Source organism: Streptomyces sp. NPDC001920 (assembly GCF_053594495.1).
In genome coordinates this window covers 1-115343 of sequence record NZ_JBSFEP010000022.1, presented here as the reverse complement: position 1 = coordinate 115343, position 115343 = coordinate 1, and the positions used below count along the sequence as shown (strand labels likewise).

The 115343-nt window shown below is 72.2% G+C and carries 93 protein-coding genes, 1 tRNA gene and 5 pseudogenes (1 of these 99 running past the window's edge); 45 read left to right on the top strand and 54 right to left on the bottom strand.

Features of this window, described 5'->3' with window-relative positions; translation table 11 throughout:
* From tkt to ACWCPI_RS31635, 11 genes are all read left to right on the top strand, one after another.
* Positions 1–326: the final stretch of a transketolase gene (gene tkt, locus ACWCPI_RS31685; protein WP_451041383.1), read on the top strand. The gene continues 1750 nt to the left of window position 1, outside the view; 326 of the gene's 2076 nt are visible here — the last part of the coding sequence; the start codon falls outside the window, past its left edge; the stop codon is at positions 324–326.
* Between the two features lie 19 nt (positions 327–345).
* The gene (tal, locus tag ACWCPI_RS31680) at positions 346–1518 is read left to right on the top strand and encodes a transaldolase (protein WP_451041382.1); all 1173 of its coding nucleotides are present in this window, start codon (positions 346–348) and stop codon (positions 1516–1518) included.
* Entirely contained in the window at positions 1515–3044 is a 1530-nt protein-coding gene (zwf, locus tag ACWCPI_RS31675; protein WP_451041381.1) for a glucose-6-phosphate dehydrogenase, read from the top strand. The genes tal and zwf overlap by 4 nt, the downstream gene beginning before the upstream one ends.
* Positions 3041–3976, top strand: a complete 936-nt coding sequence (opcA, locus tag ACWCPI_RS31670) for a glucose-6-phosphate dehydrogenase assembly protein OpcA (RefSeq protein ID WP_388806599.1) — start codon at positions 3041–3043, stop codon at positions 3974–3976. Before zwf ends, opcA begins: the two co-directional genes overlap by 4 nt.
* Entirely contained in the window at positions 3969–5663 is a 1695-nt protein-coding gene (gene pgi / locus ACWCPI_RS31665) for a glucose-6-phosphate isomerase (RefSeq protein ID WP_451041380.1), read from the top strand. The genes opcA and pgi overlap by 8 nt, the downstream gene beginning before the upstream one ends.
* 1 nt (position 5664) lies before the next feature.
* Entirely contained in the window at positions 5665–6543 is an 879-nt protein-coding gene (gene gnd, locus ACWCPI_RS31660) for a phosphogluconate dehydrogenase (NAD(+)-dependent, decarboxylating) (protein WP_451041379.1), read from the top strand.
* Positions 6544–6549: 6 nt separating this feature from the next.
* Entirely contained in the window at positions 6550–7137 is a 588-nt protein-coding gene (locus ACWCPI_RS31655; RefSeq protein WP_451041378.1) for a histidine phosphatase family protein, read from the top strand.
* Between the two features lie 74 nt (positions 7138–7211).
* Positions 7212–8678, top strand: a complete 1467-nt coding sequence (locus ACWCPI_RS31650; RefSeq protein ID WP_451041377.1) for a membrane-associated oxidoreductase — start codon at positions 7212–7214, stop codon at positions 8676–8678.
* A 105-nt stretch (positions 8679–8783) separates the two neighbouring features.
* Positions 8784–9362, top strand: coding sequence for a TetR/AcrR family transcriptional regulator (locus ACWCPI_RS31645; protein WP_451041376.1), 579 nt, complete (start codon positions 8784–8786; stop codon positions 9360–9362).
* Positions 9359–10702 carry an MFS transporter gene (locus ACWCPI_RS31640; RefSeq protein WP_451041375.1) on the top strand — a complete coding sequence of 448 codons (1344 nt, stop codon included), beginning with the start codon at positions 9359–9361 and terminating at the stop codon, positions 10700–10702. The genes ACWCPI_RS31645 and ACWCPI_RS31640 overlap by 4 nt, the downstream gene beginning before the upstream one ends.
* 65 nt (positions 10703–10767) lie before the next feature.
* On the top strand, positions 10768–12000 hold the full coding sequence (locus ACWCPI_RS31635) for a serine hydrolase domain-containing protein (RefSeq protein ID WP_451041374.1): 1233 nt from the start codon (positions 10768–10770) through the stop codon (positions 11998–12000).
* Positions 12001–12004: 4 nt separating this feature from the next.
* On the opposite strand, the gene ACWCPI_RS31630 is transcribed toward ACWCPI_RS31635, so the two are convergent.
* The 4 genes from ACWCPI_RS31630 to ribA form a co-directional block, all read right to left on the bottom strand.
* Complete coding sequence (locus ACWCPI_RS31630; protein WP_451041373.1) at positions 12005–13168, bottom strand: saccharopine dehydrogenase family protein; 1164 nt, start codon at positions 13166–13168, stop codon at positions 12005–12007.
* A complete protein-coding gene (locus ACWCPI_RS31625) occupies positions 13161–14222 on the bottom strand; it encodes a saccharopine dehydrogenase (RefSeq protein ID WP_451041372.1) in 1062 nt (353 codons plus the stop codon). The genes ACWCPI_RS31630 and ACWCPI_RS31625 overlap by 8 nt, the downstream gene beginning before the upstream one ends.
* On the bottom strand, positions 14219–15364 hold the full coding sequence (locus ACWCPI_RS31620) for an NAD(P)/FAD-dependent oxidoreductase (protein ID WP_451041371.1): 1146 nt from the start codon (positions 15362–15364) through the stop codon (positions 14219–14221). The genes ACWCPI_RS31625 and ACWCPI_RS31620 overlap by 4 nt, the downstream gene beginning before the upstream one ends.
* Before the next feature lie 118 nt (positions 15365–15482).
* On the bottom strand, positions 15483–16151 hold the full coding sequence (ribA, locus tag ACWCPI_RS31615) for a GTP cyclohydrolase II (protein WP_388806620.1): 669 nt from the start codon (positions 16149–16151) through the stop codon (positions 15483–15485).
* A gap of 41 nt (positions 16152–16192) precedes the next feature.
* On the opposite strand from ribA, the gene ACWCPI_RS31610 reads away from it, so the two are divergent.
* Positions 16193–16981: a creatininase family protein gene (locus ACWCPI_RS31610; protein WP_451041370.1), complete on the top strand. Its 789-nt coding sequence runs from the start codon at positions 16193–16195 to the stop codon at positions 16979–16981.
* A gap of 146 nt (positions 16982–17127) precedes the next feature.
* Here ACWCPI_RS31610 and ACWCPI_RS31605 read toward each other — a convergent pair.
* The 5 genes and pseudogenes from ACWCPI_RS31605 to ACWCPI_RS31585 form a co-directional block, all read right to left on the bottom strand.
* A pseudogene (locus ACWCPI_RS31605) lies at positions 17128–18099 on the bottom strand (lysylphosphatidylglycerol synthase transmembrane domain-containing protein); the annotation flags it as partial.
* A 242-nt stretch (positions 18100–18341) separates the two neighbouring features.
* On the bottom strand, positions 18342–19406 hold the full coding sequence (locus ACWCPI_RS31600) for a class I SAM-dependent methyltransferase (RefSeq protein ID WP_451041369.1): 1065 nt from the start codon (positions 19404–19406) through the stop codon (positions 18342–18344).
* A complete protein-coding gene (locus ACWCPI_RS31595) occupies positions 19403–20614 on the bottom strand; it encodes a glycosyltransferase family 4 protein (protein ID WP_451041425.1) in 1212 nt (403 codons plus the stop codon). Before ACWCPI_RS31595 ends, ACWCPI_RS31600 begins: the two co-directional genes overlap by 4 nt.
* A gap of 23 nt (positions 20615–20637) precedes the next feature.
* The gene (locus ACWCPI_RS31590) at positions 20638–21036 is read right to left on the bottom strand and encodes a 6-pyruvoyl trahydropterin synthase family protein (RefSeq protein WP_019758259.1); all 399 of its coding nucleotides are present in this window, start codon (positions 21034–21036) and stop codon (positions 20638–20640) included.
* Between the two features lie 167 nt (positions 21037–21203).
* Positions 21204–22187, bottom strand: a complete 984-nt coding sequence (locus ACWCPI_RS31585; protein ID WP_451041368.1) for a zinc-dependent alcohol dehydrogenase — start codon at positions 22185–22187, stop codon at positions 21204–21206.
* Positions 22188–22295: 108 nt separating this feature from the next.
* Between ACWCPI_RS31585 and ACWCPI_RS31580 the strand changes: the two genes are divergently transcribed.
* On the top strand, positions 22296–23054 hold the full coding sequence (locus tag ACWCPI_RS31580) for a CDP-alcohol phosphatidyltransferase family protein (RefSeq protein ID WP_451041424.1): 759 nt from the start codon (positions 22296–22298) through the stop codon (positions 23052–23054).
* A 392-nt stretch (positions 23055–23446) separates the two neighbouring features.
* Here the strand turns inward: ACWCPI_RS31580 and ACWCPI_RS31575 are convergent, their stop codons facing one another.
* From ACWCPI_RS31575 to ACWCPI_RS31555, 5 genes are all read right to left on the bottom strand, one after another.
* On the bottom strand, positions 23447–23692 hold the full coding sequence (locus tag ACWCPI_RS31575; RefSeq protein ID WP_451041367.1) for a GNAT family N-acetyltransferase: 246 nt from the start codon (positions 23690–23692) through the stop codon (positions 23447–23449).
* Between the two features lie 131 nt (positions 23693–23823).
* On the bottom strand, positions 23824–25047 hold the full coding sequence (locus ACWCPI_RS31570; protein ID WP_451041366.1) for an MDR family MFS transporter: 1224 nt from the start codon (positions 25045–25047) through the stop codon (positions 23824–23826).
* Positions 25044–26831: an ABC transporter permease subunit gene (locus ACWCPI_RS31565; RefSeq protein WP_451041365.1), complete on the bottom strand. Its 1788-nt coding sequence runs from the start codon at positions 26829–26831 to the stop codon at positions 25044–25046. The genes ACWCPI_RS31570 and ACWCPI_RS31565 overlap by 4 nt, the downstream gene beginning before the upstream one ends.
* Before the next feature lie 3 nt (positions 26832–26834).
* Positions 26835–28322, bottom strand: a complete 1488-nt coding sequence (locus tag ACWCPI_RS31560; protein WP_451041364.1) for an ABC transporter substrate-binding protein — start codon at positions 28320–28322, stop codon at positions 26835–26837.
* A gap of 3 nt (positions 28323–28325) precedes the next feature.
* The gene (locus ACWCPI_RS31555) at positions 28326–28862 is read right to left on the bottom strand and encodes a GNAT family N-acetyltransferase (protein ID WP_451041363.1); all 537 of its coding nucleotides are present in this window, start codon (positions 28860–28862) and stop codon (positions 28326–28328) included.
* A gap of 166 nt (positions 28863–29028) precedes the next feature.
* Here ACWCPI_RS31555 and ACWCPI_RS31550 point away from each other — a divergent pair, with 166 nt between their 5' ends.
* Together ACWCPI_RS31550 and ACWCPI_RS31545 are read left to right on the top strand one after the other, a co-directional pair.
* On the top strand, positions 29029–29976 hold the full coding sequence (locus ACWCPI_RS31550) for an ATP-binding protein (protein ID WP_451041362.1): 948 nt from the start codon (positions 29029–29031) through the stop codon (positions 29974–29976).
* A gap of 177 nt (positions 29977–30153) precedes the next feature.
* Positions 30154–30546, top strand: coding sequence for an SCO5389 family protein (locus ACWCPI_RS31545; protein WP_451041361.1), 393 nt, complete (start codon positions 30154–30156; stop codon positions 30544–30546).
* A 41-nt stretch (positions 30547–30587) separates the two neighbouring features.
* On the opposite strand, the gene fusA is transcribed toward ACWCPI_RS31545, so the two are convergent.
* The gene (gene fusA / locus ACWCPI_RS31540; protein WP_451041360.1) at positions 30588–32636 is read right to left on the bottom strand and encodes an elongation factor G; all 2049 of its coding nucleotides are present in this window, start codon (positions 32634–32636) and stop codon (positions 30588–30590) included.
* Positions 32637–33400: 764 nt separating this feature from the next.
* Here fusA and lanKC point away from each other — a divergent pair.
* From lanKC to ACWCPI_RS31520, 4 genes are all read left to right on the top strand, one after another.
* Positions 33401–36013 carry a class III lanthionine synthetase LanKC gene (lanKC, locus tag ACWCPI_RS31535; RefSeq protein WP_451041359.1) on the top strand — a complete coding sequence of 871 codons (2613 nt, stop codon included), beginning with the start codon at positions 33401–33403 and terminating at the stop codon, positions 36011–36013.
* A 6-nt stretch (positions 36014–36019) separates the two neighbouring features.
* A complete protein-coding gene (locus tag ACWCPI_RS31530) occupies positions 36020–36145 on the top strand; it encodes a SapB/AmfS family lanthipeptide (RefSeq protein ID WP_388808011.1) in 126 nt (41 codons plus the stop codon).
* Between the two features lie 73 nt (positions 36146–36218).
* Positions 36219–38024, top strand: coding sequence for an ABC transporter ATP-binding protein (locus tag ACWCPI_RS31525; protein ID WP_451041358.1), 1806 nt, complete (start codon positions 36219–36221; stop codon positions 38022–38024).
* Entirely contained in the window at positions 38021–40444 is a 2424-nt protein-coding gene (locus ACWCPI_RS31520; RefSeq protein WP_451041357.1) for an ATP-binding cassette domain-containing protein, read from the top strand. Before ACWCPI_RS31525 ends, ACWCPI_RS31520 begins: the two co-directional genes overlap by 4 nt.
* 83 nt (positions 40445–40527) lie before the next feature.
* On the opposite strand, the gene ACWCPI_RS31515 is transcribed toward ACWCPI_RS31520, so the two are convergent.
* The 18 genes and pseudogenes from ACWCPI_RS31515 to ACWCPI_RS31430 form a co-directional block, all read right to left on the bottom strand.
* A complete protein-coding gene (locus ACWCPI_RS31515; protein WP_451041356.1) occupies positions 40528–41136 on the bottom strand; it encodes a LuxR C-terminal-related transcriptional regulator in 609 nt (202 codons plus the stop codon).
* Positions 41137–41357: 221 nt separating this feature from the next.
* A tRNA-Leu gene (locus ACWCPI_RS31510) sits at positions 41358–41442 on the bottom strand.
* Positions 41443–41935: 493 nt separating this feature from the next.
* Positions 41936–43012: a sugar phosphate isomerase/epimerase family protein gene (locus ACWCPI_RS31505; RefSeq protein ID WP_451041355.1), complete on the bottom strand. Its 1077-nt coding sequence runs from the start codon at positions 43010–43012 to the stop codon at positions 41936–41938.
* 115 nt (positions 43013–43127) lie between these two features.
* Entirely contained in the window at positions 43128–44531 is a 1404-nt protein-coding gene (locus ACWCPI_RS31500) for an alkaline phosphatase family protein (protein WP_451041354.1), read from the bottom strand.
* A complete protein-coding gene (gene eboE, locus ACWCPI_RS31495; protein WP_451041353.1) occupies positions 44528–45730 on the bottom strand; it encodes a metabolite traffic protein EboE in 1203 nt (400 codons plus the stop codon). The genes ACWCPI_RS31500 and eboE overlap by 4 nt, the downstream gene beginning before the upstream one ends.
* Before the next feature lie 3 nt (positions 45731–45733).
* Positions 45734–46678: a TatD family hydrolase gene (locus ACWCPI_RS31490; protein WP_451041352.1), complete on the bottom strand. Its 945-nt coding sequence runs from the start codon at positions 46676–46678 to the stop codon at positions 45734–45736.
* Complete coding sequence (locus ACWCPI_RS31485) at positions 46678–47583, bottom strand: EboA domain-containing protein (RefSeq protein WP_451041351.1); 906 nt, start codon at positions 47581–47583, stop codon at positions 46678–46680. The genes ACWCPI_RS31490 and ACWCPI_RS31485 overlap by 1 nt, the downstream gene beginning before the upstream one ends.
* Positions 47580–48605 carry a sugar phosphate isomerase/epimerase family protein gene (locus ACWCPI_RS31480; protein WP_451041350.1) on the bottom strand — a complete coding sequence of 342 codons (1026 nt, stop codon included), beginning with the start codon at positions 48603–48605 and terminating at the stop codon, positions 47580–47582. Before ACWCPI_RS31480 ends, ACWCPI_RS31485 begins: the two co-directional genes overlap by 4 nt.
* Positions 48602–49669: an SCO3242 family prenyltransferase gene (locus ACWCPI_RS31475; protein WP_451041349.1), complete on the bottom strand. Its 1068-nt coding sequence runs from the start codon at positions 49667–49669 to the stop codon at positions 48602–48604. The genes ACWCPI_RS31480 and ACWCPI_RS31475 overlap by 4 nt, the downstream gene beginning before the upstream one ends.
* A 296-nt stretch (positions 49670–49965) precedes the next feature.
* Positions 49966–51081 (bottom strand): annotated as a pseudogene (locus ACWCPI_RS31470) (inositol-3-phosphate synthase); the annotation flags it as partial.
* A gap of 110 nt (positions 51082–51191) precedes the next feature.
* Entirely contained in the window at positions 51192–52619 is a 1428-nt protein-coding gene (locus tag ACWCPI_RS31465; RefSeq protein ID WP_451041423.1) for a ThuA domain-containing protein, read from the bottom strand.
* 21 nt (positions 52620–52640) lie between these two features.
* The gene (locus tag ACWCPI_RS31460; RefSeq protein ID WP_451041348.1) at positions 52641–55148 is read right to left on the bottom strand and encodes a PQQ-dependent sugar dehydrogenase; all 2508 of its coding nucleotides are present in this window, start codon (positions 55146–55148) and stop codon (positions 52641–52643) included.
* A gap of 83 nt (positions 55149–55231) precedes the next feature.
* The gene (locus ACWCPI_RS31455) at positions 55232–56230 is read right to left on the bottom strand and encodes a sugar phosphate isomerase/epimerase family protein (RefSeq protein ID WP_451041347.1); all 999 of its coding nucleotides are present in this window, start codon (positions 56228–56230) and stop codon (positions 55232–55234) included.
* 14 nt (positions 56231–56244) lie between these two features.
* The gene (locus ACWCPI_RS31450) at positions 56245–57453 is read right to left on the bottom strand and encodes a Gfo/Idh/MocA family protein (RefSeq protein ID WP_451041346.1); all 1209 of its coding nucleotides are present in this window, start codon (positions 57451–57453) and stop codon (positions 56245–56247) included.
* A gap of 55 nt (positions 57454–57508) precedes the next feature.
* Positions 57509–58546 carry a substrate-binding domain-containing protein gene (locus ACWCPI_RS31445; protein WP_451041345.1) on the bottom strand — a complete coding sequence of 346 codons (1038 nt, stop codon included), beginning with the start codon at positions 58544–58546 and terminating at the stop codon, positions 57509–57511.
* 17 nt (positions 58547–58563) lie between these two features.
* A complete protein-coding gene (locus ACWCPI_RS31440; protein WP_451041344.1) occupies positions 58564–59583 on the bottom strand; it encodes an ABC transporter permease in 1020 nt (339 codons plus the stop codon).
* The gene (locus tag ACWCPI_RS31435) at positions 59580–61100 is read right to left on the bottom strand and encodes a sugar ABC transporter ATP-binding protein (protein ID WP_451041343.1); all 1521 of its coding nucleotides are present in this window, start codon (positions 61098–61100) and stop codon (positions 59580–59582) included. Before ACWCPI_RS31435 ends, ACWCPI_RS31440 begins: the two co-directional genes overlap by 4 nt.
* 316 nt (positions 61101–61416) lie before the next feature.
* Positions 61417–62598 carry an ROK family protein gene (locus tag ACWCPI_RS31430; protein WP_451041422.1) on the bottom strand — a complete coding sequence of 394 codons (1182 nt, stop codon included), beginning with the start codon at positions 62596–62598 and terminating at the stop codon, positions 61417–61419.
* Positions 62599–62855: 257 nt separating this feature from the next.
* Between ACWCPI_RS31430 and ACWCPI_RS31425 the strand changes: the two genes are divergently transcribed.
* From ACWCPI_RS31425 to ACWCPI_RS31410, 4 genes are all read left to right on the top strand, one after another.
* Entirely contained in the window at positions 62856–63677 is an 822-nt protein-coding gene (locus tag ACWCPI_RS31425) for an NAD(P)H-binding protein (protein WP_451041342.1), read from the top strand.
* A gap of 293 nt (positions 63678–63970) precedes the next feature.
* A complete protein-coding gene (locus ACWCPI_RS31420) occupies positions 63971–64390 on the top strand; it encodes a DUF4231 domain-containing protein (RefSeq protein WP_451041421.1) in 420 nt (139 codons plus the stop codon).
* Complete coding sequence (locus tag ACWCPI_RS31415) at positions 64387–65730, top strand: toll/interleukin-1 receptor domain-containing protein (protein ID WP_451041341.1); 1344 nt, start codon at positions 64387–64389, stop codon at positions 65728–65730. Before ACWCPI_RS31420 ends, ACWCPI_RS31415 begins: the two co-directional genes overlap by 4 nt.
* Before the next feature lie 3 nt (positions 65731–65733).
* Positions 65734–66042 carry a RyR domain-containing protein gene (locus ACWCPI_RS31410; protein ID WP_451041340.1) on the top strand — a complete coding sequence of 103 codons (309 nt, stop codon included), beginning with the start codon at positions 65734–65736 and terminating at the stop codon, positions 66040–66042.
* Between the two features lie 102 nt (positions 66043–66144).
* On the opposite strand, the gene ACWCPI_RS31405 is transcribed toward ACWCPI_RS31410, so the two are convergent.
* The 4 genes from ACWCPI_RS31405 to ACWCPI_RS31390 form a co-directional block, all read right to left on the bottom strand.
* On the bottom strand, positions 66145–66819 hold the full coding sequence (locus tag ACWCPI_RS31405) for a GntR family transcriptional regulator (RefSeq protein ID WP_451041339.1): 675 nt from the start codon (positions 66817–66819) through the stop codon (positions 66145–66147).
* A gap of 175 nt (positions 66820–66994) precedes the next feature.
* A complete protein-coding gene (locus ACWCPI_RS31400; RefSeq protein ID WP_451041338.1) occupies positions 66995–67933 on the bottom strand; it encodes a beta-ketoacyl-ACP synthase III in 939 nt (312 codons plus the stop codon).
* Between the two features lie 186 nt (positions 67934–68119).
* Positions 68120–68254, bottom strand: a complete 135-nt coding sequence (locus tag ACWCPI_RS31395) for an MFS transporter small subunit (protein WP_451041337.1) — start codon at positions 68252–68254, stop codon at positions 68120–68122.
* Positions 68235–69566 carry an OFA family MFS transporter gene (locus ACWCPI_RS31390; protein ID WP_451041336.1) on the bottom strand — a complete coding sequence of 444 codons (1332 nt, stop codon included), beginning with the start codon at positions 69564–69566 and terminating at the stop codon, positions 68235–68237. Before ACWCPI_RS31390 ends, ACWCPI_RS31395 begins: the two co-directional genes overlap by 20 nt.
* 159 nt (positions 69567–69725) lie before the next feature.
* Here ACWCPI_RS31390 and ACWCPI_RS31385 point away from each other — a divergent pair.
* A pseudogene (locus ACWCPI_RS31385) lies at positions 69726–70165 on the top strand (hypothetical protein); the annotation flags it as partial.
* Positions 70166–70173: 8 nt separating this feature from the next.
* Positions 70174–71037, top strand: a complete 864-nt coding sequence (gene fdhD / locus ACWCPI_RS31380) for a formate dehydrogenase accessory sulfurtransferase FdhD (protein ID WP_451041335.1) — start codon at positions 70174–70176, stop codon at positions 71035–71037.
* 97 nt (positions 71038–71134) lie between these two features.
* On the opposite strand, the gene ACWCPI_RS31375 is transcribed toward fdhD, so the two are convergent.
* Complete coding sequence (locus ACWCPI_RS31375) at positions 71135–71662, bottom strand: isochorismatase family protein (protein ID WP_451041334.1); 528 nt, start codon at positions 71660–71662, stop codon at positions 71135–71137.
* A 267-nt stretch (positions 71663–71929) separates the two neighbouring features.
* Here ACWCPI_RS31375 and ACWCPI_RS31370 point away from each other — a divergent pair, with 267 nt between their 5' ends.
* Both ACWCPI_RS31370 and ACWCPI_RS31365 read left to right on the top strand, forming a co-directional pair.
* The gene (locus tag ACWCPI_RS31370) at positions 71930–73810 is read left to right on the top strand and encodes an exo-alpha-sialidase (protein ID WP_451041333.1); all 1881 of its coding nucleotides are present in this window, start codon (positions 71930–71932) and stop codon (positions 73808–73810) included.
* 19 nt (positions 73811–73829) lie between these two features.
* Positions 73830–75065, top strand: coding sequence for a DUF4185 domain-containing protein (locus tag ACWCPI_RS31365; protein ID WP_451041332.1), 1236 nt, complete (start codon positions 73830–73832; stop codon positions 75063–75065).
* Here ACWCPI_RS31365 and ACWCPI_RS31360 read toward each other — a convergent pair.
* Positions 75001–76026, bottom strand: a complete 1026-nt coding sequence (locus ACWCPI_RS31360; RefSeq protein WP_451041420.1) for a bile acid:sodium symporter family protein — start codon at positions 76024–76026, stop codon at positions 75001–75003. The genes ACWCPI_RS31365 and ACWCPI_RS31360 overlap by 65 nt on opposite strands.
* A gap of 191 nt (positions 76027–76217) precedes the next feature.
* On the opposite strand from ACWCPI_RS31360, the gene ACWCPI_RS31355 reads away from it, so the two are divergent.
* The 3 genes from ACWCPI_RS31355 to ACWCPI_RS31345 all read left to right on the top strand — a co-directional run bounded on the left by ACWCPI_RS31355 (position 76218) and on the right by ACWCPI_RS31345 (position 80101).
* Positions 76218–77093 carry a LysR substrate-binding domain-containing protein gene (locus ACWCPI_RS31355; RefSeq protein ID WP_451041331.1) on the top strand — a complete coding sequence of 292 codons (876 nt, stop codon included), beginning with the start codon at positions 76218–76220 and terminating at the stop codon, positions 77091–77093.
* A gap of 243 nt (positions 77094–77336) precedes the next feature.
* Positions 77337–79163: an AMP-dependent synthetase/ligase gene (locus ACWCPI_RS31350; protein WP_451041330.1), complete on the top strand. Its 1827-nt coding sequence runs from the start codon at positions 77337–77339 to the stop codon at positions 79161–79163.
* A 104-nt stretch (positions 79164–79267) separates the two neighbouring features.
* Entirely contained in the window at positions 79268–80101 is an 834-nt protein-coding gene (locus ACWCPI_RS31345) for an aldo/keto reductase (protein ID WP_451041329.1), read from the top strand.
* 125 nt (positions 80102–80226) lie between these two features.
* On the opposite strand, the gene ACWCPI_RS31340 is transcribed toward ACWCPI_RS31345, so the two are convergent.
* Positions 80227–80838 carry a hypothetical protein gene (locus ACWCPI_RS31340; RefSeq protein ID WP_451041328.1) on the bottom strand — a complete coding sequence of 204 codons (612 nt, stop codon included), beginning with the start codon at positions 80836–80838 and terminating at the stop codon, positions 80227–80229.
* A 131-nt stretch (positions 80839–80969) separates the two neighbouring features.
* Here ACWCPI_RS31340 and ACWCPI_RS31335 point away from each other — a divergent pair, with 131 nt between their 5' ends.
* Positions 80970–81665, top strand: a complete 696-nt coding sequence (locus ACWCPI_RS31335) for a glycoside hydrolase family 75 protein (protein WP_451041327.1) — start codon at positions 80970–80972, stop codon at positions 81663–81665.
* Between the two features lie 36 nt (positions 81666–81701).
* On the opposite strand, the gene ACWCPI_RS31330 is transcribed toward ACWCPI_RS31335, so the two are convergent.
* Positions 81702–82622, bottom strand: coding sequence for a class I SAM-dependent methyltransferase (locus ACWCPI_RS31330; protein WP_451041326.1), 921 nt, complete (start codon positions 82620–82622; stop codon positions 81702–81704).
* A 137-nt stretch (positions 82623–82759) separates the two neighbouring features.
* Between ACWCPI_RS31330 and ACWCPI_RS31325 the strand changes: the two genes are divergently transcribed.
* The gene (locus tag ACWCPI_RS31325) at positions 82760–83563 is read left to right on the top strand and encodes a phytanoyl-CoA dioxygenase family protein (protein WP_451041325.1); all 804 of its coding nucleotides are present in this window, start codon (positions 82760–82762) and stop codon (positions 83561–83563) included.
* Between the two features lie 43 nt (positions 83564–83606).
* On the opposite strand, the gene ACWCPI_RS31320 is transcribed toward ACWCPI_RS31325, so the two are convergent.
* Positions 83607–85322: a glycoside hydrolase family 6 protein gene (locus ACWCPI_RS31320; protein ID WP_451041324.1), complete on the bottom strand. Its 1716-nt coding sequence runs from the start codon at positions 85320–85322 to the stop codon at positions 83607–83609.
* Between the two features lie 500 nt (positions 85323–85822).
* On the opposite strand from ACWCPI_RS31320, the gene ACWCPI_RS31315 reads away from it, so the two are divergent.
* On the top strand, positions 85823–88738 hold the full coding sequence (locus ACWCPI_RS31315) for a glycoside hydrolase family 48 protein (protein WP_451041323.1): 2916 nt from the start codon (positions 85823–85825) through the stop codon (positions 88736–88738).
* Between the two features lie 312 nt (positions 88739–89050).
* Positions 89051–91696 carry a cellulose binding domain-containing protein gene (locus ACWCPI_RS31310; RefSeq protein WP_451041322.1) on the top strand — a complete coding sequence of 882 codons (2646 nt, stop codon included), beginning with the start codon at positions 89051–89053 and terminating at the stop codon, positions 91694–91696.
* Positions 91697–92062: 366 nt separating this feature from the next.
* Here the strand turns inward: ACWCPI_RS31310 and ACWCPI_RS31305 are convergent, their stop codons facing one another.
* Positions 92063–93007 (bottom strand): helix-turn-helix transcriptional regulator, encoded by a 945-nt coding sequence (locus ACWCPI_RS31305; RefSeq protein ID WP_451041321.1) that lies wholly within the window; start codon positions 93005–93007, stop codon positions 92063–92065.
* Between the two features lie 39 nt (positions 93008–93046).
* Between ACWCPI_RS31305 and ACWCPI_RS31300 the strand changes: the two genes are divergently transcribed.
* Entirely contained in the window at positions 93047–93526 is a 480-nt protein-coding gene (locus ACWCPI_RS31300; protein WP_451041320.1) for a hypothetical protein, read from the top strand.
* Entirely contained in the window at positions 93523–93999 is a 477-nt protein-coding gene (locus ACWCPI_RS31295) for a hypothetical protein (RefSeq protein WP_451041319.1), read from the top strand. Before ACWCPI_RS31300 ends, ACWCPI_RS31295 begins: the two co-directional genes overlap by 4 nt.
* Here the strand turns inward: ACWCPI_RS31295 and ACWCPI_RS31290 are convergent.
* Positions 93968–94708 carry a class I SAM-dependent methyltransferase gene (locus tag ACWCPI_RS31290; protein WP_451041318.1) on the bottom strand — a complete coding sequence of 247 codons (741 nt, stop codon included), beginning with the start codon at positions 94706–94708 and terminating at the stop codon, positions 93968–93970. The two genes, ACWCPI_RS31295 and ACWCPI_RS31290, sit on opposite strands and share 32 nt — an antisense overlap.
* Positions 94709–94713: 5 nt before the next feature.
* Positions 94714–95016, bottom strand: a complete 303-nt coding sequence (locus ACWCPI_RS31285; protein ID WP_451041317.1) for a 4a-hydroxytetrahydrobiopterin dehydratase — start codon at positions 95014–95016, stop codon at positions 94714–94716.
* A gap of 172 nt (positions 95017–95188) precedes the next feature.
* On the opposite strand from ACWCPI_RS31285, the gene ACWCPI_RS31280 reads away from it, so the two are divergent.
* Positions 95189–96022, top strand: a complete 834-nt coding sequence (locus ACWCPI_RS31280) for a helix-turn-helix domain-containing protein (protein WP_451041316.1) — start codon at positions 95189–95191, stop codon at positions 96020–96022.
* Here ACWCPI_RS31280 and ACWCPI_RS31275 read toward each other — a convergent pair.
* The 3 genes and pseudogenes from ACWCPI_RS31275 to ACWCPI_RS31265 all read right to left on the bottom strand — a co-directional run bounded on the left by ACWCPI_RS31275 (position 96004) and on the right by ACWCPI_RS31265 (position 97905).
* A complete protein-coding gene (locus tag ACWCPI_RS31275) occupies positions 96004–96429 on the bottom strand; it encodes a hypothetical protein (RefSeq protein WP_451041315.1) in 426 nt (141 codons plus the stop codon). The genes ACWCPI_RS31280 and ACWCPI_RS31275 overlap by 19 nt on opposite strands.
* 207 nt (positions 96430–96636) lie before the next feature.
* A pseudogene (locus ACWCPI_RS31270) lies at positions 96637–97591 on the bottom strand (rod shape-determining protein).
* Positions 97588–97905 (bottom strand): TraR/DksA family transcriptional regulator, encoded by a 318-nt coding sequence (locus ACWCPI_RS31265; RefSeq protein WP_451041314.1) that lies wholly within the window; start codon positions 97903–97905, stop codon positions 97588–97590. The pseudogene ACWCPI_RS31270 and the gene ACWCPI_RS31265 overlap by 4 nt, the downstream one beginning before the upstream one ends.
* Between ACWCPI_RS31265 and ACWCPI_RS31260 the strand changes: the two are divergent.
* The 6 genes and pseudogenes from ACWCPI_RS31260 to narJ form a co-directional block, all read left to right on the top strand.
* A pseudogene (locus ACWCPI_RS31260) lies at positions 97898–98008 on the top strand (LuxR C-terminal-related transcriptional regulator); the annotation flags it as partial. The gene ACWCPI_RS31265 and the pseudogene ACWCPI_RS31260 overlap by 8 nt on opposite strands.
* Before the next feature lie 335 nt (positions 98009–98343).
* On the top strand, positions 98344–99207 hold the full coding sequence (locus ACWCPI_RS31255) for a helix-turn-helix domain-containing protein (RefSeq protein ID WP_388808099.1): 864 nt from the start codon (positions 98344–98346) through the stop codon (positions 99205–99207).
* 77 nt (positions 99208–99284) lie between these two features.
* Entirely contained in the window at positions 99285–100100 is an 816-nt protein-coding gene (locus ACWCPI_RS31250; protein ID WP_451041313.1) for an SAM-dependent methyltransferase, read from the top strand.
* Between the two features lie 84 nt (positions 100101–100184).
* Positions 100185–103541, top strand: coding sequence for a molybdopterin-dependent oxidoreductase (locus tag ACWCPI_RS31245; protein WP_451041312.1), 3357 nt, complete (start codon positions 100185–100187; stop codon positions 103539–103541).
* Positions 103541–105088 carry a nitrate reductase subunit beta gene (locus ACWCPI_RS31240; RefSeq protein WP_451041311.1) on the top strand — a complete coding sequence of 516 codons (1548 nt, stop codon included), beginning with the start codon at positions 103541–103543 and terminating at the stop codon, positions 105086–105088. The genes ACWCPI_RS31245 and ACWCPI_RS31240 overlap by 1 nt, the downstream gene beginning before the upstream one ends.
* The gene (gene narJ, locus ACWCPI_RS31235) at positions 105088–105582 is read left to right on the top strand and encodes a nitrate reductase molybdenum cofactor assembly chaperone (protein WP_451041310.1); all 495 of its coding nucleotides are present in this window, start codon (positions 105088–105090) and stop codon (positions 105580–105582) included. The genes ACWCPI_RS31240 and narJ overlap by 1 nt, the downstream gene beginning before the upstream one ends.
* 37 nt (positions 105583–105619) lie before the next feature.
* Here narJ and dnaK read toward each other — a convergent pair whose 3' ends face one another.
* The 6 genes from dnaK to ACWCPI_RS31205 all read right to left on the bottom strand — a co-directional run bounded on the left by dnaK (position 105620) and on the right by ACWCPI_RS31205 (position 113753).
* Positions 105620–107500 carry a molecular chaperone DnaK gene (dnaK, locus tag ACWCPI_RS31230; RefSeq protein ID WP_451041309.1) on the bottom strand — a complete coding sequence of 627 codons (1881 nt, stop codon included), beginning with the start codon at positions 107498–107500 and terminating at the stop codon, positions 105620–105622.
* Between the two features lie 158 nt (positions 107501–107658).
* On the bottom strand, positions 107659–108087 hold the full coding sequence (locus ACWCPI_RS31225; protein WP_451041308.1) for an OsmC family protein: 429 nt from the start codon (positions 108085–108087) through the stop codon (positions 107659–107661).
* Between the two features lie 72 nt (positions 108088–108159).
* A complete protein-coding gene (locus ACWCPI_RS31220) occupies positions 108160–109968 on the bottom strand; it encodes a vWA domain-containing protein (protein ID WP_451041307.1) in 1809 nt (602 codons plus the stop codon).
* Entirely contained in the window at positions 109965–111026 is a 1062-nt protein-coding gene (locus ACWCPI_RS31215; protein WP_451041306.1) for an ATP-binding protein, read from the bottom strand. The genes ACWCPI_RS31220 and ACWCPI_RS31215 overlap by 4 nt, the downstream gene beginning before the upstream one ends.
* 79 nt (positions 111027–111105) lie before the next feature.
* Positions 111106–113139 (bottom strand): phage holin family protein, encoded by a 2034-nt coding sequence (locus tag ACWCPI_RS31210; RefSeq protein ID WP_451041419.1) that lies wholly within the window; start codon positions 113137–113139, stop codon positions 111106–111108.
* Between the two features lie 206 nt (positions 113140–113345).
* A complete protein-coding gene (locus tag ACWCPI_RS31205) occupies positions 113346–113753 on the bottom strand; it encodes a hypothetical protein (protein ID WP_451041305.1) in 408 nt (135 codons plus the stop codon).
* An 83-nt stretch (positions 113754–113836) separates the two neighbouring features.
* Between ACWCPI_RS31205 and ACWCPI_RS31200 the strand changes: the two genes are divergently transcribed.
* On the top strand, positions 113837–114610 hold the full coding sequence (locus ACWCPI_RS31200; protein WP_451041304.1) for an MBL fold metallo-hydrolase: 774 nt from the start codon (positions 113837–113839) through the stop codon (positions 114608–114610).
* On the top strand, positions 114607–115236 hold the full coding sequence (locus ACWCPI_RS31195; RefSeq protein ID WP_451041303.1) for a DedA family protein: 630 nt from the start codon (positions 114607–114609) through the stop codon (positions 115234–115236). The genes ACWCPI_RS31200 and ACWCPI_RS31195 overlap by 4 nt, the downstream gene beginning before the upstream one ends.
* The last annotated feature ends 107 nt before the right edge of the window (positions 115237–115343 follow it).

The window sequence follows — 115343 nt, the reverse complement described above, 5'->3', positions numbered from 1 at the left end:
TCCAGCTGGCCGTGGCGGCGCGGGAGCGGCTGGAGGCCGAGGGGACCGGCACCCGCGTCGTGTCGATGCCGTCAGTGGAGTGGTTCGAGGAGCAGCCGCGCGCATACCGGGAGAGCGTGCTGCCGCCGGCCGTGAAGGCGCGGGTCGCCGTCGAGGCCGGCATCGGGCTGACCTGGCACAAGTACGTCGGGGACGCGGGTCGCATCGTGTCCCTCGAGCACTTCGGCGCCTCCGCCGACGCCGGGACCCTGTTCGCCGAGTACGGCTTCACCGCCGGCCACGTCGCCGCGGCGGCCCGGGAGTCCCTCGCCGCGGCCCGCGGCTGATCCGAACGCCAGAAAGAAGATGATCACAGTGAGCACCGAAACGACCACCACCGCGGGCATCCTGAAGCGCCTGTCCGACGAGGGTGTCTCGATCTGGCTGGACGACCTGTCGCGGGGGCGCATCGAGTCCGGCAACCTCGCCGAGCTCGTCGCGGACCGGAACGTCGTGGGCGTCACCACCAACCCGTCCATCTTCCAGGCCGCCATCGGCTCCGGCGAGGGCTACGAGGAGCAGCTCGCCGACCTCGCCGTGCGCGGCGTGACCGTCGACGAGGCCGTACGCATGATGACCACCGCCGACGTGCGGGCCGCGGCCGACGTCCTGCGGCCCGTGTACGAGGCCACCGGCGGCCGTGACGGCCGGGTCTCCATCGAGGTCGACCCGCGCCTCGCGCACCACACCCGGGCTACGGTCGCGGAGGCCAGGCAGCTGGCCTGGCTGGTCGACCGCCCCAACGTCATGATCAAGATCCCGGCGACCAGGGCCGGTCTGCCCGCCGTCACGGAGGTCGTCGCCCAGGGGATCAGCGTCAACGTCACGCTGATCTTCTCCCTGAAGCGCTACCGCGAGGTCATGGACGCCTACCTGGCCGGTCTGGAGCGGGCTGCCGCGCGGGGCCTGGACCTGTCCGGCATCCACTCCGTGGCCTCCTTCTTCGTCTCCCGGGTCGACGCCGAGATCGACAGGCGCCTGACGGCGATCGGCACGGACGACGCCCTCGCGCTGAAGGGCAGGGCGGCGCTCGCCAACGCCCGGCTCGCCTACGCGGCGTACGAGCAGACCTTCGGCTCCGCCGACGGCTCGACACGCGCCGGGGACCGCTGGACCGCCCTCGTCGGCGCCGGCGCGAACAAGCAGCGCCCGCTGTGGGCCTCCACGGGCGTTAAGGACCCCGCCTACAAGGACACTCTGTACGTCGACGAGCTGGTGGCTCCCGGGACCGTCAACACGATGCCGGAGGCCACGCTCGACGCCACCGCCGAGCGTGGTGAGATCACCGGCGACACGGTGACCGGCGGCTATGCGCAGGCGCGCGCCGACCTGGCCGCCGTTCAGGCCCTGGGGATCTCCTACGACGAGGTCGTCACCCGGCTGGAGGACGAGGGCGTCGCCAAGTTCGAGGTGGCGTGGCAGGACCTGTTGAACGCCGTGATGAAGTCGCTGAGCAGCAAGGGAGCTGACGCAGCATGACCTCCGACTGGGACAACCCCCTGCGCGACCCGCGCGACCGCCGTCTCCCCCGTATCGCCGGCCCGTCCGGGCTCGTCATCTTCGGTGTCACGGGCGACCTGTCCCGCAAGAAGCTGATGCCGGCCGTGTACGACCTCGCCAACCGCGGGCTGTTGCCCCCGGGCTTCTCCCTCGTCGGGTTCGCCCGCCGGGACTGGGAGGACGAGGACTTCGCCCAGATCGTGCACGACTCGGTGCGCGAGCACGCCCGCACCGAGTTCCGCGAGGAGGTCTGGCAGCAGCTCGCCGAGGGCATGCGGTTCATCCCGGGTGACTTCGACGACGACATGGCGTTCAAGCAGCTGCGCCAGACGGTCGACGAGCTGGACGCGGCGCGCGGTACCAGCGGCAACTACGCCTTCTACCTCTCCGTACCGCCGAAGTTCTTCCCGAAGGTCGTCCAGCAGCTGAAGAAGCACGGGCTGGCGCAGGCCCCCGAGGGGTCCTGGCGGCGGGCGGTCATCGAGAAGCCGTTCGGCCGCGACCTCGCGAGCGCCCGGGAGCTGAACGCGATCGTGCATGACGTGTTCGACCCGGAGCAGGTCTTCCGGATCGACCACTACCTGGGCAAGGAGACCGTCCAGAACATCCTGGCACTGCGGTTCGCCAACCAGATGTTCGAGCCCATCTGGAACCGGTCGTACGTCGACCACGTGCAGATCACGATGGCCGAGGACATCGGCATCGGTGGCCGGGCGGGCTACTACGACGGCATCGGCTCGGCCCGGGACGTCATCCAGAACCACCTGCTGCAGCTGATGGCGCTCACCGCGATGGAGGAGCCGGCCGCGTTCGACGCCGCGTCGCTGCTCACCGAGAAGCTGAAGGTGCTCAGGGCGGTGAAGGTGCCGCAGGACCTCGGCAGGCACACCGTGCGCGGCCAGTACGCGGCGAGCTGGCAGGGCGGCGAGCAGGTGCCCGGCTACCTCCAGGAGGAGGGCATCGACCCGGGGTCCAGGACCGACACCTACGCGGCCATCAGGCTGAACGTCGACAACCGGCGCTGGGCGGGCGTGCCGTTCTACCTGCGCACCGGCAAGCGGCTGGGGCGGCGGGTGACGGAGATCGCCGTCGTGTTCCAGCGGGCGCCGCACTCCCCCTTCGACTCCACCGCCACCGAGGAGCTCGGTCAGAACGCCATCGTCATCCGCGTCCAGCCGGACGAGGGCGTGACGGTCCGGTTCGGTTCGAAGGTGCCCGGCACCTCGATGGAGATCCGGGACGTGACGATGGACTTCGCCTACGGCGAGTCGTTCACGGAGTCCAGTCCGGAGGCGTACGAGCGGCTCATCCTGGATGTCCTCCTCGGGGACGCCAACCTGTTCCCCCGTCACCAGGAGGTGGAAGAGTCCTGGAAGATCCTCGACCCGATCGAGGAGTACTGGGACTCGCACGGCAAGCCGGCGCAGTACGCGTCCGGGAGCTGGGGACCCGAGGAAGCCGACGAGATGCTCGCACGAGACGGACGGAGCTGGCGCAGGCCATGAAGATCGACCTGACCGACACCACGGCAAGCAAGATCAACAAGGCGCTGGTGCAGGGCCGCCGCGCGATCGGCACACCGGCCGTGGGCATGGTCCTGACGATGGTCATCGTCACGGACGAGGAGAACGCCTACGACTCGATCAAGGCGGCCGAGGAGGCCTCGCACGAGCACCCCTCGCGCACTCTGGTCGTGATCAAGCGGCACGCCCGCACCCCGCGCGACCGCACCCGCTCGCACCTCGACGCCGAGGTCCGGGTGGGCGCCGACGCCGGCACCGGGGAGACCGTCATCCTGCGCATGTACGGCGAGGTGTCCGACCACGCCGACTCGGTGGTGCTGCCGCTGCTGCTGCCGGACGCCCCGGTCGTCGTGTGGTGGCCGGTGGACGCGCCGGAGAACCCCTCCAAGGACCCGCTGGGTGCGCTGGCGCAGCGGCGGATCACCGACCTGTACACCACCGAGACACCGCTGGCGGATCTCCAGGCGCGCGCCCGCTCGTACGCGCCCGGCGACACCGACCTCGCCTGGACCCGGCTCACCCCGTGGCGCTCGATGCTCGCCGCGGCCCTGGACCAGGCCCGGGTGCCGATCGTGTCGGCGGCCGTGGAGGCCGAGGCCGACAACCCGGCCGCCGAGCTGCTGGCCCGCTGGCTGGAGGCCCGCCTGCACGTCACCGCCGAGCGGGTGGTGACCGCCGGACCCGTCGTCACGGGCGTGCGGCTCGGCACCGAGACCGGGGAGATCGTCATCGACCGCCCCGAGGGCCCGCTGGCCACCCTGCACCTGCCGGACCAGCCGTCGCGCACCCTCGCGCTGAAGGTCCGCACCACCTCCGAACTCATCGCCGAGGAGCTCAGGCGCCTCGACGCGGACGAGATGTACGCCATCGCCCTGCGCGGTGAGGCACCCAAGGAGACACCCGACCATGTCTGAGTCCCACTCCGGCTCCCCCCGGCTCACGCTGCGCCCCGAGTGGGTGGCCCTGGAGGACCATCGCGCGGACGCGTTCCGCCAGCCCCGGCTGCGTGAGCTGTTCGCCGCCGATCCGTCCCGCGCCGAGCGGTACGTCGTACGCGTCGGCGACCTGCGCATCGACTACTCCAAGCACCTGGTCAACGACGAGACGCTCGCCCTGCTCCAGGAACTGGCCACCGCCACCGACGTGTTCGGGCTGCGCGACGCCATGTTCCGCGGCGACAGGATCAACATCACCGAGGACCGGGCCGTCCTGCACACCGCCCTGCGCGCCCCGGCCGACGCGGTGATCGAGGTCGACGGCGAGAACGTCGTCCCCGAGGTGCACGCCGTCCTCGACAAGATGAGCGCGTTCGCCGACCGGATCCGCTCCGGTGAGTGGACCGGCCACACGGGCCGCCGTATCCGCAACGTCGTCAACATCGGCATCGGCGGCTCCGACCTCGGTCCCGCGATGGCGTACGAGGCGCTTCGCCCGTTCACCGCACGGGAGTTGACGTTCCGGTTCGTCTCGAACGTGGACGGCTCCGACCTCCACGAAGCGGTGCGCGACCTGGACCCGGCCGAGACGCTGTTCATCGTCGCGTCCAAGACGTTCACCACGATCGAGACGATCACCAACGCCACCTCGGCCCGCTCCTGGCTGCTCGCCGGGCTGGGCGGCGAGGAGAAGGCCGTGGCCCGGCACTTCGTCGCGCTGTCGACGAACGCCGAGAAGGTGACGGACTTCGGCATCGACCCGGACAACATGTTCGAGTTCTGGGACTGGGTCGGCGGCCGGTACTCGTACGACTCCGCCGTCGGCCTCTCGCTCATGATCGCCATCGGCCCGGACCGCTTCCGGGAGATGCTCGACGGCTTCCGCATCGTCGACGAGCACTTCAGGAGCGCGCCCGCCGAGGCCAACGCCCCGCTGATCATGGGTCTGCTGGGCATCTGGTACGGCAACTTCTTCCACGCCGAGTCCCACGCGGTGCTGCCGTACTCGCACTACCTGTCGAAGTTCACGGCGTATCTGCAGCAGCTGGACATGGAGTCCAACGGCAAGTCGGTGGACCGTGACGGTCACACCGTCGGCTGGGCGACCGGTCCGGTGGTGTGGGGCACGCCCGGCACCAACGGGCAGCACGCCTACTACCAGCTGATCCACCAGGGCACCCGGCTGATCCCGGCCGACCTGATCGGCTTCGCCCGTCCGGTCGCCGAGCTGAGCGACGAACTCAAGGCGCAGCACGACCTGTTGATGGCGAACCTCTTCGCGCAGGGCCAGGCGCTCGCCTTCGGCAAGACCGCCGACGAGGTGCGCGCCGAGGGCGTGCCCGAGGAGCAGGTGGCGCACCGCACCTTCCTCGGCAACCACCCCACCACCACGATCCTCGCCCCCGAGCTGACCCCGTCCGTCCTCGGTCAGCTGGTCGCCCTGTACGAGCACAAGGTCTTCGTCCAGGGCGCCGTCTGGAACATCGACTCCTTCGACCAGTGGGGCGTGGAACTGGGCAAGGTCCTCGCCAAGCGCGTCGAACCCGCGCTCACCGAGGGGGCCGACGTGCCCGGTCTCGACCCGTCCACCGCCGCCCTCGTGGCCGCCTACCGCTCGCTCAAGAACGCATCGGACGCGCAGGGCGTCCAGGAGGAAGTGAACTGACATGCAGATCGGTCTTGTGGGTCTCGGCAAGATGGGCGGCAACATGCGCGAGCGTCTGCGCAACGCCGGCCACACCGTCGTCGGCTACGACACCAACCCCGAACTGTCCGACGTCGCGAGCCTGGCCGACCTGGTCGACCAGCTCCAGGCGCCGCGCACGGTCTGGGTCATGGTCCCGGCCGGCGGCCCCACCCAGCTCGTGATCGACCAGCTGGGGAGCCTGCTCAAGCCCTACGACACGGTCGTCGACGGCGGCAACTCCCGCTGGACGGACGACGAGAAGCATGCCAGGGAGCTGAGCGCGCACGGCATCGGCTTCGTCGACGCCGGAGTGTCCGGCGGCGTGTGGGGCCTGAAGAACGGCTACGCCCTGATGGTCGGCGGCGAGAAGGAGCACGTGGACCGGCTCCGGCCGATCTTCGAGGCGCTCAAGCCGGAGGGGCCGTACGGCTTCGTCCACGCCGGCAGGGTGGGTGCCGGGCACTTCGCGAAGATGGTCCACAACGGCATCGAGTACGCGATGATGCAGGCCTACGCCGAAGGCTGGGAGCTGCTGGAGAAGGTCGACTCGGTGGACAACGTCCGCGAGGTGTTCCGCTCCTGGCAGGAGGGCACGGTCATCCGGTCCTGGCTGCTGGACCTCGCGGTCAGCGCCCTCGACGAGGACGAGCACCTGGAGGGGCTGAAGGGGTTCGCGCAGGACTCCGGTGAGGGACGCTGGACCGTCGAGGCGGCCATCGACAACGCCGTGCCGCTGCCCGCGATCACCGCCTCGCTCTTCGCACGGTTCGCGTCCCGCCAGGACGACTCCCCGCAGATGAAGATGATCGCGGCGCTGCGCAACCAGTTCGGCGGCCACGCCGTCGAGTCGACGAAGTAGCCCGCCGTGGGGGATCTCCTTCTGGTCCGCCACGGGGAGACGGAGTGGAGCAGATCGGGACGGCACACCAGCTGGACCGATCTGCCCCTCACCCGGGACGGCGAGGAACAGGCCAAGTCCCTCGTCCGGCTCCTGTCCGGCCGCACCTTCTCCCTGGCGCTCACCAGCCCGTTGCGCCGCGCCGTCCACACCGCCGAACTCGCGGGCGTCGCGGGCGCCGTACCGTACCCGGACCTGCACGAGTGGGACTACGGCGGCTACGAGGGTGTCACCACCGACGACATCCACCGCACCCGCCCCGGCTGGTCCCTGTGGACCGACGGGGTGGCCCCCGGCCCGGACGGCCACCCCGGTGAGTCACCGGCCGAGGTGGGCGCCCGTGCCGACCGGGTGCTGTCCCGGGTGGAGGCGGTGCTGCCCGGCGGCGACGTGATCCTCGTGGCGCACGGCCATTTCCTGCGTGTCGTCACGGCCCGCCGGCTGGGCCTGTCCCCGGCCGAGGGGCGGCTGTTCCAGCTGGCGACGGGAACGGTGAACCGGCTGTCGACGGAGCACGGCCGTCCCGTGATCGCCGAGTGGAACACCCGGCCGTGAGCGCCGGCTCTTCCGATCGCCCGGAACGGGCGGTGAGTTGACAGGTCCGGCGGCCGGCGTCAGAGTCCCGGCTGATGGAGATCAACGATCTGACGCCGGCCGAGCAGCGGGTGTGGCAGGCCTTTCCCAAGGGGCAGGCCGTGGACTTCCGCGAGGCGGCGGACGAGGACTGCGCCCTGGGCGCCGGCTGGGGGCCGCAACGCACCGTCCGCGCCTCGGTGCTGCGGGCCCTGCTGCTCGACGGTCCGGCCGAGAGCGGGGAGGTCGCCGCGCTGAAGGTGGCGGGCGCGCGGATCACCGGAGTGCTGGACCTGCGGTACGCGACCGTCGACCGTGTCGCACGCCTGAGCGACTGCCACTTCCACGACGTCCCCGACGTGTCCGGCGCCGAGTTGAAGTACCTCAATCTCACCGGGTCCAGCCTGCCCGGCCTGGCGTCCGCGCGGGTCCGTGTCGACGGCGGGCTGCGGCTGGCGAAGTGCCGCTTCCAGGGGCCGGTGCGGCTCGGCGGGGCGCAGATCGCCGGGGCGCTCTATCTGGAGGATGCCGAGGTCACCGCGCCGGACGGGACCCAGGCTCCGGTGCTCCAGCTTCACCAGGTGACCGTCGGCGAGGACCTGTGCGCGTCCCGGCTGCACTCCCGCGGTGAGATCCGGCTCAACGGCGCCACCATCAGCGGCTCGCTGCGGCTGGAGAACGCCGAACTCCACCACCCCGGCGGCTTCGTCCTGAACGCCGAGGCCCTGGAGGTGGGCGCCAACGTCCTGTGCAGGCACCTGAACGCGCACGGCCGCATCGATCTGCGCGGTGCGCGCATACCCGGCCGGCTGGACCTGCTCTACAGCCGCCTGGCCAACGCGAGCGGCACCGCGATACGGGCCAGCAGCTGCGTCATCGGGGAGGTCTGGCTGCGCAAGGGGCCCCCGGTGCAGGGCATGCTCAACCTGCGCCGCTCCCAGATCGAGCATCTCAACCTGGAGCCGGAGATGCTGCCGGACCAGGTCCGCCTCCTCGACCTCACCTACACCTCGCTGACCCCGCACGTGCCGCCCGAGCACCGGCTGCCCATGCTGGAGCGGGACGACGACACCTTCGATCCCCACGGCTACGAGCAGTTGACCGCCGCCTACCGCCGCACCGGCGACGACCACGCCGCCCGTCTCGTCCAGCTCGCCAAACAGCGCCGCCACCGCACCACCCTGGCCTGGTACGGCCGGCTGTGGGGCCACGTCCAGGACGCCACCGTCGGCTACGGCTTCCGTCCGATGCGCGCGCTGGGCTGGCTGCTCTCCCTGCTGGCGGTCGGGGCCGTGGCGTTCTCCGTTCACGCTCCTCCCGCGCTGAAGGCGGACGAGGCTCCGCGGTTCAACGCGGTGTTCTACACCCTCGATCTGCTGCTGCCGGTGATCTCCTTCGGCCAGGAGGCGGCGTTCGCCCCGCAGGGCTGGCAGCAGTGGCTGTCCTACGTCCTCGTCCTCACCGGCTGGATCCTCGCCACGACCGTCGTCGCCGGCGTGAGCCGGACGGTCAACCGCCAGTAGGCCGCAGCACCAGGTGCCGCCGACCGACGAGTCGGCCATCGCGACCGGTCGCCGACCGGCACACGAGTGTAGACACTGTCTACCCACCACTGGTAGACAGTGTCTATGCTCGAATCCGAAACAGGCCTCCGGGACCGGCTCGTCGACGTCGGCGTGGAACTGGTCGCCCGGGAGGGCGTCCAGGCGCTCACGCTGCGGGAGATCGCCCGCCGTGCGGGGGTCTCGCACGGCGCCCCACGCCGCTACTTCCCCACCCACCTGGAGTTGCTCTCCGCCATCGCCCGCCGGGGCTTCGACGCGCTGGCGGAGCGGACGACGGCCGCGCTCGGAGGGGGCCCGGCGAGCCCGCGCGAGCAGGTGGGCGCGCTGCTCCGCGGTTACCTGGAGTTCGCGCTGGACAACCGCGGGATGTACGAGTTGATGTTCCGTCATGACCTGCTGGAGAGCGGTCATCTGGGGCTGAGGGACACCAGCCTGCCCCTCTTCGGTCGCCTGGTGGACCTCGTCGGCCAGGTCCGCCCCGACGCCGATGCCCGGCTCGTCGCGGGCGCGCTGTGGGCCAACCTGCACGGCATCGCCCAGCTGTGGGGCTGGGGCAGTCTCCAACTCGCCACGGGCACCGAGGACTTCGACCCGTTGTTGCGCTCGGCCCTGGAGGCGCACCTCGGATCGGAGGAGGCGTGAACCCACGGCTCACCCTCGCGAGCAGCGTCGTCGGCGCCGTGATCGTCGCCTTCGACGGCACCGTCCTGACCATCGCGCAGCCCACTGTGCAGAAGGACCTGGGCGCCTCCTTCGCCGAGGTCCAGTGGACCAGCACCGGCTATCTCATCGCGGTGGCCGCCCTGCTGGTGTTCGCCGGGCGGCTCGGGGACCGGTACGGCCACCACCGCGTCTTCGGCATCGGCATGCTCGGGTTCGGGGCCGCGTCGGCCGGTGTCGCGGCAGCGCCCGGCCTGGGCTGGATGATCGGACTGCGCGTCGCGCAGGGGGTGTTCGGGGCACTGCTGCAGCCGGCCACGCTCGGGATGCTGCGCGCCGCCTTCCCGCCCGACCGGCTGCGGACGCCGATCGCCGTACGGACGGCGGCGATCGGGGTGGCGGCCGCCGCCGGACCGGTCCTGGGCGGCGCCCTGGTCGCCGGGCCGGGCTGGCGGGTCGTGTTCCTGCTCAACGTGGTCCCGGCCCTGGTCCTCGGCGTGCTCGCCCTCACCGTGCGGTCCCCGCGCGGGGCCTCCCGCGTGGCGCTCGACCTGCCCGGCGCCCTCCTGCTCGCCATCGCCCTGGCCTGTCTGGTCCACGCCCTGGTCGGGCTGCCGGGTCGGGGCTGGACCGCTGCGACCGCCGCGGTCGCCGGTGCCGCGTTCGTCCTGCACGAACGCCGTACCGCGAGCCCTCTCCTGCCGCCGGAGGTCATGGGCTCCGCCGCGGTCGCCTCCGCTCTCGGCATGCTGGTCGCCGCGTCGGCGGCACTGTCCGGAACGCTGTTCGTCGGCACGTTCGTGTTGCAGGGCGCCTTCGGTCTGGACCCGTTGCGCAGCGCGCTGGTCAGTCTGCCACTGGCCCTGCTGATGGTGGTCGCGGCGCCCTCGTGCGCGGTGCTGCTGCGCCGGGCCGGAGCCCGGCTGACGACCGGTGCGGCGATGACGCTCCTCGCGCTCGGGATCCTCATCCTGTCGCGCGCTGCCGCGGTGCCCGCGCTGTGCCTGGGGTTCGCCCTGGTGGGAGCCGGATTCGGGACCGTGATGGTGGCGGCGACGCATGTCGTCGTACGGGAGGCGGCCCGCGAGTGCGCCGGGGTCGCGGGCGGTCTGCAGCAGACGGCGATGAACCTGGGGCCGGTGCTGGGTGTCGCTCTCGCGACCGCGCTCATGGGTCCGGGTCCCGGGCTGCCGTTGGGTGTCCTCGCCGCCCTCGCCCTGGCCTGCGCGGCCCTGGGCCGGATGCTGCCCGCGGGGGCCGGGCGCACGATCGACGATCATGCCCGATCGGAGGACCGCACACCTGTTCCTGCGCGACGATGAGGTCAGAGGCCGTTCCGGCGGGGTATGCCGGAGCGCACCTCGGCGTACGCATTCGGAGGAGAGCGATGGCACTGCTGAGACAAGAGGTCGAGCCGGGCGAGGCCGGCCTGGACGCGAAGGCGCTGGACCGCCTCGACCAGCACTTCGCCCATCACGTCGACGAGGGCAGGCTGCCCGGGTATCTGGTGGCCCTGGCCCGCGGTGGCCGTGTCGCCCACCTCGCCACGTACGGCCACCGAGACCTCGCGGCCGGGCTGCCGGTCGAGGCGGACACGCTGTGGCGGATCTACTCCATGACCAAGCCGGTCACCGCCGTCGCCGCGCTGCTGCTGGTGGAGGAGGGCAGACTGTCGCTCGACGACCCGCTGGAGCGCCACCTGCCCGCCTTCGCCGAGCCACGGGTGTACGTCAGCGGATCGGGCGCCGACACGGTGACCCGCCCGGCCTCCGGGCCGATACGGATCCGGCATCTGATGACGCACACCGCCGGGCTGACCTTCGCCTTCTACCACACGCACCCCGTCGACGCCCTCTACCGCGCGGCCAACCTGGAGTCGGCGGTGCTGCCGGGCTCGGACCTGGCGGAGACGGTCGACGTGTACGCGCGACTGCCGCTGCAGTTCGAGCCCGGCACCGAGTGGAACTACTCGGTCGCCAGCAACGTACTGGGCCGGGTCGTCGAGGTCGTCTCCGGCCGGTCCCTCGACGAGTTCTTCGCCGAGCGGATCTTCGGGCCGCTCGGGATGACCGACGCCGGGTTCTGTGTGAACGATGAACAGGCGAGCCGCCTGGCCGAGTTGTACGGAGGCACCGACACCGGCGGCATCGAGCCGATCCCCGGCCTCCCGCTGCACGGCCGGCCGCGGTTCCTGTCCGGCAGCGGCGGTCTGGCCGCCTCCGCGCACGACGTCCACCGCTTCATGGAGCTGCTGCGCCGCCGCGGCGAACTCGACGGCACCCGGCTGCTGGCGCCCGAGACGGTGGACCTGATGGCCTCCAACCAGCTTCCGGGCGGCGCCGACCTGCGCTCCTTCGGCAGCCGCCCCGCCCACGACGAACCGGGCAACGACGGCGTCGGCTTCGGCCTCGGCGTCTCTGTCGTGATCGACCCCGCCCGCACCAGGGACCCGTCCGTCCTCGGCGCCTTCGGCTGGAGCGGGGTGGCCACCACCACGTTCTGGGTCGACCCGCGCCACGACCTGACGGTGCAGTTCATGACGCAGGTGCGGCCGAGGACCTCGCACACCTTCTTCCAGGACCTCAAGCGGCTCGTGCACGAGGCCGTCAAGGAGGACTGAACCGTCACCGGTCCACGCGCAGGGTGAACTCCAGGCCCTCCCGGGAGAGTTCACGCAACCACTGCTCCGAGCGGGCCGCGGTCCCGGCGGCCCGGTGCAGGCCCGCGGGCAGGGAGCCGTCCAGGACGTGACGGACCCCGAGGGCGAGGGGCCGGGACACGCAGCGGGCCATCGCGCTCTCCTGCGCGTCCCCCACCAGGTCGAGGAGGTAGCTGCCGGCCCAGGTCCGCCCTTCCGTGCCGCGCACGTCCAGCGACACTTCGAGGACGACACGGTCACGATCGGCGTCGGTGGTGGGATGGGCGGCCGCCAATTCCCCGGCCAGCGCGGCGATCCGGGCGTCGTCCCCCGCCCTCAGCTCACCGAAGACGGCGTCCCAGGCCCGCAGCCAGCCCTCCAGGCGCAGCGTGCCGCGCACGAAGAGTTGCGGTTTCCAGGCGGTCGGCAGCCCGTACTGAGCGACGAACGGAACGCTGTCGCGATTGGGGTAGACCTCGAACACCTCCCCGTCGACGACATGCCGCCGGGTCGCCTCCCACGGACGCTCGGCGACGACCTGGGTGCCGTCCTCGATGTAACGTGCCGGTGCCCGCAGAGCGTTGAGCACTCCGGCGGGCGCCCAGCTGAAGCGGTACCTGAAGTCGTTCGGGACCGCCGGGATACCGCCGCAGTACGAGGTGAGGCGGTAGGAGGCCGGCGAGTCCTCGCCGAGGGCCTCCCGGGCTCGGCCGACCAGACAGTGGGCGAACAGATGGTCGATGCCCGGGTCCAGACCGGCTTCGGTGAGGACCACGAGCCCGGCCGCGGCGGCCGACGGCACCTGGTCGAGGACCGCGTCCGACACATAGCTGGAACAGGCGAAGTGGGCGTTGCGCCGGATGCAGGCCGCCAGGATCCCCGCGTGTTCGGGCGCGGGCAGCATCGACACGACGACGTCCCCGGGCGCCAGTTCGGCCGTGAGCGCGGCCGGCGTGTACGCGCGGGGCTCGGCGCGACCGGAGAGACCCAGCCGGGCCAGGGCGCGGGCCGCGCGGTCCTCGGTGCGGTGCCACAGCCGTACCCGGTCGGCCGCGTCGCACAACCGCGCCAGGCCGCTGCCCGTGGACAGTCCGGCCCCGACCCAGTGGACGGTTCCGCTCGCCGGAACCCTCGCGGACCGGTCAGTCATCTTTGAACTCACCTCTTTCGACGCCGAGTTCACGGCACGCCTGGTGGAAACGGTCGGCACAGCGTGCCCAGGGCCCGCCCGTCTCGAACCGGAGCAGCTGAGGCAGCAGCGCCGCCGAGAAGTCGATGCTGGACTCACGGGGCAGCAGGGAGGGCAGGTTGTCGATGGCGATCAGGTCCAGCGGCGGCTCCTTGCGCAGCCGGCGCACGGGGTCGGTCCAGTCGGTGGTGCGGTCGTAGATCGGCAGGACGTTCAGCGGGGAGCCCACGTCGACGGTGACGTCGCACAGGGTGCGCAGCCGGCGGGCGGGGTCGTCGAGGTCCTGCTCGCGCAGGAAGGGCGGGATCGGCGTGGTGGCGAGGACGGCGTTGACGAGCACGTCGTGGCCCAGCAGTGCCGGGCGGTCCAGGTCCCGGGTCTCGGCGAGGTCCCAGGGCGTCGCCTCGACCCCGGCGGTCAGGAAGGCCGTGCGTGCGCCCCGGCCACTGCGGCCCAGAGCCCCGATCACGAGCGCGGTGAACTCCTCGTCCCCGACGGCCGGCCGGAGAACCTCGTCCAGTTCCTCCTTCGACGTCGGCGTCAGCGGTGCGGCGAGCCTGCCGCGGTGCTGCAGGACGGCGAGAGCCGCGCCCAGGTAGCCGGCCCAGAAGCCGAAGGCGGCGAGGCGGCGGCCGGTGTCGTCCACCAGGTACTCCAGGTCCAGCAGCGCCCCTCCCCCGGTGGCGAACCTGCGGAGCAGATCCTCGGCGCCGGGCTGCTGCTTGTAGGCGTGACCGAAGAAGATGTGCCGGTGCACCAGCCGGTCCGGTTGGTCGGGGAGTTCCTTGAGCCCGACCACCACGGCGGCGGGGGGTGCCTGCACCCAGGAGCCCGCCGGGGCGACACGGCATCCGGCCGCCTCGTACTCCTCCACCGGGAAGACGCGCTGCGGGGACTCCTCGACGGTCAGCGTCACTGCGCTCTCGACGAGCCGTCGTGCGTCCGACGGCACGATCGGGGTGCGTCGCTCGGTGGAACGGACCTCGTGGCGCAGCCACAGATGGAGATCGGTCATACGCGGTTGGCCTCCGGGCGCGGGGCGTCGGCCGCGAACCGGCCGGCGCTCAAGGGGCTGACATCCACGAAGGGTACGCGGCCGAGGTACAGGTCACGGACGACCTCGCCGACGGCCGGTCCCTGGAGGAAGCCATGCCCGGAGAAGCCGGTCGCGTACAGGAAGCGGGACACCGAAGTCGCCTCGCCGATCAGCGCGTTGTGGTCCGGGGTGACCTCGTACAGGCCCGCCCAGCCCCCGGTGCGGCGCAGGTCGAGGAGGGCGGGGGCGCGGTGTTCCATGGCCGCGGCCAGCCGGGGGATCCAGCGGTCGTGGGTGTCGGTGGCGAAGCCCGGCCGTTCGTCGGGATCGGACATGCCGAGCAGGAGGCCGGGGCCCTCGGCGTGGAAGTAGAGGCTGGTGGTGAAGTCGATGGTCATGGGCAACCTGGGCGGCAGGTCGGCGACCGGTTCGGTGACCGCGATCTGACGGCGCAGCGGCACCACCGGCAGATCCACGCCGACCATCGCCCCGACGGCCTTCGACCAGGCTCCGGCCGCGCAGACGACCGTGTCGGTGGTGATGCGGCCGATGCCCGTGGTCACGGCGGTGATCCGGTCACCGCGCAGTTCGATGCCGGTGACGTCGTTGTGACGCAGGATCCGTGCCCCGTACCGGCGGGCGGCGGACGCGTAGCCGTGGACCACGGATTCCGGGGTGCAGTGGCCGTCGTCCGGGGAGAACGCGGCCGCCAGCAGACCGTCGGTGGTGATCAGCGGGGAGAGTCCGCGGGCCTCGGCGGGATCGATCAGCCGGCTCGGCACGCCGAGGGAGTTCTGCAGCCGGACGCTCGCCTCGAAGCCGGCGACCTGCTCCGGCGTCGAGAGCAGGAAGAGATAGCCGACGCGGTGCAGACCGATGTCGTACCCGGTGTCCTCCTCGAACCGGGCGAACGCCTCCAGGCTGCGCGCCCCGAGCCGGATGTTCAGCTCGTCGGAGAACTGTGCCCGGACCCCGCCGGCCGCCTTCGAGGTGGAGCCGGAGGCCAGTTCGTCCCGCTCGACGAGGACCACGTCCCGCACACCGGCGCGGGCGAGGTGATAGGCGATGCTGGTCCCCGTGACGCCGCCGCCGATGACGACGACGCTCGCGCTCAGGTTCACGGACGGCCCCCCTGTGTCGTGGCCCCCGTCATCGCGCGCACCGTCACCGGCCCGGTCCGGAGAGGAAGAGGACGTCGTCGGTCATTCCCTCTTCCTTTCCGGACGGGCCTCGCCGCAATCAGGACAGGTGCGCGACCGCGTCCAGATGGGGCAGGTGGTGGTCGAGGCGCTCCCGTTTGGTGCGCAGGTAGGTGATGTTGCTCTCGCACGGCGGGATCAGCAGCGGAACCTGCTCGGCCACCTGGATGCCGTGCCGCACCAGCGCCTCCCGCTTGCGCGGGTTGTTCGACATCAGGCGGACGCTGCGCACACCCAGGTCCTGCAGGATCTCGGCGGCCACCTTGTAGTCCCGGGCGTCCACCGGCAGGCCCAGCGCGAGGTTCGCCTCGACGGTGTCCAGCCCCTCCGCCTGGAGGGCCATCGCGCGCAGCTTGGCGAGCAGACCGATGCCACGGCCCTCGTGGCCCCGCAAGTAGACGACGATGCCGCTGCCGTTGGCGACGACCGCGCGCAGCGCGGAGGCCAACTGGTCGCCGCACTCGCAGTGTTGGGAGCCGAAGGCGTCGCCGGTCAGGCACTCCGAGTGCAGCCGGACGAGTACGTCCTCCTGGCCTGTCTCGCCGTAGACGAGGGCCACTTGTTCGTCGCCGCGGTCGTGGTCGAGGTAACCGACCGCGCGGAATTCCCCGTACACGGTGGGCAGAGGAGCATTCACCACGCGCTCCGCGCCGGAACGCTGCGTCCGCTGTGCGGTCTTCTTGCCGAGCACACCAATTTTTTCTGTCATGATTCTTCAGATCCTAAGCAGAGACGAAAGGCCGGGAAAAGATGAGTGATTCGCAGACGCGACCGGCGACACACTCGCTGGTGCCGGCGGACACCACCGAAGACGTACGGACGCGGGCGGCGGGCGTCTCACGACAGGTCGCGGTCCTGCCCGTCGGGAGCTTCGAGCAGCACGGCCCGTTCCTGCCGTTGGCCACGGACACGCTCGTGGCCTGCGCGATCGCGCGCGAGATCGCGGCCGCGCATCCGGTGCACCTCCTCCCACCGGTGACGATCTCCTGCTCGCACGAGCACGCGGACTGGCCGGGGACCGTCAGCATCTCGTCGGTGACCCTTCATGCGGTGATACGGGACATAGCGGCTTCGCTCCGCCGGTCCGGCGTCGACGCCCTGGTGGTGGTCAACGGACACGGCGGAAACTACGTACTGGGCAACGTCGTTCAGGAGTCCTCCGCGCGGGGCGAGCGAATGGCGCTGTTCCCGGCCCCGGAGGACTGGGAGGCGGCCCGGGAACGGGCGGGCGTGGAGACCTCGCTGCTCACCGACATGCACGCGGGGGAAATTGAGACCTCCGTCCTTCTGCACGCTCATCCCGAATTGATCCGACCCGGTTATGAGACTTCCGATTTCGTGGCTGACGACCGTCGTCATCTGCTGACCCTCGGTATGTCCGCCTATACCGATTCGGGTGTCATAGGCCGTCCTTCGCTGGGTTCTGCGGAAAAGGGGAAGCTGCTGCTGGCGAGCCTCGCTGATTCCTTCGGCGCGTATGTGTCACTGCTGACCTCCGCGGACGATTCCGTACCGGACACCTCGGACGCAAGGGCGTAGCGGCCGGGTTCCTCAGCCGCCTCGCCCGCGGTGGTCCCGGAGCCCGTGCGCAGGCCGGTGTACCAGCGGGCGACGAGGACGAGGGCACCGGGCAGCGCGGCCACGAAGCTGAGCACGCCGTACACGACGGCGACGGCCAGTCCGCTGCTCGCGCCGAGGCCCGCGGCGCCGAACGCCCAGGCGGTGACGCCCTCGCGGGGGCCGAAGCCGCCGACGTTGAGGGGCACGCTCATGGCGAGCAGGGCGAGGACCGCGAGCGGCAGCAGTGCGGCGACGGAGGCGGCGGAGCCTGCCACCCGTGCGGCGAGCACGAACATCGCGAGGTGGCCGGCGAGGACGACGAACGAGGAGACGGCGACACCGGGTCCGTTGCGGCGGGAGAGCAGGGCTTCCCGGGCTTCGCCGAGTGCGGTGCGCAGCGCCGTCGGCGTCTTCGGCTCCCGGCGGGAGGGCGCGCGGTTCATCCGTACGGCGGTCATGACGGCGAGGGCGCCGACCGCGGCCAACAGGAGGACGGGGGTGAGGTCCCGGGCCCCGTTCAGCACCGGCGACGGCATGGTCAGCAGGACGGCGGTGCCGGCGACGGCGAGGACGACCTGGCCGGCCGTCCGCTCCAGGACGACCGCGCGCACGCCGCGTCCCAGGTCACCGGCGCTCTGCCCGTGCCGCACCGCGCGGTGCACATCGCCGAGCACGCCGCCGGGGAGGGCGGCGTTGAGGAACAGCGCGCGGTAGTAGTCGGCGACGGCCGGCCCGAGCGGCAGCCGGATCCGCAGTCCGCGGGCCACCAGCTGCCAACGCCAGGCGCTGAACGCCGTGGTGACGCCCCCGATCGCGAGGGCCAGCACCAGCACCGGCCCGTCGATCCGCCGCAGCCCGTCGAGGAAGGCGCCGCTGCCGAGCCGCCAGAACAGCACGACGAGGATGACGACTCCGACGGCGGTGCCGAGGTGGGTGCGGACGGCCGGGGTGTTGAGACGGGTCCGCAGGGCACGGGTGGCGGTGCGCAGGGGGGTGCGGGGGCGCGGCGCGGCGTCGGTGGCCGAGGCCGGCGAGGGTTCGGCGACGACATCGGTACGGGAGGTGGAGACGGCTGCGGGGGTGGGAGCGGGGGGCATCGAAGCCGCCGCGTCGGCGTCGCCGTCCGATGTCGGCGTCGCCGCCTCGCCTTGTGTCAGGCCGGTGGGCACCGCCGGCCGGCACACCTCGTTGCGAACGGCGGTGCGGCTCGGGCGACCCGCGTTCCCGGCCGGTCCGTCCGCCTCCCCGCGGGCTCGCACCGCGCCAAAACGGTCCGCGCGCCGCTTGCCCGCCTTGCGGCCTCGGCGCTCGGCCCGTGCCCTCGCCGCCGTCTCCACGCTCATGACGCTGCGCCGATCGGCCGGCACAGAGCCAGCAGGTCACTGTGGTGGACCACGACCTGCAGTTCGCCGGCCTCGCAGGCGGCGAGGCGTTCACGCAGGTAACGGTCGGCGCGGTCGCGGAGTTCGGGGCGCTGCTCGACCGCCGCGCCGACCCAGCCGCGCAGCCACTGGGCGGTGAGCGCCGACTCGGCGGGGCCGAGACGCCATGGGCTCGGGTGCACCTGGACGGTCGCGCCGTGCTCGGAGAACGCCTCGGCCGCAGCCGTGATCGCGTCCGGGCCGAGCAGTCCGGACCGCCGCTGGTGCGCGTTGAACGCCTCGGCGATCTCGTCGTCCAGCGGGTCGGAGGGGGTGAGTTCGACGCGGCCGGCGACCGAGAGTGTCAGCAGCGCCGGGCAGCCCGCCCCCGCGCAGGCGGCGGCGAGCGTGTCGACCTGCTCGCGGGTGAGCACGTCCAGCAGCGCGGAGGCGGTCACCAGCGAGGCACCGGCGAGGGCGTCCGGGGTGAGGCGGCCGACGTCGCCGCGGCGGGTCTCGACGGTGACGCGGCTGCCGTCGGCCGAGGAGCGCGGGGAGGCCACCGCCGCGAAGTGCAGGAGGTACGGGTCGCGGTCGTGGAGGACCCAGTGCTGGGCGCCGTCCAGGTGGGGCGCGAGCCAGCGGCCCATGGAGCCGGTGCCGCAGCCCACGTCGTGGATGACCAGTCCACCGGCGCGTCCGGGCAGGTTGGCGAGCCGGATCCGCAGCGGGTCGAGCAACTCGTGCGCCCGCGCGGAGGCGTCGGCGCCCTCGCGCAGCTCCAGCCACTCGGGGGCGTAGCGGGCCGGCTCGTCGGGATCGGTGTCCCTGAGCCGTACGGTGGCCCGCTCGTCGACCCGGAGGCGGGGACCGGCCCCGAGAATCACCTCGTCGCCGCCGGAACCGGCGGACGCGGTCACACCGCTCACACCACCCTCCACCGAAACGTTCCCGAGGTGCGCCGCCGCCGAGTCCGGGGCGTCCTCGGGGCCCGGCTGGGCCGGGATCGCCGTCCCGCTGTGTGTCGTCGCCGTGTTCCTCATGCAGCCCTCCGGGGTTCGTTCGGCAGTCGGCCCAGTACCGCGGCCAGGCTGCGGGCCGTGGTGGCCCAGCCGTCCAGGGCGGCCCGGCGTCCCCGGGCCGCCGCCTTGAGTCGGCGTCGCACGTCCGCCTCGCCGAACCAGCCGCGCAGTTCGGCGGCGATGGCGGCGGGGTTCTCCGGCGGGACGAGGATGCCGGGGACGCCGCCGTCGGGGGCGCGGCCGACCGCCTCCGGAACACCGCCGACGTCCGTCGCCAGCACGGGGATGCCACGCGCGAGCGCCTCGGTCACCGCCATGCCGTACGTCTCCGCGTAGGAGGTGAGCACCATGAGGTCGGCGGTGTGGTAGCTGGCGTCGAGTTCGGCGCCGGCCTGCGGCCCCGCCAGCAACAGCCGGTCCTGCAGACCGTGCTCGGCGATCAGGGCCCGCAGGTCCGCCACGTACTCGGGGTCCTGGCTCAGCCCGCCCACGCACACACAGCTCCAGGGCAGGTCGGTCACCGTCGCCAGTGCCTGCACCAGCCGGTGCTGGCCCTTGCGCGGGGTGACGGCGGCCACGCACAGCAGCCGCGACACGCCGTCGGTGCCGGACGCCAGGGGCGCGATGTCGGCGCCGGGGGCGGCGACATGGACCCGCTCGGGGGCGAGGCCGTGGTGGGAGACGAGCCGGCGGACCGCCCAGTCGCTGGTGGCGACGACCGCGGGGACCGCCCGCAGCACCGCGCGTTCGCGGGCGTCCAGGTCCGCGGCGACGGCGGGATCCAGTCCCGTCTCGTCACCGAGCGGGAGGTGTACGAGGACCACGAGCCGCAGTCGCTCCGCCTCCGGAAGGATGATCTCCGGGACACCGCAGGCCACCAGCCCGTCGAGGAGGACGACCGTGTCGTCCGGGAACTCCCGCAGAACACGGGAGAGTTCCGCGCGGGCCGCCGCTGCGGGGCGGGGCCAGCTGCCGTTCACCGTGTACTTGTGCACCTGCCAGCCGAAGCCGGGCAGGTCCAGGCTCACCCGCCGGTCATAGGCGTTGCCGCCGCTCGGAACGGCCGGGTCGTCGACGCCGCCCGGCATCACGAAGTGCACGGAGCGCAGGGACATGGGGATGATCTCGGCGTTCTTCAGGACGGAGTGCTGCAGCGGCACATAGCCGAGGGCCGGTGTCTTCGCCACGGGCGTCGCGGCCGCGGGCGTCCTCGCCTCGACCGGCGTCACCTTCTTCTCCAGCGTCGCATCGGTCACAGGGCACGCTCGTAACTCGCCCACGCGACATGCGACTCATGGAGAGTGACGGTCAGTCCGGCGAGGCCCTTGGCCCCCTCGCCCAGCGCGCCCTTCGCGATCCGCTCGGCCAGCCGGTCGGCGATGACCTTGGCCAGGAACTCGGTGGAGGTGTTGATCCCGGCGAAGTCGGGTTCGTTGTCGAGGTTGCGGTAGTTCAGCTCGCCGACGACGGCGCCCAGTTCCCGCGTGGCGAGTCCGATGTCGACGACGATGTTGTCGTCGTCCAGCTGCTCGCGCCGGAACGTGGCGTCCACCAGGAACGTCGCTCCATGCAGGCGCTGCGCGGGTCCGAAGACCTCGCCGCGGAAGCTGTGGGCGATCATGATGTGATCGCGGACGGTGATGCTGAACAACGGACGACCCTCCAGGTGCGGTGCGCTCCTCATCCCCGCCGATGGCTGCCGGGGATGCCGTGTAGTACGGCTCTTCGCTTCCCCTTGTTCAGCCCCCTCTCACCCTTTTCTCAGGTCAGCCGCTCTTGTCATCCCGGATTGAACGACTGCGGGGCGGAACGGGCACTTCAGTCACTGTCGGCGTAACGGACCCGGTGGCACAGTGCCGGAATCGCGCCGGAGGCCAGTTTCGGCAGCACGTCCGGCAGTTCCTCGAAGGCGCACTCCCCCGTGACGAGCGCGTCCAGCGCCGGGTCGGCGAGCAGGTCGAGGGCGAGTGCGAGCCGGTCGGCGTACGTACGGCCGGCGCGGGCGGCCGGGGAGACGGTGCCGACCTGGCTGCTGCGGACGGTGAGCCGCCGGGAGTGGAAGGCCTCGCCGAGCGGCAGGCTCACCTGCCGGTCGCCGTACCAGCTCAGTTCGAGGACGGTGCCCTCGGGGGCGAGCAGTTCCAGGGACCGCGCGAGGCCCTGCTCGGTGGCGCTCGCGTGGACGACCAGGTCGCAGTCGCCGAGCGCCTCCTCCGGCGCGGCGAAGCCGGCCCCGAGCGCCTCGGCGACCTCGGCGCGGGCCGGGTCGGCGTCGACCAACTGGAGCCGGACGCCCGGGAAGCGGGCCAGCAGGGCGGCCACCGAGCAGCCGATCATGCCGCCGCCGACCACGGCGATCCGGTCGCCGACCAGGGGCGCCGCGTCCCAGAGCGCGTTGACCGCGGTCTCGACGGTACCGGCGAGGACGGCCCGTGCGGCGGGCACGGTGTCCGGTACGACGGTCACCGCGCTCGCGGGGACGACGTACCGGGTCTGATGCGGGTGTAGGCAGAAGACAGTACGGCCGACGAGTTCGTCCGGCCCCTGCTCCACCTCACCGACGCTGAGGTAGCCGTACTTCACGGGGGCGGGGAAATCGCCCTCCTGGAACGGCGCCCGCATCGCCGCGAACTGGTTCTTGGGGACCCCGCCCCGGAACACGAGCGTCTCCGTGCCACGGCTGACCCCGGAGTACAGCGACCGCACCAGGACCTCGTCCTCGCGGGGCTCCGGCAGGGCCGTCTCCCGGATCATTCCTTCACCCGGAGTGCTGAGCCAGAACGCACGTGCGGTGCGGTTCATCGGGATCCTCCTGAACGATCGTGAAGCTGAGCACGTACCGAGGTGTGCACAGGCCGCGCACAGTACGCGGCCTTGATCGACTCTGTCACCTGGCCGGAGGAATGTGCGGTGGCCCTGAACAACACGTACGACGCGAGGCTGGTCCAGCAGGAGACCGCTGTGGGAGCGGGCGTTCAGATCCTGCTGCTGGCCCTGCTCGGTTCGGCGATCGGCATGGGGCCGGCGGGCTGGCTCACCGGCCTCGCCTTCGCCATCGCCAGCTGGGCGGTCCTCTCGCGGGCCCTGCACCGGTCCCGGCTGCGCTCCTTCGGCCCGGCCAACCGGGTCACCCTCGGCCGCGCGACGCTGGTGGGCGGTGTCACGGCCCTGGTGGCGGACTCCTTCCAGAGCTCACCGCCGGTCACGCTGTTCGTCGGCCTCACGGCGGTCGCCCTCATCCTCGACGGTGTGGACGGCAAGGTGGCCCGCCGCACGGGCACCTCGACGGCTCTCGGCGCCCGCTTCGACATGGAGGTGGACGCGTTCCTGATCCTTGTGCTGAGCGTGTACGTCTCGATGTCGCTGGGCCCGTGGGTGCTTCTCATCGGCGCCATGCGCTACGGGTTCGTCGCCGCCGCCCGTGTCTGGCCGTGGCTGAACGCCGCGCTGCCGCCGAGCACGGCCCGCAAGACGGTCGCCGCGCTGCAGGGTGTGTTCCTGCTGCTGGCCGCCTCCGGTTTCCTCCCGTACGCGGCCACGTTCGCGGTCGCCGCGACCGCGCTGGCGGCGCTGGTCTGGTCGTTCGGCCGGGACATCCTGTGGCTGTACCGGACGTCGCGCACCCGGCGGACGGCTGTGCCGGAGGTGCGGGAGCTGGTGACTTCCTGAGCACTCCCACCGCCGAGCGCGCCTGCGGCGCCTGTGCAGGTTCGGTGGGGGTGCGCGGTGCGCCTGCGGGTGGCGGGTGGGGCGGGGTCGTGCCGGGGGGTGTCCGTCCTCGGACCGGCGGCTGGTCTTGGCCAGGAGGTGCCGTTTCTTGACGCCGGCCGCTGCGGGCGGGCACCCCCCGGCACGACCCCTTCCCGCCGTCGGCGGCCGCGGGACGGTGGGGGCGAGCGTAGCTGCGGGCAGTCGTGCCGCTGGGGCGGCACGGGTGGGCGCAGGCGGCAACCCGTCAACGCCGGGCCGCGCGAACCGCCTCCCTCACGGCCACTCCGTCGCCGGGGCTCATGCGCGCGACGGCAACGCCGCCGTCAGGCAGCCGGTGACGGCCCGAACGGTCAATCGCCGAGCGGCATCCGGCACACCGTCGACTCCCTCGCCGCGAACCCGAGGCGTTCGTACAGCCGGTTGGCAGCGGCCCGGTCCGGCCGCGAGGTGAGGTCGACGGTGCGCGCCCCCGACTCCCGTGCCAGGCGCACCGCCTCACCCATGAGCAGACCCGCGACCCCGTAGCCGCGCGCGGCACCGTCGACGACCACGTCCTCGATCCGGGCGCGCAGACCGGAAGGCAGTGGGATCGTCACGAGGGTCAGGCCGCTGCGTGGTCGAGGGAGTAGCGGTCGGCGACAACTGGGGCAGCAGCCTGGCGAAGGCGGGCACCAGCTCCGCGTTCGCCTTCCGGGCGACCTCCACCTGAACGTCCGTGACCGGGACCCTATCGGCGGGGCAGCAACGCGATCGCCAGGGCCGGCACCGCCGCCAGTACCAGCCAGGGCACGGCCGTCGGGAGGCCGGTGTCCAGGAGGGTGCCGGTCGCTGAGCTGCCGGCGAGGACGATCAGGCCGGACACCGAGGACAACGCGCCGGTGTAGAGGCCGAGTCGGCCCTCCTCGGCCAGGTCAGGGACCCAGGCACGGGCGACCGGGGCGACGAGCATCTGGCCGAAGGTGAGCAGGACGACGAAGCCGGCCGCGGGCAACAGGCCGAGCGTGCCGGTCCAGCCGGCGGGGCGTGCCGCGGCCACGACAGCGAAGCCCACGGCGATCAGCAGCAGCCCGGCCACCATCGACCGGCGCAGGCTGAGCCGCTCCCCCACCCAGCGTGTGACCGGCAGCTGGGCGGCCACCACGAGCAGCGAGGACAGCGCGAACAGCCAGGCCACCGGCGCCTGGGAGCCCATGGCGCGCTCCACCTCGTCGGGGAGGGCGAGGTAGAGCTGGTTGTAGGCGAGCAGGTAGGCGCCGTACGCGCAGCACAGGGCGAGGAAGCGGCGGTTGCGCAGCAGCTTTCCCATGCCCCCGCGCAGTTCCACGCGGTCGCGCCCGGGTATGTGCTGCGGCAGCAGCCAGGCGTGTCCGGCGAGGACGAGGACGAAGACGCCGGCGCCGGCCAGACAGACCGTGCGGAAGTCGATCGACAGCAGCAGGGCGCCGAGCAGCGGCCCGACGAACGCGCCGGCCTGCCCGGCCACCGTCAGCAGTGCGAGGACGCGGGTGCGCGAGCCGCCGCCGGACTCCTCCCACAGCACGGCCTGCCGGGCCACCTCGGACTCGACGGCGGGCGAGAACAGCGCGGCGGCGAGTCCGATCACCAGCACCGCCCCGATGACGGACCAGGTCTGCGCCGCGTACCCGAGCCATGCGAACCCGGCGATCCGCAGCACGCAACCCGCGAGCACGACCGGCCGGATGCCGTACCGGTCGGCCAGCGCGCCGCCCACCACGAACAGCCCCTGCTGGCTGAAGGTCCGCAGCCCCAGCACGAAGCCGACCAGCCAGCCGGCCATGCCGATGCCCTGCCCCAGGTGCTCGGCGAGGAAGGGCAGGACCGCGTAGAAGCCGATGTTGAAGGCGAGTTGGGTGCCGATGAGGAGACGGAGCAGGGGGGAGAGCCGGGGACGGTCGGGCGCCTTGCGCAGGCCGACTGCCAACGAGGTCATCGGGTGGTCACCAATTCTCGGGTGATTGAGGGCTTTTCGGACGGCGGTGGGGCGGGCCGGGCCACGCGGCGCCGGCGCCGTACTCCGCCGCCGGCCGTCACGGCCAGCGCCCCCAGCAGCGCGAGTACGGCCGCGGGGGCGAGGACCGCCCAGGGCGCGCGTTCGGCGTAGGGCTGGTTCTCGGCGAGGAGCAGACCCCACTCCGGGGACGGCGGCTGCGCGCCGAGGCCGAGGAAGGCCAGCGAGGCGAGCGCGAGGGCGATGCCGGGCAGGCGGAGCAGGGCGTGCCGGATGACGGGCGGCACTACGGCGGGCAGCAGTTCGTGGCGCAGCAGGTACCAGGGACCGGCCCCCAGGGCGCGGGTCGCGGTGAGGTGGAGGGCGGCGCGTTCCTGCCCCAGGAGCGCCGAGGTGTGGGCGGCGAGCGGCGCCCAGGCGACGGCGGCCACGGCGAGCGCGGGCGTGGCGGTTCCGCTGCCCACGATCGCGGTGACGAGCAGGGCGACCAGGACCGGCGGCAGCGCGGTGACGGTGTCGACGAGCGGGCCGGACAGCCGGGGCAGCAGGCCGAGCGCCACTCCGGTGAGCAGGGTGACGGCGGTGATCGCGAGAGCGAGCAGCAGGGTGTCGAGAGCGCCGTGGCCGACGCGGGCCAGGACGTCCCTGCCGAGCGCGTCCGTGCCGAACGGGTGCGCGAGGGAGGGGGCGGTGAGTCGCTGGGCGGTGTCGAGGGCGAGGGGGTCGCGGGGCAGGCCGAGGGTGATGACGCCGAGCAGCAGACCGCCGTACACGAAGGGCAGGACCCTGTGTGCGGGGGGCGCCGGGCGGTGCAGGGACGGCAGCGCGCCGTCGCGCAGCGCCGGGCCGATCAGCGCACGCGTCAGGAGGTGGGCCAGTCCGGCGGCGGCCGCGGCGAGCAGGACGAGGGCCAGGGTGCCGGCCTGGAGGACGGGCAGGTCCTGGGCGAGAGCGGCCTGGAGGGTGGTGCGGCCGAGGCCGGGGATGTCGAAGATCTGCTCGACGGTGACCGATCCGCCGGTCAGTCCTACGACGAACAGGCCGGTGTTGGGCAGCAGTCCGGGCAGGCAGCGGCGCAGGGCCTGACGGGCGACGGCGTGGCCGGGCAGTCCGCGGGCGGTGGCGGCCAGGGCCCAGGGTTCGTCGAAGGCGCCGGGCAGCAGGTCGTCGAGGAGCCGGCCGAGGACGGCCCCGGCGGGCAGGCCGAGGGCGAGGGCGGGCAGGACCGTCCACTGGGGTCCGTACCAGCCGAGAGCCGGCAGCCAGCCGAGTTGCACGCCGACGACGGTGGCGAGTACGGACGCGGTGAGGAATTCGGGCAGTGCGGCGAGGACGGCGCCGGCGCTGCCGCCCGCGCGCCGCCCGTCGAGTCGGCGGTGGGCGCCCAGCCACAGGGTGCGGGCGCAGATCAGCCCGGCGGTGACGGCGGCGGCGACCAGGGCCACCGCCATCAGCAGCAGGGAGACGCCGAGCGCCTGGAGCACGGCGGGCGTGACCTCGCCACCGGAGATCCAGGACCGTCCGGCGTCCCCGCGCCACAGCCCGCCCAGCCACTGGCCGAGCAGCCGCAGCGGTCCGACGTCCAGGCCGAGCTGGGCGCGGATGTCCGCCAGCACCTGGGGCGTGGGATCGCGGTCGGCGGACCGGGCCTTGAGCACGGTGAGCGCGGGGTCGGTGTGTGACAGCCAGGGCAGTACGCCGATGGCACACACCAGTGCGGCGGCGATCCCCGCACGCCACAGGAGCGTTGCTGTTCGGCGTCGCACGGGTCAGCGCCGGGTGCCGATGCCGACGAGGGTGCGCTCGTACGGGTCGAGGAGCGCGCCGCGCACCGAGGTCGCGACGCCGGTGATGATGCGCTGGTGGACCAGCGGTACGACGGCGTCCGTGCCGAGGATCCGCGCCTCGGCCGCCATCGCGGCGTCCTGCCGCTCGGCGGTGCCGGCGATGTCCGCGGCCTTCGCCACGGCACGGTCGACGCCCTTGTCGCAGAGCAGGGCGAGGTTGTAGCCGCCGTCGCAGGTGTAGTCACTGGCGAGGACCGCGACCGGGTCGCCGGTGTCGACCAGGCTGTTGCGGGCGCCGACGAACGCGTCGAACCTGCCGTCCAGCGCGTCGCTCTCCAGCCGCGAGTACTCGCGCACCTCCAGGGTGACCTCGAACCCGGCCTTCTCCAGCTGCTGCTTCAGTACCTGGGCGACCTCCGGGAGTTCGGGCCGGTTGTCGTAGGTGGCGAGGGTGATCCGGGTCCCGTCGGGCCGGCCCGCCTTCGCGCGCCCCACCGGCTCGGTCCGCTTGCCGGCGGCCCAGGTGACGGCGGGCCCGTAGATACCCGCGCCCGCGTCGGCGTAGCCCTCGTGGACGTCCTCGGCGAGGACGGAGGTGTCGACGGCCTCACGGGCCGCGGCCCGCAGTGCCGCGTCCTTGAAGGGGCCCTTTCGGGTGTTGAGGAGCAGGCTCGTGGTGCGGGTCGTGGCGGTCGCCTCGCGGGTGCCCTTGTCGAGGGTGGCGGCCTGGGCGACGGGGACGGCCTCGGCGAGGTCGACCTGCTCGGTGCGCAGCGCGCTCGCGCGGGCGGTGCCGTCGGCGACGAACTTCACGTCGATTCCGGTGGCCTGGGCAAGGCCGCCCCAGTAGTCGTCGTAGCGGTCGAGAGTGGCCGCGGTGGTCCCCGTGACCTCGGTGAGTTCGAAGGGCCCGGTGGCGGTGCCGACCGGGTCGGCCTTGCCCTTCTTGTCGTACGCCTTGGCGGAGAGGATGGCCAGGGAGGGGCTGGAGAGGCGCAGCGGAAGGACGGGGTCGGGCTTCTCGGTGATGATCCGTACGCGCTCGCCGTCCTCGGCCTTCGCGGTGAGGGCGACGCCGGCGAGGGCGGCGGGGACGGGCTCGGCGCGGGCGGCGTGGGACAGGGCGGTGGCGACGGCGGCCGGGGTGACGGCGGAGCCGTCCTGGAAGGTGGCCTCGCGCAGGGTGAACAGCCAGGAGCGGTCGTTCTCCCGGCGCCAGGAGGCGGCCAGGGCGGGCGCGGCGGCGCCGTTGGCGTCCAGCGCGGTCAGGCCCTCGGTGACGCCGAGGCGGCTGAGGATGCTGGCGTCCGCACCGTACGGCGAGAGGTTCTCGGCGGGCGGGAAGGCCAGGGCGACACGCAGGCGGGTCCCGTCCGGGGAGGCGCCCGCGGCGCCGTCGCCGCCGGGGGCGAAGCAGGCGGTGAGTACGGGGGCCAGGACGAGGGCGAGGAGCGGGCGGAGTCGGCGCACGGTCTATCGCTCCATCGGTATCTCGAAGTGGACGACGTCCTCGCCGCCGTCGAGGTCCTCGCGTTCGTCGTGCACGACCTTGCCGAGCGAGCGCCAGAAGTTCTCGGCGCCGGGCACCTTGGGGTCGGTGTGCAGATAGACCGCGCGGTAGCCGCCGTCCGCGGCGGCGAAGGCGAGCAGTTCGCCGACGAGCCGCCGGGCGAGGCCGCGCCGGCGGTGCTCGGGGCGGACGTAGACGCGGCGCAGCTGCGCGGTCTCGCCGCTGGGGTAGCGCTCGGCGAGATCGCGGGGGTTCGGCGGGTGGGCCGGGCCTCGTGAGTCGAGGGCCGCCGTGGCCACGACCTCCTGTCCGCGCGGGTCGACGGCGACGAGGAGGGTGTGGCGGGGCGAGTCGAGATAGGCGGCGGCCGGGTCGATGATGTCCGCGTGCCAGCGGGGCACATAGCCGGTGCCGAAGTCGCGGTAGACGGTGTCGAGCATCAGGGCTCGCGCACCGTCCAGATCGTCCGGGCGAGCCGCCCTGATGCTGTAGTCGTGCACTTGCGCATCATATGCATTAAGCGCGGGAGTCGATCACGGTCGGCCCGGCCCCTTCGTCAACTTCCCTGTCGGCCAGGCGATTTGACAGCGATCAGCGGCGCGGACAACCTAGCCACATGACATCCATTTTCAACAAGTGTACTCTGGGTGCGAAGGCGGGTTGCTGATGCGTATTGCTTTCGTCGGCAAGGGCGGCAGCGGCAAGACCACCCTGTCGGCGCTCTTCTCCCGCCACCTGGCCCGCTCCGGTGCCCCCGTGCTGGCCATCGACGGCGACATCAACCAGCACCTCGCGCAGGCGCTGGGCCATGAGGGAGAGCCACTGGACGCCCCGCCCCTCGGCGCGCACCTGCGGGACATCAAGGAGTACCTGCGCGGTACCAACCCGCGGATCCCCTCCGCCGACGCCATGATCAAGACGACCCCGCCCGGCAGCGGCTCACGTCTGCTGACCCCGCTCGGCGACGACGAACTGCACACGCGGCACGTGCGGCGGGTCGGGGACGTGCCGGTGATGGTGACGGGCGAGTTCGACGAGAGCGACCTCGGGGTGGCCTGCTACCACTCCAAGCTCGGCGGGGTCGAGCTCTACCTGAGCCACCTGGTCGACGGCCCCGGCGAGTACGTGGTGGTCGACATGACAGCGGGCGCGGACGCCTTCGCCTCGGGCCTGTTCACCCGCTTCGACATGACCTTCCTGGTGGCGGAACCCACCCGCAAGGGCGTCTCCGTCTACCGCCAGTACCGCGACCATGCCCGCGAGTTCGGCATCCGCATCGCGGTCGTCGGCAACAAGGTGACGGGTGAGGACGACCTGCTCTTCCTCAAGGAGAAGGTGGGCGACGACCTCCTCACCCACCTGGTCCACTCCTCCTACGTCCGCGCGGCCGAACAGGGCAGGGAGCAGGGCGAGCTGGAGTCCGCCAACGTCCACGCGCTGAACGTCCTGCGTGAGGCGGTCGACGCCCACCCCAAGGACTGGCCGACCACGCACCGCCACGCCGTCGAGTTCCATCTGCGCAACGCGCGGGCCTGGGGGGACGCGAGGACGGGCGAGGACCTCGCCGCACAGGTGGACCCGGAGTTCGTGCCGGGACCGGCGGCCCTGGCCTGACGCCGGTTCCGGCACCTCCGTCATCCCCGCGACCGCCCTCCCGTCATCCCCCTGACCGTCCCCCCCCGTCATCCCCCTGACCGTCCCCTCGTCGCCCCCTCACCGTCCCCTCGTCCTCCCGTCGTCGTCCCCTGACCGCCCTCTCGCGGCCCTCTCACCGAACAGGAACCCACAGACATGTCCCTCGACGTCTCCCCCGAGCTCCTCGCCGAAGCCGAACACGGTGACATCCGCGAGGAGGACTTCGTGGACACGGTCCGCACCTCGCTGCCGTACGCCTACGACCTGATCGCCTCCCTGGCCACCGAACTGCGCGACGGAACGGCCGAGTTCACCGACAACCAGACCCCTCCCCCGTCGGAGCGGGAACGCGGCCAACTCCTGCGCGCCCTCGCCAGCGACGCCATCCGTGGCAGCCTGGAACGGCACTTCGGCATCACCCTCGCCTTCCAGAACTGCCACCGCGTGGCGGCGTTCCGGCCGCAGGCACGGGAGTCGCAGACGTACGCGCGGTTCACGTCCGTACGGTCACAGGTGCTGAACCAGTCCCCGGAGTTCCGGGACTGCTGATCCCGCCGGGCGGCCCCGCCGAGGAGGGGCCGCCCGTCGGGCTACCGCGCCCCGGACGTCACCGGCGCCGCCGCGTACCCGGTGGGCCGGGCCGTGAACGTCCCGCGCCCCTGCGTCCGGCTGCGCAACCGTGTCGCGTAGCCGAACAGTTCGGCCAGCGGTACCGTCGCCGTCACGATCGACGCGCCCGCCCGCACCGCCGAGCCCGTCACCCGGCCCCGGCGTGCGGACAGGTCACCGAGGACGGTGCCGACCGCGTCCTCGGGCACGGTGACCGTGACCTCGACGACCGGCTCCAGGAGGACCATCGCGCAGCTGCGCAGGGCCTCGCGCAGACCGAGCCGGCCCGCCGTGCGGAACGCCGTGTCGGAGGAGTCCTTCACATGGGTCGCCCCGTCGGTGAGGGTGACGCGCAGGCCGGTCACCGGGTGACCGCCGAGCGGGCCCTCGGCCAGGGCGTCGCGGCAGCCGGCCTCCACGGCACGGACGTACTCCTGCGGTACGCGACCGCCGACGACGGCCGAGCGGAACTCGAAGCCGGATCCCGCCGCCAGCGGTTCCACGTCGAGGACGACATGCGCGAACTGCCCGGCGCCACCGTCCTGTTTGACGTGCCGGAAGACGAAGCCGGACACCCCGCGGCCGACCGTCTCCCGGTAGGAGACCCGGGGGCGGCCGACGTTGACGTCCAGCCCGGCGTCCCGGCGGATCTTCTCCACGGCCACCTCCAGATGCAGTTCGCCCAGGCCCGACAGGACCGTCTGCCCGGTCTCGGCGTCGGTCCGCACGACCAGCGACGGGTCCTCCTCCGCCAGCCGCGCCAGCGCCGAGGCCAGCCGGCCGGTGTCGGTGGACCTGCGCGCCTCGACCGCCACGGACACCACGGGATCGGCCACACCGGGCGGTTCGAGGACGAGCGGGGCGTCCGGCGCGCAGAGGGTGGCCCCCGGGCGCGCCGACTTCAGGCCGACGACGGCCACGATGTCACCGGCGACCGCCCGGTCGACCTGGGCGTGGCGGTCGGCCTGCACGCGCAGGATCCGGCCGATCCGCTCGCTGCGTCCCGTGCCCGCGTCCAGCACGGTGTCTCCCTTCTCCATCGTTCCCGCGTACACCCGCAGGAAGGTGAGCCGTCCTGTCTGCGCCGCGCTCACCTTGAACGCCAGCGCCGCGAACGGTGCCGCCGGGTCGGCGGGCCGCTCTTCCTCGGTGCCGTCGCCGAGGCCGCGCACGGCCGGCACGTCGAGCGGCGAGGGCAGATATGCCACCACCGCGTCGAGCAACGGCTCGATCCCGCGGTTGCGGTAGGCCGAGCCGCACAGCACGACCACGCCCTCACCGCTGCCGGTCAGGTCACGCAGCGCGGTCGCGAGGGTCTGCGGCGAAACCGTGGACCGCGCGCAGAACTCCTCCAGCGCGCCGGGGTGCAGTTCGGCCACCGACTCCTCCAGGAGCCGGCGACGCCGGTGGGCCTGCGCCCGCAACTCCTCCGGCACCGGCTGCTCCACGGCCGTGTCGGCGCCGTCGGCCCAAACCAGCGCCCGCATCCGTACGAGGTCCACGACTCCACGGAAGGCGTCCTCGGCACCGATGGGCAACTGCACCACCAGCGGCGCCGGGTGGAGCCGTTCCCGGATGGAGTCGACCGCCGTGTCGAGGTCGGCTCCGGCGCGGTCCAGCTTGTTGACGAACGCGATCCTCGGCACGCCGTGCCGGTCGGCCTGCCGCCACACCGACTCGCTCTGCGGCTCGACCCCCGCGACGGCGTCGAACACCGCGACCGCGCCGTCCAGGACACGCAGCGAACGCTCCACCTCGTCGGCGAAGTCGACGTGCCCGGGGGTGTCGATGAGGTTGATCCGGTGGCCGTCCCAGGCGCAGCTGACCGCCGCCGCGAAGATGGTGATGCCGCGATCGCGCTCCTGGGGATCGAAGTCGGTGACGGTGGTGCCGTCGTGGACCTCGCCGCGCTTGTGGGTGGTGCCGGTGGCGTACAGGATCCGCTCGGTGACGGTGGTCTTGCCGGCGTCGACGTGGGCGAGGATGCCGAGATTGCGGACGACGGCGAGGGTGCTGGGGTTGGTGCGCACGGCCCTTGGCCTTTCGGGTGTTCCGGAAACGGAAAGGGGTCAGCGCGATTCCCGGACGTCACGGTGGCGCACGTGTGCCTCCCCCGCCACACCGTCAGATCGGCGAAGATGGCGGGGAGTCGACGTGTTCGGGCGCTCTCAGATGCTCGTCACGGGCATCCGGTGCCGGCCGCGCAGCGGGCACCGGGCGGACGAGGACACGAGGATCACCTCGTAGCCGCAGGGGGAGACGACGGCAGCGGTGCTGACACGCATGGCCCGGCTCCCCTCGACTCGTCATGGCGACGCGCCGCCGGGTGGTGGCGGCGCGTGATGATGCGGTGAGTCTAGGGAGCGGGGCCGGGTACGGGCACGCGATTTTCGCGGCGGCGCTGCCGAAGCGGGGGCCGCCTGGGTCGTGTCGACCGTGATGGCCGGACCCACGGCGGACGGACCGCGGGCCGCCTCGCGGACGGTGGAGTGCGTTCCCCTGTCGGGGCGGGGCCGGCGGAGGGTGACGACGCGAGAGGCACCCGACCCGGCCCGGCCGGGCTGTTTCGGGTGTGCCGTCCGCACAGACGGACCGTGTGAATCTCATGGCCTTCCGGTGACAGACGATCGATGCCCGCGGTCCTCTGGTCTGCCATCGTGAGAGATGAAAGGCGCAGGCCAGGCGGCCGCACCGGCTCGTCTGCCCGTGCTGCGCCACGGCCCGGTCCCGCGACGAGGCACCGCCGACAAGGAGAGCGCGACCGAACCGGAGCGCGCCCGACTGGAGGCTTTCCGTGGACAAGCGGTACGAGGTGTACTGCCTCACCCACCCGCATTTCTACGACACGCCGTCCCACGGTAGGACGCGTGGCCACTTCCGTCAGACGTCGCTCCCCGCCCCCGCGTCGTGGACGCGCACGGAACTCGGCGACTGGGTGGTCCTCCGGCCCGCCGGTACGACCCTCCCGCCCCAGGGGTGGAAGATCCATGTCTCGGCCTGCCTGGACGACGCGCAGAAGGTCCTGGACGCGGTGTGGGACTACTGCGTACCGCGCCGTATCGCCTTCAAGTTCCTTCCGGCGCGGCAGACCCTGTTCCTCGCCAACGCGAAGTACGCGCACCGCGGGTCCAGCGGGAAGTTCGTGACCGTCTATCCCCGGGACGAGGCGCAGTGCGAGCGCGTGCTCAGAGAGCTGGGCACCGTCCTCGACGGCTTGCCTGGGCCGTACATCCTCAGCGACCTGCGCTGGGGGAGGGGTCCGCTCTACGTGCGGTACGGGGGCTTCGCCGACCGGCACTGCGTGTCCGCCGACGGGGTCGTGGAGCAGGCGCTGGAGGATCCCTCCGGCCGGCTGGTGCCGGACGTGCGCGGCCCCACCTTCCAGGTGCCCCCGTGGGTGCGGCTGCCGGCCTTCCTCGAACCGCACCTCGCCGAGCGGCAGCGGACCACGGTCGCCGACCTGCCGTACCGCATCGAGAAGGCGCTGCACTTCTCCAACGGCGGTGGTCTGTACGCCGCGGTGGACACCCGCAGCGAGGAGCGGGTGGTCCTCAAGGAGGCACGGCCCCACGCGGGACTCACCCCGGACGGCGCGGACGCCGTCACCCGGCTGGGACGGGAACGGGCGGCCCTGGAACGGCTGCGGGGCCTCCCCTGTGTTCCCGCCCTGCGCGATCACTTCGAACTGGGCGGACACCACTTCGTCGTCGAGGAGTTCATCGAGGGCACCCCCCTGCACACGCTGTTCGTCCAGCGCTACCCGCTCGCCGCGCTGGACCCGGCCCCGGCCGACTTCGCGGCCTACACCTCCTGGGCCCTCGACGTGTTCCGGCAGGTGGAGGAGGCGGTCGCCGCGGTCCACGACCGGGGCGTCGTGATGGGCGACGTCCACACGTTCAACATCCTGGTCCGCCCCGAAGGCGACGTCGTCCTCATCGACTTCGAGGGAGCCTCGGACGTGGCCGACGCACAGCAGCAGGTTCTGGCAGCCCCGGGCTTTCTCGCCCCGAAGGGCGTCACCGGCTTCGACATCGACCGGCACGCGCTGGCCTGTCTGCGGCTCTCCCTGTTCATGCCGCTCACCGGGCTCATCGAGCTGGACGACGGCAAGGCGGGCCAGCTCGCCAGGGAAGCCGCACGGCTGTTCCCCGTCCCCGGCCCGTTCCTGGACGCGGCCGTCCGCACGGTGACCGGTGACGGCGGTATGTACGCCGGGGCGGACGACGAGCCCCGGCTGGAACCCGACCGGTCCGGCTGGCTGAGCGCCCGGGAGTCGATCAGCGCCGCCGTCCTGGCCGCCGCCACTCCCGAGCGCGACGACCGGCTCTTCCCCGGCGACATCGAGCAGTTCGCCACCCCGGGCGGTGGCCTCGGCATGGCCCACGGCGCGGCGGGCGTGCTGTACGCGCTGGACGTTGCGGGAGCCGGACGCCACCCCGGCCACGAGGACTGGCTGATCCGGCATGCGCTCCACCCGGAGTCCGGCACCCGGCTCGGGCTCTACGACGGCCTGCACGGCGTCGCCTTCGTGCTCGATCACCTCGGGCACCACGAGGAGGCCGTCAAGGTCCTCGACATGTGCCTGGGCGAGCGCTGGGAGAGCCTGGCCCTGGACCTCAAGGGCGGCCTGTCCGGTATCGGGCTCGACCTGCTCCACTTCGCGACCACCACCGGCGACGCGGCCTGCCGTGACGCCGCCCTGCGCGTGGCGCAGTCGGTCGCCGACCGCCTGGGTCCGGTCGACGCCGTACCGCGGATCAGCGGCGGCACCCACCCGAGAGCCGGGCTGATGTACGGGTCGTCCGGCCCCGCGCTGATGTTCCTGCGCCTGTACGACCACAGCGGCGACCCGGCGCTCCTCGACCTGGCCGCCACCGCACTGCGCCAGGACCTGCGCCGCTGCGTCGTGCGCGAGGAGGTGTCGATGGAGGTGAACGAGGGCTGGCGCACCATGCCCTATCTCGCCGACGGCAGCGTGGGCATCGGCATGGTCCTCGACGACTACCTGGCCCACCGCGCGGACGACCGGTTCGCGTCCGCCGCTGAGACGATCCGCAGGGCGGCCAGGGCCTCGTTCTACATCGAACCCGGGCTCTTCGACGGCATCGCCGGGATGATCCTCCACCTCAGCCGTGCGCACCCGCCCGGCACGGCGGCCGAGCGGGACCCCGTGGTCGCCGGCCATGTGCGCCGTCTGTCCCGCCACGCCTGTGTGCTGGACGGCCGTCTGGCCTTCCCCGGCGAACAACTGATGCGGCTGTCCATGGACCTGGCCACCGGAGGCGCGGGGGTGCTGCTCGCGCTGGCCGCCGCCCTGCACCCCCGGCCCGCCGGGCTGCCGTTCCTGACGCCGGGCCTGCCCGCCCATGACCTCCCCGTCCCCACAGAAGTACGAGAGAGGAGGTGAAGAGCGATGTCGCTCCTCGAACTGCAGGGTCTGACCATCGAGTCGGAGTCCGGTTACCGTCCGCCGCCCGGCAGTAGGGCAAGCAAGGGCTGTGGCGGTGGAATCAGCTTCCTCAGCCTGCTGCTCTGCTAGCTGAGCCCACACGGCGGGGGCACGTAGGCGCCCCCGCCCCGTTCGTCGAACCGTACGACCCCGGGAGCAGCCGGTGGACCGACGCGCGGCGGACCGTCTGCTGCTGGCGACGGTCCGGCGGGGCGGTGCCTGGGGCGGGGTCCAGGCCGTCACGGCCCTCCTGCTGGCAGGCGTCTACGTCGCCCTGCCCGCGGTGACGGGCCGCACCGTCGACGCCGTGCTCGGTCGCGGCGACACGGCACTGTGGCTGACCCTGTCCGCCGTCACCGTCGCCCTGCTGGTGGTGTGCGACGCCGTGGACGACTACGCCGGAGCCGTGGCCAACGCCCACTCCACGGCGTGGCTGCGGCACACCCTGCTCGGCCGGGTCCTCGACCTGGGCGCCCCCGCCACCCGCCGCTACACCCCGGGCGACCTGGTGGCCCGTCTGGTGGGCAACACCGCGCGGGCCGGCAGCGCCCCGTCGGGACTGGTGTGGGCGGTCACCGAACTGGTGCCCCCGGTCGGGGCCGTGGTCGCCCTGGCCCTCATCGACCCCTGGCTGTGCCTCACCTTCGTGGCCGGGCTGCCGCTGATCGTGCTCATGGTCCGCGCCTTCGTCCGCGACGTGTCCGACCTCAACGACCGCTACTTCGCCGTGCAGGGCGGCATCGCCTCCCGGCTCGTGGACGCCCTCACCGGGATCCGTACCATCACGGCGGCCGGGACCGTGGCCCAGGAGGCCGAGCGCGTGCTGCGGCCGCTGCCCGAACTGCACCGCCACGGCCTGGGCATGTGGCGCGCGTACGCCAGGGTCTCCGCGCGGGACGCGGCGATCGTCCCCCTGCTGGAGGTGGCGGTGCTCGCGGTGGCCGGCTGGGAACTCGCCCGGGGGCGCATCACACCGGGGCAGATGCTCGCCGCCGGCGGGTACGTGCTCCTTGCCACCGGCGTGAGTTCGCTGGTGGCGTCGGTGCACCGGCTGGCGTTCGCCCGCGCCACCGCGGGACGGGTCGCCGAGGTGCTGGACGAACCGACGGCGGCGTACGGCACCGCAACGCTGCCGTCCGGGGGCGGGCGGCTGGAGTTCCGCGGGGTCACGGTACGCACCGCCGAGGGCGGCTCCGCGCTGGACGGCATCGGCCTCGACCTGCCTTCGGGGGCGCTGACGGCGGTCGTCGGACGCTCCGGGGCGGGCAAGTCCCTGCTGGCCGCGCTGGCGGGGCGGCTGGCCGACCCGGAGGAGGGCGAGATACGGCTCGACGGGGTGCCGTTGCGTGACCTGGAGCGGGCGGAGCTGCGGCGGGCCGTCGCGTACGGCTTCGAACGCCCGGTGCTGCTGGGCGACACCTTCGCCGAGGCGATCGGCTTCGGGCCGCGCACGCCGGAAGACGGGGAGGTGCGCGCGGCGGCCACCGCGGCACGCGCCGACGGGTTCCTGCGGACCATGCCCGAGGGGTACGGCACCCGGCTCGCCGCCGCCCCGCTGTCCGGTGGCGAGATCCAACGCGTGGGGCTGGCCCGCGCGTTCGCCCAGTCCGCCCCGTACGGCCGCCTCCTGGTCCTGGACGACGTGACGGCCAGCCTCGACACCGTCACCGAGCACCACATCCGCCAGGCCCTCACCGGCACCGGCCCGCTCGCCCACCGCACCCGGCTGGTCGTCACCCACCGAGCCTCCACGGCCTCCCGCGCGGACGTCGTCGTCTGGCTGGACGCGGGGCGGGTGCGGGGGGTGGGGACGCATCGGGAGCTGTGGGCTCAGGAGGGGTATCGGGCGGTGTTCCGGCCGGAGCCCGGCGTCGACGGGCGGACGCGGCCGGTCCCTGATCCGCACACGGACGTACCGTCGAAACGGGCCCGGGGGCCGGCACCGCAGCGCGACGGAGGCATGCCGTGAGCCCCGGGCCGGGGCTCCTGCTGCGCTCCACGCTGCGCACGCGGCGCCGGGAGTTCGTACGGCTCTCCGGCTGGTCCCTGGTCGAGGCGGTCCCCGCGCTGCTGTCCGGCTGGCTGGTCGCCCGCGCCGTCGACGACGGGTTCCTCGCCGACCGCACCGCCGAGGGCTTCGGCTGGCTCGGCCTGCTGGCCTGCGCCGTTCTCGTCGGCGCCTGGGGCACCCGGCAGGCCACGCTCCGGCTCGCCGGGGTCGTCGAGCCGTTCCGCGACGACCTGGTAGCCCTCGCCACCACCGGCACACTGCGCCGCTCCGCGCGCCTCGGGCAGACCGTCGACACGGCGGGCGTGGCACGCCTGACCGAGCAGGTGGAGATCGCCCGCGAGTCGTACGGGGCGGTCGTGATGTTCGTGCAGAGCTTCGCGGTCACGGCGGTCAGCGTGCTGCTCGGGCTGGCCGCACTGGATCCGGCCTTCCTGCTGTTCGTCGTACCGCCCCTGGTCGCAGGACTCGTGCTCTTCCTGCTGGCCCTGCGGGCGATGGCGGCCCGGCAGCGGGCCGTGGTCCTCGCCGACGAGGCCATCGCCGAGCAGGTGAGCCGGGTGGCCGGCGGGCTGCGGGACGTGACGGCCTGCGGTGCCGAGGACCTCGTGCGGCGTCGGGTCGGCGCCCGCATCGACGAGGCGGCGCGCGCGGCCCGCGCCCTGGCCCGGCTGACCGCCTTGCGCACGGCCGCACTCGGCGTCGGCGGCTGGCTGCCCCTCGTGCTCATCCTGGCCGGGGCGCCCTGGCTGGTACGGGGCGGGCTGAGCGCCGGCGCGATCCTGGGCGCCCTGACCTACGTGGCCCAGAGCCTGCAGCCGGCCCTGCGAGGCTTCGTGCAGGGACTCGGCGGCAGCGGGCTGTGGTTGCTGGTCACGGTCGGCCGGATCCTGCAGGCGGCAGGTGGGGAGGCGGCGGGGGCGGCCGGACCGGCAGGAGGAACGGCAGCGGGAACGGGGGCGGGGCAGAAGGCCGGACGGGCAGGAGGAACGGCAGCGGGAACGGGGGCGGGGCAGAAGGCCGGACGGGCAGGAGGAACGGCAGCGGGAACGGGGGCGGGGCAGAAGGCCGGACGGGCAGGGGGATCGGGAGCGGCGCGGGCGGCCGGAGAGGCCGGACGGGCCGGCGGATCGGGAGCGGCGCGGGCGGCCGGAGAGGCCGGACGGGCCGGCGGATCGGGAGCGGCGCGGGCGGTCGGAGAGGCCGGACGGGCCGGCGGATCGGGAGCGGCGCGGGCGGCCGGAGAGGCCGGGAGCCCTGGGGCGGCAGTGACGGTCCAAGACGCCGGGAGCCCTGGGACGGAGGCAGCCGGAGGGGCCGGGAGCCCCGGGGCGGCGGCGGAAGCGTCCGGAGGCGACGGACGAACCACGGCGGCGGAAGCACCCGGGGAGGAAATGGGCCGCGGGGCGGCGGAGGCGGTCGGCGGAGTCGACGCGCCGCACGTGGTGGGGGCGCCCGGGAGGGCGGGTGGCGCGTCCCGAGGGGCGGCGGAGGCGGTCGGCGGAGTCGACGCGCCGCACGTGGCGGAGGCGCCCGGGAGGGCGGGGGGCGCGTCCCGAGGGGCGGGGCCTCGTGCGGCGGACGCGTCCCGGGCAGCGGCGGTGGGCGGCACATATCCCTCGGACGGCAGCGTCGAGCTGCGCGGTGTCACCTTCGCCTACGCCCCCTCCGCCGATCCGGTCGTCGACGACCTCGACCTCGCCCTCCCCACCGGCACGCACCTGGCGGTCGTCGGCCCGAGTGGCGCGGGCAAGTCCACACTCGCCGCGCTCATCGCGGGCGTGCTCGAACCGCGGGCCGGCCAGGTTCTCCTGGGCGGTGTCCCGGCCCGGTCCCTGGACACCGGCCGGCTGGCCCGCTCACGCGTGCTGATCCCGCAGGAGGCGTACGTCTTCGCCGGGACCCTGCACGAGAACCTCGCCTACCTCCACCCGACGGCCACGCGGGCCGACCTGGACACGGCGGTCGATGCCATCGGTGCCGCGGAGCTCGTGGCACGCCTCGGCGGCTACGAGGCATCTCTCAACCCCGCCCTGCTCTCCGCCGGTGAACGTCAGCTGATCGCCCTCGTCCGCGCCCTGCTGCCGCCCGCCCCGCTGGTGCTGCTGGACGAGGCCACCTGCCATCTCGACCCGGCAGCCGAGGCACTCGCCGAACGTGCGTTCGCCATCCGTCCCGCCACGCTGATCGTGTGCGCGCACCGCATCAGCTCCGCCCTGCGCGCCGACCTCGTCCTCGTCATGGACGGCCCCCGCTGCCGCCTGGGCACCCACGACCGGTTGCTGGCCGACTGCGCCCTCTACCGTGACCTGATCGGCCACTGGGACCGGGCGGCCCAGGCCGCTCCGGACGCCGCCGCGGGGTTCCGGGTCCTCGGCTGAGCCGCGGGCCTTCACGGCGCACGCGCACGAGAACCTGTGCCATCGCCCGGCGACCACCCGCCCCACATCAGGAGGACCGGGCGCTACAGCCAGCCCGACTCCCTGGCGATGCGGATCGCGTCGATGCGGTTGCGGGCCCCGGTCTTCCTGGAGACGGCGTTGAGATGGTTGCGCACCGTCCCCACGCACAGCGACAGCCGGTCGGCGATCTCACTCGTCGGCGTGCCGTCCGCCGCCAGCCGCAGCACCTCCAGTTCCCTGCCGGTCAGCGGGTTCTCCGTCGAGGAGAGCGCCAGCAGGGCGAGCCCGGGGTCGATGAACCGCTGGCCCGACGCCACCTGGCGGATCCCTTGGGGCAACAGGTCGCAGGGGCTGTTCCTGCCGATGAGGCCCGCGACCCGACGGGCCAGCGCCCGCCGCAGGTAGTCGGGGGTGGCCGAGCCGACGACCAGCATGGTCCGGCACTCCGGCAACCGCGCGGCGAGCTCCAGGGAGGTGCACAGCGCGTCGTCGTCGGCGCCGTCGACGTCGATGACGACCACGTCGGGCCGGTACGACAGAGCCTGCGACACCGTGTGGCGGTGCTCCGCTGACCCCGGGACGACTTCGATGTCCTTCTCCCGGGTCAGCAGGGCCGCGAGTGCCCCGCGCACCAGGTCTGCCTCCTCGACGAGAAGAACACGGATCAACATCGCTCCTGCCCGGCCGGCCAGCGGCCTCCAGACCTCATACGCCCCCGGCTGCTCCGACGACGCCTTCCCGAAGTATCTGCACCCGTATACCCGTATACCCATATACCCGTATGACCGGTTTGCCCCACTCGCTCGCCGCCCTGCCCCCGGGAAGGCCGACGAAAAACAGCGATGCGGGCCGAGGAGAACCTCGACCCGCTTACTGGGATGATCTGTATCTGTGTCCGAGGGGGGACTTGAACCCCCACGCCCGATAAAGGGCACTAGCACCTCAAGCTAGCGCGTCTGCCATTCCGCCACCCGGACTAGGTGTCTGCCGCCTGACCGGGGGCGTTCCCCGCGGCGACATGGACAACAATACCAAGGTTTCGGAGTGCCCTTCACCTGCATATCCGCCCCCCTGGGACGGACCGACGGGAGCCCGGGGCCGGGCCCCGGCGGGTCTGCACCTGGAGTAACCGAACGGTCACCCGGAGGTGGGGGGCGGCCTGCCTCCGCCAGTGAGGGGTGCGGGTGGCGCCTCCGGACCTGCGGGGCGCCACCAAGCGTCGTCACGGCATGAGGTGGTGGTCCGGGAGGTTCCGGGGCGAGGAGGCCGGCTTCGATCGCCCTCGACCCGCAACCGCTCGGCGAGGACACGGTCTGAGACGACGGCAGTTCCGTGACGCGGAAAACGCGTGGCCCGCACACGCACCGGACCGACGGCGGCGCCGTGTCCCAGCGCCGGTCCCGCGCGCATCTCGTGAGGAGGCCCTCCCCGCCTCGGGGGAGGGCCTCGTCACATCACGGGCAGGTCTGATCAGCACTTCTCCCGCAGCGAGTGCAGGTGCTCGCTCGAACGGCGTGCGAACGTGAAGGACTCGCTCGGGTTGTCGTGCTCCGCCTGCCAGTGGTGGGCGAACCGGTGTCCGCGCAACCTGGTCACGGCCGAGATGAACCGCTGGTAGTCGATGTCTCCGTCGCCCACGTCGACCATGCGGTAGCCGTAGGTGCCGGCCGGGTCGCTCACGCCGTCCTTGACGTGGAAGAGCGGGTAGCGGTGCGGCTGCTTCAGTACGTAGTCCAGGGGCTCGAAGGGGGCGGAGGAGCCGTCGGGCCGCTTGGAGAAGCGGAACTGGCCCGAGTACGCCCAGTAGATGTCCATCTCCAGGTAGACGAGGTCCGGGTCGGTCTCTCGGAGCAGGACGTCGTAGAGGCGGACCTTGGGGTTGTCGCTGGCGAAGGAGAACTCCTCGGAGTGGTTGTGCTGGTAGAACTTCATGCCCCGCGCCTTCGCCGCCGCCCCGTAGGTGTTGAACTCCTCGGCGGCACGCTTCCAGGCGTCCACGGTGGAGCCGTAGCGGAACGGCCCGGACGCGGTCCCTATGTGCTTCAGGCCCAGGGCCTCGGCGTCGTCGAGGACCTTGGTGAGGTTCTGCGCGAAGGTGTAGGCGCCCGGGTCGTCGGAGTAGTAGCCGACGTGGCTGCCGATCGGGTTCAGCCCGTGATCGCGTGCCAGGCGCCTGAGCCGGGCGAGGGTGATCGGGCCGGCCGATCCCTGCGTGTAGCCGGCGAATTCGACCTCGTCGTAGCCGTACTTCTCCAGTTCGGCGAAGACGGCGGCGAAGCCGAGCGTGGAGACCTTGTCGCGCAGGCTGTACAGCTGGATTCCGAGGCGGCCGGGCGGAAGGACGGGGCGGCCCCGGCCGACGCCACGGGAGGCGGTGTCGGCCGCGGGGGCGGCGGTCGCGGGGGCGGCGGTCGCGGGGGCGGCGGTCGCGGGGGCCGTGGCCGCGCCCACCAGCGCGGCGGCCGTGGCGCCCGCGGCCACGCCGAGCATGCCTCGTCTGCTGAGGCGGTGGGCGAGTTCGGGGTCGGGCTGGGAAAAGCGGCTCATGCCTGGAACTCCTTGGGATGGGGGGCCGTTGTCAGTGGTGGGTGCTCTACTGGTGACCAGTCGGAGGAGACGGGTCGACAGGGCCGGGCGGCAAAGGTGTACCGGTCGTGACCGGTCAGCCGAGACCGGCGAGTTGGAGCAGCAGTGACTTCACATCGGTGGCCGCGACGCGGTCGCCGACAGCGCGGGGGGTGGAGCAGATGAGGAGCGGACCGTCGTCGTCGCTCGCAGGGAGGCGGCCGTGGCTGCCGCGAATAGGTGACGGGTCCAGGGGCACGACCGCCATGCGGTAACGCATGCCGAGTTTCTTGCGCGCCAGCGCGGTCGCGGCCTTGACCTTGACGTAGGGGTCGAGGGGATCCATGAAGAGCTCGACCGGGTCGTAGCCGGGTTTGCGGTGGATCTCGACGAGTCGCGCGAAGTCGGGCGCGCGGGCGTCGTCGAGCCAGTAGTAGTACGTGAACCAGGCGTCCGGCTCCGCGACGGCGATCAGCTCGCCGGAGCGCGGGTGGTCGAGATGGTGGGCCTTCTTGCCTTCGTCGTCGAGGAGTTGATCGATTCCGGGCAGTCCGTCCAGGGCCGCTCGGGCCGCGTCGAGGTCTTCCGGTCGGCGTACGTAGACATGGGCGATCTGGTGGTCGGCGACGGCGAAGGCGCGTGACGCCATCGGGTCCAGATACTCCATGCCGTCCTGGGTGTGCACCTCCAGCAGGCCTGCCCGCCGCAGGGCCCGGTTGATGTCGACGGGCCGGTGGACGCGGGTGATGCCGTACTCGGACAGCGCGACGACGGTCCGGCCCTCGGTACGTGCGTCGTCCAGCAGCGGGGCCAGGGCGGCGTCCAGGTCGGTGGCCGCCTTCAGTGAGCGCGGGTCGTCGGGGCCGAAGCGCTGCAGGTCGTAGTCGAGATGAGGGAGGTAGCACAGGGTCAGGTCGGGATGCCGGGTGCGGTTGACGTGCCGGGTCGCGTCGATGATCCAGCGGCTGGACACGAGGTCCGCGCGGGGGCCCCAGAAGTGGAAGAGCGGGAAGGTCCCGAATTTCTCGGTGAGTTCGTCGTGCAGGGCGGGCGGGCGCGTGTAGCAGTCGGGTTCCTTGCGGCCGTCGGAGTAGTAGATCGGACGGGGGGTGACGGTGATGTCGGTGTCGGCGCCCATGGCGTACCACCAGCAGATGTTGGCGACGGTGTAGCCGGGGTGTGCGCGGCGGGCGGCGTCCCACAGTTTGTCGCCGGCGACCAGTCCGTTGTGCTGGCGCCACAGGAGTACGTCGCCGAGGTCACGGAAGTACCAGCCGTTGCCGACGATGCCGTGCTCCGACGGATGGGTGCCGGTCAGGAAGGTGGACTGGGCGGCGCAGGTGACGGCGGGCAGCACGGTGCCGAGCGGCGCGCGGGAGCCGGTCCGGGCGAGGGTCTTGAGGTGGGGCATGTGGTCGAGGAGACGGGGGGTGAGGCCGACGACGTCGAGGACCAGGAGCGGGGTGGGGCCGTCGCCGGGATCCCTCCGGTGGGTGCTCATGGCAGCTCCTTCAGGCCGAGGTCGGTCAACAGGTCGCGGGCGAGGGTGAGTTCGGCGGCGATGCCGTCGGCCAGCTGATGGCGGCCCCGGGGGCGCAGTTCGGGCGGCAGGGCCTGCCAGGTGTAGGTCTCCACCTCCAGGTGGGTGGTGAGCGGGTGCGGGCCGCCGACGAGCCGGGTCAGTGCGGCCTTGAGGACGGCGAGGGTGGAGGTGAGGGGTGCGGCGGGAGCCGCGTGGAGCGGGACGTGGAAGTGGGCGCGCCATGGGGAGCCGTCGGGCAGGGTGTCGGCCTTGAGCGCCTCACCGAGGTCGTCGGTGCCGTGCAGGCCGGCGGCGGAGCTCCCTCCCGCTCGGTCGGGGTCGAGCGTGGAGGAGGTCCGGGTCTGGTGCAGGAAGCGGGGTTCGTCGAAGGCCGCCAGTGCCTCGCGGACCTCGGGAAGGTGAGGCTGTTCGGCGTGCAGGGCGGCTGAGAGCTGGGACTTGACGACGGGGACCCGGGCTTCGGTGAGCGCGTCCAGGGCGGTGTGCGGGTCTTCGAAGGAGGTGGCGAGGTGGCAGGTGTCGACGCAGATGCCGATGCGGTCGTGGCCGATCGCGGTGAGTGGGGCGATGGCGTCGCCGGTGGTCTCGACGACGCACCCGGGTTCGGGTTCGAGGCCGACGCGGATGTCGCGTCCGGTCAACTCCTGCAGGGTGTCGAGGCGTTCGGCGAGGGTGCGCAGGGCGGTGCGGGCGGTGTCCGCGCGGCCGTCGTCACAGGCGGTGCGCCAGGCGAGGGGCAGGGTGGAGATGCTGCCCCGGGTGACGTCGTCGGGGAGGAGATGGGCGAGGACGCGGGCCAGGGCGGTCGTGTGGTCGAGGCGTTCGGGGTCGGCCCAGTCGGGCTTGTAGACGCGGTACTTGACCTCTTCGGCGCCGAACCCCTCATAGGGGAAGCCGTTGAGGGTGACGACCTCGAGGCCGCGCCGGTCGAGCTCGGTGCGCAGGCCGCGCAGAGCGGAAGGGTCGCAGACGAGGGCGTGCGCGGCGTCCTTGGCGAGCCACAGGCCGATGCCGAGGCGGTCGCGGCCGAGGCGCCTGCGGACGGGTTCGCAGTGGTCGCGGAGTTGGGCGAGGACACCGTCGAGGGTCTCGGCCGGGTGGACGTTGGTGCAGTAGGCGAGGTGGACGGTGGAGCCGTCGGGGTGGCGGAAGCGCATGGCTCACGCCCCCGGGGCGGGGTCGGGCGCAGGGTCGTCCCGCCGTCCGGTCGCGCCGGACGGTCTTCCGGGCCCGTCCGGAGGCGTCGCGGCGGGCTCCTCAGGGCTGCCACGCAGGATGGAGTTGCCCTCATGGGTCGCCCGGGGGTCCGTGACGTCGAGGGTGAGACGGCCGCTGAGGCCGTAGAAGGCGACGGGGTTGCGCCACAGCACCTGGTCGACGTCGTCCTCACCGAAGCCCTCGGCCAGCATCAGGTCGGCGACCTTGCGGATCTTCAGGGGGTCGCTCCTGCCCCAGTCGGCGGCGGAGTTGACGAGCACCTGCTCGGTCCCATAGGCGCGCAGGATCGCCACCATCCGCTCCTCGTCCATCTTGGTGTCGGGATAGACGGAGAAGCCCAGCCAGCAACCGCTGTCCTTGGCCTCCTTGACCGTCGTCTCGTTGAGATGGTCGACGAGGACGTGGTCCGGGGGCAGCGCGGACTCCCGGACGACATCGAGGGTGCGGCGCAGTCCGGCCGGCTTGTCGCGGTGCGGGGTGTGGACCAACGCGGGCAGCTCGTGATCGGCCGCGAGCTGGAGCTGGGCGGCGAGGGCGGCGTCCTCGGCGGGGGTCATCGAGTCGTAGCCGATCTCGCCGACGGCGACCACCCGGTCCTTGATGAGATAGCGCGGCAGTTCGTCGAGGACGGGGACACAGCGGGGGTCGTTCGCCTCCTTGGGGTTGAGGGCGAGCGTGCAGTGGTGGGCGATGCCGTACTGGGCGGCGCGGAAGGGCTCCCAGCCGAGCAGGGAGTCGAAGTAGTCGAGGAAGGAGGCGGGAGAGGTGCGGGGCTGGCCGAGCCAGAAGGAGGGCTCGACGAGGGCGCGGACGCCGGCGGCGTACATGGCCTCGTAGTCGTCGGTGGTGCGCGACGTCATGTGGATGTGGGGGTCGAAGAGGCGCATCAGGACTCCTTGCCGTCGGTTCCGCGGCTGCCGCACGGGGCGGCGGGCGCGGGTGGGGTGGCCGCGGGGTCGGTGAGGGCCAGGACACGGTGCAGGTCTTCGGGTACGGGTCGGCCTGCGGCGGTGCGTTCGGCGGCGTAGTCGGCGAGCATCCGGGCGAGTTCCGCGTCGTGGTGGGCGCGGCGGCCCAGGTCGCTCACGGTCTCTACGGGCACCCCCGTGAACAGGCACTTCAGTACGGCGTGCCGCCACTGGTGGGCGTCGAGGTGCCGGGCGGCATAAGGGCCGACGGCAGCGGTGAGGAGCCGGGTGTCGTTGGTACGCAGGGCGTCCTCGACGAGCGGCAGTGCTTGCGGGCCGGGCACGAGGTGCGGCAGGGCGTGCAGGACGGCGCGGCGTTCGTCGGCGGTGCCCTGGGCGTAGACCCGGGCGAGGGCGTCCGGGTCGGGCCGGGCCGCGTGCAGGATGAGGACACGGGCGGCGTCGGCGTGGTCCGGGCCGCAGCGGCGGCCGGCTTCCGCGATGCGCAGCTCCCAGACGGAGATGGGTCCGTGCGTGCCGGGGTGCGTGGCGGCCTCGTCGAGGGCCCTGTCGAGCCAGCCGCGGGCTGAGGCGCCGAGGCGCGCGGTGAGGTGGCCGCGCAGTTCGGCGAGCGAGGTGTGGGCGGATGGGGTGCGGGAGGAGACAGGGAAGGTGGTGGTGGGCTGGGCGTTCGGCGCGCCCTCGGTATCGGCCGGGCCGCCGTCGGGACGCGGGAGGGCCGTCGTGGCCGGGTCACGACGTGCCTCGGGGTCGGCCTCGCCACCGGCTCCCGGGCCGGCCTCCCCGTCCTGCTGGAGGGAGAGGCTCGCGTGTCCCGGGGTGACCGCGCCCGGGGTGGCCGGGTTGGTGCGGGGTTGCGTCATGAGGTGCTCCCTTCAGGGGTGGCGGAGGGATCGCCGGGGGGCGGGGCGAGTACGGGTGATCGGGTAGCCGTGGCTTCGGCGTCGCGGAGGAACGGGAGGGAGAGCTCGGCGAAGTGAGGGCCCGCGTGGGAGTGGCGGGGCAGTTCGACGACGGTCAGTCCCTGATAGCCCGTGGCGGCGAGGGCGGCGAGCACGGGCGGGAAGTCGATCTCGCCTTCGCCGAAGGGCAGGTGTTCATGGACGTCGCGGCGCATGTCCTCGATCTGGACGTGACGCAGCCAGGGTGCGACGGCGCGTACGCAGTCGGCCGGAGGGAGGGGTTCGAGGCACTGGCAGTGGCCGATGTCGAGAGTCAGGCCGAGGTGTTCCGGGTCGCCGAGCGCTCGGCGGAGCCGGTGGAAGTCGGCGATGGTGGCGAGGAGGTGGCCCGGTTCGGGTTCGACGGCGAGGGGGACGCCCGCGGTGCCGGCAGCCTCCAGGACCGGGGAGAGGGCGCCGGCCAGGTGGTCCCACGCCGTCTCGGGAGGTGTTGCGGGAGGAGTGGTCCCGCTGAAGCAGTGGACGGCGTGGGCGCCGAGGTCGGCGGCGACGCGGACGGCGCGGATCAGCAGGTCGACGCGGCGGGCACGGTCGTCCGGGTCGGGGTCCAGCAGGGAGGGGCCGTGTTTGCGGCGAGGGTCGAGCACATAGCGGGCGCCGGTCTCCACGGTGACGTCCAGGCCGAGGGCGTCCAGCCGTCCCGCGAGGTGACGGGTGCGGGTGGCGAGGTCCGCGGCGAGGGGATCGAGGTGCATGTGGTCGAGGGTCAGGCCGACGCCGTCGTAGCCGAGGTCGGCGAGCAGGGCGAGGGCGTCGTCGAGGCGGAGGTCGGCGAGGCCGTTGGTGCCGTAGCCGAAGCGGAGCGGGGTGACGGCGGGCGTCCCGGGGCCGGGAGGAGCGTGCCGGGGTCCGGTGCGGTGAAGGCCGCCGTCGGCTCTCGGGGTGTCGGGCGGGTTGGCCGGGGTGGTCGTCGGGTGGTTCATGTGACGCTCACCGTCCTTGCGAACCGTCTGCCGAGTGGGGCGAGACCGGCGACGAGCAGGGCGGTGAGGGCGGCTCCGGACCGGGCGGTCAGCGCGGCCTGCAGCGGGATCGTGGCGCGGATACCGCCGCCGACGGCTCGCTGGGTCAAAGGAGGTGACGGGTTGAGAGTGGCGTGGAGATAGGGGCGTGCGGCGGTGACGCCGTAGGCCGCCGCGAGGACCCTGGCCAGGGCGTCGGCAGGGGTGCGGCCGGTGGGGCCGCAGTCATGCCGGTGGCGGTGAGCGGGCGTGAGGGCGGCGTCCCTCGGGCCGACCGGGTTGAGGCCGTCCGGCCTGCGGTGAGCGGCCGCTGACGCGGCACCGTCGCCCCGGTCGTCCGGCAGACCGCGGGCGGCTGTTCCGCGAGCGCCCGCCGACGGTCGCGGGGGGCGTCGTGTCAGCAGTCCGCTCAGGAGGGCCGTCGTGGTCAGGGCCGCGAGGGGCGCCAGGGAGGAGCCGCCCTGCGTCTCCTGTCGGGACACCGTCGTGACGGCGAGGGCGTGCGTGCCGAGCAGCGCCGCGGACGGGAGGGCCTCGCGGGTGTGGCCGCTCGTGGCGGCGGCGCCGAGGAGGAGGTCCAGGGCACGGGCGGCCGCCATGGCCGCGGGGCCGGCGGGCGTGTGCTTGAGGGCGAGATCGTAGGCCCAGACCGTCGCCGCGAGCGGCACGGCGACGGCGAGCGCGGGGCGGCCGGCGCGGGCTGCGAGGGCCAGACCGGCACCGGTCAGCCCACAGGCGGCCGTGAAGGCGGAGACGGGGTGGACGCGCCCGGACGGGAGGGGGCGTTGCGGGCGCTCCATGGCGTCCTCCGTGCGGTCCGCCCAGTCGTTGAGGGCCATGCCGGCCTCGTACAGGCAGAGGGAGGAACCGATGGCGAGGAGAGTACGGCGGTCGGGACGCCCGGCGGTCGCGGCGGCGCCCGCGAGGGCGTCACCCGGGACCGTGAACACGGCGGGCAGCCGCAGCAGTTCGGCCCAGGCGCGCGCCCGCCGACGGCTCCCTGCCCCCGGGCCCTCCGGCCTCACCGCTGCTCCTCGGCAGGGCGCGCACCGTCACGCGCCCCCACCCCGCCCTCGCCGGCACACCCGCCGCCAACCTCGGCAGAACGCACACCGTCACGCGCCCCCGCCCCGCCCTCGTCGGCGCACCCGCCGCCAACCTCGGCAGAACGCACACCGTCACGCGCCCCCGCCCCGCCCTCGCCGGCGCACCCGCCGCCAACCTCGGCAGAACGCACACCGTCACGCGCCCCCGCCCCGCCCTCGCCGGCGCACCCGCCGCCGGGTCCCGCTGCGCCTTGCGGTGGCTCGGCTCCGACTCCCCGCAGCCGTTGCGCGAACCGCCCCAGGGCCGCGTACTGCTCCCCCAGCGCCGCGGGTCCCTCCCCCGCGGGGTCCTTGAAGTAGAAGCCGAGTTCGCCGAGCGGGCCGGACAGGCCCGTCTCGTGGGCCCGTGCGGTCAAGCGCGCCAGGTCGAGGACGAGAGGGGCGGCGAGGGAGGAGTCGCATCCCTGCCAGATGGTCTGGAGGATCATGCGGGTGCCGAGGAAGCCGTCGAAGGCCACGTGGTCCCACGCGGTCTTCCAGTCGCCAAGCACGGGGACGTCGTCGATGTGGACCTCGCCCTCCGGCGGTGTGACGAGGGTGTCGGCCAGCACCCGGTCCTTGCCGGCGTTCTTCGCCGCCGCGGCGGCCGGGTCGGCGAGGGCGGCGCCGTCGCCGCCGCCGAGGAGGTTGGTGCCGGACCAGGCGCGGACCGCCAGGGCCCGTTGCGTGAACATCGGGCCCAGCACGGACCGCAGCAAGGTCTGGCCCGTCTTGCCGTCGCGGCCCGCGTACGGCAGGCCGGCCGATGACCGCAGGGACGCCAGCGCCGGGTGGTCCAGCCCTGTCGAGGGAGTGAAGTTCACGTACGGGCAGCCCGCGCGCAGGGCGGCCGCCGCGTACAGCGAACTCGGGGGCAGGGCGGCGCCGGTGGGCGAGGGCTCGGTGGAGGCGACGTTCACCACGACCGCCCTGCTGAGCCCGCACCGCCGTACGAAGTCCTGGATGTCGGAGGCGAAGGCGGCGATCAGGGCGGACTCCTCGCGGGTGTCACCGGGGAGCGGGCCGCCGGGCCTTATCTCGCTGTCCGCGGCGGACAGTTCGGCCCGGACGGCCGTGGGCAGGCCCTGGGGCAGGACGCCTCCGGCCGCCAGGGCCTCCGCGCGTTTGGGCAGGGGGCAGCCGACCGTGTCGTGGCCGCCGAAGACGAGGGACGACAGCGGGGGCAGCCCGCTGTCCGCGAACATCGGCGCCTCGGTGACCAGGCCCGTCGGTGGGTGCAGGCCCGCGGTGACGGCGGCGCACCCGGCGACGACGGTCGTGGCGACGGAGCCGCGGGCCCCGATCAGCCAGACCCCTACGCGTGCGGCGGACGGCGAAACGGACGCGGACATGGCAGCCTCCTTGTCGGGCGTCGTACGGGAACCCCGGTGTGCCGGGCCTTGCGGGGCCCGGTGGGGTGAAGGCGACGGGCGGGAGTCCGGCGTCCCCCGCCCGCCACCGCTCAGTCGCCCTGCGAAGCCTCCGGTCCGGGGGCGGACCCGTCGGACCTGGCGGACCCGGCGTACGCGCCGGACCCGGTGGACTTCGTGGGCAGTTCCTTGATCCGGACGTCACGGAAGGACACCTCGTCGCCGGCTCCGTGGTTCTGGAGGCCGATGTGTCCGTCGGTGAGGCTCCGGGCCGGGTCGGTGTTGGTGAAGTCGTTGATCTTCACGCCGTTGAGATGGACGCGGAGGCGTTCGCCCTCCACGCGGATCTCGTACGTGTTCCACTCCCCCGGCGGGTTCAGCGCGCGGTCGCGCTTGGCGAGATCGGCGGACTTGAAGCCGTACACCGCTCCGGTGGTGCGGTCGGCGGCGTCGGTCGCGTCGATCTGGATCTCGTACCCGTTGTCGACGGCCGACCACGGATCGTCCGAGGGCGGGAAGCCCACGAACACACCGGAGTTGTCGTCGCCGGCCATCCTCCAGTCCAGCTTCAGGGAGTACGCCCCGAAGCTCGAAGCGGCGTACCAGAGCATCCCCATGCCGCCGGTCGACGTGAGGGTGCCGTCGCCGGCCAGGGCGAAGGAGCCCGGGCCCGCCTGACGCCAGTCCTGCAGCGAGGCGGCGGTGCCGTCGAAGAGCGGCCGGTAGCCGTTCTCGGGGCGGCAGTCGGCCTGGGCGTCGCCGATGGCCCAGCGGATTCCGCCGAGCAGGTGTTCACGGAACTTCGGCTCGGCGTAGGACTCCTTGGTGTGGCCGCCCCCGGTGTAGAAGGCGCGGCCGCCCTCGTAGTTCTGGCACCAGGCGATGGGATGGTCACCGTTCATGGTGCCGCCGGTGTAAGAGGACTCGTCGAGGGACGCGAGGACATGGGCCCTGTCCCGTGGGTTGGAGCGGTAGTTGTACCACTCGTCCGTGCGGTTCCAGGTCCGCGTCAGACCCGAGGTCGCCGGGTGGGCGTGGTCCTCGACGCGTACCGTGGCCGGCTGGATCGCCGGGTGCGACTGGAAGTAGGCGCCGGCGAGGCCGCCGTAGAACGCCCAGACGTACTCGGTGTCGGCGGCGGCGTGGATGCCGACGTAGGCGCCGCCGCGCCGGATGTAGCCCTCGAAGGCCCGCTGCTGGGCGGGGTCCAGAACGTCTCCGGTGGTGGACAGGAAGACGACGGCGGCGTAGCGGCGCAGGTTGGCGCCGGTGAAGGCCGCGGCGTCCTCCGTCGCGTCGACCGTGAAACCGCCGGTCTCGCCGAGCTGTTTCACCGCGGCGACGCCGTCGGGGATCGAGTCGTGGCGGAAGCCGGCCGTCTTGGAGAAGACCAGCACCCGTTCGGCCTGGTCGGCGGCCCGGGTGTCCTGCGAGTCCTGGGACGCGGCCGGTCCCGAGACGCAGCCGAGGAGCACGGCGGCTCCCATGACCGCCGTGGTGGTTCGTCCTGTGGGACGCATACGCATGCGCGGTTCCTCCTCTCAACCGGTCGTGAAGGTGAAGTCGTCCACGTCGAACAGCGCGCCCGTGCCGCTCCCCTTGAACACGAGGTGGAGCGTGGTCGTGCCCCCGGGTGCGCGGGACAGGTCGGCGCTGACGTCCTGGAAGGTTTCCCAGCCGCCGGTCACCGGCACCGTCGCCTTGCCGAGCAGGGTGCCCGTCGAGGACCCGGCACGGACCTCCAGCGTGCCGCCCGCGCCGCCGGAGGAGATACGCGCGGTGATCTTCTTCGCGTTGCTCAGGTGGTACGGCGTGAAGGAGATCCAGTCCCCGTTGTGGACGTTGCCGACGGTCCTGCCGCCGTGTGCGGTGGCCTTGGTGATGACCGAGACGCCGGAGCCGTTGCCGAAGTGCTCGGCCTGACGGTGCTTGGGCTGGGTGACGCTCTGGTCGTGTGTGGTGAGCGGGGCCTGGCCGCCGCCTCCGCCGTCGGTGTACTCGGCGTCCATGACGCCGAAGATGTTGGCGTCCTCGTCGTGGCCGCCGTCGGCGCTGGTCCGGATGGTGCCGGTGCAGCCGTTGGCCGAGGTCACGGGGTGACCGTGGCTGTCGTGGCCGAGGATGAAGGTGACCTTGACCTTCGCGCAGTCGATGGTCCCGTCCTCGGGATCGCTGACCCGCACCTTGAACGGGATCGCGTCACCGAAGCTGAACAGCTGGCCGTCGCGGGGGAGTTCCAGCGTCACCTTCGGCGCGGTGTTGCCGACCACGATCTGCACGCTCGCACTGCCGGTGCGGCCCGAGGGGTCCTTGGCGGTGAGGGTCGCGGTGTAGGTGCCGTTCTTCCTGTAGCGGTACGACGGGTTCGCCTGGGTCGACTTGCCGCCGTCGCCGAAGTCCCAGCTGTAGGTCAGCGTGTCGCCGTCCTGGTCGGTGCTGCCCTCGGAGGAGAACTGCACCCTCAGCGGCGCCTGGCCGGACGTCCTGCTCGCCGCGGCCTGCGCCACGGGAGAGTGACCGTCGGTGGCGTTCTCGATGCGGTAGAGGCCCGAGTTCTCGTCGCCGCCGAACCAGGCGGTGCCGTAGTCGAGGACGTACAGTGCCCCGTCCGGGCCGAAGGCCATGTCCATGATCTGGGTGCCGGTCCACGGTACGTCGTTGATCGACTGCACGGTGCCGCCGTCGTCGCTGACGATCCGCTTGATCCAGCGGCGGCCGAACTCACCGGCGAAGAAGTTGCCGTCGTAGGCCTCGGGGAACTTCACCGGCGAGTCGAGCGAGGCGTCGTAGCGGTAGACGGGGCCGCCCATCGGGGACTCGGAGCCGGTGCCGAACTCGGGCACGGAACCACCGTCGTACGGGATCCAGGCGGCCTGCGCCGGGGGGAGGTCGGTCAGGCCGGTGTTGTTCGGCGAGGTGTTCTTCGGGGCGGCACAGTCGAAGGCGGCACCCGACTGGCCGGTGGCGAAGTCGTGGTCGACGTAGGCGTCGTTGTCGCCCGTGCAGTACGGCCACCCGTAGTTGCCGGGGCCGGTGACGCGGGCGAACTCGACCTGGCCTGCCGGGCCGCGTGCCGGGTCGGCGGCGCCGGCGTCGGGACCGTAGTCGCCGACATAGAGGATCCCGGTCTTCTTGTCGACGCTGAAGCGGAACGGGTTGCGGAAGCCCATCGCGTAGATCTCGGGGCGCGTCTTGTCCGTGCCGGGTGCGAAGAGGTTGCCGTCGGGGATCGAGTACGAGCCGTCGGCGTTCACCTTGATGCGCAGGATCTTGCCGCGCAGGTCGTTGGTGTTGCCGGAGGAGCGCTGGGCGTCGAAGGCCGGGTTGCGGTTCGCGCGCTCGTCGATCGGGGTGAAGCCGTCCGACTGGAACGGATTGGTGTCGTCGCCCGTCGACAGGTACAGGTTGCCCGCCGCGTCGAAGTCGATGTCACCGCCGACATGGCAGCACAGGCCGCGGGAGGCGGGGATGTCGAGGATCTTCTTCTCGCTGGCGGCGTCCAGTGTTCCGTCGGTCTTCAGGACGAAACGGGAGAGGCGGTTGACGCCGTCGAAGGGGGCGAAGTCGGCCGCCGTCCCGGTCGCGGGGGCGTCGCCCGCGGGGGTGTCGAGCGGGGGTGCGTAGTAGAGGTAGATGAAGCGGTTCTCGGCGAATCCGGGGTCGACGCCGACGCCCTGCAGGCCCTCCTCGTCGTGCGTGTACACCGGGAGCTTGCCCGCGAGCCTGGTGTTGCCGGCCGCGTCGGTGAGGCGCAGTTCGCCGTCGCGGGAGGTGTGCAGGACCGAGCGGTCCGGCAGGACGGCGAGCGACATGGGCTCGCCGACCTCCGGCTCGCCCTTGGCGAGGGTGACCTGCTGGAAGTCCTCGGCAGCCGCGGCAGCGGCGGCGCTCTCGTCGGCGACGGCCGCGCCGGCCCGGGGGGCGGTGAAGGTGAGGGTGGCGCCCGCCAGCAAGGTGCCGCTGAGCAGCGCCACCGTCTTGCGGAAGGACAGCCGTCGTCTGTGGGTCTCGTTTCTGTCGGTGCTGGTGGTGCGGTCGTTCCCGTGCACGAGTGCCTCCAGAATGGGGCCGGTTGTACGGGCGGGTGCGTGCGCCGGGATGCGCCGTCATCCCGGACCGGTGAGAAGCGGGGTCAGTTGCCGAACGCCGCGTCGAAGGAGGCCGACGGCGGTTCGAAGTCGTAGGCCTTGAGGCGGGTCAGCGCCTCGGGGGCGCCCTGGAGCCGGTCCATGCCGGCGTCCTCCCACTCGACGGAGACCGGGCCCTGGTAGCCGATGGAGCGCAGCATCCGGAAGACGTCCTCCCAGGGGACGTCCCCGTGCCCGGCCGACACGAAGTCCCAGCCCCGACGCGGGTCGCCCCACGGCAGGTGGGAACCGAGGCGGCCGTTACGGCCGTCGAGGCGCTTGCGGGCCTCCTTGCAGTCGACGTGGTAGATCCGGTCGCGGAAGTCCCACAGGAAGCCGACCGGGTCGAGGTCCTGCCACACGAAGTGCGAGGGGTCGAAGTTCAGCCCGAAGGCAGGACGGTTGCCTACGGCCTCCAGGGCGCGCCGGGTCGTCCAGTAGTCGTAGGCGATCTCGCTCGGGTGGACCTCGTGTGCGAACCGCACGCCCTGCGCGTCGAAGACGTCCAGGATGGGGTTCCAGCGCTCGGCGAAGTCGTCGTAGCCGCGTTCGATCATCGACTCGGGTGCGGGCGGGAACATCGCGACCAGGTGCCAGATGGCGGAGCCGGTGAAGCCGATCACGGTGTCGACGCCGAAGGCGGCAGCGGCGCGTGCGGTGTCCTTCATACGGTTCGCGGCGCGCTGCCGCACCCCTTCCGGATCTCCGTCGCCCCACACCTCGCCCGGCAGGATGGCCCGGTGGCGCTCGTCGATGATGGCGTCGCAGACGGCCTGGCCGACCAGGTGGTTGGAGATGGCCCAGCACTTGAGGCCGTACTTGTCGAGGAGCTGGTGCCTCGACTCCACGTACGAGGGGTCACCGAGTGCCTTGTCGACCTCGAAGTGGTCGCCCCAGCAGGCGAGTTCGAGTCCGTCGTAGCCGAAGTCGCGGGCGAGCCGGCAGACCTCCTCCAGCGGCAGGTCGGCCCACTGACCGGTGAACAGCGTGAACGTGCGGGGCATGCGCGTCAGCCTCCTCAGACCGCTATCGGGGTGTACACGGAGTTCTTCTCGGCGCTCTCCTCCACCGCTGCAAGGACGCGCTGCACCTGGAGCCCGTCGACGAAGGAGGGTTCGGGCCGGCGGCCCTCCGCGATGGCGTGGACCAGGTCGCGGGCCTGGTGGACGAAGGTGTGCTCGTAGCCGAGGCCGTGGCCCGGGGGCCACCAGGCGTCCAGGTAGGGGTGGTCGGGTTCGGTGACGAGGATGCGGCGGAAGCCGGCCTCGGCGCCGGGCTGGGTGGCGTCGTGGAAGGACAGTTCGTTGAGGCGTTCCAGGTCGAAGGCGACCGAACCGCGCTCCCCGTTGAGCTCGATGCGCAGGGCGTTCTTACGGCCGGTGGCGTAGCGGGTGGCCTCGAAGGTGGCGAGGGCGCCGGAGGGGAAGCGGGCCGTGAACAGCGCGGCGTCGTCGACGGTGACCTGTCCGGTGCCGGCGGCCGAGACGGCGGACAGTCCGCTGGTGGCGCCGGTGGGCAGGGGGCGTTGCCGTACGAAGGTCTCCGTCAGCGCGGAGACGCCCGCCAGTCGCTCCCCCGTCAGGTGCTGCGCGAGGTCGATGATGTGCGCGCCCAGGTCGCCGAGGGAGCCGGAGCCGGCCTGCTCCTTGCGCAGCCGCCAGGTCAGCGGGAAGTCCGGGTCGACCAGCCAGTCCTGGAGGTACGTCACGCGCACGTGCCGCAGTGCGCCCAGGCGCCCCTCGGCGACCATCCGGCGGGCCAGGGCGGTGGCCGGGACCCGCCGGTAGTTGAAACCGACCATGGTCACCTGGCCCCGTGTGTATGCCTCCTCGGCCGCCCGCGCCATCGAGGTGGCCTCCTCGACGGTGTTGGCGAGGGGCTTCTCGCACAGGACGTGCTTGCCGGCGGCCAGGGCTGCCAGGGCGATCTCGGCGTGGCTGTCGCCGGGTGTGCAGATGTCGACGAGGTCGATGTCGTCCCGTTCGACGAGGGCACGCCAGTCGGTCTCGACGGACGCCCAGCCGTGCCGGTCGGCCGCCCCCTGTACGGCCGTCCGGTCCCGCCCGCAGATCACGGCCTGCACGGGGTTCAGCGGCAGGTCGAAGACGCGGCCCGCGGTGCGCCAGCCCTGGGAGTGGGCGGCACCCATGAAGGCGTAGCCCACCATCCCCACGCGCAGCGGTGGCCTGCCTGCCTCGGTCCCTTCTGGCTGCTGCGGCTGTCCCATACGGGTGTCCTCCTCGTCCTGGTCGGGGTGGCGCACGTGGGGGGTGCGGGCGGGATCACTTGAAGCCGGTGGACATGTACTGGTCGACGTTGGCCTTGTCGACGACCGCCGAGTAGAGCGTGATCGAAGCGGGGATCTCGAACTCCGCCAGGCCGCCGGCGCCCTTGCCTTGGCCGAGGGCGCGGGCCAGGTCGATCGCGGAGGCGGCCATGGTCGGCGGGTACAGAACGGTGGCCTTGAGGACGCCGTCGTCCTGCTTGATGGCCTGGAAGGCGGACAGGGCGCCCGCGCCGCCGACCATCAGGAAGTCCTCGCGTCCGGCCTGCTCGATGGCGCGCAGCGCGCCCACGCCCTGGTCGTCGTCGTGGTTCCACAGCGCGTCGAACTTCGACTGGGCCTGGAGCAGTTGGGCCATCTTGGCCTGTCCGGACTCGACGGTGAACTCGGCGGCCTGGCGCGCGACCTTCTTGATGTTGGGGTAGTTCTTCAGTGCGTCGTCGAAGCCCTGGGTGCGTTGCTTGGTCAGCTCCAGGTTGTCCAGTCCGGCCAGTTCGATGACCTTGGCGTCGGACTTCCCCTTGAGCTTCTCGCCGATGTAGTGCCCGGCGTTCAGGCCCATCCCGTAGTTGTCTCCGCCGATCCAGCAGCGGTACGCCTGCGGGGTGTTGAAGATCCGGTCCAGGTTGATGACCGGTATGCCCGCGCGCATCGCCTTCAGGCCGACCTGGGTGAGCGCCTTGCCGTCGGCGGGCAGCACCACGAGCACGTCGACCTTCTTGTTGATCAGCGTCTCGATCTGGCCGATCTGCGCGGCGGTGTCGTTGGACCCCTCGGTGATCTCCAGCGTGACGTCGGAGTACTTCTTCGCCCGGCTCTTGGCGTTGTCGTTGATGGCGTTGAGCCAGCCGTGGTCGGCCTGCGGTCCGGCGAAGCCGATCGTGACCTGCTTGCCGGGCTTGTCGTCGGCGGCCGGCTGGTCGTTCGCGGCCGGTTCGTCCTTGGGCTCGTTGCTCGTGCAACCGGTGAGGAGGGCACCCGCGCCCATGGCGGCGGTCCCGAAGAGCAGCCCTCTGCGACTGGTGAGCTCTGACATGGCGGTGAACCCTTTCCTCAGGTCGTGCTCGCGGTACGGCGCTGGACCAGCACGGCGGCGACGATGATCGCGCCCTTGGCGATCTGCTGGACGTCGCTCTGCAGGTTGTTCAGGGCGAAGATGTTGGTGATCGTGGTGAAGATCAGGACGCCGAGCACGGAGCCGGTGATGGTGCCGCGACCTCCGCTGAGCAGCGTGCCGCCGATGATCGCGGCCGCGATGGCGTCGAGTTCGTAGAGGTTGCCGTTGGTGTTCTGGCCCGAGCCGGACAGGATGATCAGCAGGAAGGCGGCGATGCCGCAGCACAGTCCGGACAGCAGGTAGAGGTAGAGCCGCTGGCGGCGGACGTCGATACCGGCGAGCCGGGCCGCCTCCGCGTTGCCGCCGACGGCGACCGTGCGCCGCCCGAAGGTGGTGCGGTTCAGGACGAGCCAGCCGATGATCGTCACGACCGCGAACACCATGACGAGCGGCGGGATGCCCAGCACGTACGCGTCGCGCTCGCCGAGGTCCAGCACGGAGGGCACTGTGACGATCTGCGTCTTGCCGTCCGTGATCTGCAGCGCCAGTCCGCGCGCGGAGGCCAGCATGGCGAGCGTGGCGATGAACGGGACCATCGCGCCGTACGCGATGAGCATCCCGTTGACCAGGCCGCACCCCACACCGACGATCACCGCCGTGAAGAGGATGCCGACGAAGCCGTACTCCTGGGTCGCGACCGTCGTCGCCCAGACCGAGGCGAGGGCGACGATCGCGCCGACGGACAGGTCGATTCCGCCGGAGGTGATGACGAAGGTCATGCCGACGGTGACGACGCCGATCACGGACGCCTGGGTGAGGACGAGTTGGAGGTTGCGGGTGTCCAGGAACTCGGCCGGCTTGGTGATGCCGCCGATCAGGATCAGTACGGCGAGGACGCCGAGCAGGGAGAGGGTGCGCACGTCGGCGCGGGCCGTCAGGCCCCGCCAGGCGGGTGGCGCGCCGGCCGACGGCACCTTGCCGGTGCTGTCCCGGGGCGGGGAGGCGTGCTGCGTCATGACGCCGGGCTTCCTTCCATGACGAGGTCGAGTACGCGGTGTTCGTCGAGTTCACGGGCCGGTGCGGTGTGGACCACGCGGCCTTCGCGGAGGACCAGCACGCGGTCGGCGAGGCCCAGCACTTCGGGCACCTCGCTGGAGACCAGCAGCACGGCGAGACCTTCGTCGGCCAACCTGCGTACCACCGCGTACAGTTCGGCGCGGGCGCCGACGTCGACGCCGCGTGTGGGTTCGTCGAGCAGCAGGACGCGGCAACCGCGCAGCAGCCAGCGGGCCAGGACGGCCTTCTGCTGGTTGCCGCCGGAGAGGGTGCGCACGGGCACGGACGGGTTGTCCGGCCGCAGCGACAGCTCACGGGTGGCGGCCCGGGCGGCCCTCACTTCGGCGGCCCGGTCGATCCAGCCGCCGCGGGAGAAACGGGACATGGACGACACCGACACATTGCGGGTGACCGACTCCAGCATCAGCAGCGCCTGCGCCTTGCGCTCCTCGGGGGCGAGCCCGAGCCCGGCACGTACGGCGGCCCGCACGCTGCCGGGCCTGAGCGCCCGCCCCTCCACGAGGACCTGACCGGCGGTCGGCCTACGGGCACCGTAGATCGTCTCCAGGATCTCCGAGCGCCCCGACCCCACGAGTCCGGCGAGACCGACGATCTCGCCGGTCCGGACCATCAGGTCCAGGGGCGCGAACTCGCCGTCCCTGGTGAGTCCCCGCACCTCCAGCAGCGGCGTCCCGTCCCTGTGGCCGTCGGTCGGCCGCTCGGGGAAGACGTACTCGACGTTGCGCCCCGTCATCAGCGCCACGACCTCGCGCGTCGGCGTCGTCTTCGCGGGCAGCCCGCCCGCCACCGCCCGCCCGTCCTTCAGCACCGTCACCCGGTCGCCGATCCGGCGGATCTCCTCCAGCCGGTGGGAGATGTAGACGACGGCGACGCCCTCGGCGGTCAGGTCGCCGACGATGCGGAAGAGGTTGTCGACCTCGTCCGGGTCGAGGGCGGCGGACGGCTCGTCCATCACGATCAGCCGGACCTCGTGCGAGAGCGCCCGCGCCATGGACACGATCTGCTGCTGCGCGGCGGACAACTCGCCGACCAGGCGGGCCGGATCGATCTCCGGGTGCCCGAGTCGCTTGAGCAGCAGCGCCGTTGCCGCTCGCGCCGCCTTTCCCCGTACGACGAAACCGGCGGCCGTGGGTTCGTGGCCGAGGTGGACGTTCTCGGCGACCGAGAGGTGCTCCACCAGGTCGAGTTCCTGGTAGATGGTGGCGATGCCCAGGCGCATGGCGGCGATGGGCGAGCGGAGGGTGACCGCCTCGCCGCGCCAGTGGATCGTGCCGGTGTCGGGCTGGTGGGCGCCGGCCAGGACCTTGATGAGGGTGGACTTTCCGGCCCCGTTCTGGCCGAGCAGGCAGTGCACCTCACCGGCCTGGACGTCGAGGTCGACGCCGTCGAGGGCCCGGACTCCGGGGAACGACTTGGTGATGCCGGACATGCTGAGCAGCGGTGGTTCTGGTGCCATGAGGTCCCCTTGGCGGGCGTGCGGGCCGGTTTCAGGGCGGTCCCCTCGCGGGGCGGCTGTTTTCAGGCAGGGCAGGGCAGAGCAGGGGCGGTGCGGGTGAGCTGTACCGGGCGGTGCTTGGCCGCACCGGGTGGTACCGGGCCGTGCTGAGCCGTACTGAGGTGGTACCGGGCCGTACTGAGGTGGTACCGGGCTGTGCTGAGCCGTACTGAGGTGGTACGAGGCGTGCGAGCCGGACCGTGGTGGTACGAGGCGTGCGGCCGTACTGAGCTGGTACGAGACGTGCGAGCCGTACCGGTGTGCTGCCGAGCGATGCTTACGCGGGTGAGAACAAGTGGTCGCTGATGAGCCGGGCCGCGCCGATGACTCCGGCGGTGGGGCCCAACTCACCCAGCACGATGGGCAGGTTGCCGGTCGCCAGGGGCAGCGACTGGCGGTAGACCTGGGTGCGGATCGCGGCGAGCAGGGTATGGCCGAGGCCGGTCACCCCACCGCCGATCACCACCAGGCCGGGGTTGAAGAAGCTGACGAGACCGGCGATGACCTGTCCGACGCGGTTGCCGCCCTCGCGGATCAGGCCGAGCGCGGTGGCGTCGCCCGCGGCCGCAGCGGCGGCCACGTCGGACGCGGTCAGGGTGCCGTTCGCCTCCAGCCGCGCGGCGAGTTCCTCCGACCGCCCCTGCTGGGCCGCCTCCACGGCGTCCCGGGCGAGCGCCGCCCCGCTGAAGTGGGCCTCCAGGCAACCCCGGTTGCCACAGGCGCAGGGACGGCCGTCGGGCACGGCCTGGATGTGCCCGATGTCGCCCGCGCTGCCGGTGACACCGCGGTGGACGTCACCGCCGGCGACGATGCCGCAGCCGATGCCGGTACCGATCTTGACGCAGAGGAAGTCGCCCACGGAGCGTGCGACGCCCGCGTGCTGCTCCCCCATCGCCATGAGGTTCACGTCGTTGTCGACCATGACCGGGCAGCCGAGTTCCTGACTGAGCGCCTCCCGCACCGGGAAGCCGTCCCAGCCCGGCATGATCGGCGGGGCCACCGGGACGCCCTCGGGGAAGCGGACCGGACCCGGGACGCCGATACCGGCGCCGTCGTATCCCTCCGCGAGCCCCGAGGCCCTCAACTTCGCTGCCATGGAAAGGACTTGCTCGAAGACCGCGACCGGACCCTCGCGGACGTCCATGGGCTGGTTGAGATGACCGAGGATCTCCAGCTCAGCGTTGGTGACGGCGACGTCGACCGAGGTCGCGCCGATGTCGACGCCGAGGAAGCGCAGTCCGGGGTTGAGCCGGATGTTGTGGGAGCGGCGCCCGCCGCGCGAGGCGGCGAGTCCGTCGGCCACGACCAGGCCCGTCTCCAGCAGCCGGTCGACCTCCACGGCCAGTTTGGACCGCGAGAGGTCGATCTGGTCGCCCAGCTGGGCACGGGAGTTGGGCCCTCCGTCGCGCAGCAGCTTCAGCAGCCTGGCCTGGTGGGCGTTCGCGGGTCGCGCCGTCATGCGTCTCACGAGCCCCTCCCCGCCTCATTCGGCCTGTGCGCGCCGGGTTTCGGCCACGTGGTGGCCTGCTTTCGAGGGGAACGTAGCAGTGGCTGCCAGGAGGGGGAAGAAGTTGCGCAGAGATTGCCGTCAACTTTCTCCACTCACAGGACAAAGACATCCCGTGCCCTGGTGCTGCCGGCCCCGGCCCCGCAGGATGGGCACGACGCCGGGCCTGCCGCGGCCCGGAAAGGGGAGAGGTGGACGGGGTGTTTCTGGTGACGGGTGCCACGGGGAACGTGGGCGCCGAGCTCGTACGGGTTCTGGCGGAAGCGGGTCAACCGACGCGGGCGCTGAGCCGCTCCGGCCGGCCGGACGGGCTGCCCGCGGGGGTGACGGCCGTGGCGGGTGACCTCGACCGGCCCGAGACGGTTCGGGAAGCGCTCGACGGCGTACGGGCCATGTTCCTGATGCCCGGTTACGGCGGGCAGCGGCAGATCCTGGCGGACGCGCGAGCTGCGGGAGTCGAACGGATCGTGCTGCTGTCCGGGAAGTCGGCGGCTACCGGCGACGCGGGCAACGCGGTCGCGGGTTACCTGATCGACGCCGAGAACGCCGTGCGCGAGTCGGGGCTGCCGTGGACGTCGGTGCGCCCGACGAGCTTCATGTCGAACGCACTCCAACTCGCCGACCAGATCCGCAAGGGCGACGAGGTGCGGGTGCCGTTCCCCGATGTCCGCACGGCCGACATCGACCCGCACGACATCGCACAGGTGGCCCTGTGTGCCCTGCTGTCGGACGAGTACACGGGCCGGGCCCTTGAGGTGACCGGCCCCGAGGCGCTGTTGCCCGCCGACCGGGTCCGCGTCCTCGGCGAGGTCCTGCACCGCGACCTGCGCACCGTCGGCCTCGCCCCCGAGGAGGCACGCACCGAGCTGGAGGCCCGCATGCCCAAGCCGTACGTCGACGCCTTCTTCAGTTTCTTCGTCGACGGCACGCTGGACGAGTCGGCGGTGCTGCCGACGGTGCGGGAGGTGACGGGCCGGGAGCCGCGTACGTTCGAGCAGTGGGCTCGGGCGCACGCTGACGCGTTCCGGTGACGGCTGTGAGGCCACGACCACTGCCGTGCGAGCCGGGTCGGTCGTATAAGGGCGGTTTGATCGCTCCTGCGCGCGAAGGCGGTGAAAACGGGTCCGGTTGGCTACCCTTTCCCTGCCGACAGGAGTGCTTGGGGGGAGCGCGGATGGCTCAGGGAACCTCGCCGGACGAACCGACACCCACGCCGGGCCGCCACGACGGCGCAGCCGCGCGTCCGGGTCCCGGGCCCCTCGTCCCCGTGCCGGACCCCCCACCCCGGTCCGGCGGCTCACCGGACACCGCGCCCAGCTATGCGATGCGTGTGGCGAACGGTTCCTACGACTGGTACCGGAACGCCGCCATCAAGGCCCGCCGCTACTTCCGGCTGACGGAGACCCTGGTGCTGCTCGTGTCCGCCTCGATCCCGGTCTCGGCGGTCCTCTCGGCCCAGAACGCCGAGGTGCCCGCCGTCCTGGGCGGCATCGTCGTGGTGATCACCGGCCTGCGGTCCGTCTTCCACTGGCAGGACGACTACTTGCGGTTCAGTGAGGCCCGCGAGGCCGTCGAGGCGGAACGCCGCCTCTACTACACCGGGGCGGAGCCGTATGCCGATCTCGGGAGCCGGGACCGGGAGCTCGCCGCCAATGTCACTCGTATCGAGCAGCAGGAGATGGGCACCTGGGTGCAGCTCGCCAGCCCGCGCACGGACGCGACGGGGAACAACGGGCGGCCATGACCACGGCACGGCGGATTCCCACGTACTTCAGCCACAGTTACCGGCGCGAAGACCGGGACGTGAACGAGTTCTTCTGGTGCACCTTCGATGCGCACCGCTTCGGATTCACCGTCGACCCGCAGTCCGGCCCGCTGTCGACCTGCCATCTGGAGATGGTGATGCGGCGCAGCGCCTGCTTCGTCGCCGTGGTGACCCTGCGCCGAGGCCAGCACACCTACAAGTGCTCGCCGTTCATCGTCTACGAGTACGGTCTGGCCGTCCGGGCGGGCAAACCCCGCCTGGTTTTCGTCGAGAAGGGCGTTCCGGCGCACCTTTTCCCGGAGCCCACCGAGCGGCTCGTCTTCGACCGCGAGGAGCTGGGCACCTACGGCGGTTTCGAGGCGCCGATCCGCCGACTCCTGCTGCAGGCGCAGGGCTACTCCTCGGCGGGCGACCAGCCCCTCGGCGAAGTGGGTCTGGCTCTCCCCGACACCCTTGCCTACCAGCAGGCCACACCGCTGCTCACTCAGGTGCTGCGGAAGTTCGGATACGCCGTCAGCACCGTGAGTCTGGACCTCAGGGACCCGGGCCGGATCCCCTTCCAGCTGGACGGGTTCGACTTCGTCATCGTCGACGTGGCCTCCGAGCATCTCCCGCAGTGGCTCTATCCCCTGCTGTTCGGCCGTTTCATCCCCACCCTCAACGTCGTCCACGACGAGGCCGGGGACCGGGCCGACCGGAATGTCTCCGACCTGGTCGTGGGCGAGACCCTGCGTGACGCCACCCACCCCCAGGACCCGGTGGTCCGGTGGCGGGACCCGGCGGAGCTTGTCGCCGAGCTGGAGCGGCAACTGGACCGGTTCGACCTTCCCCGGCACCAGTTCCGCACCCTGGACGAGGGCATCGGCTACATCCGCAGCACCGGTCGCGCCCACGGCAGCATCTTCCTCAGCAACGCCGGCGCGGACAACGCACTGTCTCGGGAGGTCGGTCGCGCGCTCAAGCTGCAGAACTTCACCTTCTTCCACTACGTCTACAACAACACGATCCCGAAGGGCTCGAAGTGGCAGGTCCGTCTCGTCCAGCAGCTGACTGCCAGTCAGGTGTTCGTCCCGCTGGTGAGCGAGGCCTACTGGCGCAGCGAGTGGTGCCGGCGCGAGCTGGCGACCGCCCGTGAGCTGAGCGATCAGGGACGTCTCACGATCATTCCGTACTTCCTGGACGGTAGTTCGGGTGAAACGATCCCCGAACAGGGCACGGACATCACCGATATGACGGAGGCCGAGCGGGTGGCCCAGATCGTCGGTGACATGGATGCCCACTTCACCGGCCGCCCGGCGCCGGACGGTTCAGGAGCCTGAGGCATGACGGACCCCGGCGGATGGACACCCGCTCCCGTCGACACCAGCGGGATCCGGCTCGCCCCGGAACTCCTCGCACTGATCGAGCACCTGGCGCAGAACGCGCACGACCGGTGGGCCCTGCGCCGCCTGGAGGAGGGCTGGCGCCACGGCCCCGCCCGCGACGACGACAAACGGACGCACCCCTTGCTCGTGCCCTACGCGGACCTGCCGGAGTCCGAGAAGGAATACGACAGGGACCTCGCGATGGAGACCATCAAAGTCGTCCTCGGCCTCGGCTACCGCATCGTCCCGCCGACCCGTCGGGCTTAGGCCTGTCCGGCGGGTCGCACCGCGGTCGCGGGGGCCGCACGGCTGCCTCGACGAGGTGCCGTTGCCCTCATGCGGCCTGATCCGCCGGACAGGATCCCGGCGTCACTTCGCCCGTGCGTGATACGACCGCCGCGTGTGCTCCGTGTGCTCCCGCATCAGCTGGGTGGCGCGCTGTTCGTCGCGGTCCGTGATCGCGGCGATCAGCTCCCGGTGCTCGATCCAGGACTGCCGGCCGCGCCGGCGGGCGACCGGTGTGTAGTACCAGCGCACTCGTCGGTCGACCTGGGCGGCCAGTTCGGACAGGACCGCGTTGCCGGCCAGCTCCATGATCTTCGCGTGGAAGCGGGCGTTGAGGGCGACGGCCGCGTCCACGTCGTCGGCGGCGACGGCCTCCTCCCCCTGCGCACACAACTGCTCCAGGACCGCGACACCGGCGCTGTCGGCGTGGGCGGCGGCGAGCCGGGCGGCCTCGGCCTCCAAGAGCGTGCGGACGGTGAGGAGTTGGTCGGCCTCCTCCTGCGTCGGCTCGTGCACGAACGCGCCCTGCGCGGGTCGCAGATCGACCCAGCCCTCGGTGTTCAGTCGCTGCAGCGCCTCGCGCACCGGCTGCCGCGAGACGCCCAGCTGACCGGCGAGTTCGCTCTCGACCAGGTGCTGGCCCGGTTGCAGGGCACGGGTGGTGATGAGTTCGAGCAGCGCCTCGTAGACGCGGTCGCGCAGCGGACCGGGCCGTTCGAGCTTGGGCACCGCACCCTGCGGCAGTCCTGTCGACGGCATCGGTTTCCCCTCCCGGGCGAACGCCTTGCGACTGCGATCGGTAGCCGGCCGTCACCGGAAGGCCGGAATCGATTGTCTTTCGTCTACAGCCTACGGCGCACAAAGTCCGGGCCACCGGGGAGTCGGCCGCCTCGCGTACCGAGGTCGGCCCCCGTCCCCCTTCACGGAACCGGCGTCAGGGGCAGCGCACGACCTGCCCGGCGTACGACAGGTTCCCGCCGAACCCGAACAGCAGCACCGGGTCGCCGCCGGCGATCCGCCCCTGCTCGACCAGCTTGGAGAACGCGAGCGGGATGCTCCCCGCCGAGGTGTTCCCGGACTCGGCGACATCGCGCGCGACCACGGCGTTGACCGCGCCCAGCCTCAGGGCGAGCGGCTCGATGATGCGCAGGTTGGCCTGGTGCAGCACGACCCCGGCCAGATCCTCCGGCGCGAGTCCCGCCCGCTCGCAGGCCCGGCGCGCGATGGCCGGCAGCTGTGTGGTGGCCCAGCGGTAGACGCTCTGCCCCTCCTGTGCGAACCGCGCGGGCTGGCCCTCGATACGTACCGCGTGTCCCATCTCGGGCACCGAACCCCACAGCACCGGCCCGATGCCGGCCTCCTCGGACGCCTCCACGACGGCCGCGCCCGCCCCGTCGCCGACGAGCACGCAGGTCGTGCGGTCGCCCCAGTCGGTCACGTCCGACATCTTGTCGGCACCGATCACCAGCGCCCGGCGCGCGGCGCCCGCGCGAACGGCGTGGTCGGCGGTGGCCAGGGCGTGGGTGAAACCGGCGCAGACGACGTTGACGTCCATCGCGGCGGGCGAGGGGATGCCGAGCCGGGCCGCGACCCGGGCGGCCATGTTCGGGGAGCGGTCGATGGCGGTGGAGGTGGCGACGAGGACGAGGTCGATGTCACCGGGCGCGAGACCGGCTGCCGCGAGGGCCTTAGCGGCGGCGTGCGCGGCCAGCTCGTCGACCGGCTCGTCGGGCCCGGCGATGTGGCGCGTACGGATGCCCACCCGGCTCCTGATCCACTCGTCACTGGTGTCGACCATGCCCGCCAGGTCCTCGTTGGTGAGTACCTTGGCGGGCTGGTAGTGGCCGACTGCGGCGATGCGCGAGCCGTTCATCGATGGTGATCCCCTCGGGCCTCGGGTAGCGGGATTCACCAGTCTGATCAGTGACTCGTGGGTACGACTGCATGTGATGCCACAGGAATCCAGGGTTCGTGTTGTCGGCTTCGGTCAGACCTTCGGACGCCCGGAGACTTCTGGTGGACCTGTTCCTCTCGGCCGACCCGATCCAAGCGACAGACGCTAGCCGGTGAACAGCTGCGTCGCCTTCCGTACGAGTTCGTAGAGCCCGTAGGCGAGCGGCACCCCCACCCACACCCAGGCGAAGGCGATCAGCCCCCGCCGGTCGGGCGGACCGCTACTGCTGTCGCTGGACATCGGCGTCCTCCTTCTGCTTCGCCGCCGGGGCGGGGACGTGATGGCGGGGGTGGACGGGCCGGACGAGTTCGTTGGCCACGAAGCCGACGGCGAGCAGGCCGATCATGATGAACAGGGACATGGTGTAGAGGGACGAGCCGTCCTTGCCGGCCGCTTCCTGCCGGTCGGCGATCCAGTTCACGATCAGCGGCCCGAGGACGCCGGCCGTCGACCAGGCGGTGAGCAGCCGGCCGTGGATGGCACCGACCTGGTAGGTCCCGAAGAGGTCCTTCAGATAGGCGGGGACGGTCGCGAAGCCGCCGCCGTAGAAGGACAGGATCACCAGCGCGCACACGATGAACAGTGGTTTGGACGAGTCACCGGCCAGCGCGATCAGCCCGTACATCAGCGCGCCGGCGCCCAGGTACACGCGGTAGATGTTCTTGCGTCCGATCAGGTCGGAGGTCGACGACCAGCCGATGCGGCCCGCCATGTTGGCGGCGGACAGCAGGGCGACGAAGCCCGCGGCGGCCGACACCGACACCGGTGTGGAGGTGTTCGCGAAGAAGTCCGTGATCATCGGCGCGGCCTTCTCCAGGATGCCGATGCCGGCGGTCACGTTCATGCAGAGCACGACCCACAGGCACCAGAACTGCGGCGTGCGCACGGCGCTGCGGGCGGACACCTGCGGCCCGTCGAAGGCGCCGGGCCCGTCGCCGGCCGGCCGCTCGGTGCGCGGTACCCGGACCAGCAGGACGCCCAGCAGCATGAAGACGGCGTACGACAGTCCGTGCACCAGGAACGCCATCGCGATGCCGGAGCTGTCGCCGCCGAACGACTCCAGCATCTGCGCCGACCAGGGCGAGGCGATGAGCGCGCCGCCGCCGAAGCCCATGATGGCGATGCCGGTGGCCATGCCGGGCCGGTCGGGGAACCACTTGATCAGTGTCGAGACCGGCGAGATGTAGCCGATTCCGAGGCCGATCCCGCCGACGAAGCCGTAACCGAGGACGATCAGCCAGTACTGCTCGACGGCCGCACCCAGGGCGGAGAGCAGGAAGCCGGAGGAGAAGCAGACCAGGGCGACCGTCATCGCCCAGCGGGGCCCGTTGCGCTCCACCAGGGTGCCGCCGAACGCGGCTGACAGCCCGAGCATCACGATGCCCAGCTGGAACGGCAGGGCGCTCTGCGTGCCGCTGAGGCCGAGGGCCGATTCGAGCGGCGGCTTGAACACGCTCCAGGCGTAGGCCTGGCCGATGGACAGATGGACCGACAGAGCGGCGGGCGGAACCAGCCAGCGGCTCCATCCCGGGGGTGCGACCGGTGGACTCATGATCCCGAACGGTAGGGAGGAGGAAGGGAGTTGAGAAGGCGCCACGTCGACCGTATGCGGTGAGCGGTATGCAGGGCGCGACGAACGGTCGAACGCTGTGCGCGAACCCTTGCTGCCACGCGATCGCGCAGGCACGCGTGGCTTCCTCGGCGACGACGCGCCACGGTCCTCGACGCCTGCCGGGCGGCCGGGAAGGAGGTCCCGACCCTGCGTGATCTGTCGACCACGCCCGAGGTCGCCGGCTGGGTCAAGGAGTACGGAGCGAAACCGGACCGCTTCGGGCCGGACTCCGCGCGGCTCGGGCGAGGAGCCTAGGGTCGACAACGAGCTGCTGCATCGAGGTGTGATCGAGGTGTGTCCGACGGGGGCCCTGTCCTTGAAGTCCGAGATCGGCAAGCGGGCGGCCGGTATCTGGACGAGTCGGCGCAGACACGGACGACCACGGTGTGCGCGTACCGCGGTGTGGCTGCGACCTCACGCTCCATGTGCAGGACAATGAGATCGTGAAGGTCACCTCTCCGCACGACGACCCGGTGACCCACGGCAACCTCTGCATCAAGGGCCGTTTCGGCTATCAGCACGTACAGAACCGGGACTGAGGCGCGACATGGGACGAGTCACGGAACGACGCAAGGTGATCCGCATCCGGGACGGGGCGGTCTCCACCCGGCCGGACACGCTCGTCGCCGAGGAACCGCTGGAGATACGGCTCAACGGCAAGCCGCTGGCGATCACGATGCGCACGCCGGGGGACGACTTCGCGCTGGCCGCCGGGTTCCTGGTGAGCGAGGGCGTGCTGGGCGGGGCGGAAGAGCTGCAGAACATCGTGTACTGCGCGGGCGCCACGGCGGACGGTTCGAACACGTACAACGTGGTGGACGTGAAGACGGCGCCGGGAGTGGTGGTCGCCGACATCACCCTCGAACGCAACGTGTACACGACCTCGTCCTGCGGGCTGTGCGGCAAGGCGTCCCTGGACGCGGTCCGTACGACCGCCCGCTGGCCCGTCGACGACACGCACGGCGGCGACCGCCCCCCGCTCCGGCTCGACCCCGGCCTGCTCGCGAGCCTGCCCGACCGGCTGCGCGCGGCCCAGCGGGTCTTCGACCGGACCGGGGGGCTGCACGCGGCGGCCCTGTTCACCGAGGACGGCGAGCTGGTCGACGTACGGGAGGACGTGGGCCGGCACAACGCGGTCGACAAGCTGGTCGGCCGCGCGCTGCAGCAGGGGGACCTGCCGCTGTCCCGAACGGTCCTGCTGGTCTCGGGGCGGGCCAGCTTCGAGCTCGCGCAGAAGGCGGTGATGGCGGGCATCCCGGTCCTCGCCGCGGTGTCGGCGCCCTCGTCGCTGGCGGTGGACCTCGCCGCGGAGACGGGGCTGACGCTGGTGGGCTTCCTGCGGGGCAGCTCCATGAACGTGTACGCGGGCGAACACCGGCTCGCCCTGCGGACCGCGGCCGCCCAGGGCTGAGAAGGCACCCACGACAGGACGGCGGGGCCCCGAACCGGCGGGGAGCACCCCCTGTGCCGTGAAAGGGCCCCGCTGCGAGCCTGCGCCCGGCGCCGGCTCAGCCGGCCGGGAAGGTCACGTCCGACGCGCGCACCACCGATCCCAGCCTCGGGAAGTCGAGCCGCACCGACGCTTCGTGCTCCGCCGCCGTGAACGCGGTCATCGCGTCCTCGACGAAGACCAGGTGGTAGCCGAGGTCGGCGGCGGCGCGGGCGGTGGACTCGACGCCCAGGTTGGTGGCGATGCCGCCGAACACCAGGGTCCTGACGCCGTGTTCACGCAGACGGTCGTCCAGGCCCGTGCCCTGGAATCCGCCGATCGTCCGCTTCACGATCTCGATGTCGCCTTCCTGCAGCAGGCCCGCCACCAGGCCGCTGCCGGGCGGCTGGTCGGCCACGCCGGGCCGTTCGACGCGGATCAGCACGACGGTCCCGCCCGCCGCGCGGAAGGCGGTCGCCAACTCCTCGCAGGTGAGCAGGACTTCGGTTCCCTTGCGGGGCTCCAGCGGCAGGGCGACGATGCGGTCCATCAGATCGACGAGCACCAGGGCGGTGCCTGCTGGTTCGAGCGTGAGCGGTGCGGTCATGACGGAACGTTATCCGCCGCCAGCACCGAGTGCCGGACATCCGGATCGACAGTTCCGTGAATGGGTTCCGTTCGGCCACCGGTGTGACGGTCGAGGCACGGGGCGGCCGGGGGAACGTCGTACTCCATCCGTGAGCTGACACGTGCACGGTTCTTGTGATGTGTGCGATGACCCAACTAACGTCTGCGATGCGCACCTTGGACGTGGGATGTCCGAATGTTCAGATGCCTGGACGCATGACCAGACGATGAAGGGCGGGCCCGCACCATGCCGTCAAGAGTTCGCGCACGCCTCAGAGCTGCCCTCGTCGCGGCCCTCGCCACCACGGCGACGGCCGCGGCCCCGGGTCCGGCTCAGTCCCAACCCACCGCGCGCACCCCACCGTTCGAGCAGCAGGTGCTGTTCCGAGCCGGCCAGGACCCGGGGTACGCGTGCTTCCGCATCCCGGCGATCGTCAGGACCGGGGACGGCACCCTGCTGGCCTTCGCCGAGGGGCGGGTGCTCAACTGCGGGGACGCCGCCGACATCGACATCGTCCTCAAACGGTCGACGGACGGCGGCCGCACCTGGGGCCCGCTCCAGGTCGTCAACGAGGGCGACGGCGACACACACGGCAACCCGGCGCCCGTCGTGGACCGCGGGACCGGGCGGATCCTGCTGGCGCAGACCTACAACACGGGCCGTACGGACAGCGGCAATTGCTCCGTGCCCTGCGATCGCACTCCGCATCTGCAGTACAGCGACGACGACGGGCGGACCTGGTCCGAGCCGCGCGACCTGAGCGACGAGATACTGCCCGCCCACTGGAACTCCTGGTACGCCACCGGCCCCGTGCACGGCATCCAGCTCACCCGGGGCAAGCACGCCGGGCGCCTCGTCCTCGGCGTCAACACCGAGACCTGGGACGGCACTCGGGTCACCGCCAACCACGCCGCCCTCATCGTCAGCGACGACGGCGGCGACAGCTGGCGCATCGGGGCCACCGACTCCTGGCCCGTCGCCGCCGCGGACGGCACCTTCCGGCAGAAGCCCTCCGAGGTGACCGTCACCGAGCGCGCCGACGGCACGATCCTCATCAGCGGCCGGGAACAGGACGGCACCGACCTCGGGCACCGCTCGCAGACGTACAGCCGCGACGGCGGCGACAGCTTCACCGGCCCGTTCCGCGGCCTCCCGGACCTCTACACGCCTCAGGTGCAGGGCGCCACGCTCCGCCTGGGCGACCGCATGCTGCTGTCCGCGCCCGCCGACCCCGACCGGCGGCGCACCATGATGGTCCGGACGTCCTGGAACGGCGGTGCCGCCTGGGACGGCGCGGACCGGGGCAAGGTCGTGACCACGGACTGGTCGGGGTACTCCGACATGGTCGGCGTCGACGCGTCCACGGTGGGGCTGCTGTACGAGGCCGGCAGCGTCGACGCGCGCGACGAGATCCGCTTCGCCCGCTTCACCGAGGAGTGGCTCGGGCCCCGACGCGGTCCCGATCCGACCACCCCGGACCTGGCGCCGGGCGCGCCCCGGGCGACGGTCCTCGGCGGTGCCGCCACGACGGACGGCGTGATCGGCCGCGCCCTGGGCTTCGACGGCGCCGACGACGCCGTACGACTGCCGTACCGCTCCCGACTCCCCCTCGGGACGGGGGACTTCACGGCCTCGCTCTTCTTCCGCTACTCCGCCACCAGCGGCGAGCAGCCGTTCCTGTGGATGGGCGGGATCGGCGGCACCCAGCCCCAGATCTGGCTGCGCGGCGAACCCGACAACGACCGGGTGCGGGCCCTGATCACCGCACGGGAAGGCTTCCGGACCGTGCGTACCGCCTCCGTGTGGGCCGAGGGCGCCCACAACGACGGGCAGTGGCACCACCTGGCGCTGCGGCGCGGCGCCGGCAGGCTGACGCTCTTCCTCGACGGCCACGCGGTCAGCACGGCGGACGTGGCCGGTTCGGTCAGCCGCAACTCGCCGTTCGGCGTGCACATCGGGCAGCGCATGGACGGCCGGGCGTTCCTCACCGGCGCGATCGACGAGGTCCGGGTGTGGAACCGGGCGCTCGGGGACACGGAGGTCAAGGCCGCGGCACAGGCCACCGGCCGAAAGTCCTCGGCCACCCGCGACACCGTGCTGTGGCTGCCCATGGACCAGGTGCGCTGAGGCCACTACCGTCCCAGGGGTGCCCGACGACCCACGAGCGCGGCAGCGTACGGGAACCGGCCTCGGAGTGCTGCTGGCCCTGGTTCTCGCGGCCGTGCTGCTCACCGCCCTCCCGGACGACGGCGAACGGGAGGGCGGTGGCACGTGCGCACCGCACACGGTCGCCTCCTGGTCGGCCGACGACAAGCTCACCGGCGAGTTCGCCCGCTACGGCGACGACCCCACCCGCACCGACGACTGGACCGGCGGTGACGGCACCCACTCGGTGCGGCTTCCGGACGGGCGGCTGCTGTGGCTGTTCTCGGACACCTACCTGGGACAGGTGTACGCGCCGCCCAACCCGTTCGGCGAGTCCCACACCTGGCGGGACACCACCGCTCCGCTGGTGCGCAACTCGGCGGTCGTCATGCGTGACGGCCGCCTGGAGAGCACCCTCGCCGCCCCGCTCTTCCCGGATCCGGCGCCGAACCAGTGGCGCTGGCCGGTCGCCGCCCGCGTCGAGCCCCGCTCCCCCGGCTCGTCCGAGCAGGTCGTACGGGTACTGCTGTGGGTGCGCGCCGCGGGGCAGGCCCCCTGGATCTACGGGGTGCCCACCGCCACCGAGGTCGCCACGCTCTCGCTGCCCGAGCTGCGGGTCGAGTCGGTCGCCAAGGTGTTCGACCAGCAGCTGGTTCCGGACCCCTCCCGGCGGATCCTGTTCGGCACGACGCTGGTCGAGGAGGGCGGCTGGACGTACGTCTTCGGCGGTGACGACGGACAGGCCGCGTCCCGGCCGGCCTCGCACGCCTACGTCGCCCGGGTGCCCGAGGGCAGGCTCGCGCAGGCGGGCGCCTGGCGGTACTGGGACGGCTCCCGGTGGGCGAGGGCGGGCGCCCGGCCGCGTGCGGTGCTCGGGGACGGGCGGCGCACCGGGGTGGGCAGCGCGTTCTCGGTGGTGCGGGTACGCGGGACGTACGTGCTGTTCACGATGGCCGCGGGCACCGCCGGGCTGACGACCGTGACGTCGTACTGGGCCTGCGCCCCGACCGGCCCGTGGCACGGGCCGACGAAGGACTTCAGCCCGGCGCTGCCGCAGGGCGGACAGGTCGCCGCCTACAACCCCCAGACGCACCCCGAGCTGAGCGGCGGCGGGCGTGTCGTCCTCAGCTACGACGTCAACTGGTTGGAGACGACCGGCGCCGCGGCGCAGCTCAACCGGAACGTGTCCCTGTACCGACCGCGGTTCGTGACTCTGCGCCTCGCTCCGGGGCGCTGACCGGATCGGCGCCGTCCGCTCCGGCGTCGCGGGCGCGGCGCTTGGCGATGACCGCGCACACCACGAGCTGCATCTGGTGGAAGAGCATCAGCGGCAGCACGGCGAGCGAGGCGTGGGCGCCGAACAGGACGCTCGCCATGGGCAGCCCGGCGGCCAGGGACTTCTTCGAGCCCGCGAACTGGATCGCTATGCGGTCCTCGCGGCCGAAGCGCAGCGCCTTGGCGCCGTACCAGGTCACGGCGAGCATCACGGCCAGCAGGACGGCCTCGACGGCGAGCAGCCCGGCCAGCCGGACCGGGCTCACCCGGTGCCAGACGCCCTGCACCATGCCCTGGCTGAACGCGGTGTAGACGACCAGCAGGATCGAGCCGCGGTCGACGAGGCCGAGGACCTTCTTGTGCCGGGTGACGAAGCCGCCGATCCAGGGGCGCAGCGCCTGCCCGGCGAGGAACGGCACCAGTAGCTGCAGCACGATCTTCAGCAGCGAGTCGGTGGAGAAGCCACCGGCGCCGGAGCCGAGCACGGCGGCGGCGAGGAGGGGGGTGAGGACGATGCCGACGAGCGAGGAGAAGGAGCCCGCGCAGATCGCCGCGGGCACGTTGCCGCGGGCCATCGAGGTGAAGGCGATGGACGACTGGATGGTCGAGGGGACGAGGGTGAGGAAGAGCAGGCCCTGGTGGAGCGGGTGGGTCAGGAGGACCGGGACAAGGCCGCGGGCGGCCAGGCCCAGCAGGGGGAAGACGACGAAGGTGCAGGCCAGGACGGTGACATGGAGCCGCCAGTGCTTCAGCCCGTCCAGCGCCTCGCGGGTGGACAGCCGGGCACCGTAGAGGAAGAAGAGAAAGGCGATCGCGGCCGTGGAGGCACCGGAGAACACGTCGGAGGCAGTCCCACGGGCTGGGAGGAGGGCTGCCAGGCCCACGGTCCCGAGCAGCAGCAGGATGTACGGGTCGATCGGCATCCGGCGCGGCCGTTGCAGGCGTTTCACTGTGCTCCACCACTCGCTGTCGTACTCGGCTGTCGCTCTGCTGGACTTCGGGTTCCCGGCACGGACGTGCCCTTTCCATCGTCCTGCGGTGTCCCGCGATCGGGAATCCGGCATACCACTCTGACTGCCATCACGTTCCGCGATGACGGCGGTAGCCTGGGCGCGTGTACGACCCCTCCCAGCTGCGGACGTTCCTCGCGGTCGCGCAGACGCTGAGCTTCACGCAGGCCGCCGGCCGGCTCGGCCTGCGCCAGTCGACGGTCAGCCAGCACGTGCGGCGGCTGGAGGACGCCACCGGGCGGCCGCTGTTCACCCGGGACACCCATTCCGTGGAGCTGACCGAGGACGGGGAGGCGATGCTCGGCTTCGCCCGCCGGATCCTGGCGGTGCACGAGCAGGCGGCGGCGTTCTTCACCGGCACCCGTGTGCGCGGACGGCTGCGCTTCGGCGCGTCCGAGGACTTCGTCCTGACCCGCCTCCCGGAGATCCTGGAGGGCTTCCGCCACGAGCACCCGGAGGTCGACCTGGAGCTGACCGTCGAGCTCTCGGGCACCCTTCACGAGCAGCTGGCCGCCGGGAAGCTGGACCTGGTGCTGGCCAAGCGGCGCCCGCAGGACCCGCGGGGCGAGCTGGTGTGGCACGACCGGCTGGTGTGGATCGGCGCTGAGCGACTGCGCCCGGAGCCGGACCGGCCGGTGCCGTTGATCGTCTACCCGCCGCCGGGCATCACCCGGGCGCTCGCCCTGGAGGCGCTGGAGCGTCAGGGCCGTGAGTGGCGGATCGTCTGCACGAGCGGCAGCCTCAACGGCCTGATCGCCGCCGCCCGAGCCGGCCTCGGTGTCATGGCGCACTCGCGGGGACTGATCCCACCTGGCCTGGCCCGTGTGCCCGACCGGTTCGGCCTGCCCGCACTGGGCGGTGTGGACTTCGTCCTGGTCCACGGCCACCGCCGCCCGGCCGCCCCGAGCGCCGCGGACGCCCTGGCGGCGACGATCCTGGCGGGCGGGGACCGGTTGCACCGGCGGCAGCCCGTGACATGATCGACGGGACAGTCGGGGCGTAACCGGGTCGTACAGATTCCGTGGAGATTACGGGTCCGAAACTTACTCAACCGTCAGTTTCCTGTCCGACCCTTCCCCATGTGCGCGCATTTTCCGGCGCTGACCAGTGCATATGTGAGCAGTCCTCGGGTTTTGCGCCCCTCCCGCCCTCACGACGGGTGGGGTAGCTTTCACGGCGCTGCGCGGAGCGTCAGCCGAGGCATTCGGAGCGGGGAGCGGGGTTTGCGCGAGTTCACCAACCCTCCGTTGGCGTTGGCGCCGCCGGTGGGCGGCCTGGCCGACGTCGTCTTCGAGCATGCCCAGCAGGACCCGATGGCCGTAGCTCTCGGCCGCAAGGACGCCGGCGGGCAGTGGCGGGACGTCACCTCCGCCGAGTTCCGTGACGAGGTGCTCGCCCTCGCCAAGGGGCTGCTGGCCGGGGGCATCCGGTTCGGCGATCGGGTCGCGATCATGTCGCGCACCCGGTACGAGTGGACGCTCTTCGACTTCGCGCTGTGGAGCATCGGTGCCCAGGTGGTGCCGGTCTACCCCACCTCCTCGGCAGAGCAGTGCTACTGGATGCTGCACGACTCCGAGTGCTCGGCGGCGATCGTGGAGCACGAGGACCACGCCATGACGATCGCCACCGTCATCGACCGCCTCCCCCGCCTGCACCAGCTGTGGCAGCTCGACGCGGGCGCCGTGCAGGAGCTGTACGACGCCGGGGCCGCCCTCGACGACGAGGTGGTCCACCGCCACCGGCAGGCGGTCACGCCCGACTCGGTCGCGACGGTCATCTACACCTCGGGCACCACCGGACGCCCCAAGGGCTGTGTTCTCTCGCACGGCAACTTCATGTACGAGGCGGACACCGTCATCGAGCGCTGGGAGCCGGTGTTCCACTCCAAGAAGGGCGACGAGGCGGCGACCCTGCTGTTCCTGCCGCTCGCGCACGTTTTCGGGCGCATGGTGCAGGTCGCCGCGATCCGCGGCCGGGTGCGCTTCGGCCACCAGCCGCAGATGAACGCGGCCGCCCTGCTGCCGGACCTCGCCGCGTTCAAGCCGACGTTCTTCCTGGCCGTGCCGTACATCTTCGAGAAGGTCTTCAACGCCGCACGCCGCAAGGCCGAGAAGGAGGGCAGGGCCGGCGCCTTCGAGAAGGCCGTCGAGGTCGCCGTGAAGTACGCCGACGCCCAGGAGGCCAAGGCGTGGGGCGACGGCCCCGGCCCTTCGGCCGGTCTGCGGATGCAGCACCAGCTCTTCGACAAGCTCGTCTACTCCAAGATGCGCGCGGCGATGGGCGGCCGCATCCGGCACGCCATGTCCGGCGGGTCGGCGATGGACCGGCGGCTCGGGCTGTTCTTCGCCGGCGCGGGCGTGCACATCTACGAGGGCTACGGCCTGACCGAGTCCACGGCCGCCGCGACCGCGAACCCGCCGCACCGCACCCGCTACGGCACCGTCGGCCAGCCCATCCCGGGCATGACCGTGCACATCGCGGACGACGGCGAGATCTGGCTGCACGGCACCAACGTCTTCCAGGGCTACCTCAACAACCAGAAGGCCACCGACGAGACCCTGCACGACGGCTGGCTCGCCACCGGCGACCTGGGCTCCCTCGACGAGGACGGCTACCTCACCATCACCGGCCGCAAGAAGGAGATCCTTGTCACATCCGGCGGCAAGAGCGTCTCGCCCGGCCTGCTGGAGGAGCGCGTCCGTGACCATCCCCTGGTCGCCCAGTGCATCGTCGTCGGCAACGACCGCCCGTACATCGCGGCCCTGGTCACCCTCGACCAGGAAGCCGTCGAGCACTGGCTGATGATGCGCGACAAAGGCATGTTGACACCGGCCCAACTGGTGCGGGACCCGGACCTGGAGACGGAGGTGCGTCGCGCGGTCGTCGCCGCCAACACCCTTGTCTCGCAGGCCGAGTCGATCCGCACGTTCCGGATCCTCGCGCAGCCCTTCACCGAGGAGCACGGACTGCTCACGCCCTCGCTGAAGTTGAAGCGCAAGGCGATCGAGAGCGCGTACGCCGCCGAGGTCGAGGCGCTGTACCAGGCCTGAGGGGCGATCCGTCGGGACGTATTCGGCGGTCAGGAATGCATGACGGCCCGTGATCGTTGACGATGTCAGTACCACCTGACGACAACCGTAAGGATCAACAGCTCGTGAGCAGCAAGGTCCCCCAGATCACCCTCAACAACGGCGTCGAGATGCCCCAGCTGGGCTTCGGCGTCTGGCAGGTGCCGGACGACGAGGCGGAGCGCGCGGTCAGCACGGCACTGGAGGCCGGGTACCGCAGCATCGACACAGCGGCGATCTACGGCAACGAGGAGGGCACCGGCAAGGCCATCACCGGCTCCGGCCTCCCCCGCGAGGACGTCTTCGTCACCACCAAGCTCTGGAACACCGAGCAGGGGTACGACTCCACGCTGCGCGCCTTCGACACGTCGCTGGAGAAGCTCGGCCTGGACTACGTCGACCTGTACCTGATCCACTGGCCGATGCCGGCCCGTGGCACGTTCGTCGACACGTACAAGGCGTTCGAGAAGCTCCACGCCGACGGCCGTGTCCGCGCGATCGGTGTCTCCAACTTCCTTCCGGAGCACCTGCGGCAGCTGATCGACGAGACGTCGGTCGTCCCGGCGGTCAACCAGATCGAGCTGCACCCGCACCTGCAGCAGCACGCCTCCCGCGAGTACCACGCCGAGCAGGGCATCGCCACCGAGGCCTGGTCGCCGCTCGGCCAGGGCAAGGGTCTGCTGGAGGTCCCGGCGATCGTCGCCATCGCGCAGAAGCACGGGCGCACCCCGGCCCAGGTCGTGCTGCGCTGGCACCTCCAGCTGGGCAACGTCGTGATCCCGAAGTCGGTGACGCCGTCGCGGATCAAGGAGAACATCGAGGTGTTCGACTTCAGCCTGGACGACGAGGACCTCGCGGCGATCAGCGCGCTGAACGAGGACCGGCGCATCGGTCCGGACCCGGCGACGTTCGGGGGCTGAGGGCCGCGCGGGCACACCGCGCACCGGCTCGGTGACACCGTCCGCCCGCCGCTCACCGTCCGAGCGGCGGGCGGACGCGTTCCGGCGGGAAGGACCCGCAGACGTGCCGATCCGGGCACGGCCCCTCAGTCGCCGCGCACGTCGGTGTAGACGACCTCGAACTCCTCCAGCCCGGTCACGGTGACGTGCGCCTTGGCCGCCCCTTCGTGCCTGGCCCCCGCCTGAGCCGAGCGGGACGCCTCCAGGGAGGCGTGGTCGACGAAGAGCACGCCGGCCAGCCCGCGCCCCCGCTCCCGGTCCACCATCAGCGTCGCCCTGGCCAGCCCCGTGAGCGTCTCCAGCCGGGGCACGACCGTCGCCCGGAACGTGTCGGCGAGCAGGTCCGCGTCCATGGGGTCGAACTCCAGGCGGGTGAGCCGCAGCCCACCGCCCGCCAGCGGCTGCCGCACCTGGTGGAAGACCAGGGCCTCGTAGTTCTCGACCGCCAGGGTCCCCGCGAACGGCTCCAGCATCGCCGCCCGCCGCTCGCGCAGCACCTCGTCGCTGTTGCGCCGGGCCTGCTCCGAGTTCCACCAGCTCGCCGCGAGGAGTTTCCCGAGCGTCCGGTCCACGAAGACGCTCGCCCCGCGGTAGCCCGGACGGTCCTCCAGCAGGTCGCGCCCCTCCGTGTTCATCGCCCTGATGGCACCGTCGATCTTCAGGGGATCGCCGGTCGTGTAAACGGCGCGTACGAACATGACACCTCCCGGGTAGCCGGGCTCATATCCCAAATGTTCGGCATGTCCAGTCTTCTACTGGGGTCATGGCACCGCAATCAGCCCACCAGGCCATGAGGCAAGGAAACGATCCCAGCAGGAGGAATCCCCACGTGCGCATTCGGATGCTGGCCCTGACCGGGGTCCTCGGCGCCGCGCTGCTCGCCGCCGGGCCGCTCCCGGCCAGGGCCTTCGGCGCCCCGGAACCGCTGTCCGGCCCGGAGAATCCGGTCAGCGCGGACGACCTGCTCGCGAAGGTGTCGTCCTGCGCGCAGGTCTCGAACGGCAGGTACCGTACCGATGCCGACGCCCCGGCCACGGTCCCCGTCTGCGGCAAGAACGGCGCCGTCTTCTGGAAGGCCGACATGGACATCGACTGCGACGGCCAGCGCACGGACAGATGCAACGAGAGCACCGACCCGTGGTTCCTGCCCGACACGGCGTTCCACCAGTCCGACGGCCTGCCCCTGCGGTCCGACACCCTGCCCTACGTCGTCGTTCCCGGCGCGAGCGCCGTCTGGGACTACGCGGCCGCCGGCATCAGGGGCGGCAGTGTGGCCGCCGTCGTCCACGACGACCAGGTGCTGTACGCCGTCGTCGGCGACACCGGCCCGCGGCAGATCATCGGCGAGGCCTCCTACGCCGCCGCCGAGCAGCTGGGCATCGACCCCGACCCGGCGGCCGGCGGCACGGCCTCGGGCGTGACGTACATCCTCTTCCCGAACTCCCGGGTCTCGCCCATCGAGGACCACGACACGGCCGTGGCACTGGGCGAGAAGCTCGCGCGGGAGTTCATCGGGGACGACTGAGCGCCGGGCCGTCGCCGGTGTGCTCCGAGGAGGGCGTCACTTCGCCCGCACGGCCGTGTACAGGGTCTGCGCCGCGAGCACGAACACATCGGGCCGATGGTGCAGGCTCGCCTTGTCGTCCGGGTCCAGAAGCCGGTCGAGGGTCGCGCGGTCGTCGGCGTCGAGACGCTCGCCGAGGCCCTCGCGGGTACGGGTCAGCGAGGCGACGACATAGGCGCGGGCCCGGTCCGTGGTCGGGGCGGGCAGGTCGAGCAGGAAGGTGCGGGTGCCGGTGGGCCGCAGGCCGGCGGCGGTGAGCAGCGCCGGCCAGTCCTCGGTCTCGGTGACGGAGCCGGGCAGGTCCGCCCGCATCGCGGCGAACCACTCCGCCTCCAGCGCGTCCAGGCGCGCCTGGAGCCCGGGGCGCCCGAAGCCGATGTCACGCGGCAGGAACCGGGCCGGCAGCCCGCCCTCCTGCAGTGCCAGGGTGCCGCCGCGTGCCAGTCGGTCGGCGAAGGCTGTGAGCGCGGCGCGCTGGTCGCCGAGGTGGTGCAGGCTGCGGCCCGCCCACAGCAGATCGGCGGGGTAGTCCAAGTCGTCCAGTACGCCAGGGAGTTCACCGGCGAGGGTGCCGAAGCGGTCGGCGACACCGAGCCGCTCGGCACGGTCCCGGGCCCGCTCCAGCAGCGGCTCGGACGCGTCGACGGCGACGACCCGGGCGCCGGGAAAGGCGTCGGCGAGCAGGCAGGCGACGACCCCGGGCCCGCTGCCCGCGTCCACGATCAGCCCCGGCTCGGTCTGCCGCTTCGCCAGCCAGGCCATGGCGTGCTCGTACAGGGGCGTGAACAGCTCCGCCTGCGCCTCCAGCAGCGGCGCCATCTCGCCCCAGTCGATGTCGCCGTGGTCGTGGTGATGGCCGTGGTGGCCGTGATGGAGGTCGTGGTGCTGCTGCTGGTGGTCGTGGTCCTCGTGCGCCATGGGGTCAGCCTCTCGTCCGGATGCCGCCAGCCTGCGCCGACGCACCGCCACCGGGCCACTGTCCTTGCCGTAACGGCAAAAGCGCCGCAGAAGAAAATCAGGTGCGGCGAGGACGTCCGGGCACCCACGATGGCGTCATGAACGACGAGATGGTGGAGCGCTTCCTCGAAGACGGTTTCGTGAAGATCGAGGGCGCCTTTCCACGACGCGTCGCCGAGCACTGCTCACGGCTGCTGTGGCGGGAGACGGGATACGCCCCCGAGGACCCCGGCACCTGGAAGGATCCCGTGCACTGGGTGTACGAGATGGCGCAGGGTCCGTTCGCGGCCGCCGTCAACACCCACGTGCTGCACGATGCCTTCGACATGCTGGTCGGTGAGGGCCGTTGGCAGTCACGCTACTCGCTGGGCAGTTTCCCGCTGCGCTTCCCGCACGAGGAGGAGCCCGCGGACGCCGGCTGGCACATCGAGGGCAGCTATGTACCCGAAGGCGCCCAGCACCCGCACACGAACCTGCGGTCGAAGGACCGCGCCCTGCTCATGCTGTTCCTGTTCAGCGACGTCTCCGAGGACGACGCCCCGACCCGCATCCGGGTCGGCTCGCATCTCGACGTACCGCCGGTCCTGGCGCCGTACGGCGAGGCGGGCGCCTCCTTCCTGGAACTCGGCCCCCAGGTCGCCGAGGCCTCGGCGCACCGCCCGCTCGCGTACGCCACCGGGCGTCCGGGCGACGTCTACCTCTGCCACCCCTTCCTGGTCCACGCCGCCCAGCCGCACCACGGCACCCGGCCCCGTTTCATGGCGCAGCCGCCGCTGCACCCGATGGAGCCGTACGAACTGGAGCGGGCCGACGGCCACTACTCGGCGGTGGAGTTCGCGATCCGCCGGGGCCTGGCCCAGGAGGGCCAGGCCCTGTCGTTTGGCCCCGCGACGCCGGGATGATCCAAACGACAGGGCCTGGACCCCGGCGGGGCGGCTCACCCCGTCAGGACAGGGGCGGGTACGCGTTCTGCATCAGCTGCCGGAACTGCGCCGAGAACCAGTGGCCGGACAGCGGGGCGTCGGGCAGGGCGCCGGACATGTTGTAGTTGTTGCGCGGATTGCCCGTGTAGGTCGGGTCGCACATCCGGTCGAAGCCCTTGCCCTCGTCGTTCGGGATCTCCTTGCTGGCGCCGTCGGACTCACCCGGCGGCTTCATCCAGACGTACGCGTCGATCCCGGTGGCCGGGTTGGCCTGCGGGCGCTCGCCGAGGCCGGCCCCGGACTGGTTGCACCAGTTGCCGACGTGGAAACGGCGGTCGTAGCGGCCGCCCTCGACGTACGTGTCGACGTTCGTCGTCGCACCGGGTCCGGTCGGCCGTGCACTGCCGCCCCAGCCGTTGCGGGAGGTGTCGATCAGCATGCCGACACCTGCGTTGAACCCGGCCGTGACCGCCTGGTTGCGGAAGGCCTGCGCGAAGGACAGCTCGTCGGTGTACCGGTTCCAGTCCACCCACTTGGACTCGCGGACCGACTTGCCGCCGACCGTGTCGTCGATGCTGAAGTTGTTCTCCTTCAGGGCGCTGAAGTTGGCCGTGTTGGTGATGAAGCCGTGCACGTCGTTGACGGTGGCGCCCTCGGTGGTGGCCGCCTCCTTCATCAGTGCGGCGCTGGGGGCGAAGTTGTCGTCCCAGCCGATCCAGCCGTGGTGGCCGGCGTCGATGTAGTTGTAGACGTTGGGTACGTCACCAAGCTTGTTCAGGGCGTAGCCGACGCCCTTCTGGTAGTTGCCGTTGGCCTTCATCACATCGCACTGGGGCGTGGCGGTCGGACGGCTGCCGGTGTTGGTGACCAGGTTCGGCAGCGAGTCGATCTCGATGGCGTTCACGATCCGCAGCGAGGCGTACTTCGGGTCGGCGAGGATCGCGGCGATCGGGTCGATGTACTCGGTCTTGTAGCGCCCGATCTCCGTCGGTCCGAGCTCGCCGTTGGAGGCGAGGGCGGAGCAGTCGCGGCCCGGCAGGTTGTAGATGACCAGCTGGACGACGAGCTCGCCGGAGCCCTTCTGACGCAGCGCCTCGTCGAGGTGGGCGCGCAGGCCCATCTTGCCGTTGGCGCCGTTGACGGCGGCGATGCGGTCGAGCCAGACACCGGTGGGCTGGTCGGCGACGCGGCTGCCACCCGGCTCGGCGGCGGCGTTCGCGGACCACTGCGGGTTCACGTACACCTTGGCGCCGGAGTACGGGTTGTCGACCCGCGGGCCGGTCGGGTCGGGCGGCGGATCCGTGGGACCCCCCGAGCCGTCGTCGACGTTGCAGGCCACGCCGTCGAGGGTGAAGGTGGCCGGGATCGCGTTGGTGCCGCTGTAGGAGGCCTGGAAGCCGAAGCTGACCGAACCGCCGGTGGACAGCGTCCCGTTGTAGGACTCGTTGGCCGCGGTGACGGCCGCACCGCTCTGGCTCACCTTGGCGTTCCAGCCGCTGGTGATCTTCTGGTTCCCGGCGTACGACCACTTGACCGACCAGTTCGACTTGGCGGCGCCCTGGTTGGTGACCGTGACGGCGGCGGTGAAGCCGGTGTCCCACTGGTTCTGCACCTTGTAGTCGACGGTGCAGGGCACGGCGGCCGTGCCGACCGGGTCGGGGTGCGCGGCGAGCGCGGTCCCCGAGGCCCCGGCGACCAGCGCCAGGGCGGCGAGCATCGCTGTTCTGGTACGAGTCATGAGTGCGGGTTTCCTTCTGCGTGAGGGAGGTTGTCCGTCGAGGGCGCGCAGGTGAGCACGCGGCCCGTTGCCGTACGAGGTGGGGGGGTTGTGGCGTGGCTGGAGAACCGCCGTCCCGGACGCCGGGCAGGACCACCGTCGCCACGGCGATCGGCCCGACCATGACGCGAGGAACCCGGCGTCGACACGCGCGCCGGTGCCGACCGCGCCGGCGAAGGCTGAAAGTACTGAACGCGGGGGGTGTCGCATGAGCGACTCCTTGCAGATCAAGCGCGTCGGGACGGACGCGTCGACTGATGGAACCGCTCCCACTGGTGCCCATGAAGCTAGCGCCAAGTGACGCTGAAGGACAGAGGAGTTACTGACTTTCGCTCAACTGAACGCATCGAATCTTTTCGACTCTTCAAGCACCTTGACCGCTTGCATACCCGTCCCCACTATGGGAGCGCTCCCACTGGTTCAAGCCTTGACCTCTCCGAGCCGCGAGGAGGAACCAGCACGTGCATCCCCCACGCAGACGCAGGGCCGTACGACGGTTGTGGACGGCCGTCGTAGCGACCTTGGCGCTTCCCTTGACGATGTTGAGTACGGGTTCGACTCCCGCTCAGGCGGCGGCACTTCAGTGCAGTGTCGACTACAGGACCAACGACTGGGGTTCGGGTTTCACCGCGGACCTGACCCTCACCAACCGCGGAACGGACGCCATCGACGGCTGGACCCTGACGTACAGCTACGCGGGCAACCAGAAGCTCAGCAACGGCTGGAACGGCACCTGGTCGCAGTCCGGGCAGTCGATCACGGTGAAGGACGCCGGGCACAACAAGCGGATCGCCGCCGGTGCCGCCGTCTCCACCGGTGCCCAGTTCAGCTACAGCGGCGCCAACGCCGCCCCGACGAACTTCGCGATCAACGGCACCGCCTGCACCGGCGCCCACCAGCCCCCCATCACCGTACTGACCAGCCCGGCGGCGGGCGCCGTCTACACCAGCGGTGACGCCGTGCCGCTCGCGGCGACCGCGGCCGCCGCGGACGGCGCGTCGATCAGCAAGGTCGAGTTCTACGACGACACCACACTGCTGGGCACGGACACCACGGCGCCCTACTCGCTGTCGGTCTCCAGCCTTGCCGTGGGCGGCCATTCGCTGCTGGCCAAGGCGTACGACAGCCTGGGCGCGTCCGCCGAGTCCACTCCCGTCGGCATCACCGTGGCCTCGGGCCCCGCCGTGGTGGCCTCAGCGACCCAACTGGCCGTGCAGGCGGGCAAGTCCGGCTCCTACGACGTGAAGCTGTCCACCCAGCCGTCCTCGAACGTGACCGTGACCACCGCCCGGACCGGCGGCAACTCCGGCCTGTCGGTGACCGGTGGCGCCTCGCTCACCTTCACGCCCTCGAACTGGAACACCGCCCAGAAGGTGACCATCACGGCCGACAGCTCCGGCACCGGCTCGGCGACCTTCGAGTCGTCCGCCGACGGCCACGCGAAGGCCTCGGTCACGGTGACCCAGATCGCGGCGGCGAAGGTGTACGACGCCCGCTTCCTGGAGATGTACGGCAAGATCACCAACCCGGCGAACGGCTACTTCTCGCCCGAGGGCATCCCGTACCACTCGGTCGAGACGCTGATCGTCGAGGCACCGGACCACGGCCACGAGACCACGTCCGAGGCCTACAGCTACCTGCTGTGGCTGCAGGCGATGTACGGCAAGGTCACGGGTGACTGGTCCAAGTTCAACGGCGCCTGGGAGATCATGGAGAAGTACATGATCCCCACCCGCGCCGACCAGCCGGCCAACTCCTTCTACAACGCCTCCAAGCCGGCGACGTACGCGCCCGAGCTGGACACGCCGAACCAGTACCCGGCCAAGCTCGACACCGGGGTCTCGGTCGGCCGGGACCCGATCGCGGCCGAACTGAAGAGCGCGTACGGCACGGACGACATCTACGGCATGCACTGGATCCAGGACGTCGACAACGTCTACGGCTACGGCAACGCGCCGGGCAAGTGCGCGGCGGGGCCGACGGACCAGGGACCGTCGTACATCAACACCTTCCAGCGCGGTCCGCAGGAGTCGGTGTGGGAGACGGTGCCGCACCCGACCTGCGACGCCTTCAAGTACGGCGGCAAGAACGGCTACCTGGACCTGTTCACCGGTGACGCCTCCTACGCCAAGCAGTGGAAGTTCACCAACGCCCCGGATGCCGACGCGCGTGCGGTGCAGGCCGCGTACTGGGCCGACAAGTGGGCCGACGAGCAGGGCAAGGGCGGCCAGATCTCCGCGACCGTGGCCAAGGCCGCGAAGATGGGCGACTACCTGCGCTACGCGATGTACGACAAGTACTTCAAGAAGATCGGCAACTGCGTCGGTCCGTCGACCTGCCCGGCCGGCACCGGCAAGGACGCCTCGATGTACCTGCTGTCCTGGTACTACGCCTGGGGCGGTGCCACCGACACCTCGGCGGGCTGGGCCTGGCGCATCGGCTCCAGCCACGCGCACGGCGGCTACCAGAACCCGATGGCCGCGTACGCCCTGGCCAACTACGCCGACCTGAAGCCCAAGTCGGCGACGGGACAGGCGGACTGGGCCAAGTCCCTGGAACGGCAGATCGAGTTCTACCGCTGGCTGCAGTCCAGCGAGGGCGCGATCGCGGGCGGGGCGACCAACAGCTGGGCGGGCCGGTACGCCACGCCGCCCGCGGGCAAGTCGACCTTCTACGGCATGTACTACGACCAGCAGCCCGTCTACCACGACCCGCCGTCCAACCAGTGGTTCGGCTTCCAGGCGTGGTCGATGGAGCGGGTGGCCGAGTACTACCAGCAGACGGGGAACGCGGCCGCGAAGGCCGTCCTCGACAAGTGGGTCGACTGGGCGCTGTCCGAGACGACCGTCAACCCGGACGGCACCTTCCGGATCCCGGCGACGCTTCAGTGGTCGGGGCAGCCCGACACCTGGAACCCGTCGAGTCCGGGCGCCAACAGCGGGCTCCATGTCACCGTCGCCGACTACACCGACGACGTCGGTGTGGCGGCCGCGTACGCCAAGACCCTGACGTACTACGCCGACCGCTCCGGTGACACCGCGGCCGCGACCACGGCCAAGGCGCTCCTGGACGGCATGTGGAAGAACCACCAGGACGACCTCGGCATCGCCGTCCCGGAGACCCGCGCGGACTACAACCGCTTCGACGACCCGGTCCACATCCCGAGCGGCTGGACGGGCACCATGCCGAACGGGGACGCGATCAACTCGTCGTCGACCTTCGACTCGATCCGCTCGTTCTACAAGGACGACCCGGCCTGGTCGAAGATCGAGGCGTATCTCGCGGGCGGTGCGGCGCCGTCGTTCACGTACCACCGGTTCTGGGCCCAGGCGGACATCGCCCTGGCCATGGGTTCGTACGCGGAGCTTCTCGAATAGGTCCCCGCCGGGCGCTCCGCGGGTCGGGCGGTGTCCTGCCCCGGGTCCCCATCCGTTGTGGCTGGTCGCGCCCACGCGGCGGAGCCGCATCCGGAAGCGGTCCCGCGTCCCTCACGGGGCACCGCAGGCACCGCCTCTTCCCCGGAACCGCCTGAAAGGTTCCGCGTACGCGGTCTCGTCACCTGACGGCGAGGCCTGTGTGCCGGGCGGCCCCCTCCCGCACGGGGGGCCGCCCGGCACTTGCGCCCTGCGTGGAAAGCACTTGCCCCGACGCGCTTCTGCGTTCCCCCCACGTCCGGGAAAGGACACCCCGTGCGAAGAACCCGCATCCTCACGGCGGTGCTGGCACTCGCGGCCGGCCTGCTCGCGGGCATTCCGCCCGCGCTGGCCGCCGACAGGGCCCCGCAGACGGCTCTCGCCGCCGACACCTACACCTGGAAGAACGCCCGCATCGACGGCGGCGGTTTCGTCCCCGGCATCGTCTTCAACCGCAACGAGAGGAACCTCGCCTACGCCCGCACCGACATCGGCGGCGCCTACCGCTGGCAGCAGTCGACGAAGACCTGGACGCCGCTGCTGGACTCCGTGGGCTGGGACGACTGGGGGCACACGGGCGTGGTGAGCCTGGCGTCCGACTCCGTCGACCCGAACCGGGTGTACGCGGCGGTGGGCACGTACACCAACGGCTGGGACCCGAATAACGGCGCGGTCATGCGCTCCTCCGACCGGGGCGCCAGCTGGCAGAAGACGAACCTGCCGTTCAAGCTGGGCGGCAACATGCCGGGCCGCGGCATGGGTGAGCGGCTGGCGGTCGACCCGAACAAGAACAGCGTGCTGTACCTGGGCGCCCCCAGCGGCAAGGGGTTGTGGCGGTCGACGGACTTCGGGGTGACCTGGTCGCAGGTGGCGAACTTCCCCAACGCCGGCAATTACGTGCAGGATCCGAGCGACACCAGCGGGTACGCCAGCGACAACCAGGGGATCGTCTGGGTCACGTTCGACGAGTCCACGGGGACGTCCCGGAACGCCACGAAGACGCTCTACGTCGGTGTCGCCGACAAGGACAACGCCGTGTACCGCTCGACCGACGCGGGGGCCACCTGGTCCCGGGTCGCCGGGCAGCCCACGGGACACCTGGCGCACAAGGGCGTCCTAAACGCGACGAACGGCTACCTCTACCTCGCCTACAGCGACAAGGGCGGCCCCTACGACGGCGGCAAGGGCCGGTTGTGGCGGTACGCCACGGCGACCGGGACCTGGAAGGACATCAGCCCGGTGGCGGAGGCCGACACGTACTACGGCTTCAGCGGGCTGACCGTCGACCGGCTGAAGCCAGGCACGGTGATGGCGACGGCGTACAGCTCCTGGTGGCCGGACACCCAGATCTTCCGTTCGACCGACAGCGGCGGAACCTGGACGAAGGCGTGGGACTACACGTCGTACCCCACCCGCGAGAACCGCTACACGATGGACGTCTCCTCGTCGCCCTGGCTGACCTGGGGCGCCGACCCGTCACCGCCCGAGCAGACCCCGAAGCTCGGCTGGATGACGGAGGCCCTGGAGATCGACCCGTTCGACTCGGACCGCATGATGTACGGCACGGGCGCGACGATCTACGGCACCGAGAACCTCACCGGCTGGGACAGCGGAGCCAAGTTCACCATCAAGCCGATGGTGCAGGGCCTGGAGGAGACGGCCGTCAACGACCTCGCCTCTCCCCCGTCGGGCGCGCCGCTGCTCAGCGCTCTGGGCGACATCGGCGGCTTCCGTCACACGGACCTGGACAAGGTCCCGTCGATGATGTTCACCCAGCCCGATTTCACCACGACCACGAGCCTGGACTTCGCCGAGTCGAACCCGAGCGCGGTCGTGCGGGTCGGCAATCTGGACTCCGGTCCGCACATCGCGTTCTCGACGGACAACGGGGCCAACTGGTTCGCGGGGACCGACCCCTCGGGCGTCAGTGAGGGCGGCACGGTGGCCGCGGCGGCCGACGGCAGCCGGTTCGTGTGGAGTCCCGGCGGTACGGGCGTGCGGTACACACAGGGCTTCGGCACCTCGTGGCAGACGTCGAGCGGGATCCCGGCCGGCGCGGTCGTCGAGTCCGACCGGGTGGACCCGAAGGTCTTCTACGGCTTCAAGTCCGGGAAGTTCTACGTCAGTACGGACGGCGGCGCCACCTTCACCGCGTCCTCGGCCACCGGGCTGCCGAGTGATGACAGCGTCCGCTTCAAGGCGCTGCCCGGGACCAAGGGCGACGTCTGGCTGGCGGGCGGCGCGTACGGCCTGTGGCACTCGACGGACGGCGGCGCGAGCTTCACCAGGCTCTCGAACGTCGAGCAGGCCGACACGATCGGCTTCGGCAAGGCGGCGCCGGGAGCCTCGTACCAGACCCTCTACACCAGCGCGAAGATCGGCGGCGTCCGCGGCATCTTCCGCTCCACCGACAAGGGCGCGAGTTGGACCCGTATCAACGACGACGCCCACCAGTGGGGCTGGACGGGAGCGGCGATCACGGGTGACCCGCGGGTGTACGGGCGCGTGTACGTGGCGACCAACGGGCGCGGGGTCGTCTACGGCGACACCTCCGACAGCGGCACGACGGATCCCGGGCCCGGCCCCGATCCGACGCCCACCGGCGGTTGCACGGTGACGTACACGGTCACCAGCCAGTGGTCGGGCGGCTTCCAGGCGGACGTGCGGCTCACCAACACCGGCGCCGGAGCCTGGAGCGGCTGGTCGCTCGGCTGGTCCTTCGCCGACGGCCAGCGGATCACCCAGGCGTGGAACGCCGAGCACACCCAGTCGGGGGCTGCGGTGACCGCGAAGAACGTCGGCTGGAACGGGAACGTGGCGGCCGGTTCGTCCGTGAGTTTCGGGTTCACGGGGAGTTGGTCGGGCGCCAACGCGAAACCGGCCGCGTTCAAGCTGGGTGACCGTGGTTGCAAGGTGAGTTGAGCCCGGGGCGCGTGCCGGCTCCCAGGCACGCGCCCCGGGCCGTCTGCTACCGCTTCCACTCCCCGGCCTGCTGGGCGAAGCCCGAGTCCATCGCGAAGGTGACGGTCGCCGCCTTCGACGCCCTTGAGGGCGAACGTGTCCCCGACCTCGGCGACCTCGGACGCGGCGCTGCTCTTGTCGTCGGCGGGCTCCTTCCCGTCGCCGCCGCCGGCCGTCCGGGGCGTGCACACCGCCGGACGTGGAGCGGTGGCCATGCCGCCACCGCCTGGGGAACCTCCCGGGAAGGCGGACGGGCCTCGTCTGTCCCCACCGCGCGCACCGGGACCGCCGGTTCCGCGTGGCGGACCGCACGCGACGGGAGAGCTGTCAGCCGTACCGCGCCATCAGTTCCCGTACGGTCGCCGCGATCCGCTCCCGCAGGGCCACGGGCCGGAGAACCTCGATGTCCGCGCCCAGCCGCAGGAACTCCCCGTGCGCGTGGTCGACGGACTCGATGGGGACGGTGGCCAGCGTCCAGCCCTCCTCGTCGGTACGCCCGTTGTCCCGGACCGCCACCGCCATCGGCCCGTCGAGCCGCGCACCGGGAGCCAGCCGGACCAGCGCCTCGCCCTGCCGGAGCCGGTCGTGGAAGTCGCGCTGGTACGCCGCCCAGTAGGCGGCCAGCTCGAAGTCGTCGGACCGGGTGAACTCCTCGTCCGACGCGGTCAGTTCCAGGATCTGGTCGACGCGGAAGGTACGGGGGCCAGGACCCGCGACGACGTACCAGCGGCCCGCCTTGAGGACGAGCCCGTACGGCTCCAGACGGCGCTCCACATCGGTGGGCTCGTGCCAGCGGCGATACCGCACGTGCAGGACGCGGCTGTGCCAGACGGCGTCGGCCACCGCGGGAAGGTACGGGGTCTCGTCGGCGTCGGCGTACCAGCCCGGTGCGTCCAGGTGGAAGCGGCCGCTGATCCGGTCGGCGTGGCCGCGCAGTTCCACGGGCAGCGCGGCCCGGACCTTGAGCTGGGCGGTGGCCAGGACCGAGCCGAGACCGAGCTGGGCGGCTGGGCCGGGGGCCCCGGCGAGGAAGAGGGCCTCGGCCTCGCCGGTGGTCAGTCCGGTGAGGCGGGTGCGGTAGCCGTCGAGGAGGCGGTAGCCACCGGCGTGCCCGGCGTCGCCGTACAGCGGGACGCCGGCCGCCCCCAGCGCCTCGACGTCCCGGTAGACCGTGCGCACCGACACCTGCAGTTCCTCGGCGAGTTGCGCGGCCGTCATCCGGCCGCGGGTCTGGAGCAGCAGGAGGATCGAGACGAGTCGGCTGGACTTCACTGCCACAGGATGTCAGTGAAGCGCCTCTAGCGTGCCGCCATGCCTTTCAGCGAAAAGCTGCTGACCGTGCCGCCGCCCGTCGAGGTGGCCGGGCGGCACGTCAAGCGCTACCACGTCACCACCGAGCCCGCGGGCATAGCGCCCGAGGTCGCGAAGGCGGCGTACGAGATCCTGCCCAAGCTGCTGCCGGAGCCGGACGGCACGCCGCCCGCGACCTTCGTGGTGCTGCACCGGGGCGGCGACGACGGCGCCTACCTGAACGCCTACAGCTGGGTGTGGGACAACGTCCTGCACTTCCGGGGCGCCGCGGCGGGCCAGCCGGTGCTGGGCTGCCCGGACCTCGACCCCACCCACTTCACCGTCACGGACCTGCCGTGGATCGGCTGCGTCTGGGAGCTCCCGCCGATCCTGCACGAACGAAACGCCTGGGTACGGCACCTGCTCGCGCCCGAAGTCCCGGACCTCGCGGCCTACCTGGCCGACTCCCTGCCCGAAGGAACCACTGGAGACCGCACATGAGCAGCGCGCACGACTTCGACTTCTTCCACGGCGAGTGGGAGGTCCTCAACCGCCGCCGCACCGACTTCCTCGACCCGGACAGCGGCTGGGAGGAGTTCCCCGCGACCAGCTGGTGCCGGCCGCTGTTCGACGGGGCCGCGAACCTCGATGAGATCGACATGCCGAGGCTGTCGGCGAAGGGTGCGACGCTGCGGCTGTTCGACGGGGAGACGCAGCGGTGGTCGCTGCACTGGGCGTCAAGCGTGAGCGGGAAGCTCTTCCCGCCCGTCGTCGGCCGGTTCGAGGGCGGGCGTGGCGAGTTCTACGGCGACGACGTCCATGACCACCAGGAGGTGCGGGTCCGGTTCGTGTGGTCGGGTGTCTCGCCGCGGTCGGCCCGCTGGGAGCAGGCGTTCTCCGTGGACGGCGGGCGGACCTGGCTGACCAACTGGACCATGGACTTCACCCGGGCTTGCGGAACGCCCGCAGGGTGAACACCGGGTCGGGGCGGGGCACGTCCTGGTCCGGCAGCCGTGCCAGCCGGGCGGCGAACTCGTCTGCGAGGGGATCACCGGGCGGCAGGGTGACGAACCAGCCGCGACGCAGGTCGGCGATGGTGCGGCGGGGGCTGCGGCCCTGTCCGCGGCCGGTGAAGCGGGCCCGGCCGGACGGGAGCAGGCCGTGGCCGAGGGCGTACGACTCGACCACGGCCGCCGCGTCCCGGGCCGGGCTGCGCGGGCGGGACGCGAGTACGGCATCGATGTCACTGCCCACGTTGTGGGCGGCGGCCTTGTCGACCGTGGTGACATAGACCCCGCCCGGCCGCAGCACCCGGGCGCACTCCGCGACGACCGCCCGCGCGTCCTCGTCGCTCTGCGCCAGATGCAGCAGCCACACGCTGCTGACGGCGTCGAAGCGGCCGTCCTGGAACGGCAGCCGCCGGCCGTCCGCGAGCACCACGGCGCCCGGCAGCCGGGCGGCGGCCTGCCGGGCCATGTTGGTCGCGAGGTCGACGCCGGTGACGCGCAGGCCGTCCCGTTCGGCGAGCCGTCGCGTGACGATGCCGGTGCCGCACGCCACGTCGAGCAGGCGCCGCGTCCCCTCCGGCAGGAGTCCGAGCACCGCCCGGGCCGCGGCCGCCGCCCTGGGTTCGCCGCCGCGCGAGGCGTCGTACCGCTGCGCTTCCTCGTCGTAGTCGAGCACGCGCCTCAGTGTGCCCCGTGGCCCGGGGCGAGCGCCTCGATCTTCCGCGCGAGGTCGAAGTCCCGCTCGGTCACCGCGGCCACGGTGTGCGTGTTCACGGTGAGGGACACGGTGTTGTAGCCGAGGGTGAGGTCGGAGTGGTGGTCGAGCTCCTCCTGGACCTGGGCGATGTGGACGACCATCGCCGTGGCCGCGAAGTGCGAGGGCAGCCGGTAGGAGCGCGCGATGCGGTCGCCGTCCAGCGACCAGCCGGGCAGCTCCGCGAGCCGGTCCTCGATCTCCTTCTGCGACAGCGGTTCGAGGGGCATGGCCTCGCTCCTTCCTGGACGGGGGGTTCCTCCTCAGACTGCCACAGCCGGAGCTCCGCCGGCCGTTCGGCGCGGCGCCGGGCCGGTGCCCGGTCGCACCACGCCGTCCCGTCCCGGAGGCGGTGGCCACAGCGCGACCACTTCCACGCGCTCCTCGACTACGGTCGTACCCATGACCACTGCCACGCCCCGAGACGCCGCGCCGCCCGCCACCGCACCGGTCGACCGGGGCGTGGGCCCCCTGCTACGGGCCTGGCGGGAGCAACGGCGGGTCAGCCAGTTGGAGTTGGCGCTGCGGGCCGACTCCTCGGCGCGGCACATCAGCTTCATCGAGACGGGCCGTTCGCGTCCGAGCGAGGAGATGGTGCTGCGGCTGGCCGAACATCTGGACGTGCCGGTGCGCGAGCGCAACGCGCTGCTGCTGGCGGCCGGCTACGCCCCCCGCTATCCGGAGACCCCGCTGACCGATCCCGCGCTGGACGCGCTCCGCGCGGGCCTGGAGCGCCTGATCCAGGGCTACGAGCCCTACCCCGCCGTGGTGGTCGACGCGATGTACAACGTCCACGCGGCCAACCGGGGCATCCTGATGCTGCTCGACGGCGTCCCCGAGCACCTTCTGGCACCCCCGCTGAACGCGATGCGCCTGACCCTGCACCCGGAGGGCCTCGCACCGCGCATCCGCAACCTGCGCGAGTGGCGCGGGCACCTGCTCGACCAGATGGCCCGGCAGATCGCGCTGCGCCGTTCGGAGCCGCTGAAGAAGCTGTACGAGGAGGTGGCGGCCTATCCGGTGCCGCCCGAGACACCCGGAAGCGAGCCGGCCGAGCCGGTCCCGTACTTCGCGCTGCCGATGCAGGTCGAGCACGAGGGCCGCGTGCTGTCCTTCATCTCCTCCATCTCCACCTTCAACACGCCGATGGACGTGACCGTCGCCGAACTGGCCGTCGAGACCTTCCTCCCGGCCGACCCGGCGACGGTCAAGTACCTTCAGTCGATGGTGGCCTGACGCATCTTCAGCGCCGCGTGCTGGAGCACGGCGAACCCGGCGACGGTGAGCGCCTGGAGCACGGTCCACACGGCGCCGGCGGTGGTCGGCGACAGCCACAGCGCCAGCGCGGCGAGACTCACCACGGCCCAGGCGAGGTTGGCCTCGATCACGGCCCGCACGGGGAACGCGGCGGGCCGGGGACGGGAGGCGAGCAGTCCGACGCCCGCTCCGTACACGGTGAGGAACGCGCCGAGTCCGAGCAACAGGCCCGAGTCCACCCCGAGGAGACGGCCGAGAGGGCCGGACACCGCGAGGTAGGCGATCCCGTTCGCCCCGGTCACCACGGCGTCCAGGGCCAGGAAGCGGCGCAGCACGGTCTGCGGGTCGGAGGTCCGGGCGAGCGCGGCGAGCGAGGTGGCGGACATGGTGAATCACCCTCCGTCGAGGTCGAGTTGCGATGCCGAGGCCCGGACTCCGGAACGGAGTGCGCCGCCCCGGAACCCGGTGCCCCAACGATCCCGCGCACCCGTGACGGGGTCGATTACCCGGGAGGTAATGCGGGCGACGACCCGGCAGCGGTGGCCGACGCCTCCGCACCGCACCCCAGGCAAGGCCCCGCGACGCCGGCGTGATCAATGCAGCTGGTGGGGGCAGGTGGCGGGCCGGACGGTACCGGACAGGGAGGGGTGGGCGCGGGCGGCGCGCAGCAGCGTGGCGGCACCGCGGACGGCAGCGGTGTGCGGCCGCGGGACCACGTACAGCGGTGCGTGCAGCCGGCCGACCAGGCGATGGGTGATCTCGGGACGCAAGGCGCCCCCGCCGGCCAGGAGTGCGCCGCGCCGCAGGGCGTCGGAGGTGAGCGAGGTGCGGTCCTGGCGGAGCATCGCGGTCGCGATCCTGCAGCTGCTGCCGCAGCATCGAGACCACCACGTCGGCGATCCGCTCCGGTTGCGTGCTCTCGTCCAGGTCACCCGTGCCCAGGGCGGCGCGGCGCGCGTCGGTGACGGCGCCGTCGCACAGCAGGACCACCTCGGTGAGCTGAGCACCGATGTCCACCACCAGCAACGGCCCCGACAGGTCCGCGTCGGCGGCCAGGGCGACGCACCGGGCGCCGGGTACGGTCAGGACGCCGCGCGGTCGCAGCACGTCCACCGCGGCCCGCGCCTGCGTACGGTAGGCGGCGCCGCCCAGGACGGGAACGGCGACGACCACCACGGGGCGGGTGATGCGGGGCAGGCGGGGGCCCAGCAGACGGTGCAGCATCCGGGCGCACCCCGGGGTGTCGACGATGGCTCCGCGTCGGACGGGGTACACCGCGCCGGTGCCGGGGTGGGGCGGGGCGGGTATGCCGCCCGCGCCGAGGTGGGGCAGGGCGGGCCCGCCGCCCGCGCCGGGGAGAGGCGGGGTGGGGCCGCCGTCGGAGCCGGGGAAGGTCACGGTGGGGACGTCGACGGTCACGCCCTTGCCGGCGATCCAGGCGCGGGTGCGTCCGCTGCCCATGTCGAGGGCGACGCCGCAGCAGCGCCGGCACACCGGCCGCATCCGGTGCCGGGCGGCGTCGGTGCGCGAAGGCCGGATGCCGGTCACCGGGCCGCCTCCCTGACCTGCTGGCAGCGGGCGCAGTAGCGGGCCTGCGGCACGATCATCAGCCGTTCCCGGTCGATGGCGCGCCGGCAGAGGTGACACAGGCCGTAGGAGCCCTCGTCCATACGGGCGAGGGCCGCCTCGACGTCGGTGAGGACCACCCGGGCCGAGGCGGCGAGCTTGACGTGGACCTCGATCTGCGAGGCGGCGCGCCGCCGGAGCCGGTCCTCGGCGCGGGCGGTGACGGGCCCGATGAGCTGCCGCACCTGCTCCTGGCGGAACAGACGCTGCTCGTGCAGGTTCTCGCGCAGCGTCAAGACGGTCCAGCGGCACCGCGCCAACCTGCTGAAGAAACTCGGGCTGCGCGACCGTCTGGAACTCACCCGGTACGCCATCCGCGCCGGCCTGGTCGAGCCCTGACCTGCCGGCCCGGGACCGCACACCACGACGAGAGGGGGCCGGTGCATGCACCGCACCGCGGTCACCGCCCCCTGAGGCAGCGGCCGGTCCCTCGCCGCCCCGGCGCCGGCGGCCGTCGTGCCGGCGCTGCTGAGCTCTCGCGCTCCGGCTCCGCCACCGCGGAACGCCAGGCGCCCGCCGGGGCCGCGGTCTCCTGCCACGGCCGTGAGGCAGGGGGCCCGCGCCGCCGTCGCACGGGCCCCGGCGGCAACGGGCCGTACCGGACGGCACGTTCGCACTTACGCGGGAACGTGGCACACTGCACCCGTACTTTCGGCGCGTAGGGGAGGCGTGGCGTGAGTGAGCGGCGGCCCGCGCCCACCGTGGGCCAGGTGGTGCTCGGTAAGCGCCTGCAGGAGCTGCGGGAGTCGGCGGGGCTGGGGCGTGACGAGGCGGCACGCGTGCTGCGGGTGGCCGCGGCGACCGTGCGGCGCATGGAGACGGCCGAGGTCGCGCTGAAGATCCCTTACGTGCAGGTGCTGCTGGAGACGTACGGCGTACCGCAGGACGAGGCGGCCGCGTTCGTCGACCTGGCGGAGGAGGCCAACCAGCCGGGCTGGTGGCAGCGGTTCCACGACGTGCTCCCGGACTGGTTCAGCCTGTACGTGAGTCTGGAGGGCGCCGCCCGCATCGTCCGCTCCTACGAGCCGCACTTCGTGCCGGGCCTGCTCCAGACGGAGGCCTACGCCCGTGCCGTGCTGGAGGCCGGGACGATCGGCCAGAGCGGGCCGGAGACCGTGGAGCGGCACGTGGCGCTGCGCATGCGGCGGCAGCGGCTTCTGGAGCGGCCCGACCCGCCCCACCTGTGGGTGATCATGGACGAGACGGTGCTGCTGCGTCCGGTGGCCGCCCGCGGCGAGGTGATGCGCGGCCAGCTGGACAAGCTGCTGGAGTTCGCCGAGCGCGACCGGGTCACCCTGCAGATCGCGGAGTTCGCCTCCGGGCCGCACCCGGGGACCTACGCCCCCTTCACGCTGTTCCGTTTCGCCGAGCCCGAACTGCCCGACATGGTCTACACCGAGTACCTCTCCGGCGCGCTGTACCTGGACTCCCGCAAGGAGGTCGCGGCGCATCTGGAGGTCCTCGACCACATGTCGACGGCCGCCGCGTCGGCCGAGCGCACGAAGAAGATCCTGCGGGAGCGCCGCGAGGACTTCTGACCGGTGTACGGCGACCCTTCCGGCCCCGGCCGGCGACCTGTGCACGACCGCGACGCATCCCGAGGAGAAGATTCCGCATGACCGGACCCGACGCCACGTCCACCCGCGTCGACACCAGCAGACCGCACCCGGCCCGTGTGTACGACTGGTGGCTGGGCGGCAAGGACAACTACCCGGTGGACGAGGAGCTGGCTCGCAGAATCCTCGCCGTGGACGGCACGGTGTTACGGGGAGCACGCGCCAACCGCCGGTTCATGCATCGGGCGGTGCGCACCGCCGCCGAGTCCGGGATACGCCAGTTCCTGGACATCGGCACGGGCATCCCCACCGAGCCCAACCTGCACCAGGTGGCGCAGGCCGTGGCACCGGAGTCCAAGGTCGTGTACGCGGACAACGACCCGATCGTGCTGCGGCACGCGGAGGCGCTGCTGCACGGGTCGGCGGAGGGCCGCACCGACTACGTGCAGGCGGACGTCCGTGACATCGACACCCTGCTGGGCCGGGCCCGGGAGTCCCTCGACCTCGCCGAACCGGTCGCCTTGTCGCTGGTCGCGCTCACCCACTACCTGAGCGACGACCCCGCGGGCGACGACGTGTACGGGCTGCTCCGCCAGTACGTCGCGGCGCTCGCCCCGGGCAGCTACCTGATCCTCTCCCAGGTCACCCCGGACCTGAGCCCCGAGGCCGTCGAGAAGGCCGCGAACCACTTCCGGCGCAGCGGCACCCCCTTCTTCCCCCGGTCGCTCGCCGCGTTCTCCCGCTTCTTCGACGGTCTGGAACTGCTCGGCCCCGGCGTGATCCCCGTGCACGGCTGGCGCCCCGAGCCGGTGGACGTGGCCGCCCAGGCCGAGGGCATCGTGCCCGTGTACGCGGGGGTCGCCCGCAAGGTCTGACCCGTACGGGTGCCGTGAAGGGGTGCGCTCCCGCGCTCCGCCCTAGGTTCGGGACCAGGGCCCTGGGCAAGCAAGGGAGCGCCTGTGACCGACACGCGAATACCGCCCGCTCCGCCCGCCGAGCCGGGCGCGGCGCTGCTGGAGGCCGGGAGGTTCTTCCGGCCCGGCACGCCCGCGCCCGGTCCGCACGGCGTCGAGCCGGCCGGCGGGCGGGAGGAGGACGCCCTCTCCTGGTCCACCTGCTCCCCCACGCGGGTCCGTCACCCGTACGTCCGCGGGGTGCTTCTGGAGTTGTACCGGGAGGCGAAGGAACGCCTGCGGGACCCCGTCCTGGCGTGGGCGGACATCCAGAACGACCCCGAGCGCCGCCGCCGCTACCAGCGGGCCCGCGGCAAGGCCGGTCTGGTCCGGGCGACTTGGGACGAGGCCGTCGAGCTGGTCGCGGCGGCATACGTGCACACCATCGGGAGCCACGGCCCCGACCGGATCGCCGGCTGCTTCCCCGCCTCCGCGATGTCGACGGTGTCGCACGCGGCGGGCGCCCGCTTCCACGCCCTCATCGGCGCGCCCGTGCTGTCGTTCCACGACGGGTACGCCGGCCTCCAAGTCGCCTCCTCGCAGGTGTTCGGCGACCACCCCGACCCGCCTGAGGCGGGTGACCGGTGGGACGCGGTGTATCTGATGATGTGGGGCTGCGACGTCCCGGTGACCCGTGCGCGGGACGCGCGGGGGGCGGCGGAGGCACGCTACCGGGGCCAGAAGGTCTTGGCCGTCGCCCCCGACCACGCCGACGGCGCCAGGTTCGCCGACGAGTGGCTGCACCCGCGACCCGGCACGGACGGCGCACTGGCCCTCGGCATGGGGCACGTCGTCCTCAAGGAGTTCTTCGTCGACCGCGAGACACCGTTCTTCACGGACTACGTACGGCGGTTCACCGATCTGCCGTTCCTGGTCACGCTGGAGGAGCGCGACGGCTCCTGCGTCCCGGGGAAGTTCCTGCGCGCCTCGGACCTCGGGCAGCGCGGCGAGAGCGCCGAGTGGAAGACGGTGGTGCTGGACGAGGTCTCGGGCCGGGCGGTCGTCCCGAACGGCTCGCTGGGCTTTCGCCGGACCAGGTCGGGCAACAGCCGGTGGAACCTCGAACTCGGCGACACGACACCGCGGTTGAGCCTGTACGGCAGTGAGGTCGCCGCCGGTGTGCAGGTGCTGCTGCCCCGTTTCGACACCGACGGCGGGGCGCCGGGCCAGGGGTGCGGAGCCGTCGTACGGCGGGGTGTCCCGGCGACGAGGCTCGGCGGCGTCGCCGGGCCGCTGGTCACCACGGTCTTCGACCTGCTGCTCGCCCAGTACGGCGTGGCGCGGCCGGGACTGCCGGGCCACTGGCCCAAGTCGTACGACGACGCCGACGCGCCCGGCACACCCGCCTGGCAGGAGGCCCACACGTCCGTCCCGGCGGCCACGTGCGTGCGGGTCGCACGGGAGTTCGCGCGGACGGCGGAGCGGTCGCGGGGCCGCTGCATGATTCTGACGGGCGCCGACACCAGCCGATGGTTCCACTCCGAGACGATCGTCCGGGCCTGTCTCGCCCTGCTCCAGCTGACCGGCTGCCAGGGCCGCAGCGGCGGCGGCTGGGCGCTATGCGGGGTCCGGGAGCAGTGCGCCCCGGGGCCCGGCTGGGCGACGCTCGCGTCCGCGTCGGACTGGTCCCGGCCGCCACGCCGGATGGCCGGCACGGCGTACTGGTTCCTCCACACCGACCAGTGGCGCCACGACCGGTGCGCGGCCGACGCGCTCGCCTCGCCGCTCGGTCGGGACCGCTTCCGGGGGATGACGGGCGCGGACTGCCTCGCCCTTTCGGTCCGGTCGGGGTGGCTGCCGTCGTATCCGACCTTCGACCGCAATCCGCTGGAGCTGGGCGAGGTGTTCGGTGACCAGGTGGCACGGGTGGTGGCCGAACTGCGCGCGAGAACGCTGAAGTTCGCCTGCGAGGACCCGGACGCGCCGCGGAACTGGCCGCGGGTGCTGACGCTGTGGCGGTCCGACCCGTTCGGCTCGTCGGCGCAGGGCGGCGAGCACGTCCACCGGGACCTGCTGGGCACGCAGTCGTCCCGGCGGGCCGAGGAGGCCGCCGGGGATGTCCCGCCGGGGGAGGCGACCCGGAGCGACGAGGCACCGGAGGGCAAGCTCGACCTGCTGCTGTCGCTGGACTTCCGGCAGACGTCGTCGACGCTGCTGTCGGACGTCGTCCTGCCCTCCGCCACCTGGGACGAGGGGCACGACCTGCCCGGTACGGACCCGGACCCCTTCGTGGACTCCCCCTCCCCGGCCGCGGATCCGCCCTCTCGGGGGCGCACCGACTTCGACGTGTTCAAGGCGCTGGCCGAGCGGCTCAGCGAACTGGCCGTCGGCCGTCTGGGGGTGCGCAAGGACCTGGTGGCGACTGCGCTCCAGCACGACACGCCGGACGAGACCGCCCAGCCGGGCGGCGTCGTCCTGGACTGGAAGCGCGGGGAGTGCGCGCCCGTGCCCGGCAGGACCCTGCCGAACCTGACCGTCGTGGAACGCGACTACACGGCGATCGGCGCCAGGTTCGCGGCGCTCGGCCCGCTGGTGGAGCAACTCGGTCTGTCCGCCGGGGGAAACACGCTTCGCCCCGACGAGGAGGTCGAGTTCCTACGGCGGTCCAACGGTGTCTCGGCCGACGGCCGCCCCCTGCTCGACTCGGCCGTGAAGGCCGCGAACAGCGTCCACGCCCTGTCCGGCACCTCGCCTCGGTGGTCGGGCAGCGAGCCGGGCGGCCGGCACCGCACCGACTGCGCCCACGACACCGGATGCCCGGAGCCCTGGCACACCCTCACCGGCCGCCAGCACTTCTTCCTGGACCACGACTGGATCCACGAGATCGGTGAGGCGCTCCCGGTCTACCGGCCACCGCTGGACCGGAGGCAACTGTTCGGCGAGCCGCGCCTCGCCCCGGACGGCCGACCGGAGGTGGCGGTGCGTCACCTCACGCCGCACGACAAGTGGGCGATCCACCAGGAGTACCAGGACCACCTGTTCATGCTCGCCCTGTCCCGGGGCGGGCGGGCCATCTGGATGTCCCCGCAGGACGCCGAGGCGATCGGCGTGGCCGACGACGACCGGGTGGAGGCGGTCACCCGCGACGGCGTGGTCGTCGCCCGGGCCGTCGTGGCGCACCGGATGCCGCACGGCACGGTCTACGTGCAGCACGCGCGCGAGCGCACCGCCGCCGCCCCGCGGACCGGGGCCACCGGCGGACACGGCGGCGTCCAGGACTCGCCGCCGCGCCTGCTCCTCAAGCCGTCCCATCTCGTCGGCGGCTACGCCCGGTTGTCCTGGGCGTTCCCCTGCCCGGGCCCGACGGGCGACCAGCGCGACGAGGTGACGGTGATCCGCCGCAGCCAGGAGGTCGAGTACTGATGCGTCCGACGGCCCAGATCGCGATGGTGATGAACCTCGACAAGTGCATCGGCTGCCACACCTGCTCGGTCACCTGCAAGCAGGCGTGGACCAACCGGCGGGGCATGGAACACATCTGGTTCAACAACGTCGAGACCCGCCCCGGAGCGGGCTACCCGCGCCGCTACGAGGATCAGGAACGATGGCGCGGCGGCTGGGAGCTGAACCGGCGCGGCGCGCTCCGGCTGAAGGCGGGCGGCCGGATCCGCAGGCGCGCCGGGATCTTCTCCCACCCCGAACTCCCGCAGCCCGAGGACTACTACGAGCCCTGGGCGTACGGCGGCGGGCACCTCACCGATCCCCCACCGGGCGACGACACCTGCGGCGCACCGGCCCAGGGCGACCCGGACCCGTTGGTCGAGCGCGCGCGCAGGCAGGTCTCGGACAAGGTGCGGTCGGAGTTCGAGCAGACGTTCATGTTCCATCTGCCGCGCATCTGCGAGCACTGCCTGAACCCGTCCTGCGTGGCCGCGTGCCCGTCGGGGGCGATGTACAAGCGGGCGCAGGACGGCATCGTCCTCGTCGACGAGGAACGGTGCCGGGGCCGGCGGATGTGCGTGACGGGATGCCCGTACAAGAAGGTGTACTTCGACGAGCGCACCGGCAAGGCCCAGAAGTGCACGCTGTGCCGGCCGCGCGTCGAGGCCGGGCTGCCGACGGTGTGCTCACAGACGTGCGTGGGCCGGCTGCGCTATCTCGGGGTGGTGCTGTACGACGCCGACAGGGTGACGGCGGCCGCGTCCGTGCGCGACGAGAAGGACCTGTACGAAGCCCAGTTGGGCGTGTTCCTCGACCCCCACGACCGTGCCGTGCAGCGCGCCGCCGACGAGGCGGGGATCCCGTACGACTGGATGGAGGCGGCCCGCCGATCCCCCGTGCACGCGCTGATCAGCAGGTACCGCGTGGCGCTCCCGCTGCATCCGGAGTACCGCACGATGCCGATGGTCTGGTACATCCCGCCGCTGTCCCCGGTGGTGGACGCGCTGACGGAGACCGGGCACGACGGTGAGGACGCCCAGAACCTCTTCGGCGCGATCGACAGCCTGCGCATCCCCCTGGAGTACCTGGCGGAGCTGTTCACGGCCGGTGACGTCGGGCCGGTGCGGGCCTCGCTGTCGAAGCTCGCCGCGATGCGCTCCCACATGCGGGCGATCAACCTCGGTGAGGAGCCCGATCTCTCCGTGTCGGCCGCGGTCGGCATGGGGGTGCACGAGATCGAGGAGATGTACCGGCTGCTGGCACTCGCCGCGGACGAGGACCGGTACGTGATCCCGACGGCCGCCGTCGGGGACGCCCGGCGGCTGGAGGAGTCGGCGCTGCCGCAAGGGTGCAGCCTCGACTACTACGGCGGGCCGGGGATGGGCGGGGACGGCCCCTCCGGGCAGGACTCGGGGCGCACGCTGCTGCCGCTGATGCCGGTGGAGAACTTCCACGCCCTGCGTCGGCGACGGACCGCCGACGAGACGGACCCCGCCGTGACCCGCACAGCCGAGACCGAGGAGGCCTGATGCCCTCCTTCGAGGTGCTCTACCAGGCGGCCGCGCTCTGCCTGACCTATCCCGACGACGACTTCCGCGCCAGGCTGCCGCTGCTGCGCGAAGCCGCCCCGCAGCTGCGGGAGTTCACCGACCACGCGGCCGTCACCGCGCCCGGTGAACTGGCCGCGCACTACGTCGAGGTCTTCGACCTGGACGATCGTCACAGCCTGTACCTGAGCTGGTGGACCGACGGGAACACCCGGCTGCGCGGCCTGTCGCGGCTCCGCTTCGAGGACGTCTACCGCGCGTACGGCCTGGAACTCACCGGCGAGGAACTGCCCGACTTCCTGCCAGCGGTCCTGGAGTTCGCGGCCCGCACCGGCGACCTCGACCTCCTGCTGGAGCACCGCGACGCGCTGGAGCGACTGCGCTCCCGACTCACCGGCTTCGGCACGCCGTACGCGACCGTCCTGGACGCCGTGTGCGCCACGCTGCCGACCGCACACCCGGGAGCGCGCTCATGACCACGCTCTGCTCGGCGTGCTGCCGTACCTCACCTTCCTAGGCGGCTCCGCCCTTGGTGTCCTTGTCGTCGTCGACGATCTCCGCGTCCACCACGCCCTCGTCGTCCTGCGCCGATGTCTGTTCCGGGCCGGGGTGCGTGCCGGTGCCGGCGTCGGTCGGGGTCTGCTGGGACTGGGCGTACATCGCCTGGCCCATCTTCTGGCTGACCTCGGCGAGTTTGTCGATGCCGGTGCGCAGGGTGTTCGTCTCGGCGTTCTGCTCCAGCTGCCGCTTCAGGTCGGTGATCGCCGACTCGACCTCGGCCCTGATGTCGGCGGGGACCTTGTCCTCGTTGTCACGCAGGAACTTCTCGGTCTGGTACACGAGTTGCTCGCCCTGGTTGCGGGTCTCGGCGGCCTCGCGGCGGCGGTGGTCCTCCTCGGCGTACTGTTCCGCCTCCCGCATCATCCGGTCGATGTCGTCCTTGGGCAGCGCCGAGCCGCCGGTGACCGTCATCTTCTGTTCGCGGCCCGTGGCCAGGTCCTTGGCGGAGACGTGCATGATCCCGTTGGCGTCGATGTCGAAGGCCACCTCGATCTGCGGGACGCCGCGCGGCGCGGGGGGCAGCCCGGTGAGGTCGAAGACGCCGAGCTTCTTGTTGTACGCGGCGATCTCACGTTCGCCCTGGTAGACCTGGATGCCGACGGACGGCTGGTTGTCGGCGGCCGTCGTGAAGATCTCCGAGCGGCGGGTGGGGATCGTGGTGTTGCGCTCGATGAGCTTCGTCATGATGCCGCCCTTGGTCTCGATGCCCAGGGACAGCGGGGTGACGTCGAGCAGCAGGACGTCCTTGACGTCGCCGCGGATGACGCCCGCCTGGAGCGCCGCGCCGACGGCCACGACCTCGTCGGGGTTGACGCCCTTGTGCGGGTCCTTGCCGGTGAGTTCCTTGACGAGGTCGGTGACGGCGGGCATCCGGGTGGAGCCGCCGACGAGGATCACGTGGTCGACCGCGGAGAGCTTGATGCCGGCGTCCTTGACCGCCTGGTGGAAGGGGGTCTTGCAGCGGTCGAGGAGGTCCGCGGTGAGTTCCTGGAACTGGGCGCGGGTCATCTTCTCGTCGAGGTGGAGCGGGCCCTCGGCGGAGGCGGTGATGTAGGGGAGGTTGATGGTGGTCTCGGAGGAGCTGGACAGCTCGATCTTGGCCTTCTCGGCGCCCTCGCGCAGCCGCTGCAGCGCCATCTTGTCGCCCGCGAGGTCGATGCCGTACTGGCCCTTGAACTTCTTCACCAGGTGCTCGACGATCCGCTGGTCCCAGTCGTCGCCGCCCAGGTGTGTGTCACCGTTGGTCGCCTTGACCTCGATGACGCCGTCGCCGATCTCCAGCAGCGAGACGTCGAAGGTGCCGCCGCCGAGGTCGAAGACCAGCACGGTCTGCTCCTCGCCGCGGTCGAGGCCGTAGGCGAGGGCGGCGGCCGTGGGCTCGTTGATGATCCTGAGGACCTTCAGGCCCGCGACCTCACCGGCCTCCTTGGTGGCCTGCCGCTGGGCGTCGTCGAAGTACGCGGGGACGGTGATCACCGCGTCGGTGACGTCCTCGCCGAGGTAGGACTCGGCGTCCCGCTTCAGCTTCTGCAGCACCCGGGCGGACAGTTCCTGCGCCCGGTAGCGGGTGCCGTCGATGTCGCCCTGGTCCGGGAAGCGCCAGCTCGCGTCGCCCATGTGCCGCTTCACGGAGCGGGCGGTGCGCTCGACGTTGGTCACCGCCTGCCGCTTGGCGACCTCACCCACGAGGACCTCGCCGTTCTTGGCGAAGGCCACGACCGACGGTGTGGTCCTGGCTCCCTCGGCGTTGGCGACCACCGTGGGTTCCCCGCCCTCCAGGACGGCCACCACCGAGTTCGTCGTCCCCAGATCGATCCCGACCGCGCGTGCCATCGCTGTCCCCTTCCGCCAGGGCGCCCCTTGGACTCCAGCACAAAACCCGAGCGGGTTCTTGTCAATGGGACGAGTGACCTGGCGGGCGGGTGCCAAACGGGGGCTGAGCGGCCGCTCAGCCCCCGGTCCCGCGCCCTGGAAGAGGGGCGGGGAGCGGTTCAGCCCAGCTTGGCCGACAGCGTGATCGGAACCGCCTTCAGCGCCTGGCTGACCGGGCATTTGACCTTGGCGTCCTCGGCCCTGGCCTGGAAGTCCTCCTCCGAGATGCCCGGGATCGTGGCCTCGACGGTGAGGTGGATCCCGGTGATGCCCTCGCCGGGCTGGAAGGTCACGTCGGCGGAGGTGGTCAGCTTGGTCGGCGGGGTGCCGGCGTTGTCGAGGATGTTCGAGAACGCCATGGAGTAGCAGCTGGAGTGGGCGGCGGCGATGAGCTCCTCCGGGCTGGTCCTGCCGTTCGCCTCCTCGGCGCGCGACGCCCACGTCACCGGCTGCTGGGCGATGCTGCCGGAGGAGTCGAAGGAGACGACGCCGTTGCCCTGGAACAGGTTGCCTTCCCACACGGTGTGTGCGGAGCGCGTGGTTGCCACGATGAATCCCTTCGACATACCTACGGTGGTCCCGTGTTCGGGCCCGTGTCCCCCATCCGATCACACTCGCCCTCATTGCACCCGGAAGACCGGTCCACGGGGGGTGAACGGCAGGCTACGACCCCGCGGTACCAGATAGGCGTGCTCGCGCCGCACCCGCAGGACGTCGCACCAGCCGTCCGTGATGACCAGCACCGGCGCGCCCGGCGGGAAGTCGTCGGCGCGCTGCAGCAGGTCGATCCCGGGCTGCAGGACCGTGCCGCCCCGCCCGTGCACCCGTACCCGCCCCGCGATCTCGGTCACCGGCACGTACCCGGCGTCGTGCGGCGCCGCGTCGCAGAACACCACCCGCGCCGCCGGTACGTCCCGGGCGGCCGCGTAGGAGGCGATGGCGCCCAGTGCCTTGCCGAGCAGCACCCGGTCCATGGAGCCGGAGGTGTCCAGGACGACGCCGAAGGTGCAGCGGGCGATCTCCTCGGGCGGGTACCAGCGGCCCGCCCGCGGGATGTCGGGCGTGGACGCCTGGCGGCGCGCGGGGCGGGCGTAGGAGCGCAGCGGCTCAGGGCGCGGCACGAACTCGTCGAACCAGCGGGCCAGCCGGGCGTCCCAGGGCAGCGGTGGATGGCTGAGGGCGCGGATCTCCTGGACCAGGCCGCCGGGGAGGAAGCCGCGCTCCTGCTGCTGGTGCAGGTCCAGGCCGTGCGAGAGGCCGCGGCGGTAGAACCCGTCGAGGTCGCACGTGTCGCCGGGCGGGCCGAGCGGCGCGCCGAGGACGTCACCGACGCCCTTGCCGCGCAGGGTGGCCAGCCGGCGGATCCGGCGCAGGTCACCGGCGATCCGGTCGTACACCTCCTCGGCGGACAGCCCGGCGAACTGCGCGTCGTACAGCAGCCCTTGGGGCATCTCGCCGACCTGCATCTCGCGCAGCCAGCCGTTGATGACGTAGTCGCAGGCGACGTTGAACAGGTACGGGTCGCGGCCGCCGCAGCGGTCGCCGTGCCGCAGGGCGGCGTGCAGCATCTCGTGGGCGAGGATGAACCGCCACTCCTCGTCCTCGAACGTCCGCAGCGGGTTGATGTAGATCTCGCCGGCCTCCGCGTCGACGGCGGCGACGGCGATGCCGTGCGCGCGGGCGAGTTCGGCATCGGCGACCAGCTTGATGCCGGCCGCGATGCCGCCGAGCAGCGGGTAGGAGGTGATGAACCACTCCAGCGCCCACTGCCAGGGCCGCTTCTTGACCGGCTCGCCGTCCATGGCGTCGCGGCGGCCGCCCGCCATGTCCATCGCGGTGGAGACGGTGCGGGTCAGCGCGTTGGCGAAGGCCAGCTGGTGGTCCGGGGGCTGCCCGTACCAGCCGCGCCATTCCACGAGAAGCTGGTCGGGCTCGGCTCCGGCGGTGCCGCAGCGCTCGTACACGGCCGGGAGCCCGCCCCGCCGCCAGTGCGCGGCGAGTCGCTCCTCGTCACCGTCCGGGTAGGTCAGCGGATGGTCGTCCGGGGGACGGCCCAGCGGGAAGGACAGCAGGAAGCGGTTGACGACCACGCAGCGCGCCGCGAGGTCGTACCGGTCGGGCTGCTCGCGCTCCCCCTTCGCCGCCGGGACGTGGCCGAAGCCGAGGTGGAGGACGGCGTGCGCGATCGACCACGCCCAGACGGCGGGATCGGCGACGCGGGCGGGGTGGGCGTGCAGGGTGCCGCTGGAGGAGACGCGGACGAGTCCGTCCCGGGGTGCCGTGTCGCACTTCTCGTCGCGGCAGACGCTGAACTCGACGGCGCCGAGCGCGGGGTTGGCCCGTACCAGCCGCATGCCCTCGGCGAACGCCTCGGCCGCGACATCCCGCTTCTTCTTCGCGGGAGACCGGTTGGCGGGAGTGCGGCTCATCGACGCGCCTGAACCAGCCGCGGCATGTCCCGGGCCGCCTCCACCAGGAACCAGGACGGCAGGACGGGGTTGCCGTCGGCGTCGGAGGCGATGACGCTCTGGGCGACCTCGACGGAGATCTCCGCGAGCTGCACCAGCAGCGACTTGGCCCGGTACGCGGTCTGCCGGCCGCTCGCCGACATGTGCTCCTTGCTGACGGGCAGTTCCTTCACGAGGCGCCCGCGGAAGGACTCGGCGAGGTAGTACAGCAGGTCGCGGTCCTCCGTGCGGTGCGGCCAGCGGGCGTCGCCCTTGAGGATCGCCTCGATGCCGAACCGGCTGCGCACGATCTTGACGTAACCGCAGAACGCGGTGGCGTGCGTCGGCGTCAGCGTGCCGTGCGCGATCACCTTCAGCGTCTCCTCGTCGAGGTCGCGGCCGAAGGAGTGCAGGGCGTCGGAGAGCATGTGCCAGGAACGGGGCGTGGAGAACGGCTCCTCGGTCTTCGGCGGCTTGGACCACAGGTGGTCGGGCCGGTCGGTGAGGTGGTCCAGGATCCAGGGGTGGATGCCGTTGTTCCCGGCCCAGGTCAGCCAGTCCTTGGGGGACGCCTCCAGATGGACGTGGGTGAGGCGGTTGACCAGCGCGGAGGCGATGGGGCGGGCGAGGGCGTTGTCGGTCGCGCGGTTGCCCGCGCCGACGACGATCGACCCCTTGGGCAGTTCGTAGCTGCCGATACGGCGGTCCAGGATCAGCGAGTAGAACGCCTTCTGCACGTCCGGGGTGGCCGCGTTCAGCTCGTCCAGGAACAGGCAGTACGGCTCGTCGCGGGCGATGGCCTCCGGCGGGCAGAACACCGAGCGGCCGTCGCGGATCTGCGGGACGCCGATCAGGTCCTCCGGGGCGAGCTGGGTGCCGAGCAGGCTCACGCACTCCAGCCCCAGCGACTCGGCGAAGTCCCTGACCAGGGAGGACTTTCCGATGCCGGGGGCGCCCCAGAGGAAGACCGGCCGCACGGTGGCGAGGCCGAGGAGGAGTTCGGGGACACGGGCGGGCGTGACGGTGACGGCTGCCTGCAAGGCAGGGGCTCCTTGGGGGTGTTCGAGGGGGTTCGACTCGAACAGTGTGTGCCCCGGGCCTCGGGGACGCAGCCGATTTTCAGGCGGCCCGCTCCTGCGGTTCCGTCGCCACCGGCACCTGGGGCCCGTTCGACTCGTGCAACCAGCGCCGCAGCACACGGTGGACGTGCTCGGCCCCGGCGAGATCCTCCCCGTCGTCGACCGGCGCGGACAGGGCGAGCGGTGACAGCAGGAACGGCTTGCCCTGCGCGCCGCCGAGTCCGCCGTGCGAGCCGATCTGCTCCTCGAAGGCGAGGACCTCGCCGTCGGCCGGGTCGTGCGCGGAGTTGACCATGATGTCGGCGGCGTTGGTGAAGGAGTGCGTACGCCGTACGGCGTCGGCGGCGCCCGGACCGAACAGCTTCAGCGGCCCCGGATCCTCCTCCAGTCGGTCCAGCGGGATCTCCGCGCCGTACGCGCCGAGCACGACACCGCCGTGCCGCTCGCTGCGTACCAGGAGGAAGCCGACGCCGGGATGGTTGGCGAGGGTGCCGAGCAGGGCCGGGTGGCGGGCGTCGATCTCCTCCTTGGTCATCCGGTGCGGCACGTCCGGGAAGGAGACCAGGCCGAGGTTGCCGGAGGCCAGCACGATCGGCTCGGAGCGGCGGCCCTGCAGTCGGTACTGGTCGCCGCCCTCCTCGACGGGCCGGTGCAGGGCGGCCCGTACGGCCGCGCGGGCCTCGGCGCCGCTGCGGGTGCGCCGCGCCCTGCGGGGCACGGGCAGCCCGCAGCCGGCTCGCACCAGGTCGCCCAGGCCGAGACCGTAGCGGGCACGGAAGGTCTCGCCGGGGCTCTGGCCGTGGTCGGAGAGCACGACGATCCGGTACGGCCGGGGCGCGTGCTCGACGACGTTCTCGATCGACGCGAGCGCCCGGTCGAGGCGTTCGAGGACCTTCTGGGCGTCGCGGCTGAACGGACCGGAGTGGTGGGCCACCTCGTCGTACGCCACGAGGTCGGCGTAGACGGCGGCACGTCCGGCGAGCATGTCACCCATCACCGCGGCGACGACGACATCCCGCTCGACGACGGTCGCGAAGGCCCGCACGAGGGGGTACAGGCCGCCCCGGGAGACGCGTGGGCGGACCTTGCGGGCGCGGGCCAGGGTGGACTGGCCGATCTCGCGGCCGACCTCGGCGGTGAAGGACAGGGCGGTGCGCACGGCGTTGGCCGGGTCGGAGAAGTAGGCGAAGTAACCGGCCCGGGAGCGGTTCTCGCGGCTGCGGCGCCTGGTGGCGATGGACAGCACGAGTGCCTGCTCGCCGGCGCCGCCGCTGAAGAGGTTGCCGCGGCTGGCTCCGTCGGCGCCGAGCAGCCCGGGGTCACCGGTGCGGTCGACGGCGCGGCGCTGGAGCTCGGCGGCACTGGTGGGCCGGTTGCAGACCATGACCTCGCGGGCCGCCTTCTCGTACCAGCGGAAGGCGGGGACGTCGTGGTTGCTGCCGTGCAGGATGCCGAGCTGACTGGCGCCGGTCTGGCTGGACCAGTCGGTGCGCCACGGGGTGAGCCGGTGGGTGGGCCGTGCGCCGCCGGTGCCGGGGGTGTCGCCGAGCCAGCGGGCGACGGTGGGCATCAGACCCTTGCCGACGGCGTCCAGGAGGACGTCGTGGCCGACGCCGTCGAGCTGGACGAAGACGGTCCCGGGACTCGACGGGCCGGGCGGCAGGGCTCTGCGGCGGCGGTCGGCGAGACGGTACAGGCGGCGCCGGTAGGTGTCGTCGTCCCGCACGGCGAGGGCGGCTCCGGTGGCGGAGGCGACTGCGGACATCACGGCGGCGACGATGACGGCGGTCTCCGGGGCCGCCGCGCTGTCCCCGGAGGGGACCAGGCTGAGGGCGACGATGAGGAGCGAGCCGTTGAGGAAGAACACCAGCAGGCCGAGCACGAGGGCGGGCACCAGCAGCAGGAGCCGGACGAGCAGCGGCCACACCAGCGCGGACAGCAGACCGAAGGCGCCGGCGCCGAGGGCCGCGGTGACCGCGAGATCGGTGGCGCTGTCGTCGTCGGCCGACTGGAGCTGGAAGTCGGGCAGGATCCCGGCGAGCACCAGCATGGTCACGGTGGAGACGGCCCACACGGCGACGCTCCGCCCGATCTGACTGGCGACCCGCCGCCACCGCCCCTCTCGCACGCCCAGCCCACCTCACGTCCCGGCTCACCGCCACGCGCAGACCTCTGCGCACCCCACCCTGTCACAACGGGGTGCGCGCCCGACCGGTTCCCTTTGTCCCCTCGGATCCGGGCCCGCCCGCGCGAGTCCGCGGGGACCGCCGGCCGGGCTCGTCAGCGCCCGTCGTAACCGGCGGTCGGCATCGACAGCCTCCGGTGCACCCGGGCCTTCATCTGCGCGTCGTACAGCGGCTCCGCGTGCCCCACCGTCTCCACGCGGACCCCGCGCCGCGCGCACTCCGCGGTGAACTCCTCGACGGACGACAGCGCGCTGCCAAGCACTCTGCGGCTGGGGGCCACGAACAGGTCGAGGCCGGGGCGCACGCCCTCCCACAGGATGCTGTGGTCCGTCCGCAGCGCGCGCACCAGGAGCTCGCGCGCGACGACGTACCCGTGTTCGGCGGCCCACCGGGCGCACATCGCGTGCTGGCTGCGGGAGTCCACCAGGAAGGGGTCGGCGTCCAGCTCTTCGAGCGGCGTCAGACTGGCGATCGCCGTCACGCGCACTACGGATGACCCCATGGCGTCCCCCTCACCTCCGGGTTTCGCCGCCGACCCTACTCCAGCCCGTACGCTTCGGGGAGTCGCGCGAAGGAGGCAAAGAAGTGCCGGTGGAGATCACCTGGTGGGGGCACGCCACCTGCACGGTCGCCGACTCGAACGTACGCGTCCTGACCGACCCCCTGTTCGCACGCCGGCTCGCGCATCTGCGCCGCCGCCGGGGCGCGGTGCCTCCGCCGGGCGCCTGGCGCGCGCAGGTCGCCGTGGTCTCCCATCTGCACGCCGACCACCTGCACGTGCCGTCCCTGGCCAGGCTGGAGCAGGGCACGCGCCTGCTCGTGCCCCGGGGCGCGCTCCGCTCGGTGCCGGCGCTGCGCCGGCTCACACATCTGCGGATCACGGAGATGGCGCCCGGGGACGTGGCGCCGGTGGCCGATCTGACCGTTCGGGCCGTGCCCGCGCGGCACGACGGGCGCCGGCTTCCCGTCGGTCCGCGCCGCTCCCCCGCCCTCGGATACGTCATCGAGGGCGAGGCACGTACGTATTTCGCCGGTGACACCGGCCTGTTCGAGTCGATGGCGAAGGAGGTCGGTCCGGTCGACGTGACGCTGCTGCCGGTGGGCGGCTGGGGACCGTATCTCGGTGACGGCCACCTGGACGCGGGGCGTGCGGCCGAGGCGCTCGCCCGGCTCGCGCCGCGCAGTGCGGTGCCGGTGCACTACGGCACGTACTGGCCGATCGGCATGGACGCCGTGCGCCCCCATGAGTTCCACGCTCCCGGTGACGAGTTCGCGCGGCTCGCGGCGGAGCGCGCGCCCGGCGTGTCGGTGCACCGGCTGGCGCACGGGGAGAGCGTGCGTCCGGAGGTGAGCCGGTGACGGTGCTGGCGGTCACCACGACGGTGCTGCCGACCGAGTCCACGCAGCAGGCGCTCGGCTATCCGTCGCTGTTCCTGCTGGTGCTGATCGGGGCGCTGGTGCCGGTCGTGCCGACGGGGGCGCTGGTGAGTTCGGCGGCGGTGGTGGCCTTCCACCAGACGGCACCGTTCTCGCTGGCACTGGTGTTCGTGACGGCGTCGACGGCCGCCTTCCTCGGCGATGTGACGCTGTACTGGCTGGGGCGGCGCGGGATGGGCTCGAAGAACGGCTCGCGCTGGCTGGAGGCGATCCGCTCGCGCGCCCCCGAGGACCGGCTCGCGCAGGCCCAGCGCAAGCTCGCCGACCACGACGTGGCCGTGCTGGTGCTGTCGCGGTTGGTGCCGGCCGGCCGGCTTCCGGTGATGCTGGCCTGCCTGCTGGCGAAGTGGCCGATGCGGCGCTTCGCCCGCGGCAACCTTCCCGCCTGCCTGGCCTGGGCGGTGACGTACCAGTTGATCGGGATCCTCGGGGGCTCGCTGTTCGACGAGCCCTGGCAGGGCGTGGTCGCGGCGATCCTGTTGACCGTGCTGGTCAGCGCGGCACCGACGGTGTGGCGGTGGCTGCGCGGGGCGGGTGGCGCCCACTGACGCGGGTACGGGCCGCTAGGTCGTGTCCGCAAAGTCCCGTCGTCCGCCCGGAGGGCGGGCCCCGCGGCGTATGGTGCGTGCTCTCGGCGTGCCGGGCGGAAGCCCTC

Coding starts and splice junctions, on each gene's coding strand:
- tal (WP_451041382.1), top strand. CDS start 346: ATGATCACAGTGAGCACCGAAACGACCACCACCGCGGGCATCCTGAAG.
- zwf (WP_451041381.1), top strand. CDS start 1,515: ATGACCTCCGACTGGGACAACCCCCTGCGCGACCCGCGCGACCGCCGT.
- opcA (WP_388806599.1), top strand. CDS start 3,041: ATGAAGATCGACCTGACCGACACCACGGCAAGCAAGATCAACAAGGCG.
- pgi (WP_451041380.1), top strand. CDS start 3,969: ATGTCTGAGTCCCACTCCGGCTCCCCCCGGCTCACGCTGCGCCCCGAG.
- gnd (WP_451041379.1), top strand. CDS start 5,665: ATGCAGATCGGTCTTGTGGGTCTCGGCAAGATGGGCGGCAACATGCGC.
- ACWCPI_RS31650 (WP_451041377.1), top strand. CDS start 7,212: ATGGAGATCAACGATCTGACGCCGGCCGAGCAGCGGGTGTGGCAGGCC.
- ACWCPI_RS31645 (WP_451041376.1), top strand. CDS start 8,784: ATGCTCGAATCCGAAACAGGCCTCCGGGACCGGCTCGTCGACGTCGGC.
- ACWCPI_RS31635 (WP_451041374.1), top strand. CDS start 10,768: ATGGCACTGCTGAGACAAGAGGTCGAGCCGGGCGAGGCCGGCCTGGAC.
- ACWCPI_RS31630 (WP_451041373.1), bottom strand. CDS start 13,168: ATGACTGACCGGTCCGCGAGGGTTCCGGCGAGCGGAACCGTCCACTGG.
- ACWCPI_RS31625 (WP_451041372.1), bottom strand. CDS start 14,222: ATGACCGATCTCCATCTGTGGCTGCGCCACGAGGTCCGTTCCACCGAG.
- ribA (WP_388806620.1), bottom strand. CDS start 16,151: ATGACAGAAAAAATTGGTGTGCTCGGCAAGAAGACCGCACAGCGGACG.
- ACWCPI_RS31610 (WP_451041370.1), top strand. CDS start 16,193: ATGAGTGATTCGCAGACGCGACCGGCGACACACTCGCTGGTGCCGGCG.
- ACWCPI_RS31600 (WP_451041369.1), bottom strand. CDS start 19,406: ATGAGGAACACGGCGACGACACACAGCGGGACGGCGATCCCGGCCCAG.
- ACWCPI_RS31585 (WP_451041368.1), bottom strand. CDS start 22,187: ATGAACCGCACCGCACGTGCGTTCTGGCTCAGCACTCCGGGTGAAGGA.
- ACWCPI_RS31570 (WP_451041366.1), bottom strand. CDS start 25,047: ATGACCTCGTTGGCAGTCGGCCTGCGCAAGGCGCCCGACCGTCCCCGG.
- ACWCPI_RS31550 (WP_451041362.1), top strand. CDS start 29,029: ATGCGTATTGCTTTCGTCGGCAAGGGCGGCAGCGGCAAGACCACCCTG.
- ACWCPI_RS31545 (WP_451041361.1), top strand. CDS start 30,154: ATGTCCCTCGACGTCTCCCCCGAGCTCCTCGCCGAAGCCGAACACGGT.
- ACWCPI_RS31530 (WP_388808011.1), top strand. CDS start 36,020: ATGTCGCTCCTCGAACTGCAGGGTCTGACCATCGAGTCGGAGTCCGGT.
- ACWCPI_RS31515 (WP_451041356.1), bottom strand. CDS start 41,136: ATGTTGATCCGTGTTCTTCTCGTCGAGGAGGCAGACCTGGTGCGCGGG.
- ACWCPI_RS31505 (WP_451041355.1), bottom strand. CDS start 43,012: ATGAGCCGCTTTTCCCAGCCCGACCCCGAACTCGCCCACCGCCTCAGC.
- ACWCPI_RS31500 (WP_451041354.1), bottom strand. CDS start 44,531: ATGAGCACCCACCGGAGGGATCCCGGCGACGGCCCCACCCCGCTCCTG.
- eboE (WP_451041353.1), bottom strand. CDS start 45,730: ATGCGCTTCCGCCACCCCGACGGCTCCACCGTCCACCTCGCCTACTGC.
- ACWCPI_RS31490 (WP_451041352.1), bottom strand. CDS start 46,678: ATGCGCCTCTTCGACCCCCACATCCACATGACGTCGCGCACCACCGAC.
- ACWCPI_RS31485 (WP_451041351.1), bottom strand. CDS start 47,583: ATGACGCAACCCCGCACCAACCCGGCCACCCCGGGCGCGGTCACCCCG.
- ACWCPI_RS31480 (WP_451041350.1), bottom strand. CDS start 48,605: ATGAACCACCCGACGACCACCCCGGCCAACCCGCCCGACACCCCGAGA.
- ACWCPI_RS31465 (WP_451041423.1), bottom strand. CDS start 52,619: ATGCGTCCCACAGGACGAACCACCACGGCGGTCATGGGAGCCGCCGTG.
- ACWCPI_RS31455 (WP_451041347.1), bottom strand. CDS start 56,230: ATGCCCCGCACGTTCACGCTGTTCACCGGTCAGTGGGCCGACCTGCCG.
- ACWCPI_RS31450 (WP_451041346.1), bottom strand. CDS start 57,453: ATGGGACAGCCGCAGCAGCCAGAAGGGACCGAGGCAGGCAGGCCACCG.
- ACWCPI_RS31445 (WP_451041345.1), bottom strand. CDS start 58,546: ATGTCAGAGCTCACCAGTCGCAGAGGGCTGCTCTTCGGGACCGCCGCC.
- ACWCPI_RS31440 (WP_451041344.1), bottom strand. CDS start 59,583: ATGACGCAGCACGCCTCCCCGCCCCGGGACAGCACCGGCAAGGTGCCG.
- ACWCPI_RS31435 (WP_451041343.1), bottom strand. CDS start 61,100: ATGGCACCAGAACCACCGCTGCTCAGCATGTCCGGCATCACCAAGTCG.
- ACWCPI_RS31430 (WP_451041422.1), bottom strand. CDS start 62,598: ATGACGGCGCGACCCGCGAACGCCCACCAGGCCAGGCTGCTGAAGCTG.
- ACWCPI_RS31420 (WP_451041421.1), top strand. CDS start 63,971: ATGCGTGTGGCGAACGGTTCCTACGACTGGTACCGGAACGCCGCCATC.
- ACWCPI_RS31415 (WP_451041341.1), top strand. CDS start 64,387: ATGACCACGGCACGGCGGATTCCCACGTACTTCAGCCACAGTTACCGG.
- ACWCPI_RS31410 (WP_451041340.1), top strand. CDS start 65,734: ATGACGGACCCCGGCGGATGGACACCCGCTCCCGTCGACACCAGCGGG.
- ACWCPI_RS31405 (WP_451041339.1), bottom strand. CDS start 66,819: ATGCCGTCGACAGGACTGCCGCAGGGTGCGGTGCCCAAGCTCGAACGG.
- ACWCPI_RS31400 (WP_451041338.1), bottom strand. CDS start 67,933: ATGAACGGCTCGCGCATCGCCGCAGTCGGCCACTACCAGCCCGCCAAG.
- ACWCPI_RS31395 (WP_451041337.1), bottom strand. CDS start 68,254: ATGTCCAGCGACAGCAGTAGCGGTCCGCCCGACCGGCGGGGGCTGATC.
- ACWCPI_RS31390 (WP_451041336.1), bottom strand. CDS start 69,566: ATGAGTCCACCGGTCGCACCCCCGGGATGGAGCCGCTGGCTGGTTCCG.
- fdhD (WP_451041335.1), top strand. CDS start 70,174: ATGGGACGAGTCACGGAACGACGCAAGGTGATCCGCATCCGGGACGGG.
- ACWCPI_RS31375 (WP_451041334.1), bottom strand. CDS start 71,662: ATGACCGCACCGCTCACGCTCGAACCAGCAGGCACCGCCCTGGTGCTC.
- ACWCPI_RS31370 (WP_451041333.1), top strand. CDS start 71,930: ATGCCGTCAAGAGTTCGCGCACGCCTCAGAGCTGCCCTCGTCGCGGCC.
- ACWCPI_RS31360 (WP_451041420.1), bottom strand. CDS start 76,026: ATGCCGATCGACCCGTACATCCTGCTGCTGCTCGGGACCGTGGGCCTG.
- ACWCPI_RS31340 (WP_451041328.1), bottom strand. CDS start 80,838: ATGTTCGTACGCGCCGTTTACACGACCGGCGATCCCCTGAAGATCGAC.
- ACWCPI_RS31330 (WP_451041326.1), bottom strand. CDS start 82,622: ATGGCGCACGAGGACCACGACCACCAGCAGCAGCACCACGACCTCCAT.
- ACWCPI_RS31325 (WP_451041325.1), top strand. CDS start 82,760: ATGAACGACGAGATGGTGGAGCGCTTCCTCGAAGACGGTTTCGTGAAG.
- ACWCPI_RS31320 (WP_451041324.1), bottom strand. CDS start 85,322: ATGACTCGTACCAGAACAGCGATGCTCGCCGCCCTGGCGCTGGTCGCC.
- ACWCPI_RS31300 (WP_451041320.1), top strand. CDS start 93,047: ATGCCTTTCAGCGAAAAGCTGCTGACCGTGCCGCCGCCCGTCGAGGTG.
- ACWCPI_RS31295 (WP_451041319.1), top strand. CDS start 93,523: ATGAGCAGCGCGCACGACTTCGACTTCTTCCACGGCGAGTGGGAGGTC.
- ACWCPI_RS31285 (WP_451041317.1), bottom strand. CDS start 95,016: ATGCCCCTCGAACCGCTGTCGCAGAAGGAGATCGAGGACCGGCTCGCG.
- ACWCPI_RS31280 (WP_451041316.1), top strand. CDS start 95,189: ATGACCACTGCCACGCCCCGAGACGCCGCGCCGCCCGCCACCGCACCG.
- ACWCPI_RS31275 (WP_451041315.1), bottom strand. CDS start 96,429: ATGTCCGCCACCTCGCTCGCCGCGCTCGCCCGGACCTCCGACCCGCAG.
- ACWCPI_RS31250 (WP_451041313.1), top strand. CDS start 99,285: ATGACCGGACCCGACGCCACGTCCACCCGCGTCGACACCAGCAGACCG.
- ACWCPI_RS31240 (WP_451041311.1), top strand. CDS start 103,541: ATGCGTCCGACGGCCCAGATCGCGATGGTGATGAACCTCGACAAGTGC.
- narJ (WP_451041310.1), top strand. CDS start 105,088: ATGCCCTCCTTCGAGGTGCTCTACCAGGCGGCCGCGCTCTGCCTGACC.
- dnaK (WP_451041309.1), bottom strand. CDS start 107,500: ATGGCACGCGCGGTCGGGATCGATCTGGGGACGACGAACTCGGTGGTG.
- ACWCPI_RS31220 (WP_451041307.1), bottom strand. CDS start 109,968: ATGAGCCGCACTCCCGCCAACCGGTCTCCCGCGAAGAAGAAGCGGGAT.
- ACWCPI_RS31205 (WP_451041305.1), bottom strand. CDS start 113,753: ATGGGGTCATCCGTAGTGCGCGTGACGGCGATCGCCAGTCTGACGCCG.